The organism is Bradyrhizobium sp. USDA3516 (assembly GCF_057651995.1).
Genome location: NZ_JBYGYN010000014.1, coordinates 1 through 115,343, shown reverse-complemented (window position 1 = coordinate 115,343; position 115,343 = coordinate 1). Strand labels below are relative to the sequence as shown.

The 115,343-nt window shown below is 60.2% G+C and carries 95 protein-coding genes (1 of these 95 running past the window's edge); 33 read left to right on the top strand and 62 right to left on the bottom strand.

Annotated features, from left to right (window positions below; genetic code table 11):
- Together AC24YW_RS33700 and AC24YW_RS33695 are read right to left on the bottom strand one after the other, a co-directional pair.
- Positions 1-1,292, bottom strand: partial view of a peptide ABC transporter substrate-binding protein gene (locus AC24YW_RS33700; protein WP_487486730.1) — the 5' portion only. The gene continues 376 nt to the left of window position 1, outside the view; 1,292 of the gene's 1,668 nt are visible here — the first part of the coding sequence; its start codon is at positions 1,290-1,292; its stop codon lies off the left edge, out of view.
- A gap of 37 nt (positions 1,293-1,329) precedes the next feature.
- Positions 1,330-2,994 carry an ABC transporter ATP-binding protein gene (locus AC24YW_RS33695; protein WP_487486729.1) on the bottom strand — a complete coding sequence of 555 codons (1,665 nt, stop codon included), beginning with the start codon at positions 2,992-2,994 and terminating at the stop codon, positions 1,330-1,332.
- Positions 2,995-3,652: 658 nt separating this feature from the next.
- On the opposite strand from AC24YW_RS33695, the gene AC24YW_RS33690 reads away from it, so the two are divergent.
- On the top strand, positions 3,653-4,978 hold the full coding sequence (locus tag AC24YW_RS33690) for an NAD(P)/FAD-dependent oxidoreductase (RefSeq protein WP_487486728.1): 1,326 nt from the start codon (positions 3,653-3,655) through the stop codon (positions 4,976-4,978).
- 113 nt (positions 4,979-5,091) lie between these two features.
- On the top strand, positions 5,092-5,568 hold the full coding sequence (locus AC24YW_RS33685) for an Lrp/AsnC family transcriptional regulator (RefSeq protein WP_027544593.1): 477 nt from the start codon (positions 5,092-5,094) through the stop codon (positions 5,566-5,568).
- 30 nt (positions 5,569-5,598) lie between these two features.
- On the opposite strand, the gene AC24YW_RS33680 is transcribed toward AC24YW_RS33685, so the two are convergent.
- Positions 5,599-6,975, bottom strand: a complete 1,377-nt coding sequence (locus AC24YW_RS33680) for an aminotransferase class III-fold pyridoxal phosphate-dependent enzyme (RefSeq protein WP_487486727.1) — start codon at positions 6,973-6,975, stop codon at positions 5,599-5,601.
- A gap of 339 nt (positions 6,976-7,314) precedes the next feature.
- On the opposite strand from AC24YW_RS33680, the gene AC24YW_RS33675 reads away from it, so the two are divergent.
- On the top strand, positions 7,315-8,004 hold the full coding sequence (locus tag AC24YW_RS33675) for a haloacid dehalogenase type II (protein WP_487486726.1): 690 nt from the start codon (positions 7,315-7,317) through the stop codon (positions 8,002-8,004).
- 114 nt (positions 8,005-8,118) lie between these two features.
- On the opposite strand, the gene AC24YW_RS33670 is transcribed toward AC24YW_RS33675, so the two are convergent.
- The 3 genes from AC24YW_RS33670 to AC24YW_RS33660 form a co-directional block, all read right to left on the bottom strand.
- On the bottom strand, positions 8,119-9,576 hold the full coding sequence (locus AC24YW_RS33670) for an NAD-dependent succinate-semialdehyde dehydrogenase (protein ID WP_487486725.1): 1,458 nt from the start codon (positions 9,574-9,576) through the stop codon (positions 8,119-8,121).
- 211 nt (positions 9,577-9,787) lie between these two features.
- On the bottom strand, positions 9,788-10,144 hold the full coding sequence (locus tag AC24YW_RS33665) for a cupin domain-containing protein (RefSeq protein ID WP_487486724.1): 357 nt from the start codon (positions 10,142-10,144) through the stop codon (positions 9,788-9,790).
- Positions 10,145-10,157: 13 nt separating this feature from the next.
- Positions 10,158-11,081, bottom strand: coding sequence for a 2-hydroxyacid dehydrogenase (locus AC24YW_RS33660; protein WP_487486723.1), 924 nt, complete (start codon positions 11,079-11,081; stop codon positions 10,158-10,160).
- Positions 11,082-11,427: 346 nt separating this feature from the next.
- Here AC24YW_RS33660 and AC24YW_RS33655 point away from each other — a divergent pair, with 346 nt between their 5' ends.
- The gene (locus tag AC24YW_RS33655; protein ID WP_487486722.1) at positions 11,428-12,306 is read left to right on the top strand and encodes a GNAT family N-acetyltransferase; all 879 of its coding nucleotides are present in this window, start codon (positions 11,428-11,430) and stop codon (positions 12,304-12,306) included.
- Between the two features lie 476 nt (positions 12,307-12,782).
- On the opposite strand, the gene AC24YW_RS33650 is transcribed toward AC24YW_RS33655, so the two are convergent.
- From AC24YW_RS33650 to AC24YW_RS33635, 4 genes are all read right to left on the bottom strand, one after another.
- The gene (locus AC24YW_RS33650) at positions 12,783-13,418 is read right to left on the bottom strand and encodes a DUF1007 family protein (RefSeq protein ID WP_487486793.1); all 636 of its coding nucleotides are present in this window, start codon (positions 13,416-13,418) and stop codon (positions 12,783-12,785) included.
- Between the two features lie 658 nt (positions 13,419-14,076).
- Entirely contained in the window at positions 14,077-14,976 is a 900-nt protein-coding gene (locus AC24YW_RS33645) for a metal ABC transporter substrate-binding protein (RefSeq protein ID WP_487486721.1), read from the bottom strand.
- A 40-nt stretch (positions 14,977-15,016) separates the two neighbouring features.
- Positions 15,017-15,301, bottom strand: a complete 285-nt coding sequence (locus AC24YW_RS33640) for a hypothetical protein (protein WP_487486720.1) — start codon at positions 15,299-15,301, stop codon at positions 15,017-15,019.
- A complete protein-coding gene (locus AC24YW_RS33635; protein WP_487486792.1) occupies positions 15,298-16,506 on the bottom strand; it encodes a GTP-binding protein in 1,209 nt (402 codons plus the stop codon). The genes AC24YW_RS33640 and AC24YW_RS33635 overlap by 4 nt, the downstream gene beginning before the upstream one ends.
- A gap of 82 nt (positions 16,507-16,588) precedes the next feature.
- Between AC24YW_RS33635 and AC24YW_RS33630 the strand changes: the two genes are divergently transcribed.
- From AC24YW_RS33630 to AC24YW_RS33615, 4 genes are all read left to right on the top strand, one after another.
- The gene (locus AC24YW_RS33630) at positions 16,589-16,990 is read left to right on the top strand and encodes a Fur family transcriptional regulator (RefSeq protein ID WP_487486719.1); all 402 of its coding nucleotides are present in this window, start codon (positions 16,589-16,591) and stop codon (positions 16,988-16,990) included.
- Entirely contained in the window at positions 16,991-18,340 is a 1,350-nt protein-coding gene (locus AC24YW_RS33625; protein WP_487486718.1) for a CobW family GTP-binding protein, read from the top strand.
- Positions 18,341-18,823: 483 nt separating this feature from the next.
- Positions 18,824-19,795 (top strand): CobW family GTP-binding protein, encoded by a 972-nt coding sequence (locus AC24YW_RS33620; RefSeq protein ID WP_487486717.1) that lies wholly within the window; start codon positions 18,824-18,826, stop codon positions 19,793-19,795.
- A 44-nt stretch (positions 19,796-19,839) separates the two neighbouring features.
- Positions 19,840-20,133 (top strand): hypothetical protein, encoded by a 294-nt coding sequence (locus AC24YW_RS33615; RefSeq protein WP_487486716.1) that lies wholly within the window; start codon positions 19,840-19,842, stop codon positions 20,131-20,133.
- Between the two features lie 15 nt (positions 20,134-20,148).
- Here the strand turns inward: AC24YW_RS33615 and AC24YW_RS33610 are convergent, their stop codons facing one another.
- Positions 20,149-20,619, bottom strand: a complete 471-nt coding sequence (locus AC24YW_RS33610; protein WP_487486715.1) for a class I SAM-dependent methyltransferase — start codon at positions 20,617-20,619, stop codon at positions 20,149-20,151.
- Between the two features lie 106 nt (positions 20,620-20,725).
- Here AC24YW_RS33610 and AC24YW_RS33605 point away from each other — a divergent pair, with 106 nt between their 5' ends.
- Positions 20,726-20,986 carry an ArsR/SmtB family transcription factor gene (locus tag AC24YW_RS33605; RefSeq protein ID WP_487486714.1) on the top strand — a complete coding sequence of 87 codons (261 nt, stop codon included), beginning with the start codon at positions 20,726-20,728 and terminating at the stop codon, positions 20,984-20,986.
- 38 nt (positions 20,987-21,024) lie between these two features.
- Positions 21,025-21,366 (top strand): hypothetical protein, encoded by a 342-nt coding sequence (locus AC24YW_RS33600; RefSeq protein WP_487486713.1) that lies wholly within the window; start codon positions 21,025-21,027, stop codon positions 21,364-21,366.
- Between the two features lie 418 nt (positions 21,367-21,784).
- Here the strand turns inward: AC24YW_RS33600 and AC24YW_RS33595 are convergent, their stop codons facing one another.
- Positions 21,785-23,875: a TonB-dependent receptor gene (locus AC24YW_RS33595; protein WP_487486712.1), complete on the bottom strand. Its 2,091-nt coding sequence runs from the start codon at positions 23,873-23,875 to the stop codon at positions 21,785-21,787.
- A gap of 490 nt (positions 23,876-24,365) precedes the next feature.
- Between AC24YW_RS33595 and AC24YW_RS33590 the strand changes: the two genes are divergently transcribed.
- Genes AC24YW_RS33590 through AC24YW_RS33580 form a run of 3 tightly spaced genes read left to right on the top strand, consistent with a single transcriptional unit; the run spans position 24,366 to position 27,953 of the window.
- Entirely contained in the window at positions 24,366-25,070 is a 705-nt protein-coding gene (locus tag AC24YW_RS33590; protein ID WP_487486711.1) for an ABC transporter ATP-binding protein, read from the top strand.
- Between the two features lies 1 nt (position 25,071).
- A complete protein-coding gene (locus AC24YW_RS33585) occupies positions 25,072-26,469 on the top strand; it encodes an ABC transporter permease subunit (protein ID WP_487486710.1) in 1,398 nt (465 codons plus the stop codon).
- Between the two features lie 8 nt (positions 26,470-26,477).
- Complete coding sequence (locus AC24YW_RS33580) at positions 26,478-27,953, top strand: DUF3526 domain-containing protein (protein ID WP_487486709.1); 1,476 nt, start codon at positions 26,478-26,480, stop codon at positions 27,951-27,953.
- A 216-nt stretch (positions 27,954-28,169) separates the two neighbouring features.
- Here AC24YW_RS33580 and AC24YW_RS33575 read toward each other — a convergent pair whose 3' ends face one another.
- Complete coding sequence (locus tag AC24YW_RS33575) at positions 28,170-28,673, bottom strand: transcriptional repressor (RefSeq protein WP_487486708.1); 504 nt, start codon at positions 28,671-28,673, stop codon at positions 28,170-28,172.
- Between the two features lie 564 nt (positions 28,674-29,237).
- Between AC24YW_RS33575 and AC24YW_RS33570 the strand changes: the two genes are divergently transcribed.
- Positions 29,238-30,203, top strand: coding sequence for a hypothetical protein (locus AC24YW_RS33570; RefSeq protein WP_487486707.1), 966 nt, complete (start codon positions 29,238-29,240; stop codon positions 30,201-30,203).
- A 64-nt stretch (positions 30,204-30,267) separates the two neighbouring features.
- Here AC24YW_RS33570 and AC24YW_RS33565 read toward each other — a convergent pair whose 3' ends face one another.
- Positions 30,268-30,909, bottom strand: coding sequence for a DUF1007 family protein (locus AC24YW_RS33565; RefSeq protein ID WP_487486706.1), 642 nt, complete (start codon positions 30,907-30,909; stop codon positions 30,268-30,270).
- 359 nt (positions 30,910-31,268) lie between these two features.
- Here AC24YW_RS33565 and AC24YW_RS33560 point away from each other — a divergent pair, with 359 nt between their 5' ends.
- From AC24YW_RS33560 to AC24YW_RS33545, 4 genes are all read left to right on the top strand, one after another.
- Complete coding sequence (locus AC24YW_RS33560) at positions 31,269-33,353, top strand: TonB-dependent receptor (protein WP_487486705.1); 2,085 nt, start codon at positions 31,269-31,271, stop codon at positions 33,351-33,353.
- A 103-nt stretch (positions 33,354-33,456) separates the two neighbouring features.
- A complete protein-coding gene (exbB, locus tag AC24YW_RS33555) occupies positions 33,457-34,437 on the top strand; it encodes a tonB-system energizer ExbB (protein WP_487486704.1) in 981 nt (326 codons plus the stop codon).
- 6 nt (positions 34,438-34,443) lie between these two features.
- Positions 34,444-34,905 (top strand): TonB system transport protein ExbD, encoded by a 462-nt coding sequence (exbD, locus tag AC24YW_RS33550; RefSeq protein ID WP_487486703.1) that lies wholly within the window; start codon positions 34,444-34,446, stop codon positions 34,903-34,905.
- Positions 34,902-35,729, top strand: coding sequence for an energy transducer TonB family protein (locus AC24YW_RS33545; protein ID WP_487486702.1), 828 nt, complete (start codon positions 34,902-34,904; stop codon positions 35,727-35,729). Before exbD ends, AC24YW_RS33545 begins: the two co-directional genes overlap by 4 nt.
- A gap of 447 nt (positions 35,730-36,176) precedes the next feature.
- On the opposite strand, the gene AC24YW_RS33540 is transcribed toward AC24YW_RS33545, so the two are convergent.
- Positions 36,177-36,902 carry an alpha/beta hydrolase gene (locus AC24YW_RS33540; RefSeq protein WP_487486791.1) on the bottom strand — a complete coding sequence of 242 codons (726 nt, stop codon included), beginning with the start codon at positions 36,900-36,902 and terminating at the stop codon, positions 36,177-36,179.
- Positions 36,903-37,785: 883 nt separating this feature from the next.
- On the opposite strand from AC24YW_RS33540, the gene AC24YW_RS33535 reads away from it, so the two are divergent.
- Positions 37,786-38,553 (top strand): Crp/Fnr family transcriptional regulator, encoded by a 768-nt coding sequence (locus AC24YW_RS33535; RefSeq protein WP_487486701.1) that lies wholly within the window; start codon positions 37,786-37,788, stop codon positions 38,551-38,553.
- A gap of 306 nt (positions 38,554-38,859) precedes the next feature.
- On the opposite strand, the gene AC24YW_RS33530 is transcribed toward AC24YW_RS33535, so the two are convergent.
- Positions 38,860-39,345 carry a phasin family protein gene (locus AC24YW_RS33530; RefSeq protein ID WP_487486700.1) on the bottom strand — a complete coding sequence of 162 codons (486 nt, stop codon included), beginning with the start codon at positions 39,343-39,345 and terminating at the stop codon, positions 38,860-38,862.
- Positions 39,346-40,720: 1,375 nt separating this feature from the next.
- Between AC24YW_RS33530 and AC24YW_RS33525 the strand changes: the two genes are divergently transcribed.
- A complete protein-coding gene (locus AC24YW_RS33525; RefSeq protein WP_487486699.1) occupies positions 40,721-40,999 on the top strand; it encodes a nuclear transport factor 2 family protein in 279 nt (92 codons plus the stop codon).
- A 38-nt stretch (positions 41,000-41,037) separates the two neighbouring features.
- On the opposite strand, the gene AC24YW_RS33520 is transcribed toward AC24YW_RS33525, so the two are convergent.
- Positions 41,038-41,736 (bottom strand): LuxR C-terminal-related transcriptional regulator, encoded by a 699-nt coding sequence (locus tag AC24YW_RS33520; protein WP_487486698.1) that lies wholly within the window; start codon positions 41,734-41,736, stop codon positions 41,038-41,040.
- Positions 41,737-42,663: 927 nt separating this feature from the next.
- Here AC24YW_RS33520 and AC24YW_RS33515 point away from each other — a divergent pair.
- The 3 genes from AC24YW_RS33515 to AC24YW_RS33505 all read left to right on the top strand — a co-directional run bounded on the left by AC24YW_RS33515 (position 42,664) and on the right by AC24YW_RS33505 (position 45,921).
- On the top strand, positions 42,664-43,002 hold the full coding sequence (locus AC24YW_RS33515; RefSeq protein ID WP_145638718.1) for an H-NS histone family protein: 339 nt from the start codon (positions 42,664-42,666) through the stop codon (positions 43,000-43,002).
- A gap of 952 nt (positions 43,003-43,954) precedes the next feature.
- Positions 43,955-44,923 (top strand): hypothetical protein, encoded by a 969-nt coding sequence (locus AC24YW_RS33510; protein ID WP_487486697.1) that lies wholly within the window; start codon positions 43,955-43,957, stop codon positions 44,921-44,923.
- On the top strand, positions 44,920-45,921 hold the full coding sequence (locus AC24YW_RS33505; RefSeq protein WP_487486696.1) for a methionyl-tRNA formyltransferase: 1,002 nt from the start codon (positions 44,920-44,922) through the stop codon (positions 45,919-45,921). Before AC24YW_RS33510 ends, AC24YW_RS33505 begins: the two co-directional genes overlap by 4 nt.
- Positions 45,922-45,971: 50 nt before the next feature.
- Here AC24YW_RS33505 and AC24YW_RS33500 read toward each other — a convergent pair whose 3' ends face one another.
- The 22 genes from AC24YW_RS33500 to AC24YW_RS33395 all read right to left on the bottom strand — a co-directional run bounded on the left by AC24YW_RS33500 (position 45,972) and on the right by AC24YW_RS33395 (position 74,245).
- A complete protein-coding gene (locus AC24YW_RS33500; RefSeq protein ID WP_487486790.1) occupies positions 45,972-46,538 on the bottom strand; it encodes a transglutaminase-like cysteine peptidase in 567 nt (188 codons plus the stop codon).
- Between the two features lie 489 nt (positions 46,539-47,027).
- Positions 47,028-48,341 (bottom strand): HlyD family type I secretion periplasmic adaptor subunit, encoded by a 1,314-nt coding sequence (locus AC24YW_RS33495; RefSeq protein WP_487486695.1) that lies wholly within the window; start codon positions 48,339-48,341, stop codon positions 47,028-47,030.
- Complete coding sequence (locus AC24YW_RS33490; RefSeq protein ID WP_487486694.1) at positions 48,338-50,272, bottom strand: type I secretion system permease/ATPase; 1,935 nt, start codon at positions 50,270-50,272, stop codon at positions 48,338-48,340. The genes AC24YW_RS33495 and AC24YW_RS33490 overlap by 4 nt, the downstream gene beginning before the upstream one ends.
- 93 nt (positions 50,273-50,365) lie before the next feature.
- Positions 50,366-53,128, bottom strand: a complete 2,763-nt coding sequence (locus AC24YW_RS33485) for an Ig-like domain-containing protein (RefSeq protein WP_487486693.1) — start codon at positions 53,126-53,128, stop codon at positions 50,366-50,368.
- Positions 53,129-53,811: 683 nt separating this feature from the next.
- Positions 53,812-54,849 (bottom strand): glycosyltransferase family 2 protein, encoded by a 1,038-nt coding sequence (locus AC24YW_RS33480; RefSeq protein ID WP_487486692.1) that lies wholly within the window; start codon positions 54,847-54,849, stop codon positions 53,812-53,814.
- Complete coding sequence (locus tag AC24YW_RS33475) at positions 54,839-56,107, bottom strand: glycosyltransferase family 4 protein (protein ID WP_487486691.1); 1,269 nt, start codon at positions 56,105-56,107, stop codon at positions 54,839-54,841. The genes AC24YW_RS33480 and AC24YW_RS33475 overlap by 11 nt, the downstream gene beginning before the upstream one ends.
- Positions 56,104-57,294 carry a GNAT family N-acetyltransferase gene (locus AC24YW_RS33470; protein WP_487486690.1) on the bottom strand — a complete coding sequence of 397 codons (1,191 nt, stop codon included), beginning with the start codon at positions 57,292-57,294 and terminating at the stop codon, positions 56,104-56,106. Before AC24YW_RS33470 ends, AC24YW_RS33475 begins: the two co-directional genes overlap by 4 nt.
- Positions 57,295-57,379: 85 nt before the next feature.
- Complete coding sequence (locus AC24YW_RS33465) at positions 57,380-58,474, bottom strand: hypothetical protein (protein WP_487486689.1); 1,095 nt, start codon at positions 58,472-58,474, stop codon at positions 57,380-57,382.
- 8 nt (positions 58,475-58,482) lie between these two features.
- A complete protein-coding gene (locus AC24YW_RS33460) occupies positions 58,483-59,835 on the bottom strand; it encodes a hypothetical protein (protein WP_487486688.1) in 1,353 nt (450 codons plus the stop codon).
- Between the two features lie 86 nt (positions 59,836-59,921).
- Positions 59,922-60,779 carry a 2OG-Fe(II) oxygenase gene (locus AC24YW_RS33455; protein WP_145638735.1) on the bottom strand — a complete coding sequence of 286 codons (858 nt, stop codon included), beginning with the start codon at positions 60,777-60,779 and terminating at the stop codon, positions 59,922-59,924.
- Positions 60,780-60,967: 188 nt separating this feature from the next.
- The gene (locus AC24YW_RS33450) at positions 60,968-61,825 is read right to left on the bottom strand and encodes a hypothetical protein (protein WP_487486687.1); all 858 of its coding nucleotides are present in this window, start codon (positions 61,823-61,825) and stop codon (positions 60,968-60,970) included.
- A 220-nt stretch (positions 61,826-62,045) separates the two neighbouring features.
- Positions 62,046-63,260 carry a glycosyltransferase family 4 protein gene (locus AC24YW_RS33445; RefSeq protein ID WP_487486686.1) on the bottom strand — a complete coding sequence of 405 codons (1,215 nt, stop codon included), beginning with the start codon at positions 63,258-63,260 and terminating at the stop codon, positions 62,046-62,048.
- A 3-nt stretch (positions 63,261-63,263) separates the two neighbouring features.
- Positions 63,264-64,301 (bottom strand): glycosyltransferase family 2 protein, encoded by a 1,038-nt coding sequence (locus tag AC24YW_RS33440; protein WP_487486685.1) that lies wholly within the window; start codon positions 64,299-64,301, stop codon positions 63,264-63,266.
- A gap of 198 nt (positions 64,302-64,499) precedes the next feature.
- The gene (locus AC24YW_RS33435) at positions 64,500-65,642 is read right to left on the bottom strand and encodes a DegT/DnrJ/EryC1/StrS family aminotransferase (RefSeq protein WP_487486684.1); all 1,143 of its coding nucleotides are present in this window, start codon (positions 65,640-65,642) and stop codon (positions 64,500-64,502) included.
- Entirely contained in the window at positions 65,639-66,640 is a 1,002-nt protein-coding gene (locus AC24YW_RS33430; protein WP_487486683.1) for an NAD-dependent epimerase/dehydratase family protein, read from the bottom strand. The genes AC24YW_RS33435 and AC24YW_RS33430 overlap by 4 nt, the downstream gene beginning before the upstream one ends.
- Entirely contained in the window at positions 66,637-67,806 is a 1,170-nt protein-coding gene (locus AC24YW_RS33425; protein WP_487486789.1) for a DegT/DnrJ/EryC1/StrS family aminotransferase, read from the bottom strand. Before AC24YW_RS33425 ends, AC24YW_RS33430 begins: the two co-directional genes overlap by 4 nt.
- 99 nt (positions 67,807-67,905) lie before the next feature.
- Positions 67,906-68,418 carry an acyltransferase gene (locus AC24YW_RS33420; RefSeq protein WP_487486682.1) on the bottom strand — a complete coding sequence of 171 codons (513 nt, stop codon included), beginning with the start codon at positions 68,416-68,418 and terminating at the stop codon, positions 67,906-67,908.
- Positions 68,419-68,443: 25 nt separating this feature from the next.
- Complete coding sequence (locus tag AC24YW_RS33415) at positions 68,444-69,919, bottom strand: oligosaccharide flippase family protein (RefSeq protein ID WP_487486681.1); 1,476 nt, start codon at positions 69,917-69,919, stop codon at positions 68,444-68,446.
- Positions 69,920-69,969: 50 nt separating this feature from the next.
- On the bottom strand, positions 69,970-71,031 hold the full coding sequence (locus AC24YW_RS33410; protein ID WP_487486680.1) for a Gfo/Idh/MocA family protein: 1,062 nt from the start codon (positions 71,029-71,031) through the stop codon (positions 69,970-69,972).
- Between the two features lie 36 nt (positions 71,032-71,067).
- On the bottom strand, positions 71,068-72,330 hold the full coding sequence (gene wecC, locus AC24YW_RS33405; RefSeq protein ID WP_487486679.1) for a UDP-N-acetyl-D-mannosamine dehydrogenase: 1,263 nt from the start codon (positions 72,328-72,330) through the stop codon (positions 71,068-71,070).
- Complete coding sequence (wecB, locus tag AC24YW_RS33400; protein ID WP_487486678.1) at positions 72,323-73,447, bottom strand: non-hydrolyzing UDP-N-acetylglucosamine 2-epimerase; 1,125 nt, start codon at positions 73,445-73,447, stop codon at positions 72,323-72,325. Before wecB ends, wecC begins: the two co-directional genes overlap by 8 nt.
- A gap of 3 nt (positions 73,448-73,450) precedes the next feature.
- Positions 73,451-74,245 carry a WecB/TagA/CpsF family glycosyltransferase gene (locus tag AC24YW_RS33395; RefSeq protein WP_487486677.1) on the bottom strand — a complete coding sequence of 265 codons (795 nt, stop codon included), beginning with the start codon at positions 74,243-74,245 and terminating at the stop codon, positions 73,451-73,453.
- Between the two features lie 184 nt (positions 74,246-74,429).
- Here AC24YW_RS33395 and AC24YW_RS33390 point away from each other — a divergent pair, with 184 nt between their 5' ends.
- A complete protein-coding gene (locus AC24YW_RS33390; protein ID WP_487486676.1) occupies positions 74,430-75,317 on the top strand; it encodes a glycosyltransferase family 2 protein in 888 nt (295 codons plus the stop codon).
- Between the two features lie 16 nt (positions 75,318-75,333).
- On the opposite strand, the gene AC24YW_RS33385 is transcribed toward AC24YW_RS33390, so the two are convergent.
- From AC24YW_RS33385 to rfbC, 8 genes are read right to left on the bottom strand one after another with little or no spacing between them, the layout of a single operon-like run.
- Complete coding sequence (locus AC24YW_RS33385) at positions 75,334-76,506, bottom strand: hypothetical protein (protein ID WP_487486675.1); 1,173 nt, start codon at positions 76,504-76,506, stop codon at positions 75,334-75,336.
- A 24-nt stretch (positions 76,507-76,530) separates the two neighbouring features.
- The gene (locus AC24YW_RS33380; RefSeq protein ID WP_487486674.1) at positions 76,531-77,958 is read right to left on the bottom strand and encodes an HlyD family type I secretion periplasmic adaptor subunit; all 1,428 of its coding nucleotides are present in this window, start codon (positions 77,956-77,958) and stop codon (positions 76,531-76,533) included.
- Positions 77,955-80,165 (bottom strand): peptidase domain-containing ABC transporter, encoded by a 2,211-nt coding sequence (locus AC24YW_RS33375; protein ID WP_487486673.1) that lies wholly within the window; start codon positions 80,163-80,165, stop codon positions 77,955-77,957. Before AC24YW_RS33375 ends, AC24YW_RS33380 begins: the two co-directional genes overlap by 4 nt.
- Positions 80,143-80,463 (bottom strand): hypothetical protein, encoded by a 321-nt coding sequence (locus tag AC24YW_RS33370; RefSeq protein WP_487486672.1) that lies wholly within the window; start codon positions 80,461-80,463, stop codon positions 80,143-80,145. The genes AC24YW_RS33375 and AC24YW_RS33370 overlap by 23 nt, the downstream gene beginning before the upstream one ends.
- A 46-nt stretch (positions 80,464-80,509) precedes the next feature.
- Positions 80,510-81,397, bottom strand: a complete 888-nt coding sequence (rfbA, locus tag AC24YW_RS33365) for a glucose-1-phosphate thymidylyltransferase RfbA (protein ID WP_487486671.1) — start codon at positions 81,395-81,397, stop codon at positions 80,510-80,512.
- Complete coding sequence (rfbD, locus tag AC24YW_RS33360) at positions 81,306-82,283, bottom strand: dTDP-4-dehydrorhamnose reductase (RefSeq protein WP_487486670.1); 978 nt, start codon at positions 82,281-82,283, stop codon at positions 81,306-81,308. Before rfbD ends, rfbA begins: the two co-directional genes overlap by 92 nt.
- A gap of 10 nt (positions 82,284-82,293) precedes the next feature.
- Positions 82,294-83,352 carry a dTDP-glucose 4,6-dehydratase gene (gene rfbB / locus AC24YW_RS33355; protein ID WP_487486669.1) on the bottom strand — a complete coding sequence of 353 codons (1,059 nt, stop codon included), beginning with the start codon at positions 83,350-83,352 and terminating at the stop codon, positions 82,294-82,296.
- Positions 83,353-83,365: 13 nt separating this feature from the next.
- On the bottom strand, positions 83,366-83,923 hold the full coding sequence (rfbC, locus tag AC24YW_RS33350; RefSeq protein WP_145638771.1) for a dTDP-4-dehydrorhamnose 3,5-epimerase: 558 nt from the start codon (positions 83,921-83,923) through the stop codon (positions 83,366-83,368).
- Positions 83,924-84,268: 345 nt separating this feature from the next.
- Between rfbC and AC24YW_RS33345 the strand changes: the two genes are divergently transcribed.
- The 3 genes from AC24YW_RS33345 to AC24YW_RS33335 all read left to right on the top strand — a co-directional run bounded on the left by AC24YW_RS33345 (position 84,269) and on the right by AC24YW_RS33335 (position 90,313).
- Positions 84,269-86,605, top strand: coding sequence for a Wzz/FepE/Etk N-terminal domain-containing protein (locus tag AC24YW_RS33345; RefSeq protein ID WP_487486788.1), 2,337 nt, complete (start codon positions 84,269-84,271; stop codon positions 86,603-86,605).
- A gap of 72 nt (positions 86,606-86,677) precedes the next feature.
- Positions 86,678-88,690 carry a hypothetical protein gene (locus tag AC24YW_RS33340; protein WP_487486668.1) on the top strand — a complete coding sequence of 671 codons (2,013 nt, stop codon included), beginning with the start codon at positions 86,678-86,680 and terminating at the stop codon, positions 88,688-88,690.
- Between the two features lie 153 nt (positions 88,691-88,843).
- Complete coding sequence (locus AC24YW_RS33335; protein WP_487486667.1) at positions 88,844-90,313, top strand: exopolysaccharide biosynthesis polyprenyl glycosylphosphotransferase; 1,470 nt, start codon at positions 88,844-88,846, stop codon at positions 90,311-90,313.
- 70 nt (positions 90,314-90,383) lie between these two features.
- On the opposite strand, the gene AC24YW_RS33330 is transcribed toward AC24YW_RS33335, so the two are convergent.
- Positions 90,384-90,752, bottom strand: coding sequence for an H-NS histone family protein (locus AC24YW_RS33330; RefSeq protein WP_487486666.1), 369 nt, complete (start codon positions 90,750-90,752; stop codon positions 90,384-90,386).
- A 694-nt stretch (positions 90,753-91,446) separates the two neighbouring features.
- On the opposite strand from AC24YW_RS33330, the gene AC24YW_RS33325 reads away from it, so the two are divergent.
- Entirely contained in the window at positions 91,447-91,836 is a 390-nt protein-coding gene (locus AC24YW_RS33325; protein ID WP_487486787.1) for an H-NS histone family protein, read from the top strand.
- Between the two features lie 63 nt (positions 91,837-91,899).
- Here AC24YW_RS33325 and AC24YW_RS33320 read toward each other — a convergent pair whose 3' ends face one another.
- From AC24YW_RS33320 to AC24YW_RS33280, 9 genes are all read right to left on the bottom strand, one after another.
- Positions 91,900-92,967 (bottom strand): nucleotidyltransferase family protein, encoded by a 1,068-nt coding sequence (locus AC24YW_RS33320; protein WP_487486665.1) that lies wholly within the window; start codon positions 92,965-92,967, stop codon positions 91,900-91,902.
- Positions 92,954-94,072 carry a serine/threonine protein kinase gene (locus AC24YW_RS33315; RefSeq protein ID WP_487486664.1) on the bottom strand — a complete coding sequence of 373 codons (1,119 nt, stop codon included), beginning with the start codon at positions 94,070-94,072 and terminating at the stop codon, positions 92,954-92,956. Before AC24YW_RS33315 ends, AC24YW_RS33320 begins: the two co-directional genes overlap by 14 nt.
- Positions 94,073-94,270: 198 nt before the next feature.
- On the bottom strand, positions 94,271-94,513 hold the full coding sequence (locus tag AC24YW_RS33310) for a hypothetical protein (protein WP_487486663.1): 243 nt from the start codon (positions 94,511-94,513) through the stop codon (positions 94,271-94,273).
- A 408-nt stretch (positions 94,514-94,921) separates the two neighbouring features.
- Positions 94,922-95,074: a hypothetical protein gene (locus tag AC24YW_RS33305; RefSeq protein WP_487486662.1), complete on the bottom strand. Its 153-nt coding sequence runs from the start codon at positions 95,072-95,074 to the stop codon at positions 94,922-94,924.
- A gap of 1,484 nt (positions 95,075-96,558) precedes the next feature.
- Complete coding sequence (locus AC24YW_RS33300) at positions 96,559-102,033, bottom strand: DUF4082 domain-containing protein (RefSeq protein WP_487486661.1); 5,475 nt, start codon at positions 102,031-102,033, stop codon at positions 96,559-96,561.
- Between the two features lie 557 nt (positions 102,034-102,590).
- A complete protein-coding gene (locus AC24YW_RS33295) occupies positions 102,591-103,820 on the bottom strand; it encodes a GTP-binding protein (protein WP_487486660.1) in 1,230 nt (409 codons plus the stop codon).
- Positions 103,821-105,913: 2,093 nt separating this feature from the next.
- Positions 105,914-106,687 (bottom strand): ImmA/IrrE family metallo-endopeptidase, encoded by a 774-nt coding sequence (locus AC24YW_RS33290; protein ID WP_487486659.1) that lies wholly within the window; start codon positions 106,685-106,687, stop codon positions 105,914-105,916.
- Positions 106,684-107,082, bottom strand: a complete 399-nt coding sequence (locus AC24YW_RS33285; protein WP_487486658.1) for a hypothetical protein — start codon at positions 107,080-107,082, stop codon at positions 106,684-106,686. The genes AC24YW_RS33290 and AC24YW_RS33285 overlap by 4 nt, the downstream gene beginning before the upstream one ends.
- A 10-nt stretch (positions 107,083-107,092) precedes the next feature.
- On the bottom strand, positions 107,093-107,698 hold the full coding sequence (locus AC24YW_RS33280) for a hypothetical protein (RefSeq protein ID WP_487486657.1): 606 nt from the start codon (positions 107,696-107,698) through the stop codon (positions 107,093-107,095).
- A gap of 114 nt (positions 107,699-107,812) precedes the next feature.
- On the opposite strand from AC24YW_RS33280, the gene AC24YW_RS33275 reads away from it, so the two are divergent.
- The 5 genes from AC24YW_RS33275 (at position 107,813) to AC24YW_RS33255 (ending at position 111,393) form a co-directional block, all read left to right on the top strand.
- Positions 107,813-108,307: a DUF2604 domain-containing protein gene (locus AC24YW_RS33275; RefSeq protein WP_487486656.1), complete on the top strand. Its 495-nt coding sequence runs from the start codon at positions 107,813-107,815 to the stop codon at positions 108,305-108,307.
- 2 nt (positions 108,308-108,309) lie between these two features.
- Entirely contained in the window at positions 108,310-108,921 is a 612-nt protein-coding gene (locus AC24YW_RS33270; protein WP_487486655.1) for a putative metal-binding protein, read from the top strand.
- A complete protein-coding gene (locus tag AC24YW_RS33265) occupies positions 108,918-109,406 on the top strand; it encodes a Mov34/MPN/PAD-1 family protein (protein ID WP_487486654.1) in 489 nt (162 codons plus the stop codon). The genes AC24YW_RS33270 and AC24YW_RS33265 overlap by 4 nt, the downstream gene beginning before the upstream one ends.
- A 2-nt stretch (positions 109,407-109,408) precedes the next feature.
- Positions 109,409-110,965 carry an E2 ligase fold family C protein gene (locus tag AC24YW_RS33260; protein WP_487486653.1) on the top strand — a complete coding sequence of 519 codons (1,557 nt, stop codon included), beginning with the start codon at positions 109,409-109,411 and terminating at the stop codon, positions 110,963-110,965.
- Positions 110,966-111,084: 119 nt separating this feature from the next.
- Positions 111,085-111,393, top strand: coding sequence for a hypothetical protein (locus AC24YW_RS33255; RefSeq protein ID WP_487486652.1), 309 nt, complete (start codon positions 111,085-111,087; stop codon positions 111,391-111,393).
- 51 nt (positions 111,394-111,444) lie between these two features.
- Here AC24YW_RS33255 and AC24YW_RS33250 read toward each other — a convergent pair whose 3' ends face one another.
- The 5 genes from AC24YW_RS33250 to AC24YW_RS33230 form a co-directional block, all read right to left on the bottom strand.
- Positions 111,445-111,681: a hypothetical protein gene (locus AC24YW_RS33250; protein WP_487486651.1), complete on the bottom strand. Its 237-nt coding sequence runs from the start codon at positions 111,679-111,681 to the stop codon at positions 111,445-111,447.
- Positions 111,682-111,700: 19 nt separating this feature from the next.
- Positions 111,701-111,856, bottom strand: coding sequence for a hypothetical protein (locus AC24YW_RS33245; RefSeq protein ID WP_487486650.1), 156 nt, complete (start codon positions 111,854-111,856; stop codon positions 111,701-111,703).
- 352 nt (positions 111,857-112,208) lie between these two features.
- On the bottom strand, positions 112,209-112,808 hold the full coding sequence (locus AC24YW_RS33240; RefSeq protein ID WP_487486649.1) for a hypothetical protein: 600 nt from the start codon (positions 112,806-112,808) through the stop codon (positions 112,209-112,211).
- A 772-nt stretch (positions 112,809-113,580) separates the two neighbouring features.
- Positions 113,581-114,465, bottom strand: a complete 885-nt coding sequence (locus AC24YW_RS33235) for an ABC transporter permease (RefSeq protein WP_487486648.1) — start codon at positions 114,463-114,465, stop codon at positions 113,581-113,583.
- On the bottom strand, positions 114,458-115,324 hold the full coding sequence (locus AC24YW_RS33230) for an ABC transporter ATP-binding protein (protein ID WP_487486647.1): 867 nt from the start codon (positions 115,322-115,324) through the stop codon (positions 114,458-114,460). Before AC24YW_RS33230 ends, AC24YW_RS33235 begins: the two co-directional genes overlap by 8 nt.
- Between the last annotated feature and the right edge of the window lie 19 nt (positions 115,325-115,343).

Sequence of the window (115,343 nt, the reverse complement as noted above, 5' to 3'; positions counted from 1 at the left end):
CCGAAGATCACCGCTGAGGGCAAGTTCGATATCGTCATCTCGATGCCGATCTCGGCCAGTGACTGCTTGAGGAATTGCTGAACCTGCTCGCGCAGATGGTCGCCTGATGTCGCCGAATTCGCGAAGGACAGACGCACCCCATCCTTGGCGCGGATACCGTCGCGCCCCGGTAGCCAGCCCGCCTTATCCAGGATCTCTCGCGCCTGCTTCAGGCTGAACTCCTGAACCGGCAAGTTCGGATTATGATAGAAGGATTGCTGCGGCATGAAGGTTTCCGTGGCGTTCGGCACGCCATAATAGAGCCCTTCGAGGATTGCTTTCCTGTCGATGGCGGCATAGATCGCCTGGCGGACCGCAAGCTCTTTGAACTGCGGCCGCTCGAGGTTGAAATAGATCGTCTCGACCGAGGACCTCGGCACCAGCGTAACCACACGGTCCGGCAGCTTGCGGGCCTCCTGGTAATTATCAGGCGTGATGTAAGCCTGACCGACGAGGTCGATGTCGCCACTCTTGAATTGAGTGTAGAGGACCGTGAGATCAGGGATGTACTTGAAGACCAGTTGATTGATGTAGGGACCTTCGCCGAAATAGTCGGGATTGGCGACAAGCTCCAGATGGTCGCCTGCTACGCGTTTGCCCCATTTGAAAGCACCGGTGCCGACCGGAGCTTGATTGAAGGCGGCTGTGTTCGGGTCCGCCTCCTTCTCCAGGATATGCTTGGGGACGATGAAGGTTTCGGTCAGGAATGACAGGTAGGGCGCGAAGGCCTCTTCCATGCGCCAAGTGATCTCCTGTGGCGATACCACCGTGATGTCGCGGACGAGGGAATGACCCGCGGTGCGCCAACTGCGGAATTTTGGGTTGGTGATGAGCTCGAGGGTGAATTTGACATCCTCGGCCGTGAAGGGAGCGCCGTCGTGCCAGCGAACCTTGTCGCGCAGGCGGACTCGCCATTTAAGGCCGTCCTCCGAGATACCGCCGTTCTTCTGGCTCGGGACCTCCGCGGCGAGATTCGGCTGGATGACGCCCTTGGGATCGACGCGGAACAGGGCATCGAAGACGGAGAAATGAACGCCATCGTCGACCTCGATCTTCACCATCAGGGGATTGAAGATCGTGGGCTCCTGGGAAAGCCCGACGATGATGCGGCCAGTCGGCTTTTCCGGACGAGTCTGGCCGTAAGCCGGCTTGCCGAGCAGGTTGGGCGCGAGCAGGCTGGCTGCCCCGCCCATGGCCATTACGCGCAGCGCGTCGCGTCGTGAGTAGCTCGCATTTCCAGAGCGTTTTGTCATCGTATCTCCCTCCAGATGGCGCTGTCCGCCGTGGCTCTCATGAATTTGCCGCTAAGGCCCGTGCGCCGCCCTGCTGCTCCCCGGGAATCGCTGCGACCAGTTCGCGCGTGTAGGCCGACTGCGGGCGCAGAAAAATCTGCGACGGCGGCCCCCTCTCGACGACCCGGCCCTTGTGCATGACCGCGATCTCATCACAGATTTGGCTGGCGACACGCAGGTCATGGGTGATGAAGATCATCGAGACGCCGGTCTCGCGCTGGATCTGGTCCAGCAGCTTGAGGATCTGCGCCTGGATCGACACGTCGAGCGCGGAGACCGCCTCGTCGGCAATCAGGAGCTTCGGCTTGAACATCAGCGCGCGGGCGATGCCTATGCGCTGACGTTGCCCGCCGGAGAACTCGTGCGGGTAGCGGCCGAAAGCTCCGGCATCGAGACCGACACGCGACAGCAGCGACCGTGCCTGGTCGCACGCCTTCGCGTAAGGCATTCCATGCGCGGCCGGACCTACGATCAGGATCTGTCCGACCGTCGAGCGCGGATTGAGCGAGGCGAAGGGATCCTGGAAGATCATCTGGATTTGCGGCCGTAGCGGACGGAATTCGGCCTCCGAGAGCTTGGCGACGTCGCGACCTTCGAACAGGATCCGGCCGTCGTCGCTGTCGAGCAGCTTGATCAACAGCCGGCCCAGCGAGGACTTGCCCGAGCCGCTTTCGCCGACGACCCCCAACGTGCGTCCGGGCGCCAGATCGAACGATACTTGGTTCACCGCCGGCACGATCCGCTGTTTTCCGAACAGCGCGCTGCCACTGCGGTAGGTCTTCACCAGCCCCTCGACCTTGAGGATCGGCTCGTTGGCCGGAGCTTCCACAAGAGCACGGTCTTCGCCCGTCAAGTGCGGGACTGCTGCGATGAGGCGCCTTGTGTAGGGATGACTGGGCGACTGCAGAACCTGGACAGCGCCGCCCTGTTCAACGATGTGCCCCTTCTCCATGACCAAAACGCTGTCGGCGATTTCGGCCACGACGCCGAAGTCATGGGTGATGAACATGACGCTCATCCCCTTGCGGCGCTGAATGTCGCGGATCAGCTTGAGGATTTGCGCCTGGGTCGTGACGTCGAGAGCCGTCGTCGGCTCGTCCGCGATCAGGATGGCGGGCTCAAGCGCAAGAGCCATGGCGATCATCACTCGCTGCCGCTGCCCGCCCGAAAGCCGGAAGGGATATTGGTGATACATGAGCTGCGGATCAGCCAGACCCACTTCAATCAACAAGTCTATGGCCCGGCTGCGACGCGAGGCCGGCGTGCCGACGTCGTGCGCTGCCATCACTTCCTCGATCTGCGCGCCCACGGTCATCAGCGGGTTGAGCGCCGAGAGAGGATCTTGAAAGATCATCGAGACGACGCGGCCGCGCAGGCTACGGAGCTTGTCGGGCGAGAGGCCCACGATGTTCATTCCGTCCAGGTGAATCGCACCCGAAGGGATCCGGATCGCCTTCGGGAGAAGGCCCATGATCGCATTGGCGGTGACCGACTTGCCCGATCCGGATTCCCCGATGATACAGAGAATCTGTCCGCGCTTCAGATCGAAGGAGATGTTCTCGACGGCGTTGGCCCGCTCCATTCCTTCCGGCAAACTTACGGTCAGCTCGCGCACCGACAGCGCGACATCGGCGGGACTTGCCACCTGGATGCCAGAGACCATGCGAGCATCCTCCTCTTTCAAGCCAGTGCCGTCATCTTGGTGCGGCCGGCGCCTTCGGCTCCTTGCGCCTCCACGCTCCTTGGACAGGTCAATAATTCGCCGCTCAACTTGCCATTCCTTCATTGGAGGCTGCGACATCATTCAGGTCTCTTCGCGCACGAAGCAAGAGCTGTTGCTCGGAGCGCAGTGCCGACCTGATCGGCCACCTCGATCGAAGCGAACCTCAGACGGCGCATCCGCATCATGGCTTGATCGCTTCCGCGAAGGCCTGCTCCTGGACACGGCTCATGAAGTTGCCTCTATGGACTTTGGCCGATCGATCAGTTGGTTCTGTCGATCTTGACGATTTCAATCACCGCGGAGTCGCCGAAAGCCGGCATCCGGGCAGCACGAACTTCTGAAAACGAAGTCCGATTTGGCATTTCAATCTGCGCGGCCGGGCCTGTCGTGACCCCTGCAAGCAAGGCGCGCGACGGATCGCAGGACCACGTGCATCGGTATCGCCGCCTGCAAGCTGCGACGCAAGCAAGGTATTTTCGCAATATTAGCCTGCGTCAAAGGCAGTAAACCGCAGGATATTCGGTCTCACGACGAAAGTCCGCGGGGGCTGCCGCAATTCCTCGGTTACGCTACGGCGACCACCGGAGATCCCTGTCGGATGAGCGCGCCGCTCCTGCATATCGAATCCAGTCCGTCCCTTCCTCGTGAAGCGGACGTCGTCGTCATCGGCGGCGGCGTCGTAGGTGTGTTCACAAGCTACTATCTCGCGCGTCGCGGCCTCAAGGTTGCCTTGCTCGAGAAGGGCCGCGTCGCCGCCGAGCAGTCCAGCCGCAACTGGGGATGGTGCCGCCAACAGAACCGCGACGCACGCGAGCTGCCGCTTGCGACCAAGAGCCTCGATCTCTGGGAACGAGTTGCCCAGGAAACGGGTGAAGACACGGGCTTTCGCCGCTGCGGCCTGTTGTATTTGTCGAACGACGAGAATGAGCTGGCAGGCTGGGCCAAGTGGCGTGACTTCGCCAGGACCGTTGGCGTCACGACGCATATGTTGAGCTCGGAAGAGGCGAGCGGTCGGGGCAAGGCGACGGGTCGTAAGTGGAAGGGCGGCGTCTTCTCACCGACAGACGGGACGGCGGACACTTCAAAAGCCGTCCCCATCGCCGCGCGTGCGATCATGGCGGCAGGCGGTACCGTGCACCAGCATTGCGCGGCGCGCGGCATCGAGCTCAGTGCCGGGCGGGTCAGCGGGGTGGTGACTGAAGCCGGCACGATCCGGACGAAAACGGTGGTGATGGCAGGAGGCGCGTGGGCTTCTTCGTTCTGCAACCAGCTTGGAATTCGTTTTCCTCAGGCATCGGTGCGGCAATCCATCCTCGCCGTCGCTCCTGGCGCAGCCGGCCTGCCTGATGCTCTGCACACTGCGCAGCTGTCACTCACACGGCGCGGCAATGGCGGATACACGCTGGCCATCAGCGGGCGCGCGCGGATCGATCCGACCCCGCAGCAGGTCAGGTTCGGCCGCGAATTCCTCCCCATGTTCGCCCGCCGCTGGCGAAGCCTCAGCCCCGGGGCCTTCGAGGGCATGCGGCAGGGCCATGAGACGCTGGCTAAATGGGGACTGGATGAGGTGACCCCGATGGAGCTGAATCGAACGCTCAATCCCCGCCCCGACATGAGGCAGATTCGGCTGACGCATCGACGCGCGTGCGAGCTGGTTCCTGAACTGCGGCACCTCGCCATCTCAAGCGTCTGGGCCGGCTACATCGACAGCACACCGGACGGCATTCCGGCAATCGGCGAAGTTGAATCCATTCCAGGCTTCATCCTCGCGGCGGGGTTCAGTGGCCACGGCTTCGGGATCGGGCCCGGCACCGGGCACATGATCGCCGACATCATCACCGGTCGGGCACCGATCGTCGACCCGCGTCCCTACAGGCCGGAACGGCTGAGAATGAGCGCCTGGGGCAAGGTCAGCGAGTTCTGAGTTGCAGCTTCCGGCTCGTTAGGAAAAGCTGCTGGTTGATGCTATGAAGATGCATATGACGCTGAAGACTAAAAGCCCCGACGCCGTCGTCGGCCCCATCTGATGGCATTGCTATGAAGCTCGATAAGATCGACATCAGGATTTTATGCGAACTGCAGAAGAACGGGCGCATTTCCAACGTCGAGCTCGCAGAGCTGATAAATCTTTCGCCGAGCCCGTGCCTGATGCGCGTCAAGAGGCTCCAGACGGAGGGCTTCATCACCGGCTATTCCGCCCAGATCGATGTTGCCAAGCTCGGACAAACTCTGACGGTCTTCGCTGAAATCACCTTGAAAAATCACCGGCAGATCGATTTCGCGCGCTTTCTCACGACGATTGAAAAGATCGATTCCGTCGTCGAGTGCCATCTCGTTTCGGGCGGATACGACTATCTCGTCAAGTTCATCACGGCGGGGATCAGCGAATACCAGGCGGTCATGGAACGCCTGGTCGAGATGGATATCGGTATCGACAAGTATTTCAGCTTCGTCGTGCTGAAGTCTCCGATCGTGAAATCTCATCTGCCGCTCGAAAGCATCTTCAATGGCTAAGAACAATGGCGCCGACCGGCAGCGCAGCGATCATCCCTTCATCGCCGCGCGGACGTCCTTGTCTTCGAGCGTCTGGTCCAGCGTAGTCTTTGTCCGCTCAATAATGCCGTCGATGTCGTCATCGGTGCAGCACAGCGGCGGCGCATAGCCCAGCACGCCTTGCGCGAAGGCGCGGATCACGAGACCATTGTCCCATGCGCGGTCAAAGATGCGACGCGCCGCTTCGGCTTCCGCCGGCAGAGGCGTCTTGAGCTCCTTGTCAGTCACGAGCTCGATAGCAGCCAGCATACCTCGACCCCTGACATCGCCGACAAGCGGATGATCGGCAAGCGCGCGAAGACCTTCCATCAGGCGGTGCCCGGCCTTCCGGCCGTTTTCCAGCAAGCCGTTTTCATAGAGATCAAGGCACGCAAGCCCAACGGCTGCGCTGACGGGATGAGCGGAATAGGTGTAGCCGTGGCCGACGGCCGCCTTGCCGGCGCCATCGGCAATCGTGTTGTAGACGCCGTCGGACATGAGAACGGCCCCCATCGGCACATAGCCCGAGGTCAGCCCCTTTGCCGTGGTCATGAGATCCGGCACGACGTCATCCTCTTCACAGGCGAAGAGCGGACCGACACGGCCAAAGCCGGTGATGACCTCATCGGCAACGAACAGAATATCGTGCTCCTTGCAGACAGCGTGCATGGCCTTCAGCCAAAACGGCGGCGGAACGAGGACGCCTCCTGACCCCTGTATCGGCTCGACATAGAAGGCAGCAACACGTTCGGCGCCGAGTTCGGCGATCTTGGCCCGCAAGGCCGCGACCGACGCCGCAATGATTGCCTGGGGATGGGAGCCGACAGGATTGCGATACGCGTAGTGCGACGGGATCTTGTGCTGCCAATTGTATGGCACGCCGAAGCCCGCATGAAAGGCCGGCAGTGCGGTCAGGCCGGCCCCTGCCGTCGACGATCCATGGTAGCCAGACTCGACGGAAATGAACTGGTCCTTCTGTGGCATACCCTTAGCATGATAATAGTACCGGATGAACCGGATCGTGCTGTCGACGGCATCTGAGCCGCCCAAAGTAAAATAGACATGGTTGAGATCGCCAGGCGCCAGCTCAGCCAGCCTTGCAGCTAGTCGGATGGCCGGATCGGAGCCCAGTCCGAAATAACCCGTCGCGTAGGGAAGTTCGCGGAGCTGCCTCGTCGCCGCTTCAACGATGCTGTCCTGTCCGTAGCCGACATTGACACACCACAAACCCGCGAAGCCATCGAGCAACTGACGCCCCGAGACATCGGTCACCGTCGCGCCCTTCGCTGACTTCAGCACACGCACACCCGACTCCTCATGGCTGCGATAGGATGAGACCGGGTGGATCAGATGCGCGCGATCGAGTTCAATCAGCGAGTTGCTCAACATGTGGTCCTCCAGATCGGCCGCGATGATTGTGCGAGCAGCCCGTCGCGTCTGGCCTCAACGTAAACTGCCGAAGACAGCACTTGCTCCCAGGCAGGACATGGACGGAGGGCGTTTTGACTTTGATTGGGCACCACTGCGGCATGTTATGCCGGCATGGTGCGGCGACGGCATCGAGGCTAAACGGGGAGAGCCGTCGTCGCGCAACTCTCTGCCACGGCACCGGTGAGATGCGACACAATCTGCTCCCGACCACCGCGACATCGGCGCTTTATCTCGTCGGCTGCTCGCTATGGTGCGTGTCGTACCGGCAAGCGGTGCAAGATCGCAAGGATTGGAGCTATGGCGACATTCAGACCGAAATACATCACGTTCGACTGCTACGGCACGCTGACCAATTTCGACATGGCCGGCGCCGCGACCCGAGTCTACGGCTCGGAGCTTTCGGCCGCGGCGATGGCAAAGCTCATCAAGGACTTTGCAGCCTACCGCCTGGACGAGGTTCTCGGCGCCTGGAAACCGTATTTCGAGGTCGTGCACAACGCGCTGGAGCGCGCCTGCAAACGCAATGGTGTGGTCTTTAAGCCGGAGCATGCCCAGCGCATCAATGAAGAGATCCACACATGGGGTCCACATCCGGACGTCCCGGCTGGCCTGGCCAAGGTTGCCAAGGAGATCCCGCTGGTCATCTTGTCGAACTCCATGAAGAACCTCATCATGTCCAACGTGGAGAAGCTCGGCGCCCCCTTCCACACGGTCATCACGGCCGAGGAGACTGGCGCCTACAAGCCGCACATGAAAGGCTTCGAATACATGTTCGACAAGCTGGACTGCGGCCCGGAAGATATCACTCACGTCTCCTCCTCGTTCCGCTACGATCTGATGACCGCCTACGATCTGGGTATCAAGAGCAAGGTATGGGTGAACCGCGGTCACGAGCCGGCGAACCCCTTCTATGAATACACCGAGGTCTCGGGCATCGGCGGCTTGGCTGCCGCAGTCGGCCTTGAGCCTCTTCGCAAGAGCGCCTGAGCGCAATCCTTTCGGGATTCTCTCGCGCCACTTCAGTAAGAGAGATCTGCGTTGGTCAAGGAAAAAGGGGGCGGTTCAGCCGCCCCCTTTTCTTGTTTCAGATCCGATGGACGCTCAGTCCAGGCCGCCGACATGGAGAGCCTTGCTCTCGAGATATTCTTCGATCCCGAGCTGAGATCCCTCGCGTCCCAGTCCCGACTGTTTGACACCGCCGAAGGGCGCAACCTCCGTCGAGATCAGACCGGTGTTCAGGCCGACCATGCCGAACTCCAATGCCTCGGCAACACGCCAGGAACGCTTCAGGTTCTCAGTGTAGAAATACGCCGCAAGGCCGTATGGCGTGCCGTTGGCGATCGCAATCGCCTCCTCCTCGGTCTCGAAGCGGAAAAGCGGTGCGACCGGCCCGAACGTCTCTTCGGACGCCAGGAGCATCTCGGTCGTCGCGCCGCCGAGCACGAGTGGCCGGGCATATTGCCGACCTTCCGGCACCGCCTCACTCTCCGAGATGATCTTTGCGCCCTTGTCCAGGGCATCCGTGACGTGCCGCTTGATCTTGTCGATCGCCGCGCCGTTGATCATCGGCCCGATCGCGACCCCCTCTTCGGTGCCGGCGCCGACCTTCATTTTCGCGACCTTACCCGCGAGCTTCTGTGCAAAGGTATCGTAGACGCCCGATTGCACGAGAATGCGATTGCAGCAGACGCATGTCTGTCCGCCGTTGCGAAACTTCGACGCAATCGCGCCCTCGACGGCCCGGTCGATATCGGCATCGTCGAAGACGATGAACGGCGCATTGCCGCCGAGCTCGAGGCTGAGCCGCTTGATGTTGTCGGCGGCGCCTTTCATCAGCAGCGCGCCGACGCGGGTCGATCCCGTGAACGAGATCTTGCGGACGGTCTCATTGGCCATCAGCTCCTTGCCAATGTCCGCGGGCATGCCTGTCACGACGTTGATCACGCCAGGTGGAATTCCTGCCCGCTCCGCCAGCACACCGATCGCGAGGGCCGAAAACGGCGTGAATTCAGAGGGCTTGATGACGACGGTGCAGCCCGCAGCCAGCGCGGGCGCCACTTTGCGTGTAATCATCGCGTTGGGGAAGTTCCAGGGCGTAATGATCCCGCAGACGCCGACCGGTTCTTTCAAAACCAGAATGCGGCGATCGACCGTGGGTGATGGGATCGTCGATCCGTTGATCCGGCGCGCCTCTTCCGCAAACCATTTGACGAATGATGCCCCATAGCGGATTTCGCCGAGCGATTCCGTCAGTGGCTTGCCCTGCTCGAGCGTGAGCAGAAGAGCCAAATCCTGCTCATGGTGTCGCATGAGCTCATACCAGCGCTCCAGCAGGGCGGCACGCTCTGCATGGGCCTTGGTCTTCCAATGCTTGAATGCAGCGGCCGCAGCGTTGATGGCAGCCCTGGTCTCCTCGCACCCCATATCCGGGATGGTGCCAAGAACTTGCTGGCTGGCAGGATCGATGACATCCACCGTCGCCTTCGCACTCGCGTCGCGCCAGTGGCCGCCGATCAGTCCCTGCTGGCGAAACAGATCCTTGTCTTTCAATGCAACCATGTATTTGTTCCCTTACCCTTGGGGTCAAACCGCCATCACTGCTGGATATGCGATTGGCGAGACAAAGCCGTCTCAACCGAGCGATACAGCACCGCGCGCCGCATTTTTCATCGAGAAGGAAGCGTCTGATGGCGTCGAATCCGGTCAGACGGGATCTCGAAAGTCGATTGTTCTGGCCGTCGTTCAGTGACGCCGCCGTCGCGCACCGTGCTCAGTCATAATGGCAGACATAAATCTTTCGCACGGTCTCGATCGTGCGCCAGACCCCGACAAAGCCCGGCTTCATTACAAAGCTGTCGCCGGCGCGGAAAGTCTTCGTATCGCCACCCTTTTCCTCGACTTCGATAAGACCCGAGATGATGTGGCAGAACTCGAAGGTGGTGCCCTTGATCGAATGGGTCTCGCCGGGAGTTGCCTCCCAGACGCCCGTCAGCACTTTCTCACCCTTCGAGGCGTCCTGCGTCCAGGTCTTGAAGGACGGATTGCCCGAAATGAGCCGTTCCGGATCCGGCACGGCCTTCTTCGGTAGAAAATCCGGATTGGTGTCGATGGCAATCAAAAGTGACATGGCATCTTTCCTGTTAGTAGCCGAGCGTTCGATCGACGAGGCCGATCGGATTTCGTCCGGCGCGGTGGCGCCGGATGTTCTCTATGACGGATTGCGCGGCCGTATGCGGCTGCGTCACGGACGCGATATGCGGCGTGATGATTACCTTCGGATGCGACCAGAGCGCATGGGCTTCCGGCAGCGGCTCGGGATCGGTCACGTCGAGCATCGCTGCGGCGAGGCGCCCGCTGTCGAGTGCTTCGATGAGTGCGCCCTGGTCAAGCTGCGGACCGCGGCCGACATGAAGCAGCCTTGCTCCAGCCGGCAGGAGAGAGAACAGCTGTGCGTTCAAGATGCCGCTTGTTTGCTCCGTCAGGGGCAGGAGACAGACGAGAATGTCCGTTCCTTTCAGGAAGCTGTCAAGCTGACCATCGCCGTGGAAGCAGGCGACGCCCTCGATCGTCTTGTTGCTGCGGCTCCACGCGGCAAGCGGAAATCCAAACGGCTTGAGGCGATCAATCGCAGCTTGCGCCAACATGCCGAGGCCCAGAAAGCCGACGCGCCGATCGGCAGCCTGGGTCGTTGCAAGAGCCTGCCAAAGGCCTCTTCCCTGCTGCTCCCGATAGGCAAGCATCTCGCGATGGAGTGTCAGCACCCCAAGCACGACATACTCCTGCATCATGCGTATGATGCCATCCTCGACCATGCGCACGAGCTTGATGTGGCCAGGTATGGTCTCTGGCTTGAACTGGTCGACCCCGGCGCCGATGGAAAAGAGCATTTCCAGATTTCGAAAGCGCGAGACGTCGTCTGGCGCGTTCCAGGTTATTAGGTACCGTATCTTTTCCGGCTCGAAGCATTCGCTGGAATGATAGAACCCGTGATCAGGGAGCTCGCGCGCAAAGGCCTGCCGGAAAACAGCCGCCCGAGCAGCATCGGAATTGAAAAGGAACGCCATCGACGTGGTCCTCTCAGGTCCCCGCACGGGATTCGGCGCGTTGAGACCGGCCTGGCCGGCCACCGAGGGCTGGAAAGGCGGCAAGCCCTCCAGCGAAGCCTTCAACGTTCACTGGGGCTCACCCTGCGTGCTGTTGCCGGATATCGATAGGCGGCAACCAGTAGCTTTCCCTGCTGAATCGAGTTGCACTGGCGGCGAAACATTCCGAATACCGCCTGCCAAACAGGCGAAACCTGCTAGCGTTCCGCGCTATGCTGCTGCAAAAGAGGGCGTGTGCGGCACGCAGCAGAAGGCCGGCGGACAAAGGCCGCAGGCTTTGAGCCCCGCAAAGGAATGGATGAGCTAAATGGGACGAACGGTACGCGTGAAGTCCTTTGAACTGGTGGCCAAGGACATCAACGACGTTGATGTGAAGCTGCTCCACGCGCTTTCGATCGGTGTCGGCTGGCCGCATCGCCCCAAGGACTGGGATTTCCTGCGCCGCGCCGGTCACGGCATCGTCGCCGTTGATGGCATAGACCGCGTTTTCGGCAGCGCGATGTGGTTCCCTTACAGCCAGGAATTCGCGACGATCGGCCTGGTGATCACATCGCCCCGAACCCAGGCACAAGGTACTGGCCGCTGGCTCATGGAGCAGGTTTTCGAGCGGTGTGGCGACCGAAATTTGGCCCTCAACTCAACCCATGCCGCCTATCACCTGTATCTGTCGCTGGGGTTCACGAAGGAAGCCACCGCATATATGTGGCAGGGAGAACTCGTCTCACCACCTCCGCCGGTGCCGGCTCTCGACGGTGAATTAACTTCACTGTCTACGGCGAGCATCGGAGAGATCGCGGCACTGGATGAACGCGCCTTCGGAACTAACCGGCAGAAGCTGCTCGCATTGCTTTCCGAAGGCGCGTCAATCTCCGTCTTGCGCCGCGGCGGAGAGGCCGTCGGTTTTTCGATGAAGCGCGAATTCGGGCGCGGTCATGTGATCGGCCCGATCGTCGCCAGCAACGATTGTGACGCGATCCATCTCACCGCCGTGCATCTGAGGGATCTCGCGGGACAATTCGTCCGCGTCGATACGCGGGAGCAGACGGGTCTGTTTGCCGACTTCCTTCAACAGAGCCGCCTCGCGATCGCCGAGACCGTCACGACGATGTCTAAGGGCCGGCCATTCCTGAACCGCAAGGAAAATGAGCCATGGGTGTACGGGCTAGCCGGTCACGCATTGAGCTGAGCTGCTCAAACGATTTTTTCTCGCCAAGTCATTGATTTGCTTGGTGGGCGCATCAGGGCTCGAACCTGGGACCCGCCGATTAAGAGACAGCTTCGGGTTGAGAATAATCAACGACTTAGTCGTCGTGCCACTGGGGTTGTCCGACCAAAAATGGGCATTCGTCGCACAATGCTATTAGTACACTGCCTGATATCCGATCACGGCTAGTGTGCTAACGAATTCATCTGCGACTATGCGAATTTTGCGCCTGCATCGATCTCGCAACGTGAGCGGCTCAGTCCTTTCTAATAGAACCCGTTGGATAAAGACGCGCAATCCCTGGATCTCAAGAGCGTTGGTCCCATTTCCCGAACGGCACTCCGTCATAGTTAGCGAGGACGAATTCTGCGCCATCAAGATATGCGACTGGCCATCCATCGCTGCAGCCACGAGCAAAATGGCCGAAACCGTCGCCAGGGTTCTAACGCCAGGCAGTCTCACGGACAATGGACCCTGGTCTGGTCAGCAAATGCGGCTCCGAGACTGCTATTGGCATTCCCTGACGAATTTTGCCCCTTGAGCTTCTCCGTGCTCTCGTCGTCGGTCGGACTGTGGATCGTCACCGTACACCCGGCGGGTGCGCCGACCAGCCGGACCGGCTCTCGTTCCTGCAACGCAAACTCGATGAAATAGTCTGGATCGAAGACTTCCAGAGCAAGTTGCTTTGGCTTAACCGGCGTTTGAAACGGAAGGGTGAAATGCAGGACCAACGCCTCGTTGTTGTACTCGAAATAATAGTCGATCGGGCCCGCAAGCTTTTGCTCTTGCCCATCAACCTCTACGGAGGTGAAATAGTCGGCATCCTTGAGCGATTTGATGTTTGTTCGCGCGAGTGGGTCTAACTCTTCGCGACTGTAGGCGCCACTCGTCTTGGCGTGGATCCCCTGAAGCGCATAGGCTGTAAACATATCATCGAAGGCCCAGGCGTGCCGGATACCAGTGATTGCTCCATCCGCGTCGTAGACGATCTCGCTGGCAACTTTGATCCAGACATGGGGGTGAGCCTGCGCGGCGCGCGCCTGAAGGGCGATGCCTGCAGCGATTGCAATGCAGTAGACGCCGACCCGCCGGATCACTTTCGACTCCCATCGACGAAGTTGCAGTCTTTCGCAATTGCCGTCACGCTATGTCGGCCTCGAAATATTTGCCGATCTCCATTCTATCAGAACGCTGTCCTAACGCTTCTCAGTGCTTCAAGTATCTGATTTGGAAGTCGTCGCCAAGCCACAGCGCAATTGCCATCAAATTTGGGCACTTGGCGTTCCTCCTCGCTTGGTGAAAAACCCGCCCACGCAAGGGGATAAGCGAGGCGCGCGCTGGGACGCGATCGAGCTCAAGCCATCGATAAACGGAACTTGAGTGCGGACTCTGCGGCTTGAGCTCGGGAGTTAGGCGACCAGCCGCTGGATAGGGACGACATTCGGCGCAGGCCGGGGGCGGTGCGATTTGGTTTTATGTTTCCGTATCGGCGACACCCGCCATAGAGCAGTCGGATGGCAATGAGCCAGCGACCAAGAATGCGCGCTGGAATTCGAAGCCAGTTCCACCAGAGGCTCGTGCGTTTGACGCGACGGCCGCGATGATCCAAATCCCGAGCACTACTTTCGCCAGGGGATTGCATTATCGTGAAGGCTTGGGCCGTCACCTCCCAGCATGCTTCCGACGGCGACGAGCAGAAGCCTTGAACGCAGTCGCGCATGGAGCAGCGCGAGTGCAACCGATGGCCCCGATTCAGTTTGAAAGGGAAGAGGACAGTTGCCTTAGATTGTGCCGAACGAGATCAATATATGTGGGCGCATCGCCATTTTGATCCGTGAGGGCGTCGGAGTACAGCGTGCCTCCAATCCTGGCACCGCTTTCCGTCGCAATCTGCTGCATGAGCCGCGGGTCCGTGACGTTTTCCAGGAATACCGCAGGTGCCTTGCTCTGCCTGATGGCGGTAATGATCGACGCCATGCCTTTCGCGGAGGGTTCAGCTTCCGTCGAAAGCCCCTGAGGCGACGCAAACTTGATGCCGTACTCCCGCTCGAAATATCCGAACGCGCGATGATCCGTAACGATCAGCCGCTTGTCGGCCGGGATGTTTGAAATCGTCGATCGTACGTCACGATCGAGCTGGTCGAGACGGGCGAGATATTGCCGTGCGTTCTCCTCATACGCCGCCTTGCCCGCGGGATCGGCCGCAACCAATCCATCGCGAATGTTCTCGACGTAGGTTTTTGCATTCGCGACCGATTGCCATGCATGAGGATCGATGCTGCCATGACCGTCGTCATCCGGCTTCGCGGCTCGCTCTTTCGGTTTGATCCGCGCGGTTGCAACGATGATCGCCGCCTTTGTTCCAGAGGCACTGATCAACCTGTCCAACCAGCCCTCGAGCCCCAAGCCGTTCACGACGATGACACCTGCATCGGCGAGCTTCTTCGCGTCCGTAGGCGATGGTGTATAGACGTGGGTGTTGCCGTTCGGCCCAACAAGCGTATTGACGTAGACCCGGTCGCCGCCGACGTTTTTCACGAGATCGCCAAGGATGGAAAACGTCGCGACGACGTCGAGCTTGTTACCAGCGCGGGCGCTCTGAATCCCAAACAGCGTCATGATGACGGTGAGGATAAGCGCATATCGTGACATCGCAGGAACTCCAATCTCGCTCGGGCTTCGGTACACTGGTCTATTGACGCTTGGATCCAGCATCGCGAATGAGCGCCGAGGAAAGCTGTGCCAGCATGGCAGAGACCCAAAGCGGCCCGTGCTCATGGATCAAGCGCGGCAACGTCTCGCTCATCAAGACCGCGTGAAGCGTTTCAGCCGGAATGCCTGCCCGCTCGATGCGTTCGATCGCCAAGCCGATATGATCGCGCGCTTCGTCGAAGCGGGGTGGTACTGCTGACGCGTCTGCCGCTTCGGACGTGTGTAGCATCTCTTCCCGCGAGCGGCCGATCATTCGATTTGTCATGCGGCGTCCTTTGTCCAGGACGGGAATGGGTCTGGCAAACCGCGCCACGCTTCCGGGGTGAAATGATCGGACTCTTCGACCAGGCAGCTGTCGAGACGGCGACGGATGGACGCCTCGTCCATCGGATCGATCCCGATGATCACGATCTCCTGCCGCCGGTCGCCCCACACCGGGTCGAGATAGGGCTTCATGCTCTGACGCCAGCCGGGATCCTCAGGCCACCGCTGCTGCGGAACGGCCGACCACCACAGCCCCCGTTTCGACGTTCGGACCATGGCCCCGGCAAGCGCCAGTTCGCCGACAAAATTCGGGCGCGTTGCGAGCCAGAAGAATCCCTTGGCGCGAATGACCCCCGGCCAGGGTTCATTGCAGAAAGCCTGGAACCGTGCGGGATGAAACGGACGGCGGGCACGATACACGAAGGACCGCACGCCATATTCCTCCGTCTCCGGGATGTGGTCCTTGAAGCCGTTGAGCTCCTTGAACCAGAGCGGGTGGCGATGAGCTTTCTCGAAATCGAAGGAGTTGGTCCCCAGGACCTGATCGAGAGGCACAGTCGCGAAATCTGTCTCGATGATTCTGGCATCGGAGTTCAGGGACCGGATGATCGCGCGCGCGATTTCGAGATGCTCTGCAGAGGCCGCCGAAACCTTGTTGAGCACGATCACGTCGGCAAACTCGATTTGCTCGACCAGAAGGTCGACGAGCGCCCTCTCGTCCTCGGGGCCGGCAACTTCGCCCCGATCCCGAAGGAAGTCCTGACTGGAGTAGTTCGCAAGCAGACTGGCCGCATCCACGACCGTCACCATGGTGTCGAGGCGAGCAACATCGGAAAGGCTGGCGCCCTCCTCGTCCCGGAATTCGAAGGTGGCCGCGACTGGTAGCGGCTCACCAACCCCGGTCGACTCAATCACCAAGGCATCGAAGCGGCCGCTCGAAGCCAGTTTCCGGACTTCGATGAGCAGATCCTCGCGGAGCGTGCAACAGATGCACCCATTGGTCATTTCGACCAGTGTTTCATCGGTCCGCGTGAGGCCTCCATCCTGGCGCACAAGCTCCGCATCGATGTTGACCTCGCTCATGTCGTTGACGATCACCGCGATCCGGCGTCCCTCGCGGTTGGCGAGCATGTGGTTCAAGAGCGTCGTCTTGCCCGCGCCAAGGAACCCGGACAGAACGGTGACAGGAAGATTTTGACGAGCCATCATGAGCCTCCGCTTGTGCCGCAGGTTTAATCGTATATTATAACATCCGTCAACCGCCCTTTGAAGAGTTGAGGAGACCTCAATGAAGCGCGCGAATGCAAAGGCCCCAAAACATCAGCAGATCTTGCGTATCCTGCAGACGGCAGGAGGGCCCATGACGGCCTATGAAGTCCTCGATGCCGCCCGCAAGCATGAGATTTCGGCGCCGCCAACGGTCTATCGTGCCCTCAACAAGCTGATCGAACAGGGAGTTGCTCACCGGCTTGAGACGATCAACGCCTACGTCGCCTGCGTTGACACCCAGCATCGGCATGGGGCTGCGGTGTTCGCAATCTGCCGCGACTGCGGCAACGTGGAAGAACTCGATGAAGCCGATGCCTTTCGGCGTCTCAGAGCGACAGCGGACAAACATGGTTTCAAGATCGAAACCGCAGTCATTGAACTCAAGGGACAATGCAATGCGTGCGTCGGATCGCACGCCTAGATGGTTGCGGCACAATCGACACCCGTCATCGTGCTTTCCGGCTTTCTCGGTGCCGGCAAATCGACACTCCTGAACGACCTTCTCCGCGACCCGGCATTCGGCGACACCGCCGTCATCATCAACGAGTTCGGAGACATCTCGATTGATCACGATCTTGTCCGCGTCGGCGAACGCGAGCTGATGATCACGACGATGGGCTGCCTGTGCTGCACCGCCGGCAGCGACATCAGAACCTCGCTCTTCGAACTCCATGAGAGCGTCCAGAAGCAACTCGGCCGCAACTTTTCAAGGGTGATCGTCGAGACGACAGGTCTTGCGGATCCCGCCCCCGTGGTCAACCAACTCATTCCTGGCGGCGCGCCCGCCACGGGTTTGCGCGATCACGTGGTGGCTCGGCGGTTTCATTTGGCGGGTTTTGTCTGCGTCGTGGATGTTCTGGCTGCTGAGCAAACGCTGGACCGACATTTCGAGTGCCTCAAGCAGATCGCATTTGCCGATCGGATCGTCCTGACCAAGACGGACATGGCAGGGGCTCCAACTGAGGACCTGCGCCGGCAACTTGCCGACATCAATCCAACCGCGGAGGTCATTGACCGCCACGGCGCCGGTTTCGCCATCGCGCATCTGTTCGAGGCTCGCGAATTCGTGACTTCGCAGCGCAAGGAGGACGTTGAAGACTGGCTTGCGCTGGATCGCGTGCTCGCAGCCGAGCAGTCGGGCGGGCATGCCGCAACCTCCAAGGGCCGCCACGCCGGCCGGATACAGACGTTCAGCATCATCAGAGACGAGCCGGTCTCACAGACGGATCTGGATGGATTTCTCTTCCTGCTCCAGGGAGCCGCTGGCGACCGGCTTTTGCGCGTCAAGGGCCTGATATCAGTTTCGGATGATGTCGATCGACCAATTTTGACTCATGTGGTGCAGCACAAGGTCTATCCCTTCCACCGCCTTGAACAATGGCCGTCCGAAGATCGCCGAACTCGCATTGTCGTCATCTGTCGGGATATCGATCCCAAGGCCGTCCAGCAATTGTTCGATGCGTTGGCCGGACCGAAGAGACCGAGAGTTGCGTCCGTCGCGCTCGTGCTGATTGCCGCAGCGTTTGTGATCGCGATAGGCGCAGCCGTGCTGTCGGTCTCAAACTACTTGTCGGAACATGAGCGCGCGGGCCGTCGCGATTGCAATCCCTTATATGAGCCAACAGGGTCTGTTTGCACGCCGACGCATTTGTCCGAAATGAGCTGGCAGGACCGTCGTGGGAGTGTGCGGAATCAGCCTGTTTTCGTTTTCTCTCCGTTCCAGACGCAGGCCTTGACGGCCCCTTCGACAGAAGCAACTGTCATAATGTAACGTCAGTGAATGGACGCCATGCACAACATTTTCGAACGAAGCGGTTGGGCACAATGACGGCCACGAACTCCAAGCCGGCCGCGATCCGCGACAACGATATGTCGCGGCTTCGCTTTTCGCCGCTCCGCACCGGCGTCGCTCACCGGCTCATTCCGATCACAATGTTGGTAGCAATCCTTTGGTTGGCAATCGCGCTGGTCGTCAGATCATGAGGCCGGCCATCGCATATTCCGTTGTTCCGAAGCCGAACCACGTTCCAGCGAAACCGGCGCGGTTATCAGTGGAACGCTCTACTCGGATTCGCTTTCGGCTCCCGACGGCCCTGCACCGACCTATCTAGACATATTTCGTTCCAACCTCCGGACCTTGATCTCTGCGCTATCCGAATAACGATTGTCGATGCGTATCGTATATTATACTATCCCCTGATAGACTGGACGAGGCCGTGTGGATTTTTGGCCCGTCAGACCCGGAGTGTTCACGATGACAAACCTCGACGTTCAAACGCCCGTCACTGTTCTCACGGGTTACCTCGGATCGGGCAAGACCACGTTGTTGAACCGAATTCTGACCGAGACCCACGGGAAGCGCTATGCGGTGATCGTCAACGAATTTGGCGAGGTCGGCATCGACAACGACCTCATCGTCAATGCCGATGAAGAGATCTTCGAAATGAACAACGGCTGCATCTGCTGCACCGTTCGTGGAGATCTCATTCGCATCATCGAAGGCTTGATGAAGCGCAAGGGTAAATTCGACGGCATCATTGTCGAAACGACAGGCCTCGCCGACCCCGCGCCGGTTGCGCAGACATTCATCGTCGACGAAGAGGTTCGCAAGAGGACTAAGCTCGACGCGATCGTCACCGTCATCGATGCCAAGCACCTGCTTGGCGAAATCGAGAGCGCGCACGAGGCTCAGGAGCAGATCGCATTTGCCGACGTCATTCTCATCAACAAGACGGATCTGGTAACCTCAGACGAAATCAAGCAGGTTGAAGCTCGCATCCGACAGATCAACCCATACGCCAAGCTGCATCACACCGAGAAGTGCTCAGTCGAGCTTGGCAAGGTCATGGGCATGGATGCGTTCGATCTGAATCGAATCCTGGAATTCGAGCCCGACTTCATGAATGAAACGCACGCACATGAGCACGACAGCCACGTCAAGAGCTTGTCGCTGAAATCGAACCGAGACTTGGACCCCGATCGTTTCCTGCCATGGATTCAGATGATCATCCAGAAACTCGGCGTGGACATCCTTCGCATGAAAGGCATTCTGGCTTTCAGGGACGACCCCGACCGATTTGTCGTCCAGGGCGTGCACATGCTGATCGATGGTGCCCCGCAGCGACCTTGGAAAGAGACCGAGCCGCGCGAGAGCCGCCTCGTCTTCATCGGAAGGAATTTGCCGGAAGACGTGTTGCGCACGGGTTTTGAGGCCTGCCAAATCTGATCCGCAATGCGGGACCGAATTGAACAGGCGGGTTGAGGCACGACATGTCATCGCCATTCGTAAATCTGTTCGCCCGCAAAGCGAAGATTGGATACCCGGAATCCGTCGCGCGGCTGAAGGACGAAGCGCGCCGGCACCTGGACCTGACGGAGGACGTCACAATCTCCGTGACCGAGTTGAATTGCAGCGATCAGGGTTGCCCCGACACCGAGACGGTCGTGGCGGTCCTCATCAACGGCGAGAAGCCGCGTCTGGCCCGCATCCATAAGCCGATTCCCGAAGTGACGTTGCAGGAATTGGTGAAGGCTTTTGGAGGCGAAACCGATCTTGGATCTTGACGGATGCGACGCGGATCACGCGTACGCCACCCATCCTCGCCAAGTGAAGGCGGCGTAGAACTGGCTGACATTGGAGAATCCAGCCTCCCGCAGAATCACTTCGTCCTGCTCGGGGATGAGCATATCCAGGTTGGTCTCGACGATCCCACGCGTCGACTGAGCGCGCTCGGGATCCACACCGGAGGCAATTGCGAACGCGGCGTACCTCGACAGCCAGAGATTCCGCTCTCCTCCACCTTGTGGGAAGCTGGTATGAGCCGTCACGAAGGGCGCGCCCGGCTTCAGCCGACGTCGTATTTCGCTCAACGTGCATCGCCGCTCGTCGGGCGCCAGAAAATGCAAGGTGAGCAGGCAGGCCGCGGCATCGAACGGGCCTTCCGGCGCGTCGTCAATATAGCCTTCATGAAGACGCATGGCAGTCAAGCCTGGGCGTGGAATCTGGCGCCGCGACAGGCTTGACAGCACCCAGTCAAACCAATACTCCATGACTTGTTGGATTGATGGACTTTGAATGGCTCGCCATACGCATCACCATTCTCCACGACCGATCGCAAAGCTGCCGAGCGACCTCCAGCTTGAGGAGGCATCTGCGATGTTTCGCGCACTCGGCGATCCAGCCCGGTTGCGTTTGCTGGCCCACCTTGCCAGCGGCGAGGTCTGCGTGTCGGAACTGGCGGAGTTGGAAGAGGAGAATTTGACCACGGTATCGGCGCGTCTGAAGACGCTCCATGCGGTGCGGCTGGTCAAGCGCAGGCGAGAGGCGAAGCACATCTACTATGCGCTCTCCGATGACCATGTTCTTCGACTGGTTGAGAGCGCCATCGAACATGCCGCCGAAAGGCACAACATCTGATCTCGGACGATTCGGGATCAACACAGAAGGAGTAAACAATGAGCGCGTGTCACGAGAAGCACCATGCCAATCACACCCATCAGCATGGTCCGAACTGCGGACATACCGCCGTCCGGCATGACGGCCATGTCGACTATCTGCATGACGGTCACCTGCATCACATGCACGGCGATCATGTCGATGAGCATGTGATCGCCGTCGACGCCACAAACCCTGAGCGCTGCACGCCCGATACGAAATGCGCCGCTCATACCCACGGCCCCGGTTGTGGACATGAGGCAGTGCCCCATGGGGACCACATCGACTATCTCGTCGACGGACGCTTGCACCACGTCCACGGCGACCATTGTGACGATCACGGCCCCCTGACGCTGGCCTGATCGCCTCGAGCGAAATCAGCCGCAGTGTAAATGAGAGCTGCGAGGAATTTTCCCGTCGCAGCGGCACAGGTCCGCCTTGGCCTGACGCGGACCGTGGCAAAGACGAGCCACGGTCCATGACTTAATGGGTCTTCCCCCTCCGCGGGCGCTAGCAACCTCGCTGTTTCCCGGTCCGGCGATCAAGCCTCCGCCTTGCCGCGCCCCGGGGCAGATCATTTCCAGATATCAGCGAAATTCCAATCGCAGTCGCCGCCAGGCAATCAGGATTCCTGTGACGCTGAAAGCTGCACCCAAAGCGCACGGAACAACAACGTGGGCCGTACGCAGGTCTGGGCGTGCCATCAAGACGGGAGATCGAGAACAGCAGGCATAGCGGAATGCTCAGCCAGCGATGGACAGGAACTCAAGCGGACCGCCATCAGAACTTGAACGACGTCTCGATTTCGTATCTTCGCCTTGCTCCCAGGAAGATCTGGTCAGGATAGAATGGGTCACTCCAGGCAGCATAAATCTTGTCCGTGAGATTCCGGACCCGGAACGTGACCCGCGTGTTGTCGAACGTGGGGAACGTCCGGGATTTCGGAATGTCGACGAACGCAAATACGTCAGCCGTCGTATATGCCAGCATCTTCACCGTGTTGGCATCGGTGGTGTAGCGGTCACCGACGTGACGCACCGAGAAGCCAGCTTCGACCGGCAGCCAGCCCGGATTGAGGAAGCGGTAGGATGCTCCGCCGTTCGCCACCAATGCAGGAATGTTGGGCGGCGTGTTGCCGGAGAATGAGCCGCCGGTGAAATCATAATCCGCATAACGGGCGTGGACGTAGGCGACGTTGCCCCAGAGCTTGAGCTCGGGGACCGGCCGAACCGCCGCAGCGAACTCGACACCTTGCGATTTGACCTTTCCTGCAAGGTTGAGCGTCTGGCCGGCCTGCGCCGTGTAGACGTTGTTGCGCTCGATGTCGAAGGCGGAGAACGTCCATTCGGCCCGGCCGTCCCACAGCAGGTTCTTGACGCCGGTCTCGTAGCTGCGCGCATTCGTGAGGGTCAGCTTCTGCGTCGGGCCCAATAGAAAGATGCTGCCGGCCGACAGGTCGCTCGCGGTCGCGTACTGGCTGTAGAACGTCAGCCCGGGAAGCGCCTCCCAGGTGTACCCGATCCGTCCCGTGACCGGATCCCAATTCGCCGAATAGGGGAAGCCGGCCTTGCTTACACCGGAGACGTCGGTCGAAGTGCGATCGAGCGTGAACGGATTGTAGCGCAAGCCGCCGATCAAAGCGAAGGTCGGCGTCAGCTTCAGCCGGTCTTCAACATTGAAAGCGACGCTGTCGATCGTCGCGGTCTGACGCTGCGTCGTTAGGAGGCCATAGTAGCCTCGCTGCGGATCTACCAACGCCACCTGATCGTACGGGAAGTTCGCCGCTCCAGGCCGCGCGAACTCGAGGTGATAAGCCTCGACACCGGTGACGAGACGGTTTTCCATGCCAAGGAAACTGGAATTCCACGTGACATCGGTGTGGTTGCCGATCGTATTCTGATTGTGATGAACGAAGAAGCGCTCCCGGTCGATGGGATTGTTCACCCGCGCCGGGTCGTTGTTGAAGGCACTGACCTCGCTGTTGTACCAGTCGCGGCTGGCATTGTATTCGTAGGTCTGGCTGCGCAGCGTGACGTCATTGCTCAGATTCCACTCGAAGCCGCCGCGCGCCCAAGTTTCCTTGATGGACTTGTGGTTGTCGAGCACGTTGTAGTTCGTGTTCAGCGTGCGGCTGTCGATGGTGACGTTGCCGAGGTTAGTTGGGTTGTAATCCGACGCCTTGGCGCCCGACACAATTCCACTGGTGGCGTAGGGACCGCTATAGGAGACCGGGACCAGCGGCGTGCCCTCGTAGACATGCGCCCTGTAGTCCTTGTACTCGATGGCTCCGAACATCTTGAACGTCTCGGAGAGACGATAATCGAGCTGGCCCGAGACGTGCAGATTCTGCGTGTCGGTGTCGTCGATGAAGCCCTTGACGTCGGAGCGACTGATGTCGAAGCGATAGTCCAGGCCCTTGACGTTGGTGCTGCCGCCGGAGCCGTAGCCGGTCCGGTAGCTGCCGTAGGAATCGAGGCCGACGAACGCTTCGTTTCGGATCGGACCGGTATGCGGTGCCTTTGTGACGTAGTTGATGGAGCCACCGACCGCACCTTGCCCCGTCATCAGGGACGACGGCCCCTTCAAGAACTCGACGCGATCGAGATTGAACGTCTCCGCCGTCAGAAAGGTGAAGCCGGTCGGGCCGACATTGATGCCGTTGTAGGTGACGTTGATCTGGTTGCCCTGGAAGCCGCGCATCGCGAACGAAACGTCGTTCGGCGCGTCGCCGGCAAGGACGCCGGTCGCACCCTTCACCGTGTCGATCGTGGTGTGATAGCCCTGCTCGCGGATCGTGTCGGCGCCGACGACTTCGACTGTCGCCGGCGTTTCGCGCGGCGTCAGGCCGAGCCGGCTCGCGCCTTGGGCCACGACATTGGTGTTGAGCGGCGTCGTCGGCCCTTGCTGTTGCCCTTGCGACTGCGGTGACGCTTCGGCAGTGGTTGGCGACCGCGGATTTCTGCTCGCACGCGAGGCTCGACCTCTCTGCGCGCGCGACGGCGTCGCCACCCTGGGCGTTGATCGCGGCTGTGGCGCATCAACGGTGACCGGCGGCAACGAAGTTGATGGCTGGCCGGTTGACGACGAAGGCACCTGAGCTTGCGCCTTGACGACGCCGAGAGAAAAAACGTCTGCCGCTATCAAAAGCGTTGAAAGAGAAACCGAACTCAACAGATAACGCACACTCGCCCCCACAAACCACCTCGTCCCATACCGAGGCTTCACAGCAACCGCGATGTAATGTTATAATATTACACTGGTCAAGAGGCCGCTTCATCGCTTACAGCGTGATCCCTCGCCACTGCTGGCGGACCGCACACTACACCGTCGCCGCGCGGTGGTCGATTGAGGCAAGGGATCCATGCTCGATGCTATTGAAGTGACGAAACAGTTCGGCGCCAAGAGCGCTTTGGACAAAGTTTCCCTCAGTGTACAGCCCGGCGAGATCTACTGCCTGCTCGGGGCCAACGGCGCAGGCAAGACGACGCTGATCAACCTGTTCCTGAATTTTCTACAACCGACGTCCGGGAGCCTGCAGATCGGCAAGCTTGACGTGGTGCGCCAGCCTCTCGAGACGAAGCGGCTGCTCGCCTATATTCCCGAACAGGTTACGCTTTATGGCGTGCTCACAGGTTTGGAAAACCTGGCATTCTTCTCGTCGCTGGCAATTGGTGAGCACTTGCCGCGGCCGCGGCTGCTTGAGCTGCTCGAAGCCGCGGGTCTGCCTCGCCAGGCAGCCGACGACAGGGTCGCGACCTACTCCAAAGGCATGCGCCAGAAGGTGGGCATTGCCATCGCGCTGGCCAAGAACGCCAAGGCCCTCCTGCTCGACGAGCCGACCTCGGGACTGGATCCATCTGCCGCCAATGAGTTCTCCGAGCTTCTCGTCAAGGCGAGCAACGACGGCGTCGCGGTGTTTACGACGACGCACGATCTGTTCCACGCGAAGCAGACCGGGACCCGCATCGGCATCATGAAGCACGGGCGGCTGGTGGAGGAGCTCAGGAGCGAGGACGTCAGCCACGCCGATCTCGAAACGCTGTACCTCAAGCACATGAAGAATTGACGTGTTTGCAATCGTCGCCCTCAAGGATCTGCGTGAGCTGGCCCGCGATGGGCGCCTGCTCTGGGCTGGAGGTCTGGTCGTCGTCCTCATGCTGGTGGCCCTCGCGGCCGGATTGAATCGGCAGGTTCAGCTGAATAGCGAACGGTCGGCCGGGCAAGCCCTCGACTATGACGCCTGGCTTCAGCAAGGCTACCGCCACCCGCACGATGCGGCTGAACAGGGTATGCACGTGTTCAAGCCTGAACCGGCGCTTACCGTCTTCGATCCCGGCATCGGGCCGTTTGTCGGCTCGACCGTCTGGCTTCAGGCGCATCGCCAGAGCGAAGTCAAGTTCCGACCGGCTCAGGATGCCACCGGATTGCAGCGGCTCGGCGAGCTCTCACCGGCCTGGCTGCTCCAGGTCTTGGTCCCGCTGCTCATCATCGTCATCGGCTTCAACGCGGTGAGTGGTGAACGCGAACGCGGAACGTTGCGCCAACTTCTCAGCCTGGGCGTACCGGCGCGAAGCCTTCTGCTCGGCAAAGCGGCTGCGCTAGCGAGCTGCGTCGGCGTTCTGACTGCTCCAGTCGGCATCGCCTTTACGGTGCTCATCGTGGCTCGCCTGCCCGCTGGAGAGCGGCTCGACGTGGTCTACCGGATCGCGTGGCTCGCTGTGGGATATGGGCTCTATCTCGGCTTTTTCATATTTCTGACGCTCGGAGTATCCGCTCTCGTACGATCATCGCGGGCGGCCCTGGTCTTGCTGCTGAGCTTCTGGGTCGCTGCAACGTTGATTGCTCCGCGCACCGCCTCGGAAGCAGCGAATCTGCTTTATCCCACTCCGTCCCGGCTCGACTTCGACAATCATCTCGCGCACGACGTGGCGGACGCTGGCCGCAAGGCCTGGTCAGCTCATTTCGGCGCACGAATGCCGTGGGATCCATCGGTTCCGCTCAACAAATGGGGAGCAGCACTAAAGGTCGACGACGAGGCCGGCTACGGCGCCCTTGATGAGAACTTCGGCAGGCTGTGGGACACGTTCGAGCGTCAACAGCGCGCGCAAGAATGGGTCGGTCTCGTTGCCCCGATCGTTGCCCTCCGCGGATTCTCGATGGGCTTTGCCGGAACGGACTTTTCGCAACATCGCGACTTTTCAACCGCAGCCGAAACCCAGCGGCGGACGATTCAAAACATCGTCAGTGAGGATCTGATCGAACACGCCGATCGCCTGGGTAATGCGCACTTCACCTATAAGGCTGGTCCCGAGCTCTGGGCGCGCGTGCCGCAATTCAAATATCAACCCCCGTCTGTGTCGTTTGCCTTGGCGCACCATTGGGCGAGCCTTGTGCTGCTCGCCGTCATGTTCTGTCTCTCCGGCGTGCTCGCGCTGTACGCGCTCACCCGTCCGCTGATGCGCTAGGTATTCCAATGAAGACGATGACGTCTCGACCGCTCTCGACCTTGTCGCTGATCGTAGCACATGAAGCCCGCATCCTTTGGCGCGATCGCACGCTGCCGTTGGTGTGTTGCGTTCTGGCCCTCATGGTCGGTTACGGACTATTCGTGGGACTGGCGCAAGCAACGCTCCGCGACCGCATGGTCGACCAGGTCCTGAAACACGAAAAAGAGACCCAAACGGCAAATAGTGAGACGCTCCGGGCCGTTCTCGACGGCAAAACAGCGCTGATACCTTTCTCCAATCCAGCGAACCCGGCCGCGATGGCGGGCTCCCTGTCCGGGCGCTACGCCACAATGCCCAACGCGCCGCTCGCGACGCTGGCGATCGGTCAGTCGGACATGATGCCCAATTATTACCGCATCACCTATTTGAGCAAAGTTCAGTTCATGTACGACACGGAGATCGAGAATCCGTGGAATCTGCTCAGCGGGCACTTCGACCTCGCTTTCGTCATCGTGTTCGTATTGCCTCTGCTGGTCACGACGCTCGGCTACAACCTGCTGTCGGCGGAGCGTGAACATGGCACCCTGCGCATGCTTTGTTCGCAGCCTCTGTCCGTCGGCACCTTGCTGACCGGGAAGATCGTCGTGCGCATGCTCGCGCTGCTGGCCGTCGCCATTCCCCTGCCACTCGTCGCGCTGGTTCTTGTCCGCCCCGAAACCCGTGGCGCGGAGCAACTCGTCTTGATGCTTTCGTGGTCAGCACTGGTCGCGGCTTATACCTTGTTCTGGTTTGCGGTCGCGGCCCTGGTCAACGCCAGCGGTTATTCCTCTTCGACGAATGCCTTGATCATGGTGGCGACCTGGACAATTTTTGTGCTCGTCTTGCCCGTGACGATGAACCTTGTCGTCGGTCTGGTCAGCCCGGCGCCTTCCCGCACGGAATTGGCGAGCCGCACGCGCGTTGCGACGGCTGAATCATTGCGCGAGTACGAGGACCTCTATAGCGCGGACTACCGCTACGCCTCCGATCCCGACGCGCTGCTGGTGAGAGACGAACGCATCGAAGTGCCCTCGCGCATGCGTGCGTTTTTTCTGGCCAAGCAAAAGGTCGACGAACAAATCGAGCCGTTACTGAAACGCTTTGATCAGCAATTGCTGCAACAGCAGGAACTCGTCGACCGACTGAGCTGGCTGTCGCCGGCGATCCTCGTCAACGAAGCGCTGACCTCCATCGCCGGCACCGATTCACGCCGCTTCCTCGCATTCAAGGATCAAACCGAAACTTTTCACAACGGATGGCGGCAGTACTTCTCTCCGAGAATCCTGGAAAGCCGTGTCATGACGGTGCAGGACCTTTCATCCTTGCCGGAGTGGCGTTGGATTGAAATACCGGCAGGCGAAACCAGATGGCGCGTCTGGTGGCGAATCGCGGTGATGTTGATCCTTGCGTTCGTGCTAGGTGGCCTCGCATTCTTTCGCTCGTCTCGCGGATCAATCGCATAGTTGTCAAACACGCTGAATTCGCGATCTCCCACCAAGCTTGACAAGGCCTACACGAGGATTGAAGCGTTCCGAGCGGCCATCGTCGATCTGAGCCAGTGGAAGGCATCTTGATTCAGGGGCGATCAACGGCGAGATGTAGAGGTGATGCGATTGTCGTGCCGACAAATCCTCCCTGGGCTTGAGCGAGATTGACTGATCTTGCCCGTGCCCTTGGGGCTAGCGTTCAGTGCCCGCGCATTCCGCACACTCGCCTTCCACCTCGATCATCGGATGTCGGGGCCTGAAGCCGGTTGTCTTGGCTGCGCCACGCAAGCCGCGGGCCACCATTTCGGACGCCGCCTCCTGAACTGCGCCGCATTGCGCGCAAATCATGAACACAACCGTTTCGCCTTCTCCGTGCAGATGATCGCAGGCGAAATAGGCCGAGCGGGACGCCAGCCGATGGACGCACCCTGCCTCCTGCAGGAATTCGAGCGCACGGTAGACTTGCACGGTCTTCAGTCTTTGCGCATCGCTCAGTTTCTCTGCGATCTCGTAGGCGCTCATCGGCTTTCCAGACGTCGCGAGCAAGGCAAGCACGCCTTGGCGCATCGGCGTGAACGGGACCCCTTTCGACACCGCATACGAGCGGGCGCGAGACTCGACTGCGTCTCCGCCGACCGGGTGGCCATGCTTCTTCACGTGCGCGCGAGTTCCGCGCTTATTGGCGTCGCGGTGCATTCCCCACCTTGACTGTCTGAGGTGTAACAGTATAACAGGCATTGTGTTGTAACGACATTACACCGGGGGCCGTTCATGACCAAGTCCCAAACTGAGGAGGAGGCCCTCCTCCCTGCATCTATTCCGTCCCGCGTCTTCAACGGCGAGAAGAGGGTAACGGGTCAGATCATCCTCGGAATTGACTTCAAATCGAAACGTCGGGAACGAATTTACGACGCAGACATGGTATGGTCTGGAGAACATACGGTCCTGGACTACACAGAGATTTAGGCTCCGAACGTGCCTCACTGCGCGGCCACGACCATTCTGGTGCGATCGGGCTGCCGCACATCGTTCAGCGACATGAGTGAGACGAACATCGACGCCGATCTGGTGCGATGGTGGTACCAGCGTCAGCATGGACGGAGGCGATATCCGAGCTCGGCTCGATGCCTGCCTCCTGCCGGGCAGACTTGCAACGGATGTTGCGGAATGGGCAGAGCCAAAAGATCCATTTCCTGTATGGCGACTGGCCGACCAAGCGGCCTGAACACCCGTTAGGGAGGCGTTCTGTTGCATTGTGGATTGCCCTTTCTCTGGCGTTTCGCGCTCGGCGTGACGATCGCCGCGCGGCTGGCGTCTGGAGCCTTCGCGGCAGAACATCCGTCGGAGATGCCGGGCTGGCTGAAGAGCCATGTCGGTGAGGGCGAGGGACAGATTGCTCCGGTGGTCTTGCAAAGAGCGCGCGCCCTGTACCTGCGCAAAGTCGCAGCAGGGATCGTCAAGAACCCCTGCTATTTCGCCATGGATGCGACGCGGCCGAGCGAGGGCGGATCGGGTAAGCGCTTCTACGAGATTTGCGAAGCCGACCGGTCCTTTCGCGCGATGCCGGCGGGGCACGGCAGCGGCCGCAATATCAAGGGCGCGGTGAACTTCGCAAACGGCAAGGAGTGTGCGAGGAATTTCGGCAATGCGCTGGACTCGAATCTGACGACCGGCGGCTCCTACGTGACCGCCGAGACGAGAACCTCATTCAAGGGTTACTTCCGCAACGCCGCGAAACAGGAGTCCATCCTGATGCGCTCGTTCGTTCAGTTCGATGGCGAAGGAGAGACCGCCAATGCCAGAGAGCGTGCCATCGGCGGGCATCCAGCCGTCATCCTGAAAGCCATCCATTATCGAAGCATGGCGCACAGTCCCTATGCCAATGTAAATGGCTGCGTTCCGGTCGGAACCCTTGTGGACTACGCAAGCGGGCGCAGCAATGGCTGCACGAGTTGGTCGCGCTCCGACGCGGAGCGAATCATTCCAAAGCTCGAGCAACCGACGACGGTCTACATCTACCCGGAATCGCAGGACATCAAGGCGATCGCACAGGCCGTTGCGGCCCGCCGATCGCTTTCGTCGAGCAGCCCTTACTGGAACGCCTTTTGCCGGAAGCAAATCGGCGCCCCGAAGTTCTGGTCGAAAGAGGCGCTCGAACCGATCCTCGCCCGTTACCGCCGAGCTCCTGAACCGGCCGCTAGTCCGGTGCCGACTTGCAAGCCGTAGCCTCTTCGTTCCCAGGCAGCCGCCGCGGCAACCGGCGCCAGCAACAAGACAATGCGAGGTTTGGTCATGGGCATTTCACCAGGATCTTGTTGGCAAAGGTCTCGCCGTAGGTACTCAGGGGATCGAGCGGCGTGCTGTCGAGCTGGCTCAGTCGCAACTGTTCGGCAGGTGTCGGCTGATGCGGCAGATCGTAGGTCGCAACGCACTGGGGAGCGCCACTCACCGACACGGGGCTGTCCTTGGCGAACGCGAAATCGACAAAGATCGAGGGATCGTAGATCTCGATCTGAGTGGCTTTGCCGGCGGCCGGCGCCTTCAATGGCAGCGTGAAATGGAGAACGAGAGCCGGATCCTTGTATTCGAGCCAATAGTCGACCGGATCCGAGAATTTCAGCTTCCTGCCGTCCGCCCGCGCGAAAGTGAAATAGTCATATTCCTTCAGCGACTCCACGTTCAACTGAGCGAGCGAAGCAAGTTCTTCGCGCGTGTATGCCCCCTTCTTGGCATGATGGATGCCCTGAAGAGCGTAGGCGGAGAACATGTCGTCGAACGCCCAGGCATGACGCACACCAGTCATGCTGCCGTCCGCGGCGTAAAGCACTTCGCTGTGAAACGTCACCCAGACATGGGGATGGGCTTCTGCGCGGCCGGCAAGGAGCCAGATCAGCAGCACCGCCAAACAGTATCGATAGATCAGCTTTGTCATGATAGCCCACCATTCGCACAATGGCATCAACGCTGACAGTCCGCGCGTCTGACGCGGCGCGGCCCGGTCAACCGCAAACCTTTCTCACGGCACAGCCGCTCAAACTCTTCATTCAGCTTTGATTTCACCAGCGCCCTATCCGGTGGCGCCCGTCGCAGCTTGCCCGCGATCACACGAGACCTCCCCTAGTCGTTTCCGGCAGTTCCCGCACCTCCAATCGTGCGGCATCCAGAGGTCCTCCTGCTTTTGCAACTTAGTTGCAAGAAGTTGACTCCAGGAACAGGCATGCTATTTCCTTATTGCAAATCACTCGCAACAAGGGGCGAACTGACATGCGGTTGTATCGATGGGCTCTGGGGGTGAGTGCGCTTGCCTCGTCGGCGGATGTGCATGCCCAGACGGTCCAACTCGACGAGATCGTGGTCACGTCGCCCAGCCCAATCGCACAATCGGGCCGGACTAGCGGCGAGAACGTCCCTTGGTGGGCCACCTCTCAATCGATACCGGCGACGCCGTCATTCAGCTCGGTGTCGGTGGTCACCCCTCAGCAGACCCTGAGCCGCGGCGCAGCGTCCCTTGGCGATACCCTGAGTACGACGCCCGGCGTTTCATCGACATCGTTCTCCCCTGTCGCAAGTCGTCCGGTGATCCGCGGTCTCGGCGGCTTCCGCGTCCGCACGCAGGAAGATGGCATCGGCTCCGGAGACATGGCGAACCTGGGCGAGGACCATGCGGTGACAATCGATCCGCTCATGAGCGGCCAGATCGAGGTCATTCGCGGACCCGGCACTCTGCGCTATGGCTCGCAGGCCATCGGCGGTGTTGTGAGCGCCAACAACGGGCGTATTCCAACCAATATCCCGGCAAACGGCATCGCTTTTCAGGCGCGTGGCGGTCTGAACAGCGTCAGCAACGGCAAGGACGGAGCCGTCCTGCTCGACGCGGGCAGCGGAAACTTTGCGCTCCACCTCGATGCATTCAAGCGGAGCGCCGGCGACTACCGCATTCCGGGCGGAGTTCAGGAGAACTCAAGCTACTCTTCCGAGGGACAAAGCGCCGGCGGTTCTTACATCTTCAATGATGGCTTCGTGGGGGTATCCTATCAGAGTATGGCGATGACCTATTTCATTCCGGGCGCCGAGTCGGCCCGGGTGAAGAACCATATCGACCTCCGCCAATCGAAGTGGAGCAGCCGCGGCGAGTGGCGGCTTCGCGAGGCCGGAATCGACACGATCAGGTACTGGCTCGGCTACACCGCCTACAAGCACCTGGAAATCGACGGATTGGGCGCCGCAGCGGAAGTTGGTTCGACGTTCAGAAACCGGGAATTCGAATCGCGTGCGGAAGTCTCGCATCTGCCCGTCAACACCGCCTTGGGCGAGCTCAGAGGCGCCCTCGGCTTGCAATGGGGCCGGCGCGATCTGTCGGTCGGAGGCGCGGAAGAACAACTCCTGGCCCCCGCCCGCGCACAGAACATCGCGGCCTTCGTGTTCGAGGAACTGCAGGTCACATCCGCGCTACGCGCCCAAGGCGCTATCCGCGCCGAGCGCACGGACATCAACGGCACCGGCGCGAGCTTCCCGGCCTCGTTTCTTCCGCCCCCCAACGATCCGACGCTGTTCCCGGTCAACCGCAATTTCGTGCCGGTCAGCGCCAGCGCCGGACTGTTGTACGACCTCCCCTACGAGATGGTCGCCCGGGTTACGGGACAGCATGTCGAGCGTGCTCCCGATCCGATCGAATTGTTCTACAAGGGACCGCACGATACACCGCGGACGTTCGAGATCGGCGACCCAACCATGACGCTCGAGAAAGCCAATTCGCTCGAGCTCGGACTGAAGCGCGGTCGTGGCGATACCCGGTTCGATGCGTCGATTTTCTACACGAAGTTCGACAACTTCATCTTCAAGAATTTCACTGGCGTAAAGTGCGGTGACGACTTCGCCTCCTGCGGCACTCCCGGGGCGACATTCGATCAGATCATCTACTCGCAGCGCGACGCGAAGTTCGTGGGCGGCGAGCTTCAGGTCGAGCATGACGTTGCCAAGATCTGGAATGGCGCATGGGGTGTCGAGGCACAATACGACTTCGTCCGCGCCACTTTTGCCGACGGCAGCTTCGTTCCCAAGATTCCGCCTCACCGGCTGGGTGGCGGAATCTTCTATCGGGATCCAAACTGGATCGCGCGCATCAATCTGCTGCATGCTTTCGCGCAACACAATCTCGGAGCGTTCGAGACACCGACTGCTGGATATAATCTCCTCAACGCGGAGCTGAGCTACACGACCACTGTGCCGACGGGATCCCTGCCTATGGAAGTGAGCCTGGGCCTGAAAGGCGAAAATCTCCTGGATGACGACATCCGCTTTCACCAATCGTACAAGAAGGATGAGGTTCTGCAACCGGGGCGCAATATCCGGGTGTTCTCCTCCATAAAGTTCTGAGCGGCTCGGATCTGTCGCTAAACAATCGAAAGACAGGCCGCGCGATGTCCGGCAGTCATTGCCACTGCGGGCATCGCTCGCGCGATGAGGAAGGACTTGGGTTATGTTGGGTGATGCTGGGCCTCGTGCTGTCGGAAGGACCACCGCGTCCGTACTTCGCACCCTCTTGGTGACTGCGATCGCCGTCGTCAGCCTGTCCTGCCCGCTCCAGGCGCAGGCGCCGTCGCCGGCGGCCCGCGCAGAAGTCCCAGCCGAATCTTCCGATGTGGCAACGTCAAGCCAGGGATTGCCGTCTCCCAGCAATCCGACGGTCAACCCTGGGGGCGTCACGTCCCGGCCCCCCGCAACACACGCCACGCTGCCTCACGACTTGTCGCCGTGGGGAATGTTCATGCAGGCCGACATCGTCGTGAAAGCGGTGATGATCGGGCTGGCTTTCGCCTCGCTGGTGACCTGGACGATCTGGCTTGCCAAAGGCCTGGAATTAACGGCCGCCCGGCGGCGGGCGCGCAGTTGCGTGCGCAAACTCGTCCGCGCCGGCAATCTGGAGGCCGCGCGCGAGGAGATCGAGGCCGGGTGGACCGGCAAGGGCGACGTCGCCGACCTGATGGAAGCCGCCGAGCGCGAATGCCGTCGCTCGCCGAACCTGTCGGCTGACGGCATCAAGGAACGGCTTGCGATTGCGCTTTCGCGCATCGAGGCCAGGGCCGGCCGCGACATTGCCCGCGGCACCGGATTGCTGGCGACGATCGGAGCGACTGCCCCGTTCGTCGGCCTGTTCGGCACCGTGTGGGGCATCATGAACTCGTTCATCGGCATCTCGCAGTCCAAGACCACCAACCTTGCGGTGGTCGCGCCCGGCATTGCCGAAGCGCTGCTGGCGACCGCACTCGGCCTGGTGGCAGCCATTCCGGCCGTCATCATCTACAACGTGTTCGCTCGCGCGCTCGCAAGCTATCGAGCGCTGTTGTCCGATGCTTCCGGCGAGATCATTCAGCACATCTCGCGCGACTTGGAGCGGCAGGACCGCGGGCTGCTCTCATCGGTGGTGGCGCTGGAGCGCGGCCGCGCCGCTGCGGAGTGAGCTGCCATGGCCGTATCACTCAAGGACCCGCAGGACGGCGGCATCGATGAACTGAGCGAGATCAACGTTACGCCGTTCATCGATGTGATCCTAGTGCTGCTCATCATCTTCATGGTGGCTGCACCGCTGTCGACCGTCGACGTCGCAGTCGATCTGCCGGTGTCCAATGCGAAGCCCCAACCGCGCCCCGACAAGCCGCTATTCCTCACCGTCAAGCAGGATCTGAGCCTGGCGCTCGGCAACGACGAAGTGCCGCGCAGCGCCTTGCAGGCAACGCTGGATCAACAGACCGGCCATGACCGCGAGCAGCGCGTCTTCCTGCGTGCCGATGGCGTCGTCGCCTATCGTGAACTGATGAACGTGATGAATCTGCTGCGGCAGGCGGGTTACCTCAAGATCGCTCTGGTCGGCCTCGAAGATACCGGGCAGGCGACGATCCCGGTCTCGGGCGCCGCGACGCAGCCATGACGGCGATCGACTGGCGCGACCCCGACGGCGGGATCGGCGGCAAGGTGACGCTGCCCTCAGCGTTGCGCTGGACGGCGGCGGGCCTTGCCGTGGTCGCGCTGCATGCGGGGGGCGTGTGGCTCAGCATGAACTGGCCGGCGCCGCAAGCGATGCCGGGCGGGCCGCCGGAAGCCATCATGATCGAGCTCGCGCCGCTCACCGCCGCGCCGGAGCCGACGACGGCCGACATCGCTCCCGAACCGCAGGTGACGGAAACCCCGCCCGATCCAATTCCTGCCCCGCAGGAGAAGCCGGCGGAAGAAGCGAAAGAAACGCCCTCACCCATCGAGCCGCCCGCCCCCCGGAATCTCGAAGTCGAAATTCCCAAGCTGCCGGAGACGGAGCGTGCGGATGCTGTGCTGACACCGCCGAAACCACCTGAACCACAGCCCAAGAGGCCAGCGTTGAAACGCGCCGCCCCGCAGACGAGTGCGCCCAGCGTCAGGACGCAACAGCGCGCGGACAGCTTCGCCGCCCCGGCGCCAAGCGCAGCGCGCGCCCCGGCTGCATCTGCCGCAAGCTGGCAAAGCGCCCTTGCCGCGCACCTCAATCGACACAAGCGCTACCCCCCCGGCGCTGGCCAGGGGGTTGCATCGGTCATATTCACGATCGACCGGGGCGGCCGTGTCGTGTCGGCGCGTCTGGCGCGCTCGTCGGGTGACAGCGCACTCGACAGCGAGGCTGTCGCCCTCGCGCGACGGGCAAGTCCGGTGCCGGCGCCTCCTGCCGGTCACGGCGGAGACACGCTGACGATTTCCGTGCCGATCAGGTTTGATCGTAGCTAACCCAACGGTATGACATAATCGGTCGTGGCGATGCGACGCGACCGCGCAGGCGGAGGAACTGGGCAGGACGCTGAGCGATGCGTTCCTGCCCACCGACAGCTTCAGGCTCAACCTGAACCCGCTTCTGCTGGCAATCGGCGACAGGAAAATCCTGATCGAGGCGGGTGCTGCGCAAACGCCCGGCCGATGGCGGACATTTGTTCCGCAGTCTTGCGGCCATCGGCGCAGAGCCCGAGCACGTCGACGCCATCGTGATCACGCGCCGCGACGGACCGCACCCCGGTGCTTGGCTTCCATTTTCCGCTTCCGAACGGACGGCGGCTATCGCTGGGCGCCGGCGACCTGGCGGTTCGAAGGCTGAGCGAGCACGAGATTCGAAGCCGGCGCGGAGAAGGCAGCCAAGCCACTGAATTACTGGCGGCAGGACTCGATTCTGCAACCGGGACGTTATGAGCCGCCCCCGGCTATTTCCGAGATGAATCGCCCGCAGCGCTCGACGATCAGATCCTTGTCGTTGTCGAGCGTGGCGACATGATAGGAATTGTCGAGCCAGAGCAGGCGCACGTCGTTGGAACTGATTTCCTGCGCTATTCGCTTGCCGTTGGCCGCCGGCACGACATGGTCCTCCCTGGAATGAATGGCCAGCGTGGGGCAGCTGACCTTGCGCAGCAGGCTTTCGGTCGCAGCAATCAGGACGTGGACCTGCCGGAGGCAGGCGACCGGGACCTCCTGATAGGCGAGCTCTGTGACGCCGGCTGCCTTGATGTCCGATCCGATGCCTGGAACACGCCTCGGCGCCGCGCCGTCCGATACGAGCTCGGCCATCGCGCCGTCGAAGATTCCGACCGCACCGTTGATCGGCACGGCGCCCGCCACGATGTTCGGAAACCGTGCGGCAAGGTTGAGCGTCAGCGTACCTCCCATGGACAGGCCGGTGACGAAGACCTTGTTGCCCTTGCTTGCCAGCTCGTGAAGCGCTTGCTCCGCCGAGGCGAGCCAATCGAGATAGCCGGTCGTTTCCATGTCGTCCGGCGAGGTGCCGTGGCCGCGCAGGCGCGGGCCGCTCACGGTAAAGCCGAAGCGCCGGTGAAGCTCTTCGCCGAGATACCGCATGCTTTGCGTCGTTCCCGTGAAGCCGTGAAGCACGAGGACCGCGGGCCCCCTGCCTTGCATGAAGAAGGGTTCGGCTCCAGCCATCATACCTGCGTTATGCTTCTCGATCGGGCTGGCTGCGACTTGCTGACAATCTGCGACATCACTGGGCATTCAAACCGAAGCGCGCAGACCATCGTGAAGCATTACCGCGCCCGAAATGAGGCTCGCGCTGATTCTGGCATCGACAGGCTCGGACTGCAGGTTCGAAAGGAAGGAATGAAGGGCTAAACGGACCGGGGCAGAATTTCGTTTGTCCGGCTGTGCCTTAAGATCGCAGTCGCCAGGGGGGTAGCACTTGATCAATCCCGCAACGCTTTCCGCCTTCGTAAGACGAGACGTACGCTTTGGCATTGGGTCATCCAACTCTGCCAACGCCGTCCGCGAGCAACGACCTTCTGCGCTCGTTCCGATGAATAAGGTCCCGAATGTCTGTCACGTCGCACGGCGTGTGACCACTAAAAGCATCGCACGAGACTCGAATTGTTCTATTCAAGAAATGAAAATAGCCCTTGCGGGCCAATCTCTTAGGGTGGTGGGCGCACCAGGGCTCGAACCTGGGACCCGCTGATTAAGAGTCAGCGACGGGTTGAGAACGACCAATGATTTGCCGGTCGCGTTACGGGACTGACCGGCCGAAGAATGAGCCGCTTCCGCACATTCATGGATCGTTGCACCGATTGTCCGAGTGATCAGACATTCTTCCGCAATAGTCCGACGCCGAATGATTCAGGCTGCGCTTGCAGTCCGCGCCTTACGCGCTCCTCGTGGCGAGGGTGTTATATACACCGTCATTGGAACCATATCTTCAGTGGCCGGTTGGCTTGCTGTTGGGCCATCGTCCTCCAGGGCAGCCCGACAACCGGCACGAGTTCTAGCCGAGCATCCGTCGGGGACCAATCCCATGATGGACCACGGAAGTAGGGTTGGAAATCGGTTGTTAGCAGCGTTGCCGCCGGCGGATTTTGCTTTGCTCGAACCTCATTTGCGGAAAGTCGTGCTCGCGCGCGATGCCATATTGGTTCGATCGGGCGATCGGATCGAACACCTTCTCTTTCCCTGTAGTGGCGCGATCGCCTTCATCTTGGACTTGCCCAATGGGCAGACGGTCGCCACGGCGGTGATCGGCCATGAGGGTGCCATCGGTCTGTCGTCTGCGCTTGGCGTATCTCGCTCACCCGTGACAGCGGTCGTCCGCGTCCCAGGGGCAGTGCTGCAGATGCCGGCAGCGAAATTTCTGGCGGCTCTGCGTCGCAGCCCGGCGATCGCATCCATGGTGCAGATTTTCACGCGATCGCTGTTGACGCAATTGCAGTATGTTGCGGCCTGCAATGCCCTGCACTCCGTCGAAGCCCGGATGGCGCGCTGGCTGCTCCACATTCACGACCGGGCAGATGGCAGCAATCTCATCCCGCTCACTCAGGAGACCATATCGGAGCTACTGGGCGTCCGCCGCACCACCGTCACGCACGTCGTGAGTGCGTTGCGGGCGTCAAGAGGATTGAAATCGAATCGGCGGGGCCAGCTCGAGATTGACCGGCCGCGGCTCGAAGCCGTTGCGTGCGAGTGCTACAAGCTGATGAGCCGCAAGATCGATCGGATCGTGTCTCAGGGCGCAGCCGAGGTTCTTCACGCCACGACGGCGCGAGACGCTTGCCAGCTCCCCGGCTGACCATCCGGGGCAGGCTCGTAGACCCAGGCCTCTCTCGCGAACCACTCGTGTGTAGTCGCACAGAGCCGGCAATAGGTGCGCGAAAAGAAAACTGCACTGGATCGGAACCTCTCGCGATTGGTCTCGATACCCGTTGAGATGGCGCTCCCCGTTTCCGGGCACTTGATCATCACCATACCCATCTTGATTTCCCGCAATCTTTTGCCGCCCCGCTACGCGAACCCGCCCTCGGCTGGACCGCACCTCTCCTTCGCGAGATGCCTGTCCAGCCGATCCGCACGGCTGGTAGCCTCGATTCAGACAGTCTTATGCGACGGTCCTGTTCAATACCCGGTTGAAGCCGGCCTTAATGGGATCGGTCGTGTCGATCGCGACCCGCTGCGCGAGCTGCCAAAGCTCCCGGTTCTGTGCGGAGGCGACTTCAAAGGCTTTGCGGCTTTGGGCCGTCGAAAGATGGACGACTTCCGGCAACGACCTGGTCTCAGCGAGCCGGGACAAGAACTCCAGACTGGAACTGGTATTGTCCTTGGAAATCTCCATGACCCTGGCGCCGTAATCGACAACACCCTTCACATTCATGGAACAAGCTTCGCGGAGAACGTCGCTGATCTCCTCGGAAGTCGCCTTCATGCTCTCGATATGTTTCTTGGCCATGGCGGCGCCCTGCTCGGCGAAATCGCGGAAGACTTCCTGGAAATTCATGATCGGTAAATCGAACCTCGGCTTTGCTCCATTCGCAATATCATTCACTGGATCGGAATGCGTTCCGACTTTCACATTGGCATCATTCACGAGCTTTCATCCCTTCAAGCGAAACTAGGTGATGGATTGAAGACCCCTACCGCTCCTGGCGTTTGCTGCGTCAGAAGCTCAGTGCCCCTGTTCTTGGCGTAAGGATGCCGCTGCGGATGAACCGCTCGTCCCCCGTACCGGCAACGACTATGATCGATTAAAACCGGGCCATCCGTTCGCTTTCGGACACTCGCCGCGATAATTCGATGGAATTGCGACCCAGCGGCGCGGGCGTGGATTTCAAATATACCAATTTGCAGCGCACGCTCGCTTGCCCTCCGAGCTGACTCGCTTTCCGGACATGGCCCGGCCCACACCGGCCGCGCTGCCGGTCTTCTTCCCGATCAACTCGGTCTCTGAGACTCTCGAGTTCTGCGAACTGCGAGGCCAGCGCTTCGAGACGTTGCAGAAGAACAGCAGCGGAGTGGTTCGATCGAGCGCGCATGGCAGGCCTCCTCTCGAAATGTCCTGGAAAATTCCCCAGCCTTGACGACCGGGAAAAATATGCAATTGATCGAGATGCCGCGCACTAACATTTGGCATGCTGCGTCGCCCAAGCGATGTGGCGGCGCGTTAGGATCGCGCTCGGCGCCGTGCACCAATGCTAGGAGCCGGTTGCGCTCGAAACGCGCGTGGCCGGTCGTTCGCAATCGGGATTGCGCTTGCGCGCATTGTCATCTTCATCCGCACAATCAACGCTTCCGGCTGCGCTCGGATTTCCAGAGCCCCCCTCGGTCGCGACGGGACCGTTACTGCCCGATCCCCCTCGACCACCGGATCCACCGCCGGACGTCCCGCCGGCTCTGGCTGACCCGCTCTGGCGACCGCCGGATGCTCCACCACCCCCGGATCCGCCGCCAGTGGAGCCGGAGCCCCCTGACGATCGATCGTTGTCGAAGAATGACCGCCCCCCGTCATCCCCCCGCGCCGCGCCGCGCAAACCGCCTGAGCGTGCAATGGCTGTCGATGTGAGGGAAGTGGACAGGAGTAGGGTCATGACCGGGGGTGTAACAGCCGCGAATCTTCCGCAGGTTTTCAAGAATGTCCGCCGATCGTCATCTTTATCGTCGCGGGTCACGATGCGCGCTCCTCTATTTAATAACTCGCTACCACAATATTATAAATTAAATAAAGGCTCAACAAATATTTAAATGGCGCCGGTACCCACGTGCAGCTTGGTAGAGACCTCGGGGCCTGCAGCGGCTTGCGGGTAGCGGCACGCCCCGTCCAACAGGGCGCCCGTCCCGGGTAATTCTACTGCGTGAACCCCAGGGCACGCCCAAGCGCAGGAAATTCAGCTTGCATCCCCAATTTTATATATTTAATTATATAATCACTTCGTCGAATTTAACCACCGCCGACGGATCATTGCCACATGCCACTGCAATTTCACCGTCCCGCTGCCGAGGGCATCGAGATCTGGAGCGCAAGCAGCGACGGCTTCTCTTTCGTGATCAGCTTCGGCAGCCCCACCGGTCCGGGCTTTCATGGACGCTCCGGCTACTTGGCGAGTTGGCGGCCGCTTTTCGAGAATATTGGAGCCATCAAGATCAGCGGCTCGCCGTTTCGAACTCTGGCCGAGGCCGAAGGGGCCTGCCGCAGCATGCTTGAATGTCTAAGCGCGATCGCCGACGCTGAAAGCACGAATCGATGACCAATATGGAAGGAAATGCGCGCTTGACGCCGCCCAGGTCATTTTGCGCTGGCGGGATCTCGCTGTGGTAGGCCGGAAACGTCGATTTCACGAGCCTCCAGATGCAGCTCGTTCCGTGAAATCGCCAGCGCCGCGAGAACGGTCCGGTTGCTGATATCCAGCTTCTGAAAGATGTGATGGAGATGCACTTTGATCGTACCATCCGTAATTTTCAGGCAACGACCGATTTCCTTGTTCGATAATCCCTCCGATACGAGCCGCATGATCTGCCGCTCCCGGCCGGTAAGCTGCGTCAGTGACTTCTCTTCACCAGCCTGAGGTTCCTCGCCGAGCTCTCCGGAACTGGCCGAACGTGACGCCAAGCGTTGGCTCTGGGCTATCTTCCGCAGGGTCGCGACCAACGTCTCCAGCTTGGCGTCCTTGCCGAGAACGAGACAGGAGCCGTCCACAGCCAAGCTTTGCAGTTCGCGAACGTCTGCCGCATCTGCGAAGAGAACCACCTGAGTACCTTGGCCCCCGGCGTTTGCGAGGGCAAGCAAGTCCGGCAGCCTGATATCAGGCATTGTAGCATCAATCAGCGCAATGTCCGGCACAAGAAGCCGTATTGACTGGGCGCAGCTTGCTGCATCTCCGCAGGAGGCCACGACCGCCAGATCGCTCTGCATCGAAAGGAGGCTGCTGATCCCCCGCAGGACGATCGGGTGTCGATCCGCGATGACAATTCTGGTGCGGCGCATGTTTCTCTGCCCGAAGATCAAAACCCGCACGTCGGCGGTTTATTCCAGCAATGCCGCTGCTGACGCGTGACGCGCGTTAACCATGAAGCCGGCCCGCACCGCAAAACTCGGCATCTGCCACGGCACGTAGCGGCCGGAGCACCGTAACTTGCTTCGGATATGCCTGCAGCACCGTATGAACGCGGGCTCTGCTCGCCCAACCCAGCCATGAATTCGTGTAAAGTCAGGCCCATTGGACAATTTTAAATAGGTGTGCCAAACAAATTCTCGCAACGATTATTTGCGTCGACATCGACTCGTCGTTCACTGCGGATTATTACCAAGGATATATAGTTGCGCTCGCGATTCAAATCTAACCTTCAGCAAAGTTTCGCCGAAAGTGAGGCGCAACTGGAAGGCAAGAAACGTTTACCTATCCACCCAGACGGGGGTGCGTATCGGGTACAAATAGCGGCAATCTTTTGTTTTTGGCCGTAGCGCCGGGAGGCTCGAAATGAGGAGCGCAAATTTTCTCAAATGCCCGACGTCGAGGGAAGGAGGCGGACAGACGCTTTTCCGATTATAGGAGCGCTGATCGGCAAAGTGGATCGGCTCATCGCCAGGCCGACGAACTTCGCCAGGCGGTCATCGGTAATCTTCAGTAGCGAGTAGGTGGTCACATGTACTCTGCGGCGATTCTGCGTCAAACTCATCAAGCTTTGATCGTTCAATTCACTGAATTGCAAAATTTGCGTAGTCGCGTGTTGAAGGCCGAGCAGCGCATGTTCGGCAGAGGGCGAGCCAGCCGGCGAATCCTCCTCAGGAGACGCCCACTCGGTCGGAACGCCGTCCCCAGTCGGTAGCGCTAACAAAGCTTGCCCGACCGGGCTTGGACCTGATATGCCCCACTTCCTGCTTTGAGACTGGAAGTAGTGGGGACAGCTTCCAATGGACAACGACAACTGGACGTCCGCCAGTACGGCGGAGCTTTGGCGGTTGTACGATGAGGTGACTGCGGTTCTTAGCCGCAGGATGACCGCAGAAAAAGTCAAGCTCGAAGAGCGACTTCGCAGGCTGGAGGGCACTGCCGATGGCCACGGGGCACGGGAACGCCGCCCCTACCCCCCGGTGCTGCCCAAGTATCGGAATCCCAAGAATCCATCCGAAACCTGGTCGGGCCGCGGCAAACAGCCACGATGGCTGAAAGCGCAACTTCGCGCCGGCAAGAAGCTGAATGACCTGCTGATCAACCGCCCATCTGGACAAAAGCGCCGCCGGACCGTCTGAAGTCCCGACTATCGCCGGGACGACGGCGGCCGACATTGTCGCAGGCGCCACTTTGACGGGTACCGTCCTCCTTCCCGCTGCGGCTGCCATCGTAGCCATTGTTGCCCTTGCCATTGCTGCCCTGCACAATCGCCCGCCAGAACCAGCGATGGCAGTTGAGGTCAGAACGGTCGAAAACAGCAAAGCCATCGCTGAAGGGGTAACGTCGGCGAATTTCCCTCAGCTCCTCAACCCCCGACGCTCGACGATCGCGGCATAGGGTGAGCCATGCCATCCTCCCGCCGGCCCAGCCCGTCGGCAAAAGACCGGCGCCCGGGCATCGCACATGTTGCAATTTAATCTGTCGCCGGAAAAATGGCCTTACCTGCCGGCACCAGTCGGACATCCGGCGCACGCTCGGAGACTATTTATTTTGACATTTTTATTTTAGGATTTAAAACTCAAATTAAATATGGAGCGGCCGCGGATGAGAGTAGGACAGACGGGGCGATCGAAGGCTTTTCCTGAGCGACGCCTTGCGCCGAACATGCAGGCGCGAAACCTTGGCGCACATTTTCATCGATGATGTCTTTCCAGCAGAGTTATTTGACATGCCCGCGGGCCGAATGCACAGCCCTCAAAGAGTCCCTCTGACGCCCACGAACAGCGGATTGGGGCCAGCCCTCCAGCATCTGTTGAGCCCGGCGGATCGTGCTCGCTTCCGAGAATTCGCATCGGCAGCACCATCTGAGCGCTCATACGCGATCTGTTCCACATCGCGCTCCGGACAGCGCGCGGTTGGTTTCCAGAGCGCGCCGTTCAAAAACACGATGAAGCCGGCTTCCTCCACGGGCAACAGCGGGGCAGATCGATGACTGTGACTGGAACGACGGTCGCGCAATTGCAATCCGGCGATGCGGGCATGAGAGCTTTTCGCAGACCGGGCTTCTCCCCCGTTCGTCTACGAACGCTGATGAAGCTCGCCGTCGCGGAAACGGGATTGGACATGTCGGGAATGACCGTGCTGACCGAAGCCGCAACTGGCGCTTATGCCGTGACCCCGGTCCTCGCAGCGATGGCCGGAGCCAAGTGCGTCCACGCGTTCACGAGGCCCGGCCGCCATGGGACCGTGCTCGATGCCAAGCGCGAGACTATGGAGCTCGCGGCCCTTCTGGGTGTCGCTGACCGCATCGAGATTTTGGAACGCATCAGCCCCGAGATACTCCACAACGTCGATATCGTGACCAACAGTGGCCACCTTCGTCCTCTTACTACCGAACTGATCGACCAGCTGCGCGACGACGCCGTGATTGCCTTGATGTTCGAGGCCTGGGAATTTCGCGGTGAGGACCTCGATATCAAAGCGTGCGCCCGGCGCGGAATCCCCGTGGTCGGAGTCAACGAGCGGCACCCCGCCGTCGACGTCTTCTCATTTCTCGGCCCGCTCGCCGTGAAGCAGTTGCACGACTGCGGTCTGGCGGTCCTTGGCAACAAGATAGGCCTGCTCTGCGACAACGACTTCCTTGCTCCGCTGCACGCCGGGCTGACAAGCCTCGGCGCGAAGGTCAAGACATTCGACAGTGTTGCAGCTGTCCACCCCGACGCGTGGGACGCCTTCGTCGTCGCCTTGCAGCCAGCGACCACGCCACGCGTCGGCCAGGCAGAGGCGACACATTTAGCCGCCTGCGCGAGCGCCGGCGCTGTCGTGGTACAGTTCTGGGGCGATATCGATCGAACGGCGCTGGCGCGAAATGGCTTCGCTGTCTGGCCAACGAGCCCCGTCAAGCCAGGCCACATGGGCATTCTGCTCTCGGACATCGGCCCCGAACCGATCGTACGATTGCAGACCGGCGGCTTGCGCGCGGCCGAATGGGTTCGGCGCGGCGGCGCCGTAACTCCGGATGGCTTCGCCCAGCTCGTACCGTGGCCGGCGGCGACATGACGGAACCCCTGCAGCCCGATGTCGTGCTCCTCGCGGACGGGCCGACGGGCTTCGCGGCGCTTCGCTCCTTGGCTGCGCGGTGCCGCGTGGTCCAGATCTTCCGAAAACCGGACCAACCTGAGGCCCGCGCGTTGAGCGCATTCGCAGAAGCACGGGGCATCCCGGTTGCGGCGTTGCTGGAGTTGAACCAGCTCCAGAAAGTGATCGAGGACCAGCGCCCGGCGGCCGTTGTGATCTCCTCGTTCGATCGGATCATCCCCCCGCGCATTCTTGCATCGTGTCGCTTCGTCAACGTGCACTATTCCCTTCTGCCGCGTTATCGCGGCCGCGCCAACGTCAATTGGGCAATCATCAACGGCGAGACCACCGCCGGCATCAGCATTCACCTCGTCGTCCCGGAGCTTGATGGCGGCAATCTGCTGTTTCAGAAGGCCATCTCGATCGGTGCGAACGACACGGTCACCTCTCTCTACGATCGCCTCAACGCGATCCAGGAAGATGAACTCGGCGGGGTCGTCGTTCGAGCGATCACCGGCTATCAGGGCACAGCTCAAGATGCCGATCAGGCCTCCTATGGCTGCACCCGTGTTCCGGACGATGGAGAGATAGACTGGCGGCAACCGACCGACACCATCGATCGGCTGATCCGCGGCTTGACGCCGCCATTTCCTGGTGCCTTCACCCACCTTGCCGGGCAGCGTCTCAGCATCACTCACGCCTCCCCCCAGCTTGATGCCCGATGCTATGTCGGCCGCGTGCCAGGCCGGATCGTAGGGCGATCATCTTCCGAAGGCTGGGTCGATGTGCTGACTGGCGACGGCGTACTGCGTATGTTCAGCGTCCTCCTTCCCAACGCCGAGCAGCCGTGTGCCGCCGCTTCCGTCATCGGATCGACGCGAGCTACCCTGGGGCTGTCGCGCCTCGATCTTCTCCGCCGGATCGTCGCGCTTGAAGATCGGCTTGCTTCGCTTGAGCAGCTGAATAGCGCTCACAAGTAAGCGCAACCGGTCTGGCCAAGGCAGCCTCAGGCTCCGGCGTCGCCCATGCCTCATACCCCTTCGCGTCCAACGGTGGCCCACAGCCCGTCATTGCCTGCGCTTTGCACGCGAACCCAGCGATAGGGCGTCCGCGACCACGGCTTGACCCGTGGCGTGAGATTGTCGAGGACGAAATCGCCGCTCCTGGTCCGCACCAGAAGCACCAGATGATGTTCGCCGGACCTCATGACCACTTCGCTCAATAGGAGGACGCGCGCGGGCCAGCCGCGCCGGAGCAGCTCGTGACGCTTGCTCACCGCGTAATCGTTGCAATCGCCACGATCGGGGTTGATGGTCCACTCTTCGCCGGCGAGACCGAGCTCGTTGCGAGCCGGTTCTATCGCCTGATTGACCGTGCGATTGATCTCCTGCAGGTCTGCCCAGCGCGTCTCGGTCAACCGGATCGGGCCGCCGCGGAACGAGCGCCGCGGACGACATTCGGCCTCATACCGCAGGCAAAACATCGTATATGTGAGAGGCGGAAGCGTTGGGCGTCCGAGTTCAATGCGCGCAGGAGCTGGCGGCGCCCTTGGCACGGTCAACAATCCCGCACGAGCCCACTGAACGCCTCCGATCATAACGGCAATGGCTGCCGCAACGGCCGGCCCCGAGGTTCGCTGCATCCGCCGCCCCCTGAGAACGCCAACTAGGTCAGGATTCGCTGCTTCGAGCCTCCCGGTCGCCAAAACGGTCCGGTCGCTCACACCATTTGATATTAATTCTATTTAATTTAAATAACAATAATGAATGCACATTAAATCGACGCGAATGCCGCACGCAGACGCCCCCCAGGATGTCCGCGGAGCCCTGCAGATGAAGACATCAGGACGAGTGAATAGCGGGAAAGTTTTGGGTCGGTCGGGCCACCCGACGGAGGGGCCCGATCAAGAACGCCGCGAGGGAGTTGCCCGCGCATCCAGCGATCTCAAGATTTACCGCCGCATATGATTCGAGTTCTTGAACGCGGGCGTCAAACCAGGTCGTACCCTCCGTCGCGGGGCGTGATGCGCTTTCGTCACCGGCGCCCTCGGGTGGGGCGCCGGCGACGCATGCTTGCGCGAAAGATCTCAACGCTCCTTGAACGCGTGCCCGGCCTGATCCTGCAGCGGCTTGAGCAGGTATGACAATGCGGTCCGACCTGCCGTCTTGATGAACACCTCGACCGGCATGCCGGGCAGCAGCTTGGCCGAGCCGAGCTTCGCCAGCTCCTCCGGCTTCAGCAGCACGCGACCCGTATAGTAGCTCGTGCCGGCGCGCTGATCTTGCGTAATATCCGCCGAGACCATGCTGACCTCCCCATCGACTTCGGGCGTGGTCTTCTGGTTGAACGCTGCGAAGCGCATCGTTGCGGTCTGTCCCACATAAACCTGGTCGATATCGCGCGGTGCGATCTTGACCTCGATCGCAAGCGAATCTGCATCAGGTACGATCAGCATGATCTGCTCGCCGGGCGAGATGACGCCGCCAACGGTGTGGACGTTCAGCTCGTGGACACGGCCCGATTGCGGAGCCCTGATATCGACCCGATTCAGCTGATCAACGGCGGCAGTCTTGCGCTCGCTCAGTTCGGCGAGCTTCGAGCGCGTGTCGATCAGGTCCTTGCCGACTTCCGTCCGCAGGTCCTGGTCGATCTGAATGATCTGGAGCCCGATTTCCGAGATCTTGCCCTTCGACTGAGCAATCATTCCGGCGAGCTGGCTGCGCTCGCCTTCGATGCGCGCGGAGTCGCGCTCGAGGGCATTGAGCCGCGTGATCGGCACCAGATTCTTCTGCCAGAGGCTACGTACGCCCTCGAGCTCCTGGCGGATGAATTCGACCTCCTTCTGCTTGGCCTCGGTCTGCCCCATATAGCCCTTGATCTCGTTTTCAAGCTGCGCGCTTTTCTCCTGCAACTGGGCTTTCTGGCCGCTCCTCGCCTGACGCCGCAGGTCGAACAGCTTGCGTTCCGCGGTGATTGCACGATTCGCCTCGGAGTTGCTTTCCTTGGAGCGGTCGAGCAGCACCTTGGGAAACACGACCTGGTCGGCGCCATCGCGCTCGGCCTCGAGACGAGCCTGCCGCGCGAACAGCTCATCGATGCTGTTGGTGACGATCGTCGCATTCGCGAGCGTCTGGGTCTCATCGAGCCGGATCAGAATGTCGCCTGCCTTGACCCGGTCGCCTTGCCGCACGCGCAACTCGCCCACGATCCCGCCGGTCGCGTGCTGGACCTTCTTGACGCTCGAATCCACCACAACCACGCCTTGGGCGATGACCGCGCCCGACAATTGGGTCGTTGTCGCCCAGCCGCCGACCCCGAAGGTCACCAGAGCCAGCATGATCATTCCGACGATCATGTAACGCTGGATGGATTGCAGCGCCGGCGCTATCTGACCGCTCATCGGCCACCTCCTTGAGCTTCCCCGACGACTTTGAGCGGTACCGGATTTCGCAACACTTTGTTGAGAACCTCCTCTTTCTTGCCGAAGGACTGAACCCTGCCGTCTCCGAGACACAAGACATGGTCAACCGCTTCCAGCGCCTTCGGGCGATGGGCGACAACGGCGACAATTCCTCCCCGGCGGCGCACGTTCATGATCGCCTCGGTCAAGGCCTCCTCGCCCTCGGCATCGAGATTGGACGAGGGTTCATCGAGCACGACCAGGAAGGGTTTGCCGTAAAACGCGCGCGCGAGCCCGATGCGCTGCCGCTGCCCGGCGGACAGCGCCAGTCCTCCCTCGCCGATCTTCGTGCTGTATCCGTCCGGAAGGGAGAGGATGAGGTCGTGCGCGCCGGCGGAATGTGAGGCTTCCAGGACAGCGGCGGCGGTTGCCTTCGGGTCGAATCTTGCAATGTTCATGGCAATGCTGCCGTCGAACAATTCGACATCCTGGGGCAGATAACCGATGTGCTTGCCGAGGGCGTCCGAAGACCAATGATCGAGGGCGGCGTTGTCGAGCCGAATCCGGCCTCGAACGCACGGCCACACCCCAACCAGCGCACGTGCCAGCGTCGACTTGCCGGACCCGCTTGGACCGATGATTCCGACCGCCTGCCCGCTCCGCAGCTGGAATGACACTTCACTGAGGGTCGGCCTCTCGCAGTTCGGAGCGCCGACATAGAGATGCTCGGCGGTGAGGGTTCCAACGGGCGCAGGCAGCGCCAACCGCTCCTCCTCTTGAGGCAGAAGCTTCAGCAAGTGATCGAGCCGCTGTCCCGACTGTCGCGCAGCGACGAAGCCTTTCCAGTTCGCAATGGCCATCTCGACGGGCGCCAGTGCCCGCGCAGTGAGAATCGATCCGGCAATGATGATGCCGGCGGTCGATTCCTGGTTGATGACGAGGACGGCCCCGACGGCCAGAACCAGCGATTGCAGGATTGCCCGGAAGATCTTCGAGGCGCCACCGAGTCCGTTCGCGACATCGCTGGCCCGCTCTTGCGCCGCGAGGTACTTCGCGTTGGCATCGCGCCAACGCAACGCCGCCTGCTGGCGCATGCCCATGGCCTGCAAGACTTCGGCATTCCGCCGCCCCTCGAGCACAAGGGCAGTTCTCGATACGGCCAGACGCGAGGTCGCCTTTGCCGGCCCTCGGGTTCGAGTTTCGGTGAGGATCGTAATGCCGACAAGCACCAGCGCGCCGGCCAGCGCAGTGACGCCGATCCAGAAGTGAAAGAGGAAGCAGACGCCGAGATAGATCGGCATCCAGGGCAGATCGAACAGCGCCGTCGGCCCGCCGCTCGACAGGAAGCTGCGGACCTGATCAAGATCCCGCACAGGCTGCAAGCCGTCGCCATCCGCCCTGGTCTTGAGAGGCAGGCGAACAAGCGCGTCGAAAACGCGAGCGCCGAGCATTTCATCGAAATACCGCCCGACCCGGGCACTTATCCTGCTCCTGATGAGGTCGAGCCCACCCTGAAACAGGTAAAGCACCGTCGCCAGGACCATCAAGGCGATCAGTGTCGGTATGCTGCGCCCGGGCAGCACCCGGTCATACACTTGCAGCATGAAGAACGAACCGGTGAGCATGAGGAGATTGCTCATCCCGCTGAAGGCCGCGAGGGCCCAGAAAATCCGGCGGCAGGACCGCAGGAAGGCCGACAGCTCCGATTGCGAATCGTCATAGTCATCCGCCGGCCGCGGGCGACCGGTGAATATTCGTTGCCGCAGAGCTTCGATCGGGCGCCTTGCCCAATCGAGCAGCCGCGATGTCCGCAGCTCGGCGCTTTCCGCCCGCTGCCGTCCAGCCGCCCAGAGCTCCGATATGTGAAGAAGTGGAATTCGAATGAGATTAGCGGGCGGGGGGAATGCCCCCCGCCGTCCAAAGTCCATCATGGTAGCCGCCCTTGAACCATGCCTTTGTCTGAAGATCCCCCAAGAGATCCCCAAGGCAGTTGTTGAGTACTACTCGGTGTGGATGCCCACACTTTACGCGAAGTGGAAGTCCTGGCTGGTCAACGAACCGACCTTCATGTTCTTCAGCGTGAGCGTGTCGCCCCCCGTCGCGATGACGACGTCCTGACCCGATTGGGTCGCGTGGGATAGAACACTCGCAAAGCTGTCGAACACGCTCTTGCTGAACTGGATCGTGTCGTGAGCAGGTCCGCTGGCAGTGAAGTCCTTGATGACATCGTTGCCGAAATTCGCGGCAAACGAGAACGTGTCGGCCTTGGTGGTGCCAACGAAGGCGTCATTGCCTGGCGTGCTCGTCTGTACGTTGCTGCTCGTCGAGCTCGAAGTCGCAGCGAGCTGAGTGGTGCTCGTGGACGACGTAGCTGCGCTCGACGTACCGACCTGCCCATCGCCGTTGAGATCCTGATGGAAACTCGTCTCGAGCGATTTAAGGCCGGAGTTCGTACCCGACACGGAGCCCCCCTTTGTGGAGCCGGTCAGGCTGCTCAGGTGGGAAACGTAGTTACCGTTGTTGTCGGTGTTCCACGCCGTATACTGACCGCTGCTCGCCTCCTTCCAGACGACCTGATAGCCCGTCGCCGTCTTTTCCGCGGCAATGGGAGCCCAGGTGTGATCTGATCCCTCGATGAAATCCGCACCGCCATGCTTCAGCGTGGGGCCCGTCCCGGTGCTGCCGTTGAGGTAGTACTTGTCGCCACTCTCAACGAGACGCGTCGCACCGGCCGACTCAATCACCGTGCCAGCGGCAGGCGACGTCGGTGAGGTCGGAGACGTAGGTGTGGACGTGGTGGAAGTACCGATCTGTCCGTCACCGTTCAGATCCTGGTGGAAGGTCGTCTCGAGCGATTTGAGGCCAGAGTTCGCACCCGACACGGCGCCGCCCGACGTGGAGCCGGTCAGGCTGCTGACGTGGGAGAGATAGTTGCCGTTACTGTCGGTGTTCCATGCGGTGTACAGGCCGCTGCTCGCCTCCTTCCAGCCGACCACGTAACCCGTTGCCGTCTTTTCCGCGGCAATGGGCGCCCAGGTGCCATCCGACCCATCGACAAACGCCACTCCGCCCTTCTTCAGCGTGGGGCCTGTCCCGGTGCTGGTGTTGAGGTAGAATTTGTCGCCACTCTCAACGAGCCGCGTCGCACCGGCCGACTCGATCACCGTGCCGGCAGTGGGCGACGTCGGCGTGGTGGGGGTTGTCGGGGTGGTGGGTGTCGTCGGTGCGGTGGGCGACGTCGAGGTGACGCTCGCCGTGACAACGGCGGACGCCACGCTGGTGTTGCCTGCCACGTCCGTGGCCTTCGCCGTGAGGCTGTGCGCACCGACAGCAAGGGCTGCGGACGTATAGGCCCACACACCGCTGCTGTTCGCGGTCGCGGTCCCGATCTGGGTCGTGCCGTCGAACACCTTGACGACGCTGCTCGCTTCGGCATTGCCCGACATCACCACCTGATTGGCGGTGTTCACCTTGTTGCTGACGATGGTCGGGGCGGTCGGCGCCTTGGTATCGACGGTGACTACCACCGCAGACGACGCCGCGCTGGTCTGCCCCGACGAGTTGGTCGCCGTTGCGGTGAGCGTATGTTTGGCGTCAGTCAGGACCTTGGTGATGTAGTCCCAATTCCCGCTCGAATCCGCAGTCGCCGAACCGAGCTGGGTCGTACCGTCGTAGACCTTGACGGTGCTGCCGGCAGCGGCCTTGCCCTTCAGCTCGAGGGTGCTGTCGTTCGTGATGCGATCGCCAGCGGTGCCGCTATCGTTCGAGATCGAGGCGATCGTGGGTGCAGTCGAACCGGTCGGCGGTGTCGGCGACGTGGGTGTCGTCGGCGACGTCGGTGCATTTGCGTCCTGAAGGACGGCACCAGTCTTCATGTTGACGTTGTGGATATAGATCGACTTCGAGCTGGAGTCGTTGGGACCGCCCCGGACACCGCCGAACGCCAGTCCCGAAGACGAACTGGACGGATCGAAGTAGTTGTCGTGGACGGTGAACGTATTCTGGATATCCGCCACCGTGACGCCAGTGAAGGCGTTGACGCTGCCGGTGAATACATTGTTGCCGATTTCGCCGGAAACGATCGTGCCCGGGCTGCTGCCGATGTCGGGCTCCACCATGAAGCCCTGGCTCGCTCCGCCGTTCTGGGTGGTGGTGTTGTACTTGATGGTGGCGGTGAACGGCCCGTCCATGAACTCGGTGTAGTCGCCGTGCGCACCGGATGCCATTCCGGCGTTCTGAAGCAGATTATACTCGACGACAAGGCCGGCCGACTTGCCGCCATTGTGCATTTGAATCATGTCGCCGCCGGCATTCTTGAGCCAAGAATACTCCACGGTCAACGTGCCCGAACCGCGGTTCTCGATGAGGCCGCTGACGTTGCCGTTGTTGTTGCCGTCAAGCGTCGAGTACATGACCGTCAAGTTCGACGAAGAATCCGTCGCCAGGATCGGCTTGAGGCCATTGGACCCGACCTGGAAGTTGGAATTCAGAATCTTCGTACCGGCGCCCTGGACGACAACGCCCCAGCCACCGTTGAGCGAGAAATCATAACCGTCGAGCGTGACGTTGCTGCCCGTCACCGTGATGGTGTGGTTCGCCGCATTCACCGATACCCCGGCCATCGAGATCGTCGCCGGATTCTTCAGCGCTAATCCCGAAGGCGTCCCCACGTGATAATCCACGCCCGCGACATTCCATCCGGGCCGGTTCGCACCGTAGGAATCGAGCAAGTTCGGAAGCTGCGGCGTTCCAACTGGAGCATTTGCGGAGCCGTCGTTAATTGCCATCTACCCTGTTCTCCTGATTATACTAGACGATAGGCACGCGCTCAACCGCGAGGTCCCCCGAGCGACACGCTATCCTTAGAAGCCGATTATCTCGGCCGCGGCGACTCTTGGCCGAGCACCGCGGACTTTTTTTGGACTAGATCGAGGCTGTGCTGGGGTCATGTCTTGTCTCAGACCGCCACACTCACGTGCATTAAATAATTAAACACGCGACTTGCATGAACGCGCCGGCACGAATCGCAGATCCACAGACAACATCGCACTATAACCATTGATAGAGAAGACTGGTAGCCGATTTGCCAACGATGAATCGACGCCAAGGGGAGCGCAAATAATCGCGCAGCCCAATTGTGTCATATTCCGAAATAATGATTTTAAATGTGCACATAACCAGGCTCAATGCAGGAAAGTAAATCGGTGACCCCGATCGAAGGCATCACGCCAAGCCCACGCCACAATATCCGGGCGATCCTGGCCTTTCCTAGCGAACGAGTTCGTGGTGGTCGATTGAGGGGACGGGTCGCCACGACCCGGGCCGCCCGGACTCAAACACGGGCTCTTGTGCGGTCAATCCGAATTGCACCACCCGAGCCGCGCCACTCAATTGGCGCGCTCGCCAACCTCGCCGCTCGCGAAGATGAGCACGCGCCGCCTCTGCGATTGAAGCTGAACGTGCGCAGCGCCTAGCCGGGCTGAGGCAATCGCACGGAAGCGTCGGGTTTCCCGGACTTCCCCTGGGCGCCGTCCATCAGACCGACGAGGGTGACTTTCGCCGCCAAAGGCGCGCCAATGACGACGTACCTGACGGCGTGCAGCAAGCCCCAGCCAAAGTGAAGCAGCCACCGCCGTTTGGCCCACCGGCGCGCGAAGAGGATGCTGTTACGCGCCGACAGATAGACCGAAAGGAATGATTGCTTTCTCGGATCAATCGCAGAACCAATGGCGGTGCCGCCAACGTGGCGTATGATCGCCCGTTCCGCGAAGCCTATTCTGTGCTTACCGCGGCGACGACCCCAATCCACATCCTCCATGTAGAGAAAATAGTCCTCAGCCATCAATCCGACGTCCTCGATGAACGCACGCGTGACCAGCACGCAGGCGCCGCTGATCGTATCGATCCGTGAGAGCACCTCGGGCGCCGGAGACGTGCCGGCTGCCAAGTTTCGGCCGATGGCGAGAACCCGGCCGGTGACGGGCGACCATTGAAGTCCGTAGTTGATGATCTTGTCGGGCGCATCGTCGAAAACGAGGGTACCACCAATCATTCCGAAACCCTGGTCCGCCTTGGCCATGAATTCCGTCAGGCAGTTCTCGTGCACTTCGGTATCCGGATTGAGAACGAGCACTGCCTCCCAGCCGCGCGTACCCAACAGGCGCTCGAGCCAGGCGTTTATCCCTCCGCCATAACCGAAATTATCTGTCGCAAGTCCAAGTCGGACAATAACGGCTCGATTCTGGAAACGGAATTTGACGACAGAACTGAACCGCCCGCCGGGCGCATCCGCGACATCATCTTCGTCCGGGATACATGGCAGCATCCGCTCCTGACCGAGGAGTGCGGCCGCCAACGTTTCGAAGGCTTCCTTCCCTCCATTTTCGCAGACGAAGATTTCAAACTCCTGCCAATCGGACGCCGCGAGCGATCTCAGACACCGCAGAATGTCGTCGGGATTGCGATACCCGACGATCAGAACTGCGAGCTTTGCGCGATCAGAGGCCATGGCCAAGGCATTCCTTGATCTGCTGACGACGCCGACTGGCGACGTCGGCCCAGACGAAACGCTCGGCGCGACCGGCAGCAGCCTCCGACATCGTCCGTCGAAGCTCGAGGTCGCCTGCCAGCGAACGAATGGCCTCGACCCAACGCGCCGCATCGTAGGGATCGAGCACGAACCCCTCATGACTGTCTCGCACGAAGCGCCCTGCCCCCATCTCCGTAGTGACGACCGGAAGTCCAGCGCCGCACGCTTCGTACATGACCAAAGGACTTCCCTCCTCCAGCGAAGGAAACATGAAGACGTCCGCCGATCGATAAAGCGCGCCAACGTCCTTGAGATAGTCGAATACGATCACGTCATCCCTGGCAAGAAGGCTGGCGCACTTCTCCCTGATGGTCGGCTCCATCTCCCCCGCGAGCACGAGCCTTCCCTTCACCCCGCTCTGTGCCCAATAGTCCAGAAGCAAATGGGCTCCTTTCCGCACGCATATGGCGCCGACGAACACCACCGTGACGCCGGCGCTCGGTTCGAGCAATGGCTGTTTTCCGACAAGCCGCGCCGGCTCCCAGCCGTAACTCGCGTTCAAGAACTTGGATCGAGGCACGCCGTTCTCCAGCAGCGAGGCCTCGACCAGTGGGCTCGGACAAAACACGTGATCCACCGCCTCGAGGACCTGCGCCTCACGATCGACCTTCGCAGACGTGATCCCGTGCGCAGGCGCGACTCCAAGCCGCTCGTACGCATGATCGAGAATTCTCTTTGCCGTCCCGGTATGGCAATTGAACTGTTCACGAAACACCGCAACACCGCGCCGCTTCAAGTGCTGGATCGTCTCCAAGCTTGCGTCCGGCCAGAGATAGGCTGCCGGCCTCTCGGATTCAAATTGATCGATGCAAGAGAGGAATACGCGCTCGATTGTACGGCCGACCCAACGTCGCACGAGCCGATATGGGACGTATCTCGCCCAATCCGGCAGTACTTCGACGAGTTGTACCGGTGGCAGCGCCAACTGCGCCCGCGGCGTCACGATCGTCACATCGAAGTTCTCGCTCGCCATCCCCTTTGCGAGGGAGCTGCACGTATAGCCAACCCCCATTCCATTGAGCGGCAGCGGCATCAGCACACCCAGTGAGATGCTCTTTGCAGCTGCGCGCTCAGAAGCCCGATCCTGCCTCTGACGAGCAGATCCAGGTTCTTCCGCAAGAACTCCGGGACGCACGTCTTGCCTTGCCTTGGGGCCGTCCATGGGCTTCACGATCATGACGGAGGGGCCCGATAAGACGGTTGACTGCTGACCCCGGTCCGCCACTTTCGCTTGATCCCCGCAAGCCAAGAGCTCCGCAGCAAACTCTTGGCCAGACGATTGAACCCGCCGATGGAGGTGCGCAGGAGGTTGATGCAAACCGCCTTCGATCGCGGGGCAAAGATATAGACCGTCGACTCCTGTCTCGACAGGTTAGCCAGCAATTCCTTGTAAGTTGCATCGCCGATGCCGAAGTCGACCAGTCGCACCGGCCGGCTCGAGGACGCCTGTAGTTCTTCCAATACGCTCAGAATCAGATGAAGGCCGGGACCGTACTTCGCATAGGCAGGATCGTAGGAAACGTACTCGCTGAGAAAGACTCCATTGCGTAGCGAGCCGATCCAGAGAGCGACCGGTCGGCCGTTGAGGTACAGAATGTATCCTCGCAGCCAGCCCTTGCTTGCTTCGAAACGGAGACGCGATCGGATGACGGGACTTTCGGAGAACCCCACACCCAGCCCCCGCTGATAGGATTTGGCTGCAATGGTCTCCGCGTCCCGCATCAACTGATCCAGTTCAGCGGGGGAATCAAATCGCTGGATTCTTCTGTCCGCAAAATCACAAGCTATGCTTTCGACGCGCTTGCGCTCGTTGTAACGCCCCTTCTTCGGAAGGCCAGCCAGGAACGAGCCAGCCTTCTCCGGAAGTTCGCACAGCCGATGAGCTTGTGGGCTGATCAAGTGATCAGCGCACCACCAGGAAGGAAGATCGCGGGCGAATTTGACAAGGGGAGAATTGACGTTCGGAGAGTGGAATGAGGCAGCATCGGCCTCCCCGGCTGCCAGCGACTCTGTAATGCTCCCGAGCAGCGTCCTTGCGTTGTGCTCGGAGATCTCTCCCAGCCAGCCGCCATGAACAATCTGCAATATCCTCAACCTGGGAACGGGAAGAGCAAGATACCCCAGCTTGACCGGCACGTGGCTGGTCTCCAAGCGACCGACAAGAAGTGCGCGGGGAAGCCCGCCTTCGTAGAGAACCACGACGTGCGGTCGCTGAACCTGCGGATATATTTCCAGGATGAACAGGAAAAAGTCGATATCCGCGTCTCGAGCGGGATTGCACGAGTTCCAAAACTCTCGAAGTTCTTCGACCTCGGAGCGTGTTCTGACAACCCTGACTTGGTGGCGCGCAGTGATTTCGTTCATGGCATTGACCTGATGAACACTCCCTCGGCCCTCATTCCCACCTCAGCACCACGCTGACGGAGCGAGGCAGACACGACCTCGACGATCAGCGGCTAGAAACTCCACCTGCCTTGACATCCTGCACGACGGCGCCCGTAAGCATGTTCATGTTGCGCACATAGATCGACTTGGCGCTGTTGTCGTTGGGTCCGCCGCGAATGGGACCGCCAAATGCCAGTCCCGACGAGGTCCTCGAAGGATCGAAATAATTGTCGCGGACCGTAAATGCGTTCACGATATCGGCGACAGTGACGCCGGTGAATGCGTTCACTGCGCCAGTCAACGTGTTGTTGCCGATTTCGCCCGAGATGATCCTGCCGGCATTGGAGCCAATGTCAGGCTCCACCATGAACCCCTGGCTCGTCCCTCCGCTCTGGGCGGTCGTGTTGTACTCGATGGTCACCGTGAACGGCCCGTCGATGAACTCCGTGTAGTCGCCGTGCGCGCCGGGCGCCATACCAGCATTCTGAATGAGATTGTATTGGAGAACGAGGCCTGCTGCCCGACCGCCATTGTGCATTTGAACCATGTCGCCGCCGGCGTTCTTCAGCCAGCAATACTGGACGGTCAGTGTACCCGAGCCACGGCTTTCGATGAGGCCGCTGACGTTGGGCTCGTTGTGGCCGTCAATCGTGCAGTACGCGACCCTCACGTTCGATGACGACACCGCCGCAAGGACGGGTTGGTTGCGATTGCCGCCGACGAGGAAATTGCAGTTTTGAATCGTCGCATCATCCCCCTGGACCACGACGCCCCAGCCGCCATCGAGGGAGAAATCATAGCCATCCAGCGTGATGCCGTTTCCGGTTACGGTGACGAGCCGCTTTTTGCGATCGACCGTCACCCCGGTCATCGAAATTGCGGCAGGATCCTTGAACTCGATCGCCGCTGGATGACCCACGCAATAGTCGACCCCTGCAACACGCCAAGGCGGACGAATGCGATATCGGCTAAGCAGCGAGGGATACTGAACGTCGCAACGCGGCGCGCTGGGGGCCCCATCGCTGTTCTGGTCGTATGCCCGCGACGCATGTGTGTCCTCGGCCGCTGTTGCGAGAGAGAGACCTGTATGCAGTGCCACTGCGGCAGCAAATGCGCAGGCAAGCAAGCCTCCAACGGTGGTTGTCAAAGGCGACTGCATGGACACACCTACCATCGCCGCGCGGGTGCCGGAGCATAGACCGGAGGACCATACCATGCAGGGGAAAGCTCGCTGAGGTGTCTCGTCCCCCAAAAATGTTCATAGAGTGAAGCCCGTACTCCGATATACGCACCCCAAACCATCCACATGGTGTTCCAGTAGTGCACGGTGAGTCCAACCAGCACCAAGGTCATGACCGCGAGCGTAAAGCCCGAACGCATCCTGTCCATGTACTCATCCAACGTCGGGCCAACGCTCTTTCGCCCGAACCCGACGTAGAAGGAGGTCACGTTGGCCAGCAGCATGAAGACTACGATCGGAATACCAAACCGGAGCGCGATGACCAGCCAAACGGCGTCCACCGAAGCATTGTCGAAAAATTCCAGGCCTGCGCCAATATCGCCAAAACCAAAGCCTGCCCAGGGTGCGAAACCGATATTGTAGAAGGCTCGATCCCAAGTGGCCTTGCGAAAATAGCCCGTCGAGGGATCGAGCGTGAGGTGCGCGACGATCCAGGAGGTCGGATTGTTGGTGGTGAGATAGATGAAGGCGAGCACGGCTCCGATGACGCCTGCGAACGCCTTCCATCGCCATGGACTGGATTTCATGAGCCGGTCATAACTAAAGACCGACAAGACGACCATGAACATCAACATTGGAGCTGAAGACATCGCCAGGAAGCATCCCAGGAACGCAACCCCAACCCAGCCGATCCGAGACAGCCGGCTCTCCGAGTACAGAAAGATCGCTCCGGCAGCCGTGCAGAACGTCCCATAGGAGATCGCGTGCGGAAAGACCGACGCCGCTCTCATCAGGCCATTTCTGAACTCCGGCTCGCTGTTCAGCCCGAGAAAGCTGTTGACGACGAGCTTGCCCGACATGTGGTCGACCATTGCGACAGCGACGATTATCGTCACTGCGATCTTCAAGCCCTTGATGAACTCCGCGACCGCCAGGCGTCCGAAAAAGAACGCGCGTCCGACAATGTAACCGCCCAGCAGTTCGAGCGTCACCGCACCCGCCGAGGACAATTCGGAGGGACGGTTCTCCTGCGCTGATACTCCCAGCATCCATACCGCCGCCAGCAAGACGAACAGATCGCAGGCAACGAACCGCCGTCCCTTCTGCAGCAACAAGAAGAGAGCCGGAATCAACAGCAGAGCGATGACCAACCGTTCGGGATTGAACTTCGCGCTCCCGAGCAAAAAGCTCATGTCGGCGGGCAACACGACCCCGGCAAAGAAAAGCCAGGTCGCGAACGGATGGGAGCGTTGCGGAACCGCACCGGCACTCGAAAGCAGCGAAGGCTCACGCTCGATCGAGCCCGTGGCTAGCGCAGCGCTGGCGAGGCGGATCCTCAACGAATGTCTCCCGACCTGTTGGAGCGATTAGCTCCCCGTGCCTGCCCCAGGACGCTCTTCACCATGCCAAAGCCGCCGAATGGACGTCAGCGCCTGAACATTCTCGGAATCTGCCAGACGATGGGCGGGATGAAGGGCTTGATGACCTCGAGGGTCGTTCGCTTCCTGACCTCGCCCGGCCGCATTTTGAAGATCGTCGTATGGTCTTCGGACATTTCGTCTTCCGGTCGACCATTGGTGTAGTAGTAGAGCGCGATCGATCTGCGATACTTGCCTTTTGGGCTCGTCAGGGGATCGGGATGCCCGTGATATGCGGTGTCGGTCGTCGAGAATACAACGATCCGGTTCGCAATCGGAAAATAGGCCTTTTGCTTTGCCTTGACGTCCTTGTCCCACAATTCGAGGGCGCCGCCCCACTCCTGCTTCCAATCATGGTTCAGATAGACCAGCAGATTGAGCCGGCGGTCCAGCCTCAGCTTCTTGTGCTTGTTGAAGTCTGCGTGAATGGCGAGGCGACCACCGCGCGGAATCATGTGCAACCCGCCGCCAACGAGGTAAGGATCGGGAATGAGACCCTCGATGCCGGTGAGGCGCTCCAGGAAGTCCAGAAAGAGCCGCGAGTTCAGCGAACTGACGAACTGCTGAATGTAGGGAGGAAAGTCCTCAAAGCGGTCGAGTCCGAGCTTCTGCTCCTCATACGCGCCGGCATCGAGAAAGGTCCGATTCCACGAGCTCTCAAATTCTCCGGGAAACTCCGCCGCGACCCTTCTAATGACCTCGTCATCAAAAAAGGTATCGATTCCGATGTGAGGAAAGGGTTGGTTGTCCCGGTACTGCTCGGCCCATGCATCGGCCTGGCGGCGCATTTTATCCAACGGAAGGAAGGACTTGCTATCGAGACATTGGGACTCCGCAGACAGCGGCAGCACAGCTGTGGCAACCATTTCTACCTCTTTCCCCGTTCAGCGGGGTAAATGACGTCGCTCGAAGTCCGTCCTCTCGAGTGGACGGCCGCACTATTAAATCACAATACATTATAATATTATATACGACAAGCCAATTAAATAAATTCTGATCATGAACGTTAATGCCGAGGGGAGACACCGAGCTCGCCACGGGAAAGCGGATTGAATCACGCCGGCGTCAGGCAACCGTTCTCCGACAGCGAAGCCGCCAGCATCCGGTCCATCCCCAACTCCTTAGAGATTGCGCTGGGATCCGACGCCCGCTGCGTCGAATACGTTGACCTCCGGAACATCGCCTTGTGGCGCATGCGCAGGCGACGCATCGGCAAGACGAGCGGATTGCGGGTGATCGTCCCGCACGTGGTCTGGACGGGAAGGCGATCCCGCCATTTCCGCACCATGTAGCGATAGGCTCGAACGTAGTCGCGCCCCAACGAAAGCTGTGCCTTGGCGTTGTGGATCAACGGCAGGTCCAGACCGTAACAGGATCTGCCCAGTCTCTCGGCTTCGAGCACGATGTCTGCCCCGTAAAGGTGAAACTCCGGCAGCAAGGGATCGAAGGACACGCCCGAGTCCCGGCGAAGGATGATCGCCAGTTCGTCGACGCTGACCGCCCGTACAGGTACCTTCAGCTCCCCCCCATGAATTCCGCCAGTTTCGGGAAATAACGGGGCAAGCGAGGCATCCCACGTGCGACCGACCACGTCCCCTGCCGCGGTGACGCTGCTCAATCCAGCCACGGCCCACCGGCTGTCTTGCTGCGTGAGCCGCCGGATTTCCCAATCCAGCCGTTCAAACCAGTGTTCGGGGAAGAAAACATCGCAATGGGCAAAGATGAGGATATCCTCCTTCGCACTTGCGATCGCCCGGGCATAGGCGCCGGAAGCGCTAGGCTGATTCCACAGGACCGTGAGCTTTACGTTGCCCCTGGCAATCGCCGGCGAGCGCCGAAGATCACGATCGAGGATTTCAACGTCCGTCGATCGCGCACAGGTATATACGTGGAAATTAGCGCCTGGGAACATAGCGAGATCACCATATAATAGAAATTAAATAGGCCATTCATATTAACTTGGGACGAATCGCAATCAAGCCTCGACGAATAAAGTAAGGGTCGTTTGTTCGGCGCTCGATCCTAGGCATTTCGCGAATGGGGGCGCGCATCGCGCTCTGACAGCCCGGCGGCGGCGAACTGCGCCCGGACGGCAGCGGGATGGAGAATGCCGGCAGGGCATGGCGCTGCTGCTACTCCGTTCTAATTTCGCGCAAGCCAGTGAGACTTTCACCCGGAGCCGCGCCACTTTTCCGTCTCATCGCATCCTGGATGAGTGATGCTATCGCTCGTCCCCCCTGGCCGGGGGTATGGTGCGTCTCAAATTTGCGTTTCGCCGCGCGTCCCATCTGCTCCCGCAGCGAAGGGGACGAGAGGAACTCGATGACCTTCCTGCTCATCTCCGCAACATCGAATTCGGTCACGCTGAAACCGGCGTCCGGCTCGACAAACCTCCGCGCTGCAGCGCTTGCGTCGAAGCAGATCGTGGGCGTGTTGCGCCTCGCTGCTTCCAGAACCACAAGGCCAAACGCCTCCTCGCGCGAGGTCAGAAGAAAAACGTCGGATGCGGCAAAATATCTATCGACGTCGGCTTTTCTCCCAACGAAGCGCACCTGCGCGGCCAGCGCCTCGCTCTTGAGCCTGCGCTGCATGGTCTTGACCTTGTCCGGAGCGCCGCCCACCCACACGAATTGGACATTTCGCCCACTGACGGCGCCGGCAACCTGGCGAGCGACCTCTATGAACAGGTCCGTGCCCTTGCGCATCTCGATCGAGCCGCAACCGCACACGATGCTCACGTCAGGCGGAATGTCCAATTCGTGCGCAAGCCCGAGGCGCGCTTCCTCCGCGTTGGGGGAATCCCCTTCGAGTTCGGGAATGAACGGCTCGACGACCTCGATCCGGTGCGGTGCGATGTCGAACTCTTCGATCAGGCAATCCCTCACGGCGTCGGACACCGCAATATATCGGGGGCGGCGCCGCTCGAGCGTCGCGAGATTGGTCAATCCGACGCTTCGGATGGCTCCCGCAAGCTCGTGGACGTGACAGAGGACCTCGCAATCCCCGATGGGCAATCGTTCGAGCAACCGCCCGGACGCTATCGAATTGACATAGACGAGACCGAAGCGGTCCTTGGAGAGATCCTTTTGCAGGCGGGCCAGATGATTTGACTGCGCGAAATGATGCATATCGAAGCGCCTCATCGCACGATAAAGCAGATCGCCGGGTTCGACCGAGTCGACCTTGCCGAGCATGGCGAATTCCCTGCTGAGGTCGCCCGGGCTGGCAGTCACGGTACGGAAGGAAATGGAATCGTTGCGCCGAAGCCATCGCTGGATGTTGAGCAGCATGATTGGCGCCCCCGTCCGCGAGGCCTCGTGGCTGAGGAAGAGCACCTTGTTCGTCATGACCTAGCTCTGGCGGTCCCTGTCCGCGCCTAAAACGGGAATGGCGGCTGAGGTCTGCAACACCTTTTGCCGTCGCACCCTCGACTTGCCCATCAAGGACAGGAGCCTTTGGCGCCCCTCCGGCCCGGGCATCCGCAGAAGCCGCCAGACCGGGGGAAGGTAGCGCATTCGCGCATCCAGGCTCATGGCCCAGCGCAGAAGCGTAAAGCCGCTGTCCATGCGCCCCTGTCGGATATAACTGATCCCGGTGTCGAAGGCCTGATCGGCGAGCGCGTGCGCCACCTGCCGCTGCAACAACGGCATGTCCCGGCGTCGATCGTGACAGGTCTCGAAGAAGCTGTCGAACGCCGCTTTCCTCTGTCCATACTCCGTCATCATCTCCGCGAGATAGGGGTTCGACATAGCGGAATCGTGCTTTCGGTAGATCCCCTGCACCGTCTCGATCCTGGCAACTTCCGCATGCACGCCAAACCGGAGCCACATCTCCAGATCGCCGCTGTGAGGAAGCGACGGTCTATAGCCGCCTACAGCCTTCTGGACGCTTGTTCGCGCGATCGCCGTCGCCGTCGCCACGAAGTCGGAGCCGGTCCGGCACATGTACGCTACCACATCTTGCTTGGTCCATCGAAAGTCCTGGACCGAGTTGACGAAGGGCCGAGGCGTGTCCCGATGCCACACCAGACATTCGCCATAGGTCAATCCCACTTCCGGCCGCGAATCCATGATTTTCGCCGCGCGTTCGAACGCTCCCGGCACGAGCAGATCGTCCGCGGACAGCAGCAGAAAGTAGTCGCTGTCCGCCCATTCGATTCCCTCGTTGTACGTCGCGATATGTCCCTTGTTGCGTGCGTGAGCCACAACATTTACGCGCGAGTCTCTCTCCGCGAGGCCGCGCGCGATTTCGACAGACGAATCCGAGGATGCGTCATCGATGATGAGGATGCGAACGTCGGCAATGGATTGATCAAGCACGCTTCGTACGCAATCCGTCAGGAAGCGCCCGTAATTGTAGCAGGGGACAAGGACGTCAAACTTGGCCATCGCTTTAATTTCTCCTGTCGTGACGACCTCGCAAGATGAGAGGCGCCTCCGCCGACTCTTGCCCTCTCGGCGACGTTCGGACCGCCTCTGTCATGAGAGCTTCGGCCGTTCTTCCTGGTCATCGGCGCATGCGCTCGAGGGGAAGCGGGACTCGCGTACATTTCCTCGAGTGTCTGCCGCGGGTCTGCGTCGGGATAGCTATCCCTTGGCCAGTTCCGCTTTGAGGCACTCTGCGACGTGAAGCTGCTCTGCCTCGCTCATCTGCGCGTAGATCGGCAGCAGGATCGACCGATCCTGTGCGAGTTCTGAGTGGCGAAGGTCGTGGCGCTGCGCCGCCTTCACGTAAGGCGGTTCGCGATGCGAGCACATGATGCCGCGGCGCGTCGCGATCCCCTGGTCGAGCAGATTTTGCATGACCGAGCGCTGATCGAGACGATTGGGGAGGCGCACGCAATAGCTCTGCCAGTTCGACTTGGCCCATTTTGGCTCTGTTGGCAGCCTCAAACCTTCGAAGTCGCCGAGCAGCTCGGCGTATCTGGCCGCAACAGCACGGCGGCGTGCCACCAGGTCCGGCAGCCGTTCCAGCTGTTTGCGCCCGATCGCGGCCTGCATGTCGGTCATCCGGAAATTGTAACCCGAAACAAGGTATTCTTCGAAGATCACCTGTGAGGAGCCATGCCGCACCGTGTCGGGAACGCTCATCCCGTGCTGGCGCAGGAGCCTGAACTTGCGGTCGAGCTCGGCGTCCGCAGTGGTCAGCATGCCGCCCTCGCCTGTCGTGATCACCTTGCGGGGATGAAAGGAAAAGCAGGCGATGTGTCCGTGCGGCTTGCCGATCCGCTCCCAATTCTCCTTGATCTGGATCTCGCTGCCCGCAGCACAGGCCGCGTCTTCGATCAGGGTGATGCCATGACGGTCCGCCAAAGCCGTCAGGGCTCCCAAATCGCACGGCATGCCCATTTGGTGAATCGCGATAATCGCACGCGTGCGCGGAGTAATCGCATCCGCCAGCCGCCGGGGATCTATGTTGTAGGTCTCCGGATCGACATCCACAAAGATGGGGACAGCGCCCTGATTTCGGATTGAATTGGCCGTTGCGATGAAGGAATGGCTAGCTGTGATGACCTCGTCGCCGGGTCCGACGTCCAGCGCCGCCAGCGCGAGTTGCAGGGCTGTCGTGCAGTTGGACACGGCACACGCAAAAGGCGCGCCGACGAAAGCGGCAAGTTCACGCTCGAAAGCTGCCACTTGCGGACCTTGTGACACCCATCCGGAGAGGACGGCCGCTCGCGCCGCATCGGCCTCTTGCTCGGCAAGGACTGGCATTGCAATCGGAATCATGATGCCGCTGCCTGTCCCTGATCGACAGCTCTGAGCTCGCGTTCGGCCAGCCACCATTTCACGAGATCTGAAAGCCCCTGCTCAAGCGAGATGGTGGTGCGGAAACCCAGCAGACGCTCCGCTTTTCCAACCGACGCCAATCGGCGCGGCACCGGATTGACCGAGCGTTCCGGCGCGAATTCGGGCATCATTCTGGGCTGCCCCATGACGGAAGCGAGGGCTTGGGCAAGCTGCACCAGGCTCGTTTCGGTCCCGCTGCCTACGTTGAACACCTCGTCGGTCACCTTGGCCCGGGCTGCCAATATGTTTGCACGGGCCACATCGCGCACATGCACGAAATCCATGGTTTGTTGGCCATCGCCAAAGATGACCGGTGGCAGACCGGCTTCGAGCCGCTCCATCCACCGGATCAGCACCTCGGTATAGCGCCCGTGAATGTCCATGCGGCTGCCATAGACGTTGAAGTAACGGAACGCCACGTAATCGAGGCCGTACATGTCGTTGAAAGTGCGAAACAGGCCTTCGTTGAACGCCTTCGCAGCGCCATAGAGAGTTCGGTTGTCGTAGGGATTCTGTCGCTCGGTCGTCGGGAACTCCTCCGCCATACCGTACACGGAGGCGGAAGACGCCGCGATCACCTTCTCGACGTCGTGCTTGACGCAGAGCTCGAGCAGGTCGAACGTGGCATCCACCATGACTTCCTTGGCCAGGCGGGGCTCAGCGGCGCAGTGCGTGATCCGCAGCGCTGCTTGGTGAAATACGATATCGGCCGCCTTAACCAGCGCTCCCATGAGCTTGTTGTCGCGTATGTCGCCGTGCACGAGCCGTACCGGCCCGCGCCCGAGCGCTCGCCGCAGATTCGCCGGCCGGCCACGCACCATGTTGTCGAGGGCGACAATCTCGATGCAGCCTTCGTCGCACAGAAGGTCGACGATATGGGAGCCGATGAACCCCGCTCCGCCCGTAACCAAAATGCGTTTGCCCTTGAGATCGATCAAGACGCCCTCCTGTTGATGGGCCCTGCAGGAATTTGATCCCGCTCGCCGTGAAGATCCCGAGCGAATTCCAGCGGCGCGACTCTCTTGAGAGTGGAGACGACCTCGGCAACCTGCTCCGGCAATAGCTCGGGATAGATGGGAAGCGAGAGAAGCTGGTTCGCCAGCATCTCCGTGACGGGGAGATCGCCAGGCTGATAGCCGAGCTCCGCATACGCCTTTTGCAGATGAACTGGAACCGGATAGTGAATCCCGACGTCGATGCCGGCATCTCGCAGCGATTTGAGCGCATCGTCGCGCCGCGACAACCTGACGGCATATACGTGATAGACGTGGCGGCTGTACCAGGGCGGCTGGGGGCAAGCCAAGTGAATATCTGACAGGAGCGTATCGTATCGCTCGGCGAGAGAACGGCGCGCGTCCGTCCAGGACTCGATGTGATTCATCTTGACGTTCAGCACCGCGCCCTGGATGCCGTCCATGCGGTAATTGTATCCGGCAACAACGTGCTTGTACTTCGCCTCCTGACCCCAGTCCCGCAGCAATGACACACGACGCACAAGGTCAGGGTGATCGGTGACGACTGCCCCACCCTCGCCGAACGCGCCGAGGTTCTTGCCGGGATAGAAGCTGAAGCACCCCAGATCGCCGATCGAGCCGGCGCGGCGGCCCTTGTACTCCGCACCATGCGCCTGTGCCGCATCCTCGATGACGACCAGGCCATGACGACGGGCAATGGACATGATCGGATCCATGTCGGCCATCAATCCATGCAGGTGAACCGGCATGATCGCCTTCGTCCGTGGCGTTATCGCCGACTCGATCAAAGCAGGATTCATCGTCCACGTATCGGGATCGACATCGACGAACACCGGTTTGGCACCGCTGTAAAGAATGGCCGCCGTTGTCGCGACGAACGTCATCGAAACCGTGATGACTTCGTCGCCGGCGCCTATTCCGGCCGCGAGTAGCGCAAGGTGAAGTGCCGACGTGCCGCTGTTCACCGCACGGCAGTGAGAGGTTCGGCAATACTCGGCGAAACGCTCCTCGAATGCCGTCACATCGGGGCCGAGCACGAAGTTCGCACTTCCGATGACCCGCTCCACCGCTGCGTCGATCTCAGGCTTGATCTTGGCGTATTGCGCTTTCAAATCCAGAAAAGGAATCAAGGTCAAAAACTTTCAGGTGGCCGCGCTGCATTTAACTCGGTTTAAATCTTATTATCACATTAAATCAAAAGTCAATATGTGATAATCGCCATTTAATGGTTACGGCGATTGCCCGACGACGCGTTCACGCCGCGGGGCCGGTGCGACGTCAGCGAACAGAGGTCGCGCAGGCACTCCAGCCACAATCGCGCCCGGCGGCACGTCCTTGGTCACCACCGCGCCGGCAGCGATGGACGCGCCGGCGCCGATCGTCACACCACACAGAACGGTTGCATTCGAGCCGATGGATGCGCCTCTGCAGACCCGGGTGCGCTGCAAGGTCCAATCAGAGGCGCCTTGCGGCCGGCCATCCGCCGTGGTCGCCCTTGGGTGCTTGTCGTTCGTGAACATGACCCCATGACCGACGAACACCTCGTCCTCGATCGCGACGCCTTCGCAGACGAAGCTATGCGAGGAAATCTTGCAGCGCGCGCCGATCGTGGCGCCCGCTTGGATTTCGACGAAGGTACCGATTCTCGTCTCATCACCGACCGTGCAGCCGTAGAGATTGACCAGTTCCGGATGAAAGATCCTGACATCGCGGCCGAGTTGTACATCACTTGTGATCGGCATCTTCGTCTCCAAAAATCCCAAGACCTCAAAGGGCCGAACGCGACAGTCGTAGCCTTGGCGCAATGCGGGCAAGATCCGCCACCACCTGATGAAGCTGATGCAGCAAGGGATGGCCGGTCAATAGCAGCCCCAGCCACCAGCAAAGCGCTGCAGCACAGGTTGCCAAAACGAGCCCGGCCAGGGGGCTCAGCACCCCAGCTTCCATCAACGTCGCACAGCCGGCGACGCCGAATGCAGTTGCCGCAGTGACGATTACGCTCCTTCTCAGCGCCTGCACCAGGTCCTTTAATCCAAAGCGCAAGTGCCGTCCGATGAAGTAAATCGCGACTGCGGCCTGAAAAGGCAGCGTCACAAGTGCCGCTCCCGCGACCGCCTGCACACCGAAGAAGGATGCGCCTAGAAGGACGAGAAGCGACGGCGGTAGCGAGATGCAAGAGGAGATCAAGGCGTCCCGAACGCTTCCAACGGCGACGAGCACCGGATAACTCAAGCACGCCGCAAAAAGTGCCATGTTCGCGAAGCACAGCAGGCGCACCAGCGGCACGATCTCCAGCCAGGTCGGACCGAGCCAGATCGCAATGATCGGCCGGGCCATAAAGGCCACGAATATCAGGAAGGGCCATTGGGCGACGGAAAGCAGTTGGATCGCCTCGAGGTAGACCGCCTTCAAGTCTTCCCTGGCCTGCCGCTTTGCGACAATCGCCGGCATGATGACCGGGTTCAGGACCTGCGTGACGAGCCTGTCGAAAACCTGCGTCAAGTTGATCGCGCGGCTGTACAAACCGACGGACGCGAAGTCGAGGATCCTGGCCAAGAATAGCTGGGGCGCCAGATTGTAGAAGATGTTGATGACGCTGACTCCACTCGAATAGAGGCCAAAGCTGACGATGTCGCGGTAGGCGAGCAGCGAAGGACGCAGCGCGCCCGGGTCCCGGTGGCCGACCAGTAACGCCAGAGTCAGGGCCACGTTTCCGGCCAGACCGCCCCATACCGGCGCCATATAGCTCAAGCCTGCTACCGCAAGTCCAATCGAGACCAGCGCGGTCACAAGGCCAGACACAAAGTTGCATACGGCCAACGTGCCGAACTTCATGTCCCTTCGCAGCAAGGCAGAATAGGTGCCGGAGATCGGCAGGAGCAGGAAATTCAGAGCTGAGACCTCGATCGCTTCCTTAAGACTATCCTGCGCGAACAACAGCGACAGCTTGTCGGCGAAGACGAACAGAAGAACGCAAACCGCACCCGAAATGATGAACGTCATGGTGAAGGCCGAGCGGACATCTTCGGCCGACAGGTCACGCTTTTGAATCAGATAATTGCCGCCTCCGAACTCCTGGAACGAGGCCGCGATCACCAACGCGATGGCGTTGACGACTGCATAGACTCCGAATTCCGCCGGCGACAACAAGCGAGAAAGGACCGCGGTGGCCACGAAGAACACGACGAGGTTGCCGTAGCGGTCGGCCGCGGAAAGCAGAATGGAACGTTGGACCGAATTCATCGCGAAACCGTCGCTTGTCGGCTCATGGCAATGCCCGCTGGCATCAGGATCTAGGCCGTCGCGCGGGCGCGCTCCCGAACCAACTGCGGTTGCTTGAGAAGGACCGGTTTGCCGTGCTCCGCGATCGAGCGCGACGCCGCCTCCAGCACTTCGATTACCCGCAATGCGGAGGTGCCGTCGGAGATCGGCCGGCTGCCGCTGCGCACGCAGTCCAGAAAATGCCCGACTTCCGTCTGCAGCGCCTCATGGGGCGCGATATGCGGAGCCCACATGTCGCCGGCACGATATCCAATCCGGAACTGGTGTGCGTCCTCGGTGCTCGCATCGAGCGTGATGCCCTTGTCGTAGACCTTGATCTTTTCGGTCGGCTCGAGGTCGTCGTAGACGATCATCTTCTTGCTGCCGCCGATGAAGGTCTGGCGCACCTTGACGGGCGAGAGCCAGTTGACGCTCACGTGGGCCACACATGCGTTGGCAAAGAACAACGTGATATGCGCCATGTTCTCCGGCGAGCCCGCAACGTGGCACGACCCCGTAGCCGAGACGGCGACCGGCTCCTCATCCAGGATATGGTGGATGATCGAGATGTCATGCACCGCCAAATCCCAGATCACGTTCACGTCCTTCTGAAACAGGCCGAGGCTCGATCGCGTGCTGTCATAATAGTAGATATCCCCGAGCTCTCTCTTCAGGAGCAGTTCACGAATCTTCTGAACCGCAGGGGTGTAGAGAAAGGTGTGATCGACCATCAGCGTCAATCCGCGCCGGTCGGCCTCGTCGATCAAATGCATGGCCTCCTCCGCGCTCGCTGCGAGGGGCTTCTCGACCAGCACGTGCTTGCCGGCCCGCAAAGCCGCAAGCGCAAGCTCGTAATGCGTGCGCACCGGCGTCGCGATCGCGATTGCATCGATGGAGCTGTCCTTCAACAGATCGTCATAGCGTGTCGTCGTCTCCACCGCAGGGTAAAGCCGCCTAATCGCACCGAGCCTGCCTGGTTCCAGGTCGCTTACGCTGACGACGCGCGCGGAGGGATTGACCGAGAAATTGCGGACGAGATTGGGGCCCCAATAGCCATATCCCACGACCCCGATTCCCAGCTGACTGTCTCGCATGCTAACCTCGAACCATTTTGGGAGTTGCTGTGTGCCTTACGTCCGCGCCGGCATATCCTGCCATATGCCTCGCGTATCGATGACGTCCAGATGCCGACGCTCTGACAGCGGCACCATTTTGAACTCGTCATGATCGACAAGGAGAACCGCGATCTCGCAACTGCGCAGGGCTTCCTCGATGTTCATGAATGCGACGCGATAGTCGGCCAGTTGAGGGGGCAGGCGACGCAAGTTCGGCTCGACGACCTTGATCCGCTCGCCGTATTTCGCCGCGAGATGCGTCGCGATCTCCATCGCCGGGCTTTCACGCAGGTCGTCGACATTGGCCTTGAATGTCAGTCCGCAGCAGGCGACGTTCGCATAGGGATGATCGTCGATCAGCGCCTCCGCGCGCTCGATGATCTTGTGCGTCTTGGCGTTGTTCACTTCCCGGCTCGTTCGCATCACACGCGCAAGGTCCGGGGCAGAGTCGATGATGAACCAGGGGTCGACCGCAATGCAGTGCCCACCCACGCCCGGTCCGGGGCGTAGTACGTTCACGCGCGGGTGGCGGTTGGCGATATCGATCACCTCCCAGACGTTGATGTCGAACCTGTCGCAGATCAACGAGAGCTCGTTCGCGAATGCGATGTTGGTATCGCGATAGGCGTTCTCGGTGAGCTTGACCAGTTCCGCCGCACGCGCCGTAGTGCCGACGCAAGCACCGCGAACGAACATCTTGTAGAAGCGCTGAGCGAGCCGGGTGCAGGTCGGTGTGATACCGCCGATGCACCTGTCGTTGTTGATGAGTTCGGTCAATATCCGCCCCGGCAGCACCCGTTCGGGGCAATAAGCGACGTAGATCGCTCCGTCCTCCTTGCCGTTCACCCCGATGTGCAGGTCCGGCCTGCGCTCGACGATCCGCTTTGCGATCGCTTCGGTCGTTCCGATCGGCGATGTCGATTCGAGAATGACGAGGTTGCCGGGCGTGAGGAGATCCACGATGCTGTCGACTGCGGCATTCACGCTCGACAAGTCGGGACGGCTCTCGCGATCGATAGGTGTCGGTACAGCGATGATGAAGACGTCGGCCGGCTGCGCCGTCCTGGACGTCGTCAGAGCGCCGCTCGACACGACCTTGGAGACGAGACCGTCGAGATCCGGCTCCGCAATGTGGATTTTGCCAGATGCGACGGTCTCGACGATCCGCTCGTTCGTGTCGATACCGACCACCTGAAGCCCCCGGCTCGCAATCAGCGCGGCCGTCGGCAGTCCAATATAGCCAAGTCCAACGACATTGATCTTTCGAAATTCAGGCATCGAGGAGCACCTTCACGATCCGCTCGCTCGCGTGACCATCACCGAAGGGATTGTGCGAACGCGCCATGGCAGCATAAGTCTCGTCATCGTCGAGCAGACGAAACGTCTCCCCGACGATCCTGTCGTAGTTCGCACCGACCAGCCGCGCCGTTCCCGCTTCAACTCCTTCGGGGCGCTCGGTGGTATCGCGCATCACCAGGACTGGCTTACCGAAGGTCGGAGCCTCCTCCTGGACGCCGCCTGAATCCGTCAGAACCAAATGCGACAGCGACAACAGGCTAACGAAATCGGTGTACTCCTGGGGCGAAATGAGCACGACCCGTGGGTGATCCGACAGCCGGGCCGCAAACAGGTCGCGGACGTTCGGATTCGGGTGCACGGGAAGCACCATCGCGACGTCCTCCCTGCGCAGGATCGTCTCCAATGCGTTCACGATGTTGGCGACGCCGCCCCCGAAGTTCTCCCGGCGGTGGCAGGTCACCAGGATGATGCGCCGATTGCCATGGCGCTGCTTGATGCCGTCCCAGCGGCTCGACAGATCTGGATCGGACTCGACCATGGCTTTCGCGAGAATGAGAGCATCGACGACCGTGTTGCCGGTGACGTGGATGCGGTCATCCGAAACATTTTCAGAACGTAGCGCGCGCGCGGCACGCTCTGTCGGAGCAAAATGTTGATCGGCGATCGAACCGACGATCTTGCGGTTCACCTCTTCGGGCCATGGCGCGAAGATGTCGCCGCTGCGAAGTCCCGCCTCGATGTGCGAGACCGGTATACGGTGATAATAGGACGCCAGTGCGCCCGTCATGGCGGTCGCCGTGTCACCCTGGACGATGACCCTGGTGGGCTTCACCTTTTCGAGCAACTCGCCGATCTGCCCGAGGAGCCGAGCAGTTAGGTTGTCCAGCGTCTGGTTGGTCGTCATGACATTCAGATCGAAATCAGGGACCACCTTGGCCAGCTTCAGCACCTGATCGAGCAACTGTCGATGCTGCGCGGTGGCACAAATCGTCAGGGAAACGTCCTTACGATTTTCCGCCTTGAGTCGGTTGATGACGGGAAAGAGCTTGATTGCCTCAGGCCGTGTTCCCAGAAGGACGAAGAAATGCTTGTGCACGCGTCACCCTCCGATCCGGCTCGGACCCGGCGGCACGGCACCCGGCGCGTGAAGTGCGTGCTGAAACGTCTGCCTGATCAACGCTTGCGCCAGGACGACCGCAAACAGCGTGTTCGTCTTGGCGTATCGCCACCACATCCGTCCTGGCTCCTGATAGATGCGGTACAGCCATTCCAGACCGAGCTTCTGAATCCGGACCGGCGCGCGGCGAACGGAGCCTGCTAAGACGTCGAACGCCCCGCCCACTCCCATGATGAACGGCACGCCGAGATCGTCACGATGAGCGGCGAGAAATCGTTCCTTCCGAGGCGTCGGCATCCCGATAAAAAGGCAGTCGGCCCCGCTGGATTGGATGTCCCGGACGACGTCGTCCTCCTCCTCGCGCTTGAAATAGCCGTCGTGCCAGCCGGCAAAGGCGAGTGAAGGATACCTCTCGCAGGCGGCCTGCAGGGCTTTGTGCAGAACGGCGGGAGTAGCGCCCAGGAAATAGGGCTTGAAGCCTTCCTGCGCGCATGTGGCGAGCAGCTCGGCAAGGAGATCGACGCCGGCAACCCGCGATGGCGCCCGCAGCCCCAACGCTCGAGCGCCCCAAAGAATTCCCATCCCGTCGATACCGACGATATCGCTGTTGGCAACGTCGGCTGCGAGTACGGCGTCAGACCGCATGTTGACGAGTTTGGCGACGTTGAGCGCCACGTGCTGCAGTCGCCGCCGGCTGCGCATGGCCCCGCGGGCCAGATCGATTGTTTCCGCCATCGTCAGCAGATCAACTGGGCATCCCAAGAATGACGCGCGCATCGGAATCCAACTCCCAGTAAAATATACAAATTTTAACAGTTTGCATTTAACTTTATTATCGAGATAATACGCATCTAATATTTAATTGCAAGGTTTAAAATCGAGCAATCACCGTCATGCGCTGCCGACAGCATCAGCCCGGGCGTCAGACGACCACGGTCGAATTAAATGAAGGATTTAACCGATGATCTCCGTCATCATTCCGCACCTCAACCAGCCTGACGCGCTCGGGGCCTGCCTGCGAAGCCTGAATGCGCAGACGTTGCGCCGGGACGCCTTCGAGATCATCGTGGTGGACAACGGCTCGGCGACGCCCCCGGTGGACGTCGTGGCCGATCATCCCGGTGTACGGTTGGAGTACGAACCGCGCTCGGGCCCTGGCCCGGCGCGAAATGCGGGCGTGGCTGCTGCCAAAGGCGAGATCTTGGCCTTCATCGACGCGGATTGTAGAGCTCATCCGGATTGGCTGAGCAGCGTGCTGAAATGGTCTTCGTTATCGCCAGCTGGCACGGTTCTCGGTGGCGACGTTCGTATCTGGCGGCCGGAAGACGCCGAGCTCGACGCCATTGCAGCTTATGAGAGCGTCTTCGCTTATCGCTTCAAGCTCTATATCGAGCGCCATGGCTATTCCGGCACCGGCAACATGGCTGTGTTTCGGCGCGACTTCGATCGGGTCGGCCCTTTCGCCGGCATTGACGTCGCCGAAGATATGGAATGGGGAAAACGTGCACTGCGCGCGGGCCTTCGGTTTAGATACACCCCTGAAATGATCGTCTTCCATCCGGCCCGTAGCTCGCTCCGGGAGCTTTACGCCAAATGGGATCGACACATCGCGCATTATCGAAACATGGCGGAAGCGAAACCGGTCTGGCAGTTGCGCTGGATCATGCAAGCGTTCTTCGTCTTCGCATCCCTCGCACCAAACGCTGTGACCGTGCTCACCAGCGACCGCCTGCATGGTGGCAGCATCCGCCTCAAAGCCATCGCCGTATTGTGTGCTGTCCGAACGCACCGCGCCATGACGATGCTCTCGCACCTACGAGGCCGGCGAGCGGTCGCTTGGAATCGTTAGCGAGAGAGCAATGCCGTCAGGTGTCGCCGAAGGCACGATTGTGCGTCAGCTCTGGCAGGTCGGTGCGCCGGCCGAATGACCACAGGATCCAACCCAGTTCGTAGCTGCGGCATTCAAGCCTAACGCCGACGTCGGCGCTGTCGATCAGCCGCGCCTCGCTTCCGGTCCAGGCGTTCCTGAGTGCGCGCACCATCCGCGGCGCCTTTGTCGTCAATTCACCCTTTCGAACCTGCGAGCGGATGGTCAAGCTCAGCTCAGGCACGAGCATGGACCGGCCCAGCTGGTTGTGGCCAAATACCCAGTTGAAGCCCTTGACCAGAGCCTCCCGCGCCCCCCGCCGCCCGAAGCGCTCGGCCCATTCCAACACTGCCGGGGCCATACCATACTGGTGGACCGAATAGACTTCGTAGAAGTCGAGAACGCGGCCGGTCTGGGCGTCGAAGAACCAGGGCCATTCGCCTTGCGGGCCTTGAAGCGCGATCAGATTGCGCACACAGGTATCGGCCATGACGAGCGCCGACGCCTCGCCGGCGAACTCGCCGTATTGATAGCAGGCGATCGAGAGATATGTCTGCGTGGCAAAAGACGAGAATCGTCGCCGAAAGCCGAACGGCGCATCGAAGAACAATCCCGATTCGCTATGGAAGCGTTCCTTCAAGAAGCGATAAAGAGGCCCGGCGTGGCACCACCACTCGTTCTCGCCTGCCCTTGCCTGGGCGACGATCCCCGTGAGCAACATGCCGAGGTCCTGGGCACGGAGGCTCTTCCACCGGGATTCGTTGGCAAGAAGCGCCTTCAACTCGCGTTTGACCGGGTCCGGTATCTCGATGCCGAGCTCGGCACCGCACCATAGCGCCATGCCGAACGCATATTTGCGCACCGGAAGCTTTGTCAGTTGTGTAACGTTACGATGGAATACTTCGGGAAGGTCAATGCCATCTGGCACGTCGCGGATGCGCGACATTCCGAGCAGGACATTGAGGGTATAGAATACGTCGCTGTTTGGCACCGACTCGTTCGGCGAAGAACGTCCGTCGAGATGATAGATATGCGACCATCGGCGGTGCTCAGGTAGCCAACAACGTTCAAGCCCATTGAGCGCATAGTTCACCAGCGGTGAATTCTCCGACAGTTTACCCGCGGCGGTTGGCACCACCAGCCTTACTCCACAATTCGGACTAATGATCATGATAAATCGCCATCCTGAGCCAGGTTAGTATTCACGGATGCTTTCATCCAATCCGCGCAGTAATGGGTAGAGGAAATAGGAAATCACGGTGCGCTTGCCGACCTTCAGTTCGGCGGTGACTGCCATACCCGGCATCAGTTGAATGCGCTCAGCCGGCAGCCGAAGGTGCGTGTCCGACAAATCGACCAGTACGCGGTAATAGGGGGCTGGCGCTCGGCGCGCACCTTCGGCCTTCGTATCCGGCGAGAACGTATCCTGACTGATGACGCGGACTTCCCCCGTTGCAGTGCCATACTTCTGGAAAGGAAACGCTTCAAACTTGATACGGACTGCCTGCCCCAGCGCGACCTGTCCGATATCCCGGCCCTCGACGTTGACTTCCGCCTGAAGCGGCACGTCACGGGGAACCAGGACAAAAAGCGTTTCTGCTTCGCGAACCACCGAGCCGACCGTTCTGCTCGCGATGTCGAGCACCACCGCATCTGCCGGCGCCTGAAGAACGATCAGCTGTCGACGAAGTTCGACCTTCTTCAACTCCTCTGCCGCGCTATTGCGCTTCGGCAACGTCTCCACCAGCTCCTGATACGTGGTGCGACGAAACTCCTCGGCAAAGACCTTCTGGTCTGCACGGGCCTTCTCCAGCCGATGCGTCGTATCGGCGATACTGCCGCGAACACGCGCCAGATTGCTCTCGACGTCGAGCCGTGCATCACGAGAAAGTAGAAAGTTCAACTTCGAACCGACCTCCTTGTCCATCAACGTGGTGCGCATGGCCTCAATCGAACGCATCGTATCGAGCCGCTGAAGGAGCACCCCCTCCTCGTCCTGCGCCGTCTTCAGATTGGCCCGGGCCGACGCGATCTGGGCGTCGTAGTTCTGGATCTGCGCCTCGTAGGCGGCTCTCCTCTGCAAGAACAACTTTCCCTGGAGGATCTGATCTGCATTGGTGAGGTCCTTGGCTCTATACTCGGCCCCGTTCAGCTCGGCGCCCAGGCGATCGATCGACGCATCGAACCCAGCCACTCTGCCGCGCAATTGGTCGAAATCCGCCTGTGAAAAAGTCGGATCGAGGGTCGCCAGAAGGTCGCCACGGTTGACGCGATCACCGGCCTTGACGTGGATCTCGCGTATCACCGACGTTTCCAGAGGCTGCACGACCAGGTTGGGGCGTGTCGTCGTCAATTTCCCCTGCGCTGTGACGATCATCTCGACTTGCGAGACGGACGCCCAGGTGACCGCGAAGGCAATCAGTGCAAGTAAACCGTAGAGGGTGATCCGAGCGAGCCGCGGGGGCGCTTGCTGCTCGACCTCGGATGCATCCGATTGAAACTCGGCGACCACCGGCATTCGCCTATGCGCCGGCCTGAATGGCTTTTGCCGTCGCTCGACCGATCTGGCGGGGACCAGACCGTCCGGCTTGCCATCCGTGCGTGTTTGGGTCGTCTCCTTCATGCGATCTGCTTCATCTGTTGGTTCCACAAATGCCTGTAGATGGTGCATTTCGAGAGAAGGTGATCGTGGCGATCCACGTCGACGATCCGGCCGCGGTCCATCACCAGGATCTGGTTTGCGTCGGTCAGCATCGACAGCCGATGCGAGACGATGATGACGGTGCGCCCTGCCGCCAAACGGCGGAGATTGCGCCTGATGATCATCTCGCTTTCGGAATCAAGTGCGCTCGTCGCTTCATCGAAGATCAGGATCCGTGGATTGACGATCAGAGCTCTCGCTATCGCGAGCCGCTGCTTCTGCCCGCCGGACAGGTTGGAGGCGTCTTCCTCGAGCTGGGTGTCGAAGCCACGCGGCAACCGCTCGATGAACTCGTCAGCGCCGGCGAGCTGAGCCGCAGCGACGACCTCGGCAAAGGTCGCATCACGTTTCACACAGGCGATATTGTCGCGGACCGTCCCACGGAACAGGAAATTATCCTGCAGGACAATGCCGAGGTTTCGGCGCAGATGTGCCAGATCGAGCTCCCTCGCATCATACCCGTCGATACGCAAGAGTCCCTGCTGCACCGGATACATGCCCGAGATCAGCCGTGTGAGCGTCGTTTTGCCAGAGCCGCTCCGGCCGACGATCCCGAAGATCGAACCCGGCTCGACGGTGAAAGAGACATCTTCGAGCGCCGGCGCTCCTTCAGCTCCGTAACGAAAAGAGACACTCTCGAACTCGATTTTCCCGGCGAAGTCAGGCCGCAGCCCATCTTTCTTACCATCACGCTCCGGTGCTTGATTCATGACCTCGCCGAGCATCTTCACGGCGAGAGCAACTTCCTGGTACTCGTGCACCATGGTCACGAGTTGAACCAATGGTCCGGAGACCCTCCCGGCCAACATATTGAAAGCGACCAGCGCTCCGATCGTCATTTCGCCAGCGAAGACATCGAGGGCTCCGAGCGCTATGATCCCAAGCGTCATGAGTTTTTCGAGAAATCCGGTGAGCGCCTGGGCGCCTGCGGAAATCTTCTCGACACCAAAGCGCATGGCCACGGACTGTGCACAGCGGTTATCCCACACCCTGCCCTGCTCGGGCTCCATTCCGAGCGACTTCACGGTGCGCATACCGTGAACTGTTTCGACGAGCAGAGCCTGCCGCGCACCTTCCGCCTGATAAAGATCGTAAAGACGTCGCCGGAAAGGCCCCATCAGCAGGCCGACGACAACACCGCTGGCGGCGGTGAATGCGAGGACCATCAGAGTCAGCTTGACGCTGTAGAGTGCAAGGACCGGCAGGAAGACAAATAGCGAGAGCGCATCGAGACTCGTCAAGAACAGTCGCCCGGTCAGAAATTCTCGGATGCGGGCCGCTTGCTGCATGTGCTTCACCAGCACCCCTGCGGCCATGTGCTCGAAGAAGGTGACCGGCAGACCGAGAAGATGCGCGAAGGTCTTCGTGGCAACTCGAATGTCGACCTTGTTCGTCGCATAGAGCAGCAGGTAGCGCCGCAGAAAACCGAATATTGCGTCGAAGACGAGTGCTACGGCCGCTCCTGCCGCAAGTACGTACAGCGTGGTGAAGCTCTCATGAACCAGAACCTTGTCGATGACGAGCTGGAAGAAGATCGGAATAACGAGGCCCAAAGCATAGAGCAGGATGGCGGCGATCGCGACATCCCTGAACAATCGCCATTGACGAAGCAACTCCGGTACGAACCACCGTAGGCCGAAACTCCTCCGACCATCCCGAGCCGCCTGCTCGCGCTTGATCAGGATCGTGTCACCGGCCCATCGGGCACAGAATCGGTCCCGGTCGACAACCAAGACCTCGTGCTTGCGGTCGGCGAGCGGATCGAAGACACAGACGACATCGCCCTCAGCGCCCCGTTCCGTACCAAGAACCACGATGCAGTTGCCATTGGCGAGCCGAACCAGCGCCGGATAGGCCTCACCGAGGCGTATCAATGCGCCCCAATCCAGTTTCGTGCTTTTCGCGCGCAGGCCCGCATCCCTCGCCATGCGCAACAGGAGACGCAACGACGGCGGAGCGGCCACGGCGTAGGCGTGCTTCAGGCGTTCGACCGGCAGGTCGATACCATGATGCCTGGAGATCTTAGACAGGCATTCCAAAGCCGTCTGCGTTGCCAGCCCCGGCGCGCCCGCCGCGTGGTCGTTCGCGCCGTCAGCGGGGTCGATTTCAGCGGAAATTCGAAGAGACATTCACAGGCCGTGTGTTAGGCGACATCGCATCACGCGCTCCCGACGTGGCATTTTGCACCTCAGCTGGTGGATTCCTACGCACGACACCCGCGTCAACCAGTCCCTGCAGTGCCTTCTGCATCACGTCGATCGAATTGGCGAAGGATTCGACCGAGAAGATCAGTCGCTGAGAAAACACTCGCTTGGGGGCATTGTTGGCGTCGCGCTCGGTTGGTGAAAGACTGACCAGATCGACCCGGACGATGGTTCCGCTGACGGTGATCTCCTCAATTCCATCGGTATAAAGTTCGGGGTGCATACACGTCCTCCTATGCTGCGAGCTGCGGCCCAGGGGCCCAGCACCGCTATTGGGAAACAAATTGCGTGAGCGCCGTGACTTCGCTCAGATATTTTCCGTAGCCACTCTTCTCCAGCGGTCGCGCCAGAGCGAGAAGTTGATCCCGATCGATGAAGCCGAGCCTGAAGGCGACCTCTTCGAGGCAGGCGATCTTCATTCCCTGCCGCTTCTCCAGGGTCTGCACGAACGTACCTGCATCGATGAGAGACTCGACCGTGCCGGTGTCCAGCCAGGCAAAACCCCGCCCCATACGCTCGACGTGGAGCGCACTTGCCGAAAGATAGCGCATCTGAAGATCGGTAATCTCGAGCTCGCCGCGCGATGATGGCTCGACGCGGCGAGCGTACCGGACGACGCGATTGTCGAAGAAATACAACCCCGTGATCGCCCAGTTCGAAGCCGGCCGTTTGGGTTTCTCCTCGATCGATACCGGGCGGTCCGCCGCATCGAACGCGACCACGCCATATCGTTCAGGGTCTCGGACGTGATAGGCGAAAACCGTCGCTCCTTCCTCGCGTCCTGCCGCCCTGGCAAGCAGATCGCTCAGGCCATCGCCGAAGAAGATATTGTCCCCGAGCACCATCGCGACACGATCGTCTCCGATGAAATCGGCACCGACTATGAAGGCGTCCGCGAGACCGGCGGGGCGTATTTGTTCCGCGTAGCTGAGCCGAATGCCCCATTGGCTGCCGTCACCCAGCAACCGCTCGAACTGATAGCGGTCAGAGGGCGTGGTGATGATCAGAATTTCACGAATTCCTGCCAACATTAGCGTCGACAGGGGATAATAGATCATCGGCTTGTCATAGATCGGGAGCAACTGCTTGCTGACCACGCGCGTGATCGGATAAAGGCGCGTTCCGCTGCCGCCGGCCAGCACGATTCCCTTGAGCATCGGTATCTCCCAGTTGCTCCAGACAAGCTTTCAATGCATGGCGCCACGGCGCCAATCGAATCCCGAACACGCGTTCGGCCTTGGATGAGTCGAGACGCGAGTTCCGAGGTCGGCGCGCAGCGGTCGGAAACTCCTCCGTCGTGATCGCCTCCAGCGCCGGAACTCTCGCTCCGAGACGGGAACGCTCAGAGAAGATTGCCCGTGCGAAGTCGTGCCAGCTCGTCTCACCTTGGCCCGCGACATGAAAGATGCCGGCCGTCGCCCTGCGATCGTCCATTGCCGAGCGCTCTACGATCTGAAGGACGGCCTCCGCGAGATCGAATGCGGAGGTCGGGTTGCCGTGCTGGTCACTGACGACCCTGACGATCTGCCGCGTCTCACACAGCCGCAGCATCGTTCGGACGAAATTGCTGCCATAGGGGCTGTAGAGCCACGAGCACCTGATCACGGTCGCGAGCGGATGCGCTGCCAGTACAGCAGCTTCACCGGCCAGCTTCGACGCTCCGTAGGCGTTCAACGGTGCGGGAATGTCGCTTTCATCGTATGCATCTGGCTTCGAGCCGTCGAACACATAGTCGGTCGAATGATGAATGAGCGGGATATTCATCTGCCATGCGACATCCGCCAATGCCGCCGCACCATCGCGGTTGACGCTGAACGCCTTCGCCGTCTCAGACTCGGCCTGGTCGACCGCCGTATAAGCGGCCGCGTTGATGATCGCGGACGGCGCGATTGACGCAATGAGCTTGTCGATCCCCTCCCGGTTCTCAAGATCCAGTTCCGGGCGCCCGAGAGCCACCACGGGCAAGCTGCGCATTGCGGCAAGTTCACGAAGACACCTTGCCAACTGGCCATTTCGGCCCGCAATGAGGATGGGTCGCACCATCGTCTTCACCTCAATGTTGGGAGGCCAGGAGACCGAGACGCGAGCCGTCATAGGCGCCGCGACGGGTACGCTCCCACCACGCACGGTTCTTGAGATACCAGCCGACGGTCTCCGCCAGCCCCTGTTCGAAGGTTCTCGTCGGCTTCCAATCGAGCTCACGACGTGCCTTTGACGCATCGATTGCGTAGCGCGCATCATGCCCAGGACGATCCGGCACGAAGGTGATGAGAGATCGCCTCATGCCCGTCGACGGAGACAATCGATCCAGCACGTCACAGATCTGGGTGACGACCTCCATGTTGGATCGCTCCGCATCTCCGCCGAAATTGTACTTCTCACCCGGTTTTCCTTCGTGCAGCAGTCTTATCAAGCCGGCCGCATGATCATCGACGTGAAGCCAATCGCGGATATTTTTGCCGTTGCCGTAAACCGGCAAAGGCTTTCGGTCGATCGCGTTGAGGATCGTCAGCGGGATGAGCTTCTCCGGGAACTGGTACGGTCCGTAGTTGTTCGAGCAGTTAGATACGATGACTGGCAAGCCATAGGTTCGAAACCACGCGAGCGCGAGATGGTCCGATGCCGCCTTGCTCGCCGAATACGGCGAGCTCGGTCTGTAGGGCGTATCCTCCCGAAACAAATCGTTCGGGCCCAACGAGCCGTAGACTTCATCTGTCGACACATGGACGAAGCGAAACTGCTTCCGCCTCGGAAGCGGCAGACGTTCGTAGTAGGTTCGGGCGGCCTCCAGCAGCGTGTAGGTGCCAACTATGTTGGTGTTGACGAATGCGCCGGGTCCATTGATCGAGCGATCGACGTGGCTCTCTGCCGCCAAATGGATGATCGCATCCGGCTCGTAGTCGGCGAACGCAAGATCGATGACCTCACGATCGCAGATGTCGGACTGCAGGAACTCATAGGGCTCCAGTCTCTCGAGGCTGGCAAGCGAGGCCAGATTGGCTGCGTATGTCAGCTTGTCAACGTTGATCACTGCGGCACCGGTCTGCAGCACCAGACGACGACACACCGCAGAACCGATGAATCCTGCTCCGCCAGTCACCAAGATACGCATCTACTCGCCTCCATCAGTCGAACACGCAGCCGAGTTGGCTCAGCGCAGGAAGGATCTGGTCCTTCGGCGACAACTGAGCCTCCGAGGTTGTCACGGGCCACTCGATCTCTAGCGCCGGATCGGCCCAATAGACGCCACCGTCATGGCTCGGGGCGTAGACCTGGTCGACCTTGTAGAGGACGACGGTATTGGGCTGCAGCGTGCAAAAGCCATGCGCAAAACCTTTCGGAATGAAAACCTGCTCGCCGCTTTCACCATCCAGTTGAATGGCGATGTGCTTGCCGAAACTCGGCGATGAACGCCGGAGATCCACCGCGACGTCGAGAATGGCGCCGCTCAACACCCGTATCAGCTTGGCCTGCGCGAAAGGCGGACGCTGAAAGTGCAGGCCGCGCACCGTGCCGATGCGCTTCGAGCTGGACTGATTATCCTGAACGAAGTCATGGAGGATTCCCTTCTCCGCAAAGGTCGATCGCTGGAAAGTCTCGGAGAAGTAACCGCGGGCGTCGGAAAACCGATCCGGGCGAACTACTTTGACGTCGGGGATCGCCAAGGATCGTAATTCCAGCATCGAGTATTCTCCTGCGCGTCCAAACACGAATTCGGATTCGATGCGGTAGGCCATAATGCGCGGAATCAATATTCCGCTCCTCCGTCTCACGCCTCGACGCTCGATTTAATATAGCCGAAACCATCAATTACATCGTAAGCCTCAGTAATATCTCGACTTTGACGACGCCAGCTTGCGCGGATTTACCGCGACGGCATTTTTCTCTGGAAGCTACTAATATATGATTTATTTAATTTGGCAATATGATTTTTATCAGATATATAATCGACCGCCGGCTGCAGGTCTCCTCGAATGAGCCCCGCGAGCGGACGGCCGCAACGACCCACCCGTCGAGACAGGTACGTGATGCTTCAGAACAACATCAAAGACACGGACAGACTACGGCTGCCGGTGAACTTGACCCCACCCGGCCAGACCGACGGCGGAGGGATCACCGAGATCATCAATCTCGGTATCGGACTGTTGCGGCGTCAGTATCTGGTAATCCTCGTTACCGCTGCACTCGTCATTGCGATTAGCCTGCTCTATCTGCGACTGGCATCTCCGACCTACACGGCGCAGGTCCAGATCCTGCTAGCCAATCCGAGGGCCCAATTCGTCCAGCAGCAGTCACTTCTCGCCGAACCGCCTTTTGATCTCAATCAAATCGAGACCCAGATCCAGCTCGTGAGATCGAAGGCCACCGCTGCTGCGGTCATCGACCAGTTGAAACTGACCAACGATCCCGACTTGAACGCGTCGGGGCCATCCCTACACTCGCTCTGGCAGCGAATTCGATCATGGGCCAGGGCCGGGTCGACGCAGGACGCGCCATCCGGTAGGCACGTCGAACCATCGGACGCCATCGTCGACGTATTCCTCAGTCGACTTTCCGCCTCACGTGTCGGATACAGCAACGTCATTGAGATCAGCTTCAATTCGAATTCTGCAGCTCGAGCCGCCGAGATCGTCAATGCGATAGCCAACACCTACGTTGCCGACCAGCTCAACGCAAAGTTCGACGCGAATCGCCGGGCAACAAGCTGGCTGCAAGACAGGCTGCGGGATCTCGGAGACCAAGCCCTCGCTGCACAACGTGCTGTCGACGTCTACAAGAGCCAGAACAACATCGTCTCTCTGGACGGGCGGCTCATCGACGAGCACCAGATCACGGAGATCAACAATCGATTGGCCCTCGCGCGCGCCCAGACCTCCGAAGCTACGGCCAAGCTGTCTCGTTACGAAACCCTGCTTTCTTCCTTCGATCCGAAGAAGCCGTCCTCGATGGTCGACCTCGATGCTATCGGAAGCGACGGGCTGAACAGTGCCATCATCACGGCGCTGCGCCAGCAATATCTCGAACTCACCCGACGTGAGGCGGAGTTGACGGCAAGAGTTGGCCGCGACCACTTGGCGGTCGTCAATGTCCGGAACCGCGCGCGAGAGTTTCGCGTCTCCATTTTCGATGAAGTCAGGAGACTTGCTGAAGTCAGTCGAAGTGAATTCGAGCTCGCGAAGCAGCGCCAGGAAGAGATCGAAAAGCAGTTGGCGAAGGCCGTTGCTCAATCCCGTTCGGTCAACTCTGCCGAGCTGACGATCAAGGATCTCGAGAGCCGGGCAAAAGGCTTACGCAGCTTGTATGAGACCTTCCTGCAGCGTTACATGAGCTCCGCGCAGCAGGAGACATTTCCCATCTCGGAAACGCGGGTTCTTTTCCCCGCTTCGCCGCCATCGAGCAAGAGCAAGCCGAAGACACGATTGGTGCTGGCGCTCGGCATCGTTGGTGGTCTCGCACTCGGTATCGGCTTGGCGCTCCTCAGAGACCTCATGGACCGCGTCTTTCGTACCTCTTCACAAGTGGAGACCGTGCTGGAATTGCCGTGTCTTTCCATGGTCCCGTTCTTGCCGAGCCGCAAATCTCAGAAACCGGCAGTTCGACTCCAGAAGACCGAGGATGATGTTCAGCAACGCATAGTTTCACCCCCCACCGCCATCCATCGAACCGTGGTTGGGATGCCACTTTCTCGATATACCGAGGCAATTCGTTCCATCAAGCTTGCCATCGACCACAATCCTGAGAAGATCTCCTCGCAGGTGATCGGTATTACCTCGGCCCTGCCCAACGAGGGGAAGACCACAATTGCGGCCTCGCTTGCGCAGTTGATCGGCCACGCCGGCAAGAGCGCCATCATCGTCGATTGCGACCTCAGGAATCCCTCACTGTCTTCAATCTTTGCGCCCAAGGCAGCCTGTGGAATCATCGAGGTCGCAAACGGGAGCCGATCGCTCGCCGACGCAATCTGGCGGGATCCGACGACCAATCTCGCATTTCTGCCCGCGGTGCGGCGAGGACCTCTGCTTCACACCAGCGAAATCCTCTGCGCCGACGCGATAAGCAAGCTGTTCGACCGTCTGCGTGCCCAATATGACTATATCATCGTCGACCTTCCTCCCCTAACCCCGTTGGTTGATGTCCGGGCCACGTCATCTCTCATAGACTGCTACATCCTTGTCGTTGAGTGGGGCCGGACCAAGATCGACGTCGTGCAGCACGCACTGCACACGGCTCCCAACATCCAAGATTCACTGATCGGAGTCGTTCTCAGCAAAACAGATACCAAAGCAATGGCCCGATACGATGGTCATCGGAGCTACTATTATCACGACAGCCACTACATCCGTTACGGTCTTTCCGGCTCTTGAATCTGTCTCCAGCGGCCTGCCCGTTCTCCGGCCAGCGGACAGCGGAGTGGCCGCACCACACGATGGTGTTCGATGATTATCCGGCTTGTCATGTTGGCCGAATTGGTGGCCATTGCCGCGGCGCTCGCAATGCCGGAAGACTTGCGAAGCTGGGTGATGGTAGCCTTCGTACTTGCGACGGCCTCGCTGATCGTGGCGATTTTTCTACCGACCGCCTCGCTCGGGCTCGCCAAGCTGCTCCGGCCGGGGCTGGTCATCATTCTTGCGACTCCGGCGTTCTTGATGGCCCTACAGGCAGTGCCCTTGCCGATCGGCACATTGGGAAATCCCATCTGGGCAACCGCATCGACGGCCTTGAACGAGCCCCTCGCCGAAATAATCACTGTCGATACTGGGGCGACCATGTTCTCGCTCGCGCAGTATTGCGCCGTCCTCGCCGCAGCCCTGGTCACCGCGGCCGTCGCGCTTGACCGGATTCGCGCAGCCCAAGTCCTGCATCTTCTGCTGTCGCTCACCACGATTGCTACGGCTCTGTGGTTCAGCAGGGAAACAAATGGCGCCGCTGGCCCCGATGGTGCGACCCTCGTGGTACTCGGCGTCTTGGTGTCGACCGCCTCGGCGATACGCTCGGTCGATCAGTTGCGCAGGCTCCGGCGACCAGGAACAATTGCGTCGGCCCCCTACCCTGCTCTGTTCGCCGCGATCATCACCATGATCGTCTGCATGGCCGCGCTGCTCATTCGGGGCAACTTGGCCTCCATCGTCGCCGCCCTCCTCGGATCGGGACTATTGCTCTCGGTATTCGCTATTCGCACGTGGTTCTTGGGCGTGTGGGGCACCGCCGGCGTTCTGGCCGCCGCCATGATCATCTTCATTGCCACTCTAACCGTCATTCCGCTCAGAACGAACACTGATCCAACGATTGCGTTATCGACGAGCAGCCAGACCGCAACCGAGCGCATGCTGCAGGATGTCGGGCCGGCGGGATCCGGTGCAGGCGCTTCGACGGTCCTTCTGCCGATTTATCGGGACGCTGGGGCGAGCGCCTCGCGAGAGCGGCCAACAGCCGCCGCCACCGTCGTTATAGACATGGGGTGGGTCTTCTTTTGCGGCGTCCTGATTGTTGCAATGCTAGGCGCAGGTGCTCTGATCTGGCGTTCTCTGTCGCGAGTTCATGACTACTCATATCCAGCCCTGGGGGCCGCAGCTTCAATCTCGCTGATGATACTCGCCTTTGCCGACCATGGAGTTCTGGGTTTGGGCGCGTCGCTTTCGGCCGCCGTGCTTTTCGGACTTGCGTTCGGTCAAAGCGTCCCCGGCGCAGGGCGCGATGCCCTGTCTTTGGAATCGAAGGAGGCGCCCAACCGAGCCGCCGATCGAGTTCCAGCTTCTTACCCCAAGTTCGCGTCGGCGCTTGTCGCCGCTTGGCCCCGGGTCACTCTGATGGTGCTAGGGGTCACGCTGATGATGCAGGCAGTATGGATGGTCGTGCCTGAGTGGTATCTTGGTGGTCGACCTTCTTTATCGAAGATTGTGTCGACTGCAACGACATGGCCGAACGGGATATCGAAGCCGGCTTCGATTGCGGCAGCGCGTGAAGACTCGTGGATCCGAGGGGGATCAAAACCCGACGCGAATTCGACTCCTTCTGCGGGCGAGCAAGAGACGGCTCTTCCAGAACTTTCGAATGCGCTTGCTCGCGCATTGCGCTCGTCGCCGCTCCGCGGAGACATTTGGCTCATGCTCGCGGCGGCGTCCAGGCACGGTTCGCCCCAGCCTGGCACGGCAGCAATGCTCAAGATGTCGTACTACACTGCACCGAACGATTTGGATCTGCTGCCGTTGCGCCTATCCGTCGCGCTCGCTACAGATGCTGTCGTACGGGAGCCGGAATTTCGCGACTTGATCAAGCGCGACGTGAATCTGGTCGTCGCGCATCGGCCAGCCCTCAGACCGGCGCTCGTGAGCGCGTACCGGTCAGCCTCGGCCGACGGCAAGACCTATCTCGAGAGCCTGATTTCCGAGCAGGATCCATCATACCTCGACCAAGTGCGCGCACGCCATTTCCGACAGGGCTCTCGGTAAAATCTAGGCACCGGCGCCCTGTTTCGACGGACGATGGTGCACCGGCGGCAAGACAGCGCACGGCCAAAATTAATTTGGCGCAGACGTCATATTTATCTTGATAATTTTGGTTAATTAATAATAAATTAAATATTAAATTGCAGGGCACGCGCGATGAATTTCGTCAATCGACATTTCCCTGATCGTGAGATTGCCGATCGTGTCAGTCCAGGACTGCCAGCATTCCGCCGGCACAAATGGCCTCTTCGTTATGACGCGGTCGAACACGTGGCGGTCTGTGTGGACATTGCGGCGGTCCTGTTTGCTGGCGTCGTTTCCACATTTCTGTTCCAAGCTCAGAAAGGGCGAGCCGCCGCCGATCTGAGTGACATGATTGGCCTGGCGCTGGTCAGCGCAGCTTGCCTCGTTGGCCTGCTGAAGACCCAAGGCCTTTATCAGCCGGTCGAGCTCCTCCTCCTTCGAAACCAGATACGCGCTGTCTGTATGGCCTGGGCGTCACTGCTGGTCTTCTTTTGGGTCCTGCATGGCTTAGAGGTTCGCACGGGGACCTCTCAGCAAGCGGCCCTGCTTTTCGGCGTCGTCGCCTTGGGCCTGCTTACGGCCGAGCGGTGGGCGGTCAAGGTGCTGCTCGGAAAGGGCCTGAGCGGCAGAAAGTTCGCCAATACGAATATCGTCCTGATCACCGACCAACCACTGTCGACGAACGCCGGGCTGTCAGAAACCCTCTCAATGCACGGGTATTGCATTAAGGGACGGTTCAGCTTGCCTCCGCTCGGCTTCGGTCCCGCCTGTCGAAAGCGGCTGAGAGCCCGTGTGATCGACTACATTCGCAATTGCCAGCTCGACCAGGTGGTGGTCGAAGCCGACCCGGAGCGATGGCCCGAACTGCGAGCCTTCGTTGCCGAGTTGCGAGTATTGCCCTTCCCGATCATGTTCGTGCCCGTCGGCACGACATCCGAATTGCTTCGGCATCCCACCCGGACGCTTGGAAGTGCCGTTTGCGTAGAACTCCAGCGTGGCCCCCTTACGCCGCTGGAATGCGGGGCAAAGCGGATGATCGATCTTATTGGCGCGGGCCTCGCGTTAGCGATATTTGCCCCGTTGCTGGCGCTGGCAGCGGTCGCGATCAAACTGGATTCTCCCGGTCCGGTATTCTTTCGGCAGCAACGCTGCGGCTTCAACGGCCGGGTCTTCTTGATCCGTAAATTCCGGACCATGGATGTGCTCGAGGACGGACCCGTGATCCTTCAGGCCAACCGCACGGATCGGCGCGTCACCCGCGTCGGCAAATGGTTACGCCGGACAAGCTTCGATGAGCTGCCACAACTGCTGAATGTTCTCGACGGAAGCATGTCGTTGATCGGGCCGCGTCCTCACGCCCTGGCTCACGACGGAAAGTTCGACAAGCTCGTACGGAACTACGCCCTTCGCCGCAGGGTCAGGCCGGGATTGACCGGATGGGCCCAGGTCCATGGCTGCCGCGGCCCGACGCCCACGGCGGCCATGGTCGAAACGCGGGTGCAATACGATCTCTGGTACATTGATAACTGGAGCTTGCGGCTCGATCTCGCAATCCTCCTGCGGACCCCGGTCGAGGTGTTGAGGGCACGCAATGCCTACTAGCGGCTCAGCCTATCGGGCTGTGCCGTCGAGCTCATCCGAACCATCCGCTCGAAGAGAGATTGCAAGCCGGTCAAGCCCGCTGACGGAGCTTCGACCCCGCATCCCCAATACGAAACTCCTCAATCCGCTTGCCGGACTTCATCGCAGCAACCAACCACCGCGGCCGCTTGCCACGCCCTGACCAGGTCTCGGACGTCTGGGGATTACGATACTTCGGCAGCACGCGCGGATATTTGCGCCTTGGCTTGCCGGTCTGAGATAGGCCTGACGCACTTGAGTCTGCAAAAGAAGCTGCCCCGCCCCCGAGAGCGGCCAGGCGTTTCTCCAACTCCTGCTTTTCCGCCTTGATCCGATCGGACAAGATCCCGCTGATTTCCTCATGCAGCGACCAAAGATCGTCGAGCGACATGGATTCTAATTCGAGTTTCTTTGCCGACATGATGCCACCGTGTAGTTGTGCCCAACTGATAATATTCCCGCCAACATTAATCAAGCCGGAGAGTTCAAAGGTTTACAAAAAAATACATGGAACCGTGCGGAAACCCGTGTCCACATAACCGCGCCGCACTGACTAATCAAGCCAGAAAATGAAGGATTCGCACAATTAACTGCGGGGTGGGGTTATATTGCACGCCAGAGATGCAGCCGCGGAACCGTTCACGCGACATCGCCCCACGTGACGGGTGACATTAAACAGGTCGCGCGAATGGCCTTCCCCGCCACCCCCTCGATGCGCCGCGTGGGGAGCTGCCTTTCGCTCGTCGAGACACCCTTGTTATTGGCCGGCCGTCCCATATTTGCAAACGAGAGCGAATAACTTCGATATCCCGGAGCGCACGACGTCGGAGCTCAATTTGGGATCTCAACGCCTGGATATCCAAGCACGCAGCCGAGGGAACGACAAACCGGCTGACCGAATCCTGAAGACGTTCAAGAGGATACTCAATCAAAACAATTCCTCCGCGATGCGCGCCTTGAGGCGCCTCGCCTTTTTCAGGCGTATAATAAAATAATCATCGTAATAATTATTAAATACAATATAATGATTTTTATTGCCACGTCAATTTCCACACTGACGCAGCTGGGAGGATGGTGGATGAATGACCAGTCCGTCGAGCGGTGACGAGGATGCCATGCGGAGGCAGGATCTCGAAGCCATGGGTTTTGAGGAACTTTGGCTCCTTCACGAGGAGCTCACGAAGATTCTCGCGGAAAAAATTTCAGCCGAAAAGCGGGAACTGGAAAAACGCCTTGCGCAGCTGAACCAGCCGGACCAGTTCGGTGACCCTGAAAACGCGGCGACCGAAACGGGAGCAGGCCAGCCGCAGCCGCGCCGCAAATATCCGAAGGTCTTGCCGAAATACTGCAACCCGCTCCAGCCGACCGAGACCTGGTCCGGACGCGGCAAACAGCCTCGCTGGCTAGTCGCCGCCCTTCGGTCCGGCCGCACGCTGGATGAATTCAAGATCCGCGAGAACGGCGACTCGCCTGACCGGAACGCTGGTGGACGGGAACATTCCTAGCTCTACAGCCACTGGGAAGAGGCTCCCTTCATCTCCAAGGTCGATGTTGTCGTCGCCGATCCCCTAGACCTTCCCCGCACGAACTGCGGCGGCCGCCTTCAGCAGAAAGTGCAAGGTGCCCGCTTTTGGGATGGACCACAGCCCGCGGCGCGCGCTCCGCGCGGAGCCAAGGGACGCATCGCGCCGGTAGTTTCTGAGATCCAGAACGGTCATCGCGAGGAGGGGCACGCGTGAGCTCGGAAAACGCGCCTGCGTCAATTGGCGAACGAACTGCAGACGCGGAATCAGTCGGGAGCGCAGCGCATGCGGGATCTCGACCCCAAGCAACTGCGCCAGGGCGACCAGCTGGGTTTCAACCGCGTTCTTCATCAGTTCGCCCGAGCTATGGGAGCTGAGTTCCTCCCAATCGAGACCTCCAACGGAACTGTTCAGATCGCGTAGTTCGACCAAATGCCGAAGGTCCAGGTCGCCGAGCCAATAGCCGTAGTCTTGAAATTGATCATGGATGATCAACATGAGCGCCCGGTCCATGGGCGTCGGAATTCGCACGCTCCCCCGCCCCAGCGCCGCAGTGACGCAATGGCTCAGCGCAGGGTCGCGGTAGAAGTGGGCGGGGCCTGGAGCGGCCTGTTGCAGATCGATGGTGCCGACATCCGTCGATCGGATCAGTTCGACGAACCATCTCCGGCTTTCTCGAGACGCCTGAATATGAATGCCATAGCCAACTTCACGAAGAGCAGCAATTGCTGCTTCAGCTTCATCCGGCATGACCATGATATCCAGATCGGACATCAGCCGAACTCCGCGCCGCTCGCGAGGCGCGGCAGCCAGCGTCGCGGCCCCTTTTAGCAACACGGGCGTCACTCCGCGGCCATTCATCGCAACGACGGCTTCCTCCAATTGATCCAGCAACCGCTCGTTTCGATGAACATTCCGACGATAGATCTGGCGGACATACCCGCAGAGGTCCTCAGGTAGCACCGATTCATATCGATCAACGAAGTCGATAAGCGCGGGTGTCGTCAGCGTCTGGTTCGCGAGCCCGATTACGGACATCCAATCCACGTTGACGGGCGGCGCACCTCGCAGGCAATCACAAAGGCTGATCAGCGCCCTACTATGCTTTCCCATCGCACAAATCCACCAACAGCTCCCGAGCTTCTACCGCTTCGCAATAGGTAAGCAGAAATGATCGTGCACCAGAAACGATCCCCTTCAACGCGGAAAAGCCGGTCGTCGAAAGCCTTCCATCGGCGGCAAATGCGCCCTCAATGAGCCGCTTCATCGAATCGAGTTGATTCAAGGCGGTCAGCTTCGGCGAACCGCTCGCGACCCTGTTCAAGAAGATGATCCAGTTAACCGAAAGACTCCCGTTGTACGCATTCGGAACCTGCAAGTACCGCACCTGAGCGCCATCGGCTCGGCGATGCGTGACGCCGTCCCAATTGCTGCGCAATACCGACAGCCACTCCCACGATCCTTCCTTGAGGGTGAGGGCAAATGGGACACCACAGGCAGTGCCGTCATCATTGATCAGTACAACATCATCGCCGGAATATTGAAATTCCGCGTCCACCAACTGGAGTGTAAGTGTCGACTTGCCGGCTCCCGCTTCCCCGCATAACAGCAAGCCAGCCCCATTCTTCGCAAGAGACGCAGCATGGAGAGCGAAGACCGACCGATCACTTCGGATAAGCCGGTCGGTGAGGTGAGCTTTGATTGTAGGCGCAAGTGCCTCGACTCCGCACCTATGGAGGCCAGCGTCGCTTCCGCCGAAGAGCACGTGATCATCCAGCATCATCGCCTCGACCGCAATATCGGCTTGGCCGCCCACGTTGGGGTCCGAAGCACAAAACAGCGAAACCATCCGCTGCAAGAGCTGCCGGCTTTCAGCCCTCACGCTGATACGATGCCGCCCTAGCACCGCCGAGAAGGCGCAATTCGTCGACATTCGCCGATCGACGTCCAGCAACCCTCGATCGATCCAAGCGCTTATGGCCTGCCGCACGAACTGGCGAGCTACGGACTCACCAATGTCCAGCGCGCCCAGTTCGTGATACACGGCTGCCAGAGACGCTCCTTGTGCCAACCTGCACCAGATAAAGCCGCCTACCTGGTCCAGCTGATAGATCTTCTGCCCTGTGGCGCTGAACAGCACCGGCTGACCATCGAACAGCGCAAAGACCGCATCGATCGCCGGCTTGAGCACCACTTCCGCGGAGGATTTTTCCAGCACGAATTCTACCAAATGAGCAATCGACCTCGTCCCTGTATCGATTCAGCGGCGAGCAGATCCTCGCCATACTATGCGCAGCATCGCTCGAAAGAACAGCCAACTCGGCTTGGATGTGTTTCGAAGGCGATCCAGGCCCAACGCTCAACGCCGGCATACATCGCTGCCGGCGCCTCGTTCGAACGCGGATGCCGCACCCGATCAGACGGCCAGCCGATTGCTTTCGCCCTTTCCGATTGGTGGGATATTCAACACGTCTTCATCAGCACTTGGCCACGCAGCCACACGATGAGCATCGAGTAGATATCGGTAGACTTCCCGAGTGGCGCTGCGCTCCCTAAGTACGCGCTCTTTCTCGCCGATAATTGCAAGCTCCTCGCGCATTTTCGCCAATTGCTGCGCAGTAGCCCTGGAATTACGCATCTTAAAAATTGATTGAGACATCGTTCCCTCCCAACCGAACGAACCCAGAAAAAAATAGTTTACGTCATCCGCCCAAATTAACAAACGAAAAGCGATAATATAAAAGAACAAAAATTTTGTTCTTTTGGCTGAACCCGCAGCATTCCCTTCGATACAAAGAAGCGCCTGAGACTCGCTGTTCCAGCCGGAATTAATTCAACGGCGTCACATAAAACGTCGATCTCGAAATGAAACAAGGCGTTAGATGCTTAATCAGCAAATTGAATTTCTGCTATGAGTGTGAGCGCATGTAAGGGGGGAATGAACTGTGATTGGCCGGACCGAGATATCTGTCGCGCACCAGGACAGCCCCGCGCAAGCAAGCCCGGTCGATTGGCAGAGCACTCTCGTGTGCAAACGCGCCAAGTAAACCCGCACTCACGCCGCAGCTCACCTTTCATCCACCAGCGAGCTATGTCCAGGAACGGTCACATGGGTATGATTATGGTCAAATGCCCCCAAACCGATCGCATCATTCCCACTGGAATTGCGTGTGATCGTGAGACGTTTCTGCGAAGCGCGGTATTTTTCGGCAATACTCATTGCCCGGTCTGCCGCGTCGATCACAACTGGTTCGCTCGCGAGGCCTGGGTCGAGGAGCCGGTTGCTCCGCCCTGCGAAGATGCTCAGCGCGGCGCGGCCTTGCTGACCACAGAAACTCGGTGCACGTTGGGAACCGATTGGCGGCAGCCTGCGAGCCCAAGCAGGCGGCTATAGATTGGGTGCTGCGCTCGTGAGTTTCCTCGATCTCTCGTCGCTGCGTCCCCCGCCCCCACGCACCAGTTCACCTCCCCGGTGCGGGCCATCGGGCGCAAATGCGGATTGAAGGCCGCTGAGCCGAAACCCACCAGCCTTCGTCTACGGAACCGGTACGCAGCTAAGCCGAATGAGGATTGACGATGGTGTACCCTTTGAGGGAGCGCGCATGGATTCTCGTTGCGCGCCCACGCGAGTTTGCGTCGTACGCCATCCAAATGTCACCGGCGACGTGGCGCTCCAGGACGAAGACGTGTCCGGGCCGTGCGGCAACCATTCCCGGTGCCGGCGAGGAACGGGGAAAACGCAGCCAATTGGCCGCGAGATTCAGCTCGGGCACGATGCGACCAAACACTCGTATGGCCGCACCACACCCGCAGAATGATCGAGGGCAACCCGCCGGGCGACCACCGACGATCTTGGTTCCAGACGAATCCAAGCTGCCGAGGGACATTCGAAAGCTGCGCGCGCCATGTCGCTCTGGATTCCGGGTTGGTGCGATGACTCTCTGGGTATGCATCACCGAGTATGAAAAATCGCAAGGCATACTCACATTGCATTCAGGCGGGGGAGTGGCCCGTAGAGGGCGCGCCTCCGAGGAAATAGTGGCTGCCAACACGACAGCTGACGCAATGACTATTCGGCCGAATATGCAGGACTCCAAGTTTGATGGGCCCTGCCCCGACGCAGAAAGGGCGATGCATTCTGTCGAAATTAAGTCTTAAATCCCTCCAATTAAATATCGACGGCGAGATTATTAAATCATTCCAGTCATCTCTACTGGGCTTTCCCGATCATTGTCGCTGTCGACACTTGCGGCATCTTTCGATCTTCCACGGCTGACGCGCGTGGAGCCATTCTTGACTGGAAAGGTCGGCTTTGCCGTTTGGTCCAGTGCAGCAGACAGGCCCAGCTGCAGAGCGCGCGGGCGCTGTTTAGCCTTCACCATCACTGGCGTCAGCGCAAATCATGCGCAGTTCGTCCCCGCGCACATCGCAAAGGGACGGCATTCGAGGCATCACGCGGAGTATAGCTTCTTCGAAGTTGCCGACATGAGCCCTCTCGGATCTACTCTTCCCGCCAGCCTCTATTGGGTACCTTCACGTTCGACGCCGTTTCTGCAGTTCGCCCGCGCTCATCGAGGTGACGGACTCGTACGCGGCTTCCCTTCGGCTGCGCTTGGATTCGCCCAGACCGGCGTTTACTTTTCAAACGTGCAGTGTACGCAGCGGGATCACCGTCGGCTCGCGTCATTGTCAGCCGCTGCCCGGCTATGCAGACAGTTGCGGACGGAACAGAACATCCACGCCGTAACTCGATGAGTTGTAGGTGTTGGTGGGGAAGAGGCTGTTTGATCCATACGCATACACCCCATTGCCCCCGCTCGAGGCCGAGGATGGCGCAGTCAGCGGTCCGTTTGTGACCTCCGAACTAAACAGGTTGGGATCGACTGAGTAGTTTCCTGACGTGTGATACGATGCAACATACGTCGTCCCTGGCGTGAGGGTGACGGCCGTGGGGAAGTTGACTTGCTGCCAGCCGCTCGCCGTCTCATTGGTGAAGGTGGTTGTGGCCAGCAGGGTGCCGGTGCTGCTCCATAGATTGGCGGTATGAGTGCCGGTGTTCGACGGGCCCTTGTAGAAGCGTAGCCCGGTGACATCGCCGGCGCTCGACGCCCGGAATTTGAACCCAAGCTCCACCGAGTTCGGATCATTGACCGATACCACACTCGGCGGATTGTTGCTGAACAGACTTACGATGCTCGCAGATGCCGCGTTGACGGTCAGAGAGGCGGACGCGCTTGCCGTCCCGCCTCGACCATCAGAGATTGCATAGGTGAACGACGCCGGTCCTGTGTATCCCGAGTTCGGTGTGAAAGTGACGCTGCTGGTCTGCGCGTTGTAGCTCGCGGTGCCGCCGGCGCCGTTGCTCACGCCCGTGATGGTCAGGGGATCGCCGTCAGGATCGGTATCGTTGGCCAGCAAGGCCGAAGCTGGGATCGAGATCGCAGTGTTCTGAGTAGCACTGAACCCGGAGTCATTCGTCGCAACTGGTGTTCGGTTGGCACCGCCGCTCGTGGGACTATACACCACGTCCACCCAGTAGTTGGTTGCCCCGAAGGTGCTCGTTGGAAACAGATTGCCGGTGCCGTAGGTGTAGACGCCATTGTTGCCGGCGGGCGCTGTGAGCTGACCATTGACGCGCGGGGTGGTAAAGTAGTTGCTCGTGGACGTGTAGTGCCCATTGCTGTGGTAGCTTGCCACATAAGTCGTGCCGGCGGCGATCGAAACCGGATTATTGAAGAGGACGGTCTGCCACCCACTGCTGGTTTCGTTCGTGAATGTCGCGGTCGCCAGCAACGTGCCTGTGCTGCTCCACAATGACCCCGTATGGGTGCCGGTGTCGCCCGTCCCCTTGTAGTACTTGATGCCGTTGATGGTGCCGGCCGCGGATGACGTGAAACGCACCCCGAGATTGACCTGGGCCGCGTCAGGATCCGACAGAATGGCCGGCGTGTCGGAACTTGAAAACAGGCTCACTGACGGCGTGGTCACCGTCAAACTAGCCGTTGCAGTTGCGGTGCCGCCGCGACCATCCGAGATGGCATAGCTGAAGGATGCGGCACCGGTGTAGCCGGTGGTCGGCGTGAAGGTGACACGATTGGTCTGGGCATTGAAGCTGACGGTGCCGTTGACACCGGCGCTCACACCCGTGATCGTCAGCGGGTCGCCATTCGGATCGGTGTCGTTCGCAAGCAGGGCAGACGCGGCAATAGTGAGAGCCGTGTCCCGCGTGGTGCTGTAGCCGCTGTCGTTGTTAGCTACCGGCGGCTGGTTCGCTGCCGTATTTACCGTCAGGCTGACCGTTGCAGTCGCGGTTCCGCCCTGTCCGTCGGCGATGGCATAGCTGAAGGAAGCCGCACCGGTATAGCCGCTGCTCGGCGTGAAGGTGACCGTATTGGTCTGGCTGTTGAAGCTGACCGAGCCGTTGACGGCGCCGCTCACGCCCGTGATCGTCAGCATCCCGCCGTTCGGATCGGTGTCGTTGGCGAGCAGTGCCGCCCCTGCAATCGCAAGTGCCGTGTTCTGAGTGGTGGTGTAGCCGCTGTCGTTGTTGGCAACCGGCGGCTGGTTGCTGCCGCTGGACGGCGTGAACACAACATCGACCCAGTAATTCGAAGCGTTATAGGTGTTGGTCGGGAAGATGCCGGACGTGCTCGTGCCGCCATAGGAGTATACGCCGTTGCCACCGGCCGTCGTGGTCGAAAGCGCGGTCAAGGGGCCATTGGTGACAGCCGTAGTGAAGTAGTTGCCGGTCACCACATAGGCGCCGGTGGTGTGATAGGAAGCAACATAGGTCGTGTTGGCTGCGATCGAAACCGGGGACGGCAGGGTAACGGTCTGCCAGCCGCTGGCCGACGTATTGGTGAAGGTGGCCGTGGCAAGGCGGGTGCCCGTTGACGTCCAGAGATCAAGAACGTCGGCGCCAGTGTCGCTGGCGCTGCGGTAGAATTTGAGAGCCGTAATCTGACCGGCGACCGAGGACGTGAACTTCATCCCGACTTCAAGTTGGGATCCGTCGTTGAGGTTGGTCTGCGCTGGTGTATTTGACGCGCTGAAGAGGCTGAAGGGGCCCGATCCGAGCGGGGCCACCGTGAGGCTGACATTGGCCGTAGCCGTGCCGCCGCGCCCGTCCGAGATCGTGTAGCTGAAGCTGGCCGGGCCACTATAGCCGGCGTTGGGCGTGAACGTGATGGTGTTGTTCTGCGGGTTGGGCTGAGCATTGAGGGCGACCGTGCCGTTTGTCGCTGCGCTCACGCCGGTTACGGTCAGCAAATCTCCATCGGGGTCGCTGTCGTTAGCGATCAGCGACGCCGCCGTGATCGTCGTGGGTGTATTCTGTGTCACGTTCGCGGTATCGTTCGCAGCCACCGGCGCCGTATTGGTGGTGGACGGGTTGAACATGACGTCAACCCAGAAATTGGTCGATTGGAACGTGCTGGTCGGGAACGCCGTATTATTGCTGTAGGTATAGACGCCATTCCCATCGGCGAGGGCGGTCAGCGGACCGCTCGTCACATTGCTCGTGAAGTAGTTCACGCTGGAGGAGTAGTGGCCCACATTGGTGTGATAGGACGCGACATAGGTGGCGCCTACCGTTAGCGGAACCGGGTTGGAGAAGGTCACACTCTGCCAACCGCCCACCGTTTCATTTGCAAAGGTGGCGGTTGCCAGCAAGGTGCCGGTGCTGGTCCAGAGTTCACCGGTGTGGATGCCTGTATCCTGGCTGCTCTTGTAGAAGCGGATCCCGCTGACGGTGCCGGCGGTCGACGTTTGGAACCTCACACCGAGCTCGACGGCGCTTGCATCGGTGGTGTTGACCGTGGCGGGCGTTGCAGAGCCCGGAAAAAGCGAGACGTAGGACGGCGCGGTAACATTCACCGTGCGACCTGCCGAAGGCGTTTCCAGATTGATGCTGTCGTCCACCGCGCGTGATTTGATGGTGTAGGTCCCGGCAACCTGTGGCGACCAGGTATAAGTCCACGTCTCGTCACCGATCGCGTTTTGCCAACTCAGTCCGCCATCGGTCGAAACTTCTACGCCGGCGATCACGCCGCCGCCGACATCCGCTGCCGTGCCGGAAATCGTGACCGCAGTCCCGACGCTGAAACTTGCCAGTGCGTTGATGGCGGACGTCGGAGCCGTCGAGTCCGTCGAGGCGGTACCCGCAATCATCCCCGGCTGTAGCGTTCCCGGTTGAATCCCCATCTCGGCGAGCAGGTTGATCATCGCCTGTTGCACGCGCGGATCGGTTGGCGTCGGCGCCAGATCGTGATTGTCGCTGAGGCCCCACGACCAATAGACCGTTCCGGCGCCGAAGACCAATGCGCCGCTCGGAGCGCGGTAGAGCGTCAGATTATGGGTCGAGACGCCAGGTCCGGTCGTGTTGCCGTAGTCAAGCAGGTAGGTATTGACCGGAACGGTCGTCGAGGACAGCCGGACCAGGCCGGCCGGATCGAATCCGTTGTCGGGGGCCTCGTCCCACTCATAGCCGAGATAATTCTTGGTCAGCGTGGCTGTTTGCCCGGGCTGAAGATTGGCGACGCTGGTGTTGCGCCAGAATCGCAGGTTGGCGTCATCATAGGGAATGGTGATCGACTGGAGGCCGCTGCCTTGGCCGACATCATCGACCTGGAACATCTGCCCGATCAGGGCATTTTCCGGAATTCCCCCGCCGACCGCCGGCGGGCTGAGGCGTGGATCACGGAACGTCCCGGTCCACTGATCGCTCGGATCGATCGAGGCTCCTGGTGACCAGGTCTCCTTGTAGGAGATCAAGGTGCGGTAGGCCGCGGCGTCGCTGCTTATGCTGTTGCCCCAGCGCGTACGCCAATACATCTCGTTGCCGCTCCAGAACGCGAGATTGACGCCGGCATCGCGGGCCGCCTGGACGTTGGCGCGTTGCTGTCCTGACCAATATTCGTCGTGTCCGACATCGAGGTAGAGCTGGTGGTTGAGGAGGAGACTACCGTAACGGTCTGCATCGACTCCCGACATGTAGGAGACGTCGTAGCCATTCTGCTCCAGCCAATAGATCGCTGAATATTCGGCGCCGAACAAATAGTCCTGCGGACCGGCGAAGGTACCGACGTTGCCGCGGGTCGCGATCGGCCGGTTGTAACTCACCGCATAGGCGCGTCCCGCGCCTTGTCCGGTCGCGGGACCGTTGCCGCCATAGAAATTGGCGCCGCCCCAGCCGTTATAGGCCTGCCAGGTCGTGTCCGAGGTCTGGAAGACCACATCGCTGGTGCTGCTGTCGTCTCGAACGATGAAGGGGATGTGATTGGCGCCGGCAGTTCCATCCTGGCGCACAAGCTTTGCAATATAGACGCCGGACACGGCATCGGCCGGAATATCCCAGGAGGCTGAGACCGACCAATTGCCCGCATCGACCAGGCCGGTCGCGGCGTCGCGCAGCGGTGTGGGCTGATTTTGCACGCCCGTGTGCTGGATGGTGTGGACCTTTCGCGCGCCCATTCCGCCATAGTAGCCGAGGCGGTAGATATCGATCCGGTAGTTTGATGAATTCGTATTGATCTTGAAGTCGACCCGATTGCCCCGATTGACGCTGATGTCGGTGGCGAAACCCTCGATGTTCGAACTGCCCGCGCCAACGATATCCCATTCGCTTTGCGGGTTTCCCGGCTTCTGGTTCTCGAGAACGACCGGATTTGTAGAAGTCGCTGCGGCGGCAAGGCTGGTCGATTCCGTCGTGGCGGCCTCCCGGCCGGCCGGGGGCGCAATTGCGGTCGTCACCGCGCCGGACAGAATTCCGATTTGACCCGGCGGTGTCGCGTTTCCGATCTCTCCTCCGCCTGGCAGGACGTTCCAGTTGGCAAGCGGCGCAACGTGCTGCAATGACATGGCGGCACTGGTGGAAGCTCCCATGATTCCAGCCTGGCCGGACAGCACGAAATCCGCTCCGCCAGACACTCGAGTGCCCTGCAACTGCCCGCTGTGGGCTGCACTTTGATCGAGCAATCGTGTGGGGGCAATGAAGTAGCCGCAACCACAAACCTGCGCGGCCGCCGGAATTGTCGACGATCCGACGATACTCGGGGCCAAGGTTGCCGAGGGGATCCGGCCCAGGATGACGACGGGGTTTGAAGTCGTTTGGTCGGATGCCGCAGAGGTTGGCGTTCGCAATCCTGCGGTCACGCCTGCGAGTTCGGCATTCGAAGCCATGCTGGATGAAGATAGCGCAGCGGTATCTGAGGCGCGCAGGCCCGTTTCCAGCGGATTTCGCGCTGGGTGCGGTGACAGTCTCTCGTCCTCGGCCTCTGGATCAGACGCCCAGATAGTTCTCCGGTGCGGTGTCCGTGGCCAAGTCCGCAATCCGAGAGCTAACTGGCTCAAGCCAGGCTTTTCGTACAAGGACCTCATGACATCCTCGCGAGAGATTGGGGAAATATGAACGACGAGTTCTGACGCCGGTCACCCAGCCGACTGCGTGGATGTCGAAGCGACATCTCCAATGTTCGCGAACGAGCCAATTTTAAACTGACAGGCGGGGCTCTGGAGCCGGAAGCGAGCGCGAAGCCGCACTGCTCGATCTGCCTTTCGGCTGCGGTTGCACCGTTGCTCGTAGTGGCTGCTATGACCATGGTTGCCAAAAATTCAATCGCGGCGCATTAAAGAGGATATATTAACTTATTAAATATTTAATATCAAGATTCTTCGTATCACATGATCGCCATCCGGCAGCATTGATGTAGTTGGAATGCAATGCGCCTGCGCGCCGCTTAGCTTGCGTGATCAGGATACTGCCAAGGCGGAAAGGGATCGCTGAGATTGCGCCAGCTCTGGGGATCGAACCCATTCTCGGAATCGGCAAGGCAGGCATCCAGCGAGGCTCGAATGGACGCTTCGTCCATGCCTGAACCGATGAACACAAGCTCCTGGCGGCGATCGCCCCAGGTGTTGTCCCATTGGTGATCGAGATGTCGTTGGATCTCGGGATGGCTCGGCCACGTCGACTTCGGGACCGTCGCCCACCAATGTCCCATGGGCTCGCATCGACGCTGCATCCCTGCGACGGAGAGAACACCCACCCAATCCGGACGGGTCGCAAGCCAGAAATGTCCTTTGGCGCGTATCACGCCTGGCCACGGCTTATTGAGAAAGGACAACAGGCTGTGCGGATCGAACGGGCGTCTTTCCAGGTAGACGAAACTCGATACGCCGTACTCCTCGGTTTCCGGAACATGGGAGGCGGGACTGTATAGCTCCTTGTTCCAGAGAGGATGAGCCGCAGCCTTCGCTTCATCGAAGAGGCCGGTGTTGAGAATTGTGCGGATGGGAACGTCGCCGAAGTCGGTCTCGATTTGGCGCGCCCGTGGATTGAGCGCGGCAACGACCTTGCGAATCTCCGCACGCGTCGCCTCCGTGACTTCTGACACCTTGTTTATCACAACCACGTCAGCAAATTCGATCTGCTCAACAAGGAGATCAACGAGCGTACGTCCATCGGAGGGATCGCGTAACTCGCCGTGGTCGCGCAGCAGATCGCGGCTGTTAAACATGGCGAGCAGGTTCAAGGCGTCCACGACGGTAACCATTGTATCAAGGTTCGCCAGATCAGAGAGCGAGGCACCGGCTTCGTCGCGAAAGGAGAACGTTGCGGCGACAGGAAGGGGTTCAGAAATCCCGGTACCTTCGATCAGAAGGTAGTCGAAGCGCCGCTCTTCGGCCAATCGCCTGACTTCCAGCAGGAGATCGCCGCGCAGCGTGCAGCATATGCAACCATTACTAAGTTCCACGAGCGTTTCGGTTGTATGCGACAGATTCGCGCCACCGTTACGAACCAGATTTGCGTCTATGTTCAACTGACTCATGTCGTTGACGATGACCGCAACTCGGAGGCCCTCGCGATTCCTCAGCACATGGTTGAGCAATGTCGTCTTCCCCGACCCCAGAAATCCACTGAGCACGGTGACTGGTAGCCGATTGGCGGCGCGTGCTGCCTCTTTCATAAGCCTCCCGGCTGGCTGATAACTTGCGGACCGAACGACGTTGATGAAGGCAGGCACTGGTGCAGAGGCTCACATCGCAACCATTTAGACGTCGCTTTGGCTACGCCCGCCCCTGCCTGCCCCTCTCTCGTGAATGGGCAGCTGCATTGCGCCTCATGTGCATGCGACGACACCCCACTCAAGAGGGCGTGAACCAGCCGCACGGGACGAAAACACACCGCGTCAACTATCGTCACTCACGGTCCTCTGCCCCACATCAGCGAGGCGTAGAGGTGAACCGCGAACAAAAAAAATGGCCGCGTACCCCACGAAGAACAGCATTTGAGGCATCGCGCGGAGAATAGCTTCTTTGATATTGCCCATAAGAGCCTCCAGGGACTACCCGTTCCCTGCGATGAGCTTGGAGGTCATACGCTCTTGCCTTCGAAACCGCTTTGCAGATCGCTATGCTCCTTCAGGAGTTCGCGAAGACGTTCTGCATTGCCAAGTTGTGTTTCCTGCCACTCAATTCGATCCTCTGCAGTCCACAAATAGGACTCGCGATCGAACCGAGCCTTCTCCTCTCTCTCGATTCTTACGTATACTTCGATTTCACGCTCAACACTGGTCAATCGCTCTTGCAGATCACCTCGTCGGCTCGGCGGGCACGACTCGTTTTTGTCGGACGCCCGTTTAAATCTGATCGCCGAATGAAGGGTTTGGGTGCATTCACTCTCGCGCCTTGTGAAAGGCAACGTTGGGGCCTGTTCGAAATACAGCCTGTTGCGTGTGGCAACGAATTTGCCCCTCAATGAGTGCACCGTCATGAAACGCACCTTCTCAACGAAGCGAAATAATCCAAAGTTTAGGCCATTCGAAAATATGGAATATATATCTTAAGCTATAGCCGCCGCTCGTTGCCGGCGCCTCGGGCGCAGCACCACAGCACGCTGGTGGCCGGCTTATGCGCTGCCTCACCTCGAATAGGCAGGCGCCTCCGAGGTGGATTCGCCTGGACCCAGATTGCCAGCCTGTCAGCCAACCACTGCTCACGGCGAAACCCACCAGCCCTCCGGAAAGGTCTCTAGCGGCTCCTGAGTTGCATTCTCCTCCGCCGGCGCATCAAGGGCCGGTTCAGATCGTAGGTCGAAACCTTGGCATTTGCAGAAGACAAGTCCAACTGATGGCCGCCAGGTCACCGCTCTCTCTTGCAGAACGTGCACAGCGTGATGTCGGTTTCTGCTCATGTTGCCCTATGGGTGATCGTTACTCTGTTGAGCAAAGCATGGTCTTTCCTGGCACGCGACGGGGTATGCCACCAGTTGCCTTGAACCACTTCAACGGCAACCCGAGGAGATAGCCTCGCCTCTTCAACTCATCTTCGGTTCTATTCAAAGCCTGGGCGATAGAGCTCGACGATGCTCGGGAATTCACCAGCTTTCGAAAAAGCTCATCTTCCCGGCTCGTCCAGCGATTAGCGGTCGTATTCATCTCGGGTCCTCATCACCTCCCGCACTCGGGATGGAGCTCCCCGGCACCGACGCGATTATAATCGCATTTCAGGCGATTAAAATATTTAATTTTAAGTATAATTAATTAATATGGAGACAAACACCGTCCCGCTGTTCGCCCCTTTTTCCGATTTGCTCGCCCGAATATCCTGTCCTACGACGAGCCCGTAATCGGGCTCCCCATTGGAACCTATTCGCTCGATCGATGAAGGGACAGAAACAGGGAAAGTTGCACGCGCGACAGACTTTGCGACAGCCAGCCACAGACTAGTGTGCACCACGCTCAAAGAACGAAGGAGCGCCGGTCTAAACTCTGATATGCCAGAGTATTTTATGGTGGGCGCACCAGGGCTCGAACCTGGGACCCGCTGATTAAGAGTCAGCGACGGGTTGAGAGCAATCAATCACTTACCGGTCGCACCCCAGAGCTTATCTGGCGGAAGATGGGGATTCGTCGCACGATTATAGTCGACAACAATCTGGCTACCAGCTAGCGCCGATCTCCCACTTTTCGTTTTTTGACCCGCGGCATGAGCTGTTCCAAGGTGTCGAGTCAGGACGGGGGCGCAAGAACGTAAGTCGACTTCTGGATGAGCCGCGAAGTCAGTCGCGAAGCATCTTCGTATCGTTGAAAAACAGTATCGTGCAGATCTGATCGGCCGCGACACGGAAGGTCTCTTCATAGATCTCGAAGTCTTCGGCTCCCCTCCGGTCGAACCAGGCATCGGCCCCGATGCGCCTAGGACCGCTTTTGTCCTCATGTTTTCCGAATAGGGCGGAAAACGCATAGCTCTCGTGATCCAATTCCTGCCTCGGAAACCAGTGTTCCGGCACGCTCGGCGCCTTCCTGAACCAGGCACGCCCCTGTTGCGAATGGGATACCAGCATGATCGGAAAGAAATCCGTCTCCGCGATCTTCAACGCCGTGGCGGTCAGGCTTACATCGAAAGCTTCAGCAGTCTCCCTCACGGCCTTGAGTGTGGGTCGTCGCAAGGATCTGAGCATCGGCTCGAGCAGATACCGCGGCAACAGAAGGTCCGACGCATAGTCATCGGCGACCCGCTCCGGATCGGTCGCGGAACGCTTTCGATTACCGATGTCGTCCGACCGGCAGATGAGGCAGCGTCCTCGATGATGATGCCAATGCCCCAGTTCATGTGCGATCGAAAAGCGCTTTCGTCGGGGCGACGCCTTGACGTCGACGGTGATGATCGCCCGATCGCCCCGTCCGACGATCCTCGCTTCGCAAGAGTGCAATTCGCGAACGTTGATCCGAGCGCCCAATTCCCAAGCGATGGCCTGCAGATCGATCTCTTCGGGGCGATCTATCCCGAAATCCTGTAGAAGCAGCTCCGGCAGAGTGAGGCGACGGCTCACGACTGGTCTCGATCCTCCGCTTCCCACGCGTCGAGCTCCGCGAGGTCCTGGTCCAGGCTAGCGGCATCCGCCTCCGCGTTCGCCGTTCCGCTCCTAGCGGCTAAAGTCATCTTCTTGTCCAGAACGGGATCCGATTTTCGCAAAGATAGCACCCGTTGGCCGTCGGCCCTCATCCCGCTGCGGGCCGTCGCAGCACTGGCGACATGGAGCGCGACATCAGTCTTCGCACGGGCCAAGCGCAGTTTTCCGACCATCGCTTTCGCTCGGAGTAGGTCTTTACGGGATGCGGCGACGTCCTCCTTGCCGACGAGCCCGGCCGCTTCCGAGTCGCTCAAACCCAGAATTTCCTCGATTATGGCCTCGTCGAGCCGATCGACGCGCTCTTTTTCGCTCATGGTCGTGTCCTCAAAGCGGTACGCCATCGGGGAAACTTACCTGCAATTTACGAATCCATCGTTTTCGGGCGGCAGCCAACCCCTTCGTGTCGGTTCCGAGCACGTCTTCAAGTTCTTTTCCGCGCTGGCCGTCGGCCAACGCCTCGACCAAAAGTTCGAGTTCGTAGTCCCCGGACACCAGCTGCCCTGCTCTTTCGATCTCTTTCGTATACATGGTCCGTGCCAAAGCCTGAGCTTCCGGAGACGGCGTGTTCTGATCTTCCGGCTCTTGGACCTCGCCGACGCCGTACTCCGGTACGTAGACGAGCTCCAGCCCGGCGTTCTCCCGTGCCCTTTTGCGGGACCTGGGCGTTTCAGACGCGATGCTGCGGATGGTGCCGGCGAGGAACTCTACTATGCCGATCCCGACCTTACAGGTTCGGCTCGACAGGACCCTCAAGAAGGCCTCCTGCCTCAGATCGTCTTCCGACATGTTCGTGCGGGGTGCGAAGTGACGCGCGACCATCGTCAGCCGACGGTGGTCGTCGTCACTCAACCCATCGAGCGCCGCCCGGATCTCTGCCGCCGTGTAGCGGATAGCACCCGGGCCGGTTTCTTCGGAATCTTCGGACCGCATGAGGCCCCCTGTTGGGCAACCTACTTTGAAATGCGCCAGCGAAAGCGGATTCGGACAAAAATATTCTTCCGTCCGAATCCACCCCGGCGAGCGCATTGGGTTGTAGATGGCAGCATGTCAGCTGTCCACGATACCGCGGGCTTTGGCCCGGAAAGGTTAGCTAACATGTCGGAATCGGGAAATAAATCGGCCGAACAGCTCGAGCGCGAGGCCGAGTTCTTGAAGAAGGAAATCGAGGGCGTCGACGAGGTCATTCGATCCGAGGAAAAGATCAAGCACGACCTCGAAAAACGCGAGCATGAACTCGAAGAAGAGGCCCGTCGCGAGCGCGAAAAGCACGATCGCGACCATAATCATGGCCATCTCGTGCGGATCACCATCGTGGTCAATGGCCAGCCGGTCGTCATCGAGGCCGAAGAGAAGGAAAAGCTGACCGAAGTCCGGCAAAAGGCACTGCAGGAGACGCAAAATTTGGCTCAGCCGGCCGAGAACTGGGAAATCAAGGACGAAGCCGGAACCGTGCTGGATCCGGAAAAGCGCGTCGGCGAATACCACTTCGGCAAGGAAGTCACCCTCTTCCTCAGCCTCAAGGCGGGGATCGCCGGCTAACCGTGACACAGGTCGTTGAACCCGAGGTATCACGAGCCAAATTCGACCGGGAAGTCGCCGCCTATCGTAACCTGGAGGCGACCTACCGGAAGCGGGGATGGCTGCTGCTCGATGCCGAATTTCCCGAAGTCTTCGTCGTCTTCGCCGCGACGAAGCTTCGACCCGCTCCCATCGTCGCCGCGGTCGTCGTCGACTTCACGGACTACGATCTGCAACCGCCGTCCGTCCGCTTCGTCGACCCGTTCACGCGCGAGAAATTGCTCGCCTCGACCGTGCAGTTTCAGATGCTTCGGCGTCCGCCGATGCCAGGCATTCCACCGGAAGCCATGGCGGAGCTGATGCAACAAGGGGGCCTAAAGCTGTCGAGCATGATCCAGGCCAACAGGCCGGATGACTACCCCTTCGTCTGCCTGCCGGGTGTCCGGGAATATCACGACAATCCAGCGCATACGGGAGACTCATGGCTGCTGCATCGGGGTTCTGGCGAAGGCTCTTTGGTCTTCATTTTGGAGAAGATCTGGATGTACGGAGTCGATCCGCTCTCGACGTACAACCTCCAAATTCAAGCGCAAGTGACCGGGGTCATAGCGCATCTACAAGGAATTCCGGAGTGAAGCGGCTGGCCGACGTAGAAAAGGTCATAGTCAAACGGCGGGACGCGCAACTCGTCCATTCTCACCTTCGCGACGTCGGTCGCCAGGGATACGAGGGCTTGGGGCTCTGGGCGGGTCGGCAGAGCGGATCCTTATTTCAGGTGGATCGAGCGATCATACCGGCCCAGCGCCACATCCGCACCGCCGACGGCGTGTGCGTCATCACTGGAGCCGAAGAACTCCACCGCCTCAATGTCTGGCTGTACCGAAACGGCCTAACGTTGATCGCGCAGATCCACAGCCATCCAGGACGCGCCTATCACTCCAGTACTGATGACGAATTCGCGGTCGCCACCACGGTCGGTTGCTTCTCGTTGGTCGTGCCGGATTTCGGGACCGGACCGCTCGAGATTGGTCGGTTCGCGTCGTATCGGCTGGATGCGTCGGGCAGCTGGCGCGAAATCCCGGCATCGCGCGCAGCCCAGACGATCGTGATCGAGGACTAGAGATGGCCTTCGCGAATTTCTTCGACCGCACGGTCACAGCCGCGTCGCAGGTCCTTTCGAACTTCAACCTCGACACCTACAAGGTTACGCTGTCCGGACATCAGATCGGTTTGTGCTTCGACGAGTCGGCGGCAACGTCGCCCGAAGGTCGCGCGACATTGGAAATGTGCGTCAGGATCCTGGCGCGCCTCTATCCGGCGATCGTCATCGCCGGCGTTGGCAGCGAAGCGGAGGCTCTTGGAAAGGAACTGGCAGCGCTGGCCATCGCAATCAACGACCGCATAGATCTGCCCACCGACATCGCGCGGTCCACGGTGGCGATCGTCGTCGGCGCGACGGACCCGACCAACGACATGACCAAGATATTCGCCGGATCGGATGGCTGGCGTGCGCGTCTGTCCGCCGACGCCCCGGTCGGATCAGGGCCGACCACGAACCCGTTCGGCGCAGGGGCCGCAGCCTGTTTCGCCACCGCGAACGTGTTTCGGTTCGTGTTTGCACCCCAGCTCGTGTGCGGCGGTCTCGATCGCCAGATCGACCTCTCACTGTTCGACTATCGGCAGGAGAGCGGACCGGGTCTGCGGCTGCCCGATCATATCGATTTGGGAGACGCATACCTGGCCGGCCTCGGCGCCATCGGACACGGCGCGATGTGGGCGATGGGCCGCCTGCCTAGTCTTGCCGGCACGCTGCACACCGTCGATCACGATATGGTCGATCTCTCGAACCTGCAGCGCTACGTCATGGCCGTGCAGAAGGATGTCGGCACGCCGAAATCTAAGCTGGCTCGCAGGTTGCTAAAACGGGACGGCCTACGCATCACTGCGCATCCCTTGAGATGGAGCGATTTCGTCGCCGGGCGCCGGAACCGACGTTTCGAGCGGGTCGCGGTCGCGCTCGACAATGCTGCCGACCGCATCAGCCTCCAAGCGTCTTTGCCTCGTTGGATCGTGAATGCCTGGACTCAGGAGCTCGATCTCGGGATTTCGAGACACGGTTTCGATGACGGCAAGCCCTGTCTTGCCTGCCTTTATCTGCCGTCCGGCATGGTCAAGAGCGAAGACGAACGGGTTGCCCAAGAGTTGAGATTGCCCGAAGCGAAGCAGGAAGTTCGCGAGCTTCTGCAGAAAGGTGAAGGTGTATCGGAGAACTTCGTGCAGCGTGTCGCGACTGCCTTCTCTGTTCCTTATGCCGAGCTGCAGCCGTTCGTCGGTCAGCCGCTGCTCAATTTTTATCAAAGAGCGATCTGCGGTGGGATGATGATCGGTCTGACGGGCATCGGGAATGTTGGGACGGCTGTCGTTCCAATGGCGTTTCAATCCGCGCTCGCCGGAGTGGGGCTTGCCGCCGAGTTGGTGAAGCACGCCGCAGGCTTGCCGATACCGCAATCGACCAGTACGCGAGTGAATCTACTGCGGCCTCTGGCTCCTGTACTAGCCGATCCGCGTGCTCGCGACACATCGGGCAGGTGTATCTGTTCCGATCAGGATTTTCTCTACGCATACAGGCGAAAATACGCCCTTGGCGGGACGGCTGGTCGGAACAGCCCGCGACGATAACTGGTTGCAGTCCTGCGATGGCCTGCATTGCGCTATCTGCCCGTTGATCGTCTGACGAGCTTGACGATCTCAGCCGGGTCGGCCGTCAAGCCTTATCGCCAGAGGATGGCGTTCTGTAGATGCTGGTGGCGAGCGATGGTGGCAAGGATCATCATACAGCGAAGAGCGGAAGACAGAGCTCGCGCGGTGCTTTGCCGTCAAAAGCGGCGCGCCCGGAGCGGCAAATGATTCTTGGCATCGCGCTTAATGCCGGGCGTGAAAGGAAGCTCCGAGGATTTTATTTTGGGCACGTCCGAATGGATCGCCGCCGATCTGCCAAGGCAGAAGAATTCCAGAAGGAGGGCCAATACTGCGTCGGGCAGCATGCGCGGCTGGATAAGAAGGAATATCCGGAAGCGGCAAAGCCCGGCGGTTTGAGTGATCGCTAAGGCGAGCCCCTATTCCTTCTTCTTTTCGGGCGCCTCGAGCTTTTTCATCATTCACATCGCCGCAAGTTCATCGTCGCCCATCGCGATGGTCTGGCCGGCAGGCATGAATGCGGTAATCAAACCGCACTGCGTCATCAGGCGGACGTGGTGTTCGTCGACCCAGGCCAGCAGGCCGCCGGCGACCAGTTTTGCGATAGCGGCATCGGCGTCGAACGCCTGTTCTTCCGCCCACTTACGAAAGCCGCGGCTCCGGACATCCAGTTCGCCTTTACGCGCGACCTGCTGCAAAATAACCGCCTCGTTGTCATCACCTCGCGGGGGCCGACTGGGTTGACTGAATCGCGGTCAGTTCCTTCTTGTCGAGTTCATAGTGTTGAAGCTCCCACGCGATCGCCGACTCGAGTTCAACGACGCGCGTGAGAAAGAAAGGCGCGAACCGTTCCGGCTGCAACATGTCGTCCATTGGAATGTATTTCTTGAACTGATTGGAGTCGCGTCCAAATCAGTTCAAGGAGGATACGGATAGGATTCTCGTGATTGAACACGAGCGCGATCCACCACCCCTTCTCAAGGGCTGAGATGTAGGGCTGGCCATTCATCTCGAGCAGGCTGTTATTCCGACACATCACAAGATTGGGATAGGACTCCAAGCCAAAGCCGCGCGCCTCGTTGTTCTGTTCAAGATAATCCGCGAAGGGGGGTTGGCGCACTGCTGGACGGAAAAGAGATCGAGGAGCTCGCCGACCTTTCGCCATGTTGCCTCGACTGTCGCGGGGACATCGGCGATATCGATATCGTCCCCGCTTGAGAAGCAATCAGTCCACGAACCACCCGTCCGTATCGACAGTTGTTGGGAGACTCATCGCGGTGCGAATGCCCTCGCTCACCCTGTTCACCGCCCAAGCCACCCCTGAAAAGTAGTCGCAGAGCCACGCGATATCCCGAAAGGTGGCCAATGCCGAGGCAACCTCCGAAGACTTAAGGTTTGCTTTTGCCCCATGGATCAGTTCATTGCGCAGCGAGACAGCCGCCTTAAGATTTTTGATCAGCCCCACATCAAATCGTGGCGCCCCCGGGGGGAGGAGCTGCGGTAGATATTCCTCGAGAATTCGGAAGATCGGCGGCGAAGGAAGGTTCTGGACGAGCCACGATGTCTGGGGTGCCAGCTTCGAGACAAGAGCTTTGACGGCTACCTCGGCTGCGGTCGCGCCAATGGCGACGGCGCTCCTTGGATTATTCTCCAACAGACTTTCTGCCTCGCGCAACAAGCTCTGATAGAGCGGTTCATCCTCACCGGTTTCAAGGAACCGTTCTATATCGGTGCGCCGGACGTCGGATACGACCAAGTCGGGCCCGAAGGCAGAGAGAGGCATCGCCGGACGACATACGTCGGCTCTCCAGCCCTTGCCATCCATAGACCACTCATGGGGTCCTAACCTTGGCAAATCAACTGGGCCAGGACGGTTGCATCGCCACCGAGCAAGCCCCACGACCCTCGATACTTCCCGCTCGATCTCTGCCTCCGCAGGAGCTATGGCATCCTTCAGAAAAGCTGGCGCGTTATGACGGAAAACCGGATCGGTCGACCTGTTCCACATATCTTCAGAGAGGGACAAATCGTTGGGATCAATCTCGTCTGGGATCTTCCCCGCCGAGAGTGCCTCGTACAAGGCGTAGGCTCGCCGAGACATACCCCAATGTACGGTTCCTATGCATTGGACCGAAGGAGAACGCCACCAACGCCCCTCTACCCTCTGAACATTGGCAAAGTCGACGGACACGGCATACCTGCCTACGTGTTCGAAGCGGACTTTTTCTTGCGGATGAAGACACATGTCTTGGGCAAGGAATGCCATTCGAATAAAGACGCCCTTTTCCCCAGGGGCGCCAAATCCCGACGATTCCCGATCTCCGACTCCTTTGGACACAGGCTCACTCCGTCCATCTGACCGATCTTACGGTCGTCTTTGGACAGTACCCTGCCCCACGGTGGTTTGCGACCGTCGCGAGGGGGGATGGGCGGCGCGACTGCGATTGTCTTCTGCAAAATCGCCCCGTGCCGCCCGCGATTTGACTCTATTCGCGAGCGACGACTAGACGCCTTGATGATCGCGCGGTTCCTTGCGAGACGCGTCACGCGGTGACGGGGCTCGTCGAGAGCAGACGTAAGCTACAAGTGTCCTGCGCTCAAACTCCGAGGGAGTGGGCATCCGCCTTCCACCGCATAAGGTGCCGCTCCAACGCCTCGAGAACGGCATTGAACGCCAGGCCGATCACAGTGATGCCAAGAATGCCGAAATACATCTGCGGGATCAGGAAACTGTACTGGCTGTTGATGATGAGATAGCCGAGACCAGCTTTGGCACCGACCATTTCGGAGGCGACTAGCACGAGCATCGCCGACGCGCTCGCAAGGCGAATGCCAACGAAGATGGTCGGAAGCGCCGCGGGGAGGATCACCTTCCGGAATAACTGTTGTGGCGTCGCACCCATCGTCCGCGCCGATTTGATCAGCAGCGGATCGACTTGCTTCACCGCGGCGACTGTGTTGAGCAGCAGCGGCCAGGCGCAGCTATAGATCACCATGGTGATCTTCGACATCTCACCGATGCCCAGCAGCAAGATGAACACCGGCAGCAACGCCAGCGGCGCGGTGTTGCGGCAAATCTCGATGAACTGGTTCAGGAGATTGCCGAGCCGGGCGTACCAGCCCACAGCCAAGCCAAGCGGAACGATCAAGGCGACCGAGATCAGGAATCCGCTGAGCGCGCGCAGCAGGCTCGCCGAGACATCGTCGTAGAGCTCGCCGGTTTGCGCGAGCTGCCAGCCGGCGGCGATCACCTCGGAGAATGGCGGTAGGAACACGGGATCGATCAGGCCGAGCCTCGGGGTCGCCTCCCACACCGACAGCAACAGGATGAGCAGCAGCGACCGGTGCCCGAACGCGGCGAGCCCGCGCATGGTGTTACGAAGCCCGCTGGCGATCCGGGACGGTCCATGCCGCCCACCGGCTATCGACGTCGGACGCCCATGCGCCAGCTCCAGCAGCGTCAGTGTTTCCAGGCTAGACATGGGCAACCTCCTTCGCCTCGGAATTGATACGAAGCGCGCCGACGCCGCCCCTCAATTGTCCCTGCTGCGCCTTCTGCACCTCGTCACGGAGCTGGCTCCAGATTTCATGCCGCACCTGGCCGAACTCCGGCAGCGAGCGCACGTCGTCTGCCTCGTTGCGCAGCGGGGCGGGAATCTCGATGAGCTGCTTGATGCGGCCCGGGCGCGACGTCATCACCGCCACGCGTTGGCCGAGCACGACCGCCTCGTCGATGCCATGGGTGATGAAGACGATGGTCTTGCCGGTGGCGCGCCAGATCCGCAGTAACTCGCCTTGCAGCGTCTCGCGGGTCTGGGCATCGAGCGCGGCGAATGGTTCGTCCATCAGCAGCACTTCCGGGTCATAGGCGAGGCTGCGCGCGATCGCGACGCGCTGCTTCATGCCGCCGGAGAGTTCGTGCGGATAACGATTGGCAAAGCCGGACAGGCCGACGAGATCAAGGAAATGGTGTGCGATCTCGCGCCGCCGACGAGCGTGGAGCCCGCCGATGTCGAGCCCGAACTCGACATTCTCCGCGGCCGTGCGCCAGGGAAATAGCGCGTATTGCTGGAACACGATGCCGCGGTCGCGACCAGGACCCGTGATCGGCCGCCCGTCCAGCAGGATGCGGCCACTGGTCGGGGTCGTGAGCCCCCCGAGCAAATCGAGCAGTGTCGATTTCCCACAGCCACTCGGGCCGACCAGAGCCAGGAACTCGCCTGCACGAACATCCAGGGTAATGTTCTCCAGCGCAGTGAATCGGTCCGGCGGGCGGCCTGCTTCACCTCGCGCGACGAAGTCCTTTCGGACCCGCTCGAAGCTGATCTTGACAAAACTCATTGCGCATCCGCCGTCTTGC

Coding starts and splice junctions, on each gene's coding strand:
- AC24YW_RS33470 (WP_487486690.1), bottom strand. CDS start 57,294: ATGAACGAAATCACTGCGCGCCACCAAGTCAGGGTTGTCAGAACACGC.
- AC24YW_RS33525 (WP_487486699.1), top strand. CDS start 40,721: ATGCCACTGCAATTTCACCGTCCCGCTGCCGAGGGCATCGAGATCTGG.
- wecC (WP_487486679.1), bottom strand. CDS start 72,330: ATGCCTGAATTTCGAAAGATCAATGTCGTTGGACTTGGCTATATTGGA.
- AC24YW_RS33240 (WP_487486649.1), bottom strand. CDS start 112,808: ATGGATGGCAAGGGCTGGAGAGCCGACGTATGTCGTCCGGCGATGCCT.
- AC24YW_RS33660 (WP_487486723.1), bottom strand. CDS start 11,081: ATGGCGTTCCTTTTCAATTCCGATGCTGCTCGGGCGGCTGTTTTCCGG.
- AC24YW_RS33410 (WP_487486680.1), bottom strand. CDS start 71,031: ATGCGAGACAGTCAGCTGGGAATCGGGGTCGTGGGATATGGCTATTGG.
- AC24YW_RS33325 (WP_487486787.1), top strand. CDS start 91,447: ATGCGGAGGCAGGATCTCGAAGCCATGGGTTTTGAGGAACTTTGGCTC.
- AC24YW_RS33295 (WP_487486660.1), bottom strand. CDS start 103,820: ATGAAAGAGGCAGCACGCGCCGCCAATCGGCTACCAGTCACCGTGCTC.
- AC24YW_RS33305 (WP_487486662.1), bottom strand. CDS start 95,074: ATGAGTATTGCCGAAAAATACCGCGCTTCGCAGAAACGTCTCACGATC.
- AC24YW_RS33665 (WP_487486724.1), bottom strand. CDS start 10,144: ATGTCACTTTTGATTGCCATCGACACCAATCCGGATTTTCTACCGAAG.
- AC24YW_RS33480 (WP_487486692.1), bottom strand. CDS start 54,849: ATGGCCTCTGATCGCGCAAAGCTCGCAGTTCTGATCGTCGGGTATCGC.
- rfbD (WP_487486670.1), bottom strand. CDS start 82,283: ATGGTGCGACCCATCCTCATTGCGGGCCGAAATGGCCAGTTGGCAAGG.
- AC24YW_RS33465 (WP_487486689.1), bottom strand. CDS start 58,474: ATGCAGTCGCCTTTGACAACCACCGTTGGAGGCTTGCTTGCCTGCGCA.
- AC24YW_RS33625 (WP_487486718.1), top strand. CDS start 16,991: ATGGTTGCGGCACAATCGACACCCGTCATCGTGCTTTCCGGCTTTCTC.
- AC24YW_RS33515 (WP_145638718.1), top strand. CDS start 42,664: ATGGACAACGACAACTGGACGTCCGCCAGTACGGCGGAGCTTTGGCGG.
- AC24YW_RS33435 (WP_487486684.1), bottom strand. CDS start 65,642: ATGATTCCGATTGCAATGCCAGTCCTTGCCGAGCAAGAGGCCGATGCG.
- AC24YW_RS33245 (WP_487486650.1), bottom strand. CDS start 111,856: ATGGACGACATGTTGCAGCCGGAACGGTTCGCGCCTTTCTTTCTCACG.
- rfbC (WP_145638771.1), bottom strand. CDS start 83,923: ATGCTGGAATTACGATCCTTGGCGATCCCCGACGTCAAAGTAGTTCGC.
- AC24YW_RS33285 (WP_487486658.1), bottom strand. CDS start 107,082: ATGAGCGAAAAAGAGCGCGTCGATCGGCTCGACGAGGCCATAATCGAG.
- AC24YW_RS33445 (WP_487486686.1), bottom strand. CDS start 63,260: ATGACGAACAAGGTGCTCTTCCTCAGCCACGAGGCCTCGCGGACGGGG.
- AC24YW_RS33620 (WP_487486717.1), top strand. CDS start 18,824: ATGACAAACCTCGACGTTCAAACGCCCGTCACTGTTCTCACGGGTTAC.
- AC24YW_RS33275 (WP_487486656.1), top strand. CDS start 107,813: ATGTCAGCTGTCCACGATACCGCGGGCTTTGGCCCGGAAAGGTTAGCT.
- AC24YW_RS33695 (WP_487486729.1), bottom strand. CDS start 2,994: ATGGTCTCTGGCATCCAGGTGGCAAGTCCCGCCGATGTCGCGCTGTCG.
- rfbA (WP_487486671.1), bottom strand. CDS start 81,397: ATGCTCAAGGGAATCGTGCTGGCCGGCGGCAGCGGAACGCGCCTTTAT.
- AC24YW_RS33645 (WP_487486721.1), bottom strand. CDS start 14,976: ATGTCACGATATGCGCTTATCCTCACCGTCATCATGACGCTGTTTGGG.
- rfbB (WP_487486669.1), bottom strand. CDS start 83,352: ATGCGTATCTTGGTGACTGGCGGAGCAGGATTCATCGGTTCTGCGGTG.
- AC24YW_RS33690 (WP_487486728.1), top strand. CDS start 3,653: ATGAGCGCGCCGCTCCTGCATATCGAATCCAGTCCGTCCCTTCCTCGT.
- AC24YW_RS33545 (WP_487486702.1), top strand. CDS start 34,902: ATGACGGCGATCGACTGGCGCGACCCCGACGGCGGGATCGGCGGCAAG.
- AC24YW_RS33500 (WP_487486790.1), bottom strand. CDS start 46,538: ATGATCGGAGGCGTTCAGTGGGCTCGTGCGGGATTGTTGACCGTGCCA.
- AC24YW_RS33385 (WP_487486675.1), bottom strand. CDS start 76,506: ATGATCATTAGTCCGAATTGTGGAGTAAGGCTGGTGGTGCCAACCGCC.
- AC24YW_RS33635 (WP_487486792.1), bottom strand. CDS start 16,506: ATGGCTCGTCAAAATCTTCCTGTCACCGTTCTGTCCGGGTTCCTTGGC.
- AC24YW_RS33680 (WP_487486727.1), bottom strand. CDS start 6,975: ATGTTGAGCAACTCGCTGATTGAACTCGATCGCGCGCATCTGATCCAC.
- AC24YW_RS33340 (WP_487486668.1), top strand. CDS start 86,678: ATGATTATCCGGCTTGTCATGTTGGCCGAATTGGTGGCCATTGCCGCG.
- AC24YW_RS33685 (WP_027544593.1), top strand. CDS start 5,092: ATGAAGCTCGATAAGATCGACATCAGGATTTTATGCGAACTGCAGAAG.
- AC24YW_RS33335 (WP_487486667.1), top strand. CDS start 88,844: ATGAATTTCGTCAATCGACATTTCCCTGATCGTGAGATTGCCGATCGT.
- AC24YW_RS33415 (WP_487486681.1), bottom strand. CDS start 69,919: ATGAATTCGGTCCAACGTTCCATTCTGCTTTCCGCGGCCGACCGCTAC.
- AC24YW_RS33330 (WP_487486666.1), bottom strand. CDS start 90,752: ATGTCGGCAAAGAAACTCGAATTAGAATCCATGTCGCTCGACGATCTT.
- AC24YW_RS33535 (WP_487486701.1), top strand. CDS start 37,786: ATGATGGACCACGGAAGTAGGGTTGGAAATCGGTTGTTAGCAGCGTTG.
- AC24YW_RS33455 (WP_145638735.1), bottom strand. CDS start 60,779: ATGGTTGCCACAGCTGTGCTGCCGCTGTCTGCGGAGTCCCAATGTCTC.
- AC24YW_RS33440 (WP_487486685.1), bottom strand. CDS start 64,301: ATGGCCAAGTTTGACGTCCTTGTCCCCTGCTACAATTACGGGCGCTTC.
- AC24YW_RS33300 (WP_487486661.1), bottom strand. CDS start 102,033: ATGGCTTCGAATGCCGAACTCGCAGGCGTGACCGCAGGATTGCGAACG.
- AC24YW_RS33375 (WP_487486673.1), bottom strand. CDS start 80,165: ATGTCTCTTCGAATTTCCGCTGAAATCGACCCCGCTGACGGCGCGAAC.
- AC24YW_RS33450 (WP_487486687.1), bottom strand. CDS start 61,825: ATGTTCCCAGGCGCTAATTTCCACGTATATACCTGTGCGCGATCGACG.
- AC24YW_RS33380 (WP_487486674.1), bottom strand. CDS start 77,958: ATGAAGGAGACGACCCAAACACGCACGGATGGCAAGCCGGACGGTCTG.
- AC24YW_RS33390 (WP_487486676.1), top strand. CDS start 74,430: ATGATCTCCGTCATCATTCCGCACCTCAACCAGCCTGACGCGCTCGGG.
- AC24YW_RS33345 (WP_487486788.1), top strand. CDS start 84,269: ATGCTTCAGAACAACATCAAAGACACGGACAGACTACGGCTGCCGGTG.
- AC24YW_RS33610 (WP_487486715.1), bottom strand. CDS start 20,619: ATGGAGTATTGGTTTGACTGGGTGCTGTCAAGCCTGTCGCGGCGCCAG.
- exbD (WP_487486703.1), top strand. CDS start 34,444: ATGGCCGTATCACTCAAGGACCCGCAGGACGGCGGCATCGATGAACTG.
- AC24YW_RS33600 (WP_487486713.1), top strand. CDS start 21,025: ATGAGCGCGTGTCACGAGAAGCACCATGCCAATCACACCCATCAGCAT.
- AC24YW_RS33640 (WP_487486720.1), bottom strand. CDS start 15,301: ATGACAAATCGAATGATCGGCCGCTCGCGGGAAGAGATGCTACACACG.
- AC24YW_RS33260 (WP_487486653.1), top strand. CDS start 109,409: ATGGCCTTCGCGAATTTCTTCGACCGCACGGTCACAGCCGCGTCGCAG.
- AC24YW_RS33590 (WP_487486711.1), top strand. CDS start 24,366: ATGCTCGATGCTATTGAAGTGACGAAACAGTTCGGCGCCAAGAGCGCT.
- exbB (WP_487486704.1), top strand. CDS start 33,457: ATGTTGGGTGATGCTGGGCCTCGTGCTGTCGGAAGGACCACCGCGTCC.
- AC24YW_RS33565 (WP_487486706.1), bottom strand. CDS start 30,909: ATGACAAAGCTGATCTATCGATACTGTTTGGCGGTGCTGCTGATCTGG.
- AC24YW_RS33485 (WP_487486693.1), bottom strand. CDS start 53,128: ATGGCAATTAACGACGGCTCCGCAAATGCTCCAGTTGGAACGCCGCAG.
- AC24YW_RS33255 (WP_487486652.1), top strand. CDS start 111,085: ATGCTGGTGGCGAGCGATGGTGGCAAGGATCATCATACAGCGAAGAGC.
- AC24YW_RS33575 (WP_487486708.1), bottom strand. CDS start 28,673: ATGCACCGCGACGCCAATAAGCGCGGAACTCGCGCGCACGTGAAGAAG.
- AC24YW_RS33280 (WP_487486657.1), bottom strand. CDS start 107,698: ATGCGGTCCGAAGATTCCGAAGAAACCGGCCCGGGTGCTATCCGCTAC.
- AC24YW_RS33475 (WP_487486691.1), bottom strand. CDS start 56,107: ATGATCGTGAAGCCCATGGACGGCCCCAAGGCAAGGCAAGACGTGCGT.
- AC24YW_RS33615 (WP_487486716.1), top strand. CDS start 19,840: ATGTCATCGCCATTCGTAAATCTGTTCGCCCGCAAAGCGAAGATTGGA.
- AC24YW_RS33630 (WP_487486719.1), top strand. CDS start 16,589: ATGAAGCGCGCGAATGCAAAGGCCCCAAAACATCAGCAGATCTTGCGT.
- AC24YW_RS33395 (WP_487486677.1), bottom strand. CDS start 74,245: ATGCGCGCGTCATTCTTGGGATGCCCAGTTGATCTGCTGACGATGGCG.
- AC24YW_RS33510 (WP_487486697.1), top strand. CDS start 43,955: ATGAAGCTCGCCGTCGCGGAAACGGGATTGGACATGTCGGGAATGACC.
- AC24YW_RS33655 (WP_487486722.1), top strand. CDS start 11,428: ATGGGACGAACGGTACGCGTGAAGTCCTTTGAACTGGTGGCCAAGGAC.
- AC24YW_RS33505 (WP_487486696.1), top strand. CDS start 44,920: ATGACGGAACCCCTGCAGCCCGATGTCGTGCTCCTCGCGGACGGGCCG.
- AC24YW_RS33675 (WP_487486726.1), top strand. CDS start 7,315: ATGGCGACATTCAGACCGAAATACATCACGTTCGACTGCTACGGCACG.
- AC24YW_RS33670 (WP_487486725.1), bottom strand. CDS start 9,576: ATGGTTGCATTGAAAGACAAGGATCTGTTTCGCCAGCAGGGACTGATC.
- AC24YW_RS33580 (WP_487486709.1), top strand. CDS start 26,478: ATGAAGACGATGACGTCTCGACCGCTCTCGACCTTGTCGCTGATCGTA.
- AC24YW_RS33495 (WP_487486695.1), bottom strand. CDS start 48,341: ATGAGCGGTCAGATAGCGCCGGCGCTGCAATCCATCCAGCGTTACATG.
- AC24YW_RS33540 (WP_487486791.1), bottom strand. CDS start 36,902: ATGCAAGGCAGGGGGCCCGCGGTCCTCGTGCTTCACGGCTTCACGGGA.
- AC24YW_RS33520 (WP_487486698.1), bottom strand. CDS start 41,736: ATGCGCCGCACCAGAATTGTCATCGCGGATCGACACCCGATCGTCCTG.
- AC24YW_RS33605 (WP_487486714.1), top strand. CDS start 20,726: ATGTTTCGCGCACTCGGCGATCCAGCCCGGTTGCGTTTGCTGGCCCAC.
- AC24YW_RS33320 (WP_487486665.1), bottom strand. CDS start 92,967: ATGGGAAAGCATAGTAGGGCGCTGATCAGCCTTTGTGATTGCCTGCGA.
- AC24YW_RS33235 (WP_487486648.1), bottom strand. CDS start 114,465: ATGTCTAGCCTGGAAACACTGACGCTGCTGGAGCTGGCGCATGGGCGT.
- AC24YW_RS33230 (WP_487486647.1), bottom strand. CDS start 115,324: ATGAGTTTTGTCAAGATCAGCTTCGAGCGGGTCCGAAAGGACTTCGTC.
- AC24YW_RS33370 (WP_487486672.1), bottom strand. CDS start 80,463: ATGCACCCCGAACTTTATACCGATGGAATTGAGGAGATCACCGTCAGC.
- AC24YW_RS33420 (WP_487486682.1), bottom strand. CDS start 68,418: ATGCCGATCACAAGTGATGTACAACTCGGCCGCGATGTCAGGATCTTT.
- AC24YW_RS33310 (WP_487486663.1), bottom strand. CDS start 94,513: ATGTCTCAATCAATTTTTAAGATGCGTAATTCCAGGGCTACTGCGCAG.
- AC24YW_RS33490 (WP_487486694.1), bottom strand. CDS start 50,272: ATGATGGACTTTGGACGGCGGGGGGCATTCCCCCCGCCCGCTAATCTC.